At 39.9% G+C, this 115,343-nt stretch carries 99 protein-coding genes and 2 pseudogenes (1 of these 101 running past the window's edge); 43 read left to right on the plus strand and 58 right to left on the minus strand.

Going from position 1 to position 115,343, the window contains the following annotated elements:
- Nucleotides 1-1,091 precede the first annotated feature (1,091 nt).
- The 4 genes from HMPREF9455_RS10745 to glpA all read right to left on the minus strand — a co-directional run bounded on the left by HMPREF9455_RS10745 (nt 1,092) and on the right by glpA (nt 5,761).
- Nucleotides 1,092-1,271, minus strand: coding sequence for a hypothetical protein (locus HMPREF9455_RS10745; RefSeq protein WP_006799714.1), 180 nt, complete (start codon nt 1,269-1,271; stop codon nt 1,092-1,094).
- Nucleotides 1,272-1,612: 341 nt separating this feature from the next.
- Nucleotides 1,613-2,827, minus strand: coding sequence for an anaerobic glycerol-3-phosphate dehydrogenase subunit GlpC (glpC, locus tag HMPREF9455_RS10750; protein WP_006799715.1), 1,215 nt, complete (start codon nt 2,825-2,827; stop codon nt 1,613-1,615).
- A gap of 38 nt (nt 2,828-2,865) precedes the next feature.
- Nucleotides 2,866-4,122, minus strand: a complete 1,257-nt coding sequence (glpB, locus tag HMPREF9455_RS10755) for a glycerol-3-phosphate dehydrogenase subunit GlpB (protein WP_006799716.1) — start codon at nt 4,120-4,122, stop codon at nt 2,866-2,868.
- On the minus strand, nt 4,112-5,761 hold the full coding sequence (gene glpA / locus HMPREF9455_RS10760) for an anaerobic glycerol-3-phosphate dehydrogenase subunit A (RefSeq protein ID WP_006799717.1): 1,650 nt from the start codon (nt 5,759-5,761) through the stop codon (nt 4,112-4,114). The genes glpB and glpA overlap by 11 nt, the downstream gene beginning before the upstream one ends.
- A gap of 184 nt (nt 5,762-5,945) precedes the next feature.
- Between glpA and HMPREF9455_RS10765 the strand changes: the two genes are divergently transcribed.
- The gene (locus HMPREF9455_RS10765; RefSeq protein ID WP_006799718.1) at nt 5,946-6,482 is read left to right on the plus strand and encodes a glutathione peroxidase; all 537 of its coding nucleotides are present in this window, start codon (nt 5,946-5,948) and stop codon (nt 6,480-6,482) included.
- 224 nt (nt 6,483-6,706) lie between these two features.
- Here the strand turns inward: HMPREF9455_RS10765 and HMPREF9455_RS21065 are convergent, their stop codons facing one another.
- The 5 genes from HMPREF9455_RS21065 to folB form a co-directional block, all read right to left on the minus strand.
- Nucleotides 6,707-7,087 (minus strand): hypothetical protein, encoded by a 381-nt coding sequence (locus tag HMPREF9455_RS21065; RefSeq protein WP_006799719.1) that lies wholly within the window; start codon nt 7,085-7,087, stop codon nt 6,707-6,709.
- A 61-nt stretch (nt 7,088-7,148) separates the two neighbouring features.
- Nucleotides 7,149-9,773, minus strand: a complete 2,625-nt coding sequence (locus tag HMPREF9455_RS10775) for a T9SS type A sorting domain-containing protein (protein WP_006799720.1) — start codon at nt 9,771-9,773, stop codon at nt 7,149-7,151.
- Between the two features lie 211 nt (nt 9,774-9,984).
- Nucleotides 9,985-11,502 (minus strand): DUF4301 family protein, encoded by a 1,518-nt coding sequence (locus HMPREF9455_RS10780; RefSeq protein WP_006799721.1) that lies wholly within the window; start codon nt 11,500-11,502, stop codon nt 9,985-9,987.
- 64 nt (nt 11,503-11,566) lie between these two features.
- Nucleotides 11,567-12,094, minus strand: a complete 528-nt coding sequence (locus tag HMPREF9455_RS10785) for an RNA methyltransferase (RefSeq protein ID WP_006799722.1) — start codon at nt 12,092-12,094, stop codon at nt 11,567-11,569.
- A 5-nt stretch (nt 12,095-12,099) separates the two neighbouring features.
- On the minus strand, nt 12,100-12,453 hold the full coding sequence (gene folB / locus HMPREF9455_RS10790) for a dihydroneopterin aldolase (protein ID WP_006799723.1): 354 nt from the start codon (nt 12,451-12,453) through the stop codon (nt 12,100-12,102).
- Nucleotides 12,454-12,641: 188 nt separating this feature from the next.
- Here folB and HMPREF9455_RS10795 point away from each other — a divergent pair, with 188 nt between their 5' ends.
- Genes HMPREF9455_RS10795 through HMPREF9455_RS10820 form a run of 6 tightly spaced genes read left to right on the plus strand, consistent with a single transcriptional unit; the run spans nt 12,642 to nt 18,525 of the window.
- Nucleotides 12,642-12,992, plus strand: coding sequence for a bactofilin family protein (locus HMPREF9455_RS10795; protein ID WP_044215993.1), 351 nt, complete (start codon nt 12,642-12,644; stop codon nt 12,990-12,992).
- A gap of 32 nt (nt 12,993-13,024) precedes the next feature.
- Nucleotides 13,025-14,803 (plus strand): aminopeptidase P family protein, encoded by a 1,779-nt coding sequence (locus tag HMPREF9455_RS10800; protein WP_006799725.1) that lies wholly within the window; start codon nt 13,025-13,027, stop codon nt 14,801-14,803.
- The gene (locus HMPREF9455_RS10805; protein ID WP_006799726.1) at nt 14,793-16,220 is read left to right on the plus strand and encodes a thioredoxin-like domain-containing protein; all 1,428 of its coding nucleotides are present in this window, start codon (nt 14,793-14,795) and stop codon (nt 16,218-16,220) included. The genes HMPREF9455_RS10800 and HMPREF9455_RS10805 overlap by 11 nt, the downstream gene beginning before the upstream one ends.
- A complete protein-coding gene (locus tag HMPREF9455_RS10810) occupies nt 16,207-16,728 on the plus strand; it encodes a gamma carbonic anhydrase family protein (RefSeq protein ID WP_006799727.1) in 522 nt (173 codons plus the stop codon). The genes HMPREF9455_RS10805 and HMPREF9455_RS10810 overlap by 14 nt, the downstream gene beginning before the upstream one ends.
- 1 nt (nt 16,729) lies before the next feature.
- Nucleotides 16,730-17,521, plus strand: a complete 792-nt coding sequence (locus tag HMPREF9455_RS21070) for a GNAT family N-acetyltransferase (protein WP_245532183.1) — start codon at nt 16,730-16,732, stop codon at nt 17,519-17,521.
- A gap of 11 nt (nt 17,522-17,532) precedes the next feature.
- Nucleotides 17,533-18,525, plus strand: coding sequence for a polyphosphate kinase 2 family protein (locus tag HMPREF9455_RS10820; RefSeq protein ID WP_006799730.1), 993 nt, complete (start codon nt 17,533-17,535; stop codon nt 18,523-18,525).
- Nucleotides 18,526-18,615: 90 nt separating this feature from the next.
- Here the strand turns inward: HMPREF9455_RS10820 and corA are convergent, their stop codons facing one another.
- Nucleotides 18,616-19,560, minus strand: a complete 945-nt coding sequence (corA, locus tag HMPREF9455_RS10825; protein WP_006799731.1) for a magnesium/cobalt transporter CorA — start codon at nt 19,558-19,560, stop codon at nt 18,616-18,618.
- Nucleotides 19,561-19,588: 28 nt separating this feature from the next.
- Nucleotides 19,589-20,389: a 16S rRNA (adenine(1518)-N(6)/adenine(1519)-N(6))-dimethyltransferase RsmA gene (rsmA, locus tag HMPREF9455_RS10830; protein WP_006799732.1), complete on the minus strand. Its 801-nt coding sequence runs from the start codon at nt 20,387-20,389 to the stop codon at nt 19,589-19,591.
- Between the two features lie 199 nt (nt 20,390-20,588).
- Between rsmA and HMPREF9455_RS10835 the strand changes: the two genes are divergently transcribed.
- The 3 genes from HMPREF9455_RS10835 (at nt 20,589) to HMPREF9455_RS10850 (ending at nt 25,400) form a co-directional block, all read left to right on the plus strand.
- Complete coding sequence (locus HMPREF9455_RS10835; RefSeq protein WP_006799733.1) at nt 20,589-21,602, plus strand: lysylphosphatidylglycerol synthase transmembrane domain-containing protein; 1,014 nt, start codon at nt 20,589-20,591, stop codon at nt 21,600-21,602.
- A 25-nt stretch (nt 21,603-21,627) separates the two neighbouring features.
- Nucleotides 21,628-23,442 carry an LIC_10190 family membrane protein gene (locus HMPREF9455_RS10840; RefSeq protein WP_006799734.1) on the plus strand — a complete coding sequence of 605 codons (1,815 nt, stop codon included), beginning with the start codon at nt 21,628-21,630 and terminating at the stop codon, nt 23,440-23,442.
- Nucleotides 23,443-23,945: 503 nt separating this feature from the next.
- Nucleotides 23,946-25,400, plus strand: a complete 1,455-nt coding sequence (locus HMPREF9455_RS10850) for an aminoacyl-histidine dipeptidase (RefSeq protein WP_006799735.1) — start codon at nt 23,946-23,948, stop codon at nt 25,398-25,400.
- Nucleotides 25,401-25,469: 69 nt separating this feature from the next.
- Here the strand turns inward: HMPREF9455_RS10850 and HMPREF9455_RS10855 are convergent, their stop codons facing one another.
- The gene (locus HMPREF9455_RS10855) at nt 25,470-26,546 is read right to left on the minus strand and encodes a family 10 glycosylhydrolase (protein WP_006799736.1); all 1,077 of its coding nucleotides are present in this window, start codon (nt 26,544-26,546) and stop codon (nt 25,470-25,472) included.
- A gap of 52 nt (nt 26,547-26,598) precedes the next feature.
- A complete protein-coding gene (locus HMPREF9455_RS10860) occupies nt 26,599-27,282 on the minus strand; it encodes an SIR2 family NAD-dependent protein deacylase (protein ID WP_006799737.1) in 684 nt (227 codons plus the stop codon).
- Nucleotides 27,283-27,455: 173 nt separating this feature from the next.
- Here HMPREF9455_RS10860 and bamJ (HMPREF9455_RS10865) point away from each other — a divergent pair, with 173 nt between their 5' ends.
- From bamJ (HMPREF9455_RS10865) to HMPREF9455_RS10900, 8 genes and pseudogenes are all read left to right on the plus strand, one after another.
- A complete protein-coding gene (gene bamJ, locus HMPREF9455_RS10865; protein ID WP_006799738.1) occupies nt 27,456-28,040 on the plus strand; it encodes a BamJ family beta-barrel-assembly machinery protein in 585 nt (194 codons plus the stop codon).
- 21 nt (nt 28,041-28,061) lie between these two features.
- On the plus strand, nt 28,062-29,078 hold the full coding sequence (gene bamJ / locus HMPREF9455_RS10870; protein ID WP_006799739.1) for a BamJ family beta-barrel-assembly machinery protein: 1,017 nt from the start codon (nt 28,062-28,064) through the stop codon (nt 29,076-29,078).
- Between the two features lie 121 nt (nt 29,079-29,199).
- Nucleotides 29,200-29,664 (plus strand): Lrp/AsnC family transcriptional regulator, encoded by a 465-nt coding sequence (locus HMPREF9455_RS10875; RefSeq protein WP_006799740.1) that lies wholly within the window; start codon nt 29,200-29,202, stop codon nt 29,662-29,664.
- Nucleotides 29,665-29,844: 180 nt separating this feature from the next.
- The gene (locus tag HMPREF9455_RS10880) at nt 29,845-30,459 is read left to right on the plus strand and encodes a PASTA domain-containing protein (RefSeq protein WP_006799741.1); all 615 of its coding nucleotides are present in this window, start codon (nt 29,845-29,847) and stop codon (nt 30,457-30,459) included.
- Between the two features lie 2 nt (nt 30,460-30,461).
- A pseudogene (locus HMPREF9455_RS10885) lies at nt 30,462-31,529 on the plus strand (RluA family pseudouridine synthase).
- Between the two features lie 102 nt (nt 31,530-31,631).
- The gene (locus HMPREF9455_RS10890) at nt 31,632-32,615 is read left to right on the plus strand and encodes a D-alanine--D-alanine ligase (RefSeq protein WP_006799744.1); all 984 of its coding nucleotides are present in this window, start codon (nt 31,632-31,634) and stop codon (nt 32,613-32,615) included.
- Nucleotides 32,616-32,715: 100 nt separating this feature from the next.
- Nucleotides 32,716-33,864, plus strand: coding sequence for a hypothetical protein (locus HMPREF9455_RS10895; protein ID WP_006799745.1), 1,149 nt, complete (start codon nt 32,716-32,718; stop codon nt 33,862-33,864).
- Between the two features lie 76 nt (nt 33,865-33,940).
- Nucleotides 33,941-34,513, plus strand: a complete 573-nt coding sequence (locus HMPREF9455_RS10900; protein WP_148401884.1) for a DUF4468 domain-containing protein — start codon at nt 33,941-33,943, stop codon at nt 34,511-34,513.
- Between the two features lie 32 nt (nt 34,514-34,545).
- On the opposite strand, the gene HMPREF9455_RS10905 is transcribed toward HMPREF9455_RS10900, so the two are convergent.
- On the minus strand, nt 34,546-35,145 hold the full coding sequence (locus HMPREF9455_RS10905) for a ribonuclease HII (RefSeq protein WP_006799747.1): 600 nt from the start codon (nt 35,143-35,145) through the stop codon (nt 34,546-34,548).
- 26 nt (nt 35,146-35,171) lie between these two features.
- The gene (locus HMPREF9455_RS10910; RefSeq protein ID WP_006799748.1) at nt 35,172-36,416 is read right to left on the minus strand and encodes a metallophosphoesterase family protein; all 1,245 of its coding nucleotides are present in this window, start codon (nt 36,414-36,416) and stop codon (nt 35,172-35,174) included.
- A 461-nt stretch (nt 36,417-36,877) separates the two neighbouring features.
- On the opposite strand from HMPREF9455_RS10910, the gene HMPREF9455_RS10915 reads away from it, so the two are divergent.
- From HMPREF9455_RS10915 to HMPREF9455_RS10930, 4 genes and pseudogenes are all read left to right on the plus strand, one after another.
- Nucleotides 36,878-37,795 (plus strand): endonuclease/exonuclease/phosphatase family protein, encoded by a 918-nt coding sequence (locus HMPREF9455_RS10915; RefSeq protein WP_006799749.1) that lies wholly within the window; start codon nt 36,878-36,880, stop codon nt 37,793-37,795.
- A 22-nt stretch (nt 37,796-37,817) separates the two neighbouring features.
- Complete coding sequence (locus HMPREF9455_RS10920) at nt 37,818-39,368, plus strand: glycoside hydrolase family 10-like protein (RefSeq protein WP_006799750.1); 1,551 nt, start codon at nt 37,818-37,820, stop codon at nt 39,366-39,368.
- A gap of 36 nt (nt 39,369-39,404) precedes the next feature.
- Nucleotides 39,405-40,550: pseudogene (locus HMPREF9455_RS10925) on the plus strand (THUMP domain-containing class I SAM-dependent RNA methyltransferase); the annotation flags it as partial.
- Between the two features lie 36 nt (nt 40,551-40,586).
- Complete coding sequence (locus HMPREF9455_RS10930) at nt 40,587-40,862, plus strand: DUF4884 domain-containing protein (RefSeq protein ID WP_006799752.1); 276 nt, start codon at nt 40,587-40,589, stop codon at nt 40,860-40,862.
- A 3-nt stretch (nt 40,863-40,865) separates the two neighbouring features.
- Here the strand turns inward: HMPREF9455_RS10930 and HMPREF9455_RS10935 are convergent, their stop codons facing one another.
- The 7 genes from HMPREF9455_RS10935 to HMPREF9455_RS10965 form a co-directional block, all read right to left on the minus strand.
- A complete protein-coding gene (locus HMPREF9455_RS10935) occupies nt 40,866-41,465 on the minus strand; it encodes an aminotransferase class IV (protein ID WP_006799753.1) in 600 nt (199 codons plus the stop codon).
- Entirely contained in the window at nt 41,462-42,439 is a 978-nt protein-coding gene (locus HMPREF9455_RS10940; protein WP_044215998.1) for an aminodeoxychorismate synthase component I, read from the minus strand. The genes HMPREF9455_RS10935 and HMPREF9455_RS10940 overlap by 4 nt, the downstream gene beginning before the upstream one ends.
- Before the next feature lie 74 nt (nt 42,440-42,513).
- On the minus strand, nt 42,514-42,894 hold the full coding sequence (locus HMPREF9455_RS10945) for a hypothetical protein (protein ID WP_006799755.1): 381 nt from the start codon (nt 42,892-42,894) through the stop codon (nt 42,514-42,516).
- Complete coding sequence (locus HMPREF9455_RS10950; RefSeq protein ID WP_006799756.1) at nt 42,881-43,261, minus strand: phage holin family protein; 381 nt, start codon at nt 43,259-43,261, stop codon at nt 42,881-42,883. Before HMPREF9455_RS10950 ends, HMPREF9455_RS10945 begins: the two co-directional genes overlap by 14 nt.
- A complete protein-coding gene (locus HMPREF9455_RS10955) occupies nt 43,251-43,454 on the minus strand; it encodes a YtxH domain-containing protein (protein WP_006799757.1) in 204 nt (67 codons plus the stop codon). The genes HMPREF9455_RS10950 and HMPREF9455_RS10955 overlap by 11 nt, the downstream gene beginning before the upstream one ends.
- Nucleotides 43,455-43,686: 232 nt before the next feature.
- A complete protein-coding gene (gene miaB, locus HMPREF9455_RS10960; RefSeq protein ID WP_006799758.1) occupies nt 43,687-45,057 on the minus strand; it encodes a tRNA (N6-isopentenyl adenosine(37)-C2)-methylthiotransferase MiaB in 1,371 nt (456 codons plus the stop codon).
- Between the two features lie 121 nt (nt 45,058-45,178).
- The gene (locus HMPREF9455_RS10965; RefSeq protein ID WP_006799759.1) at nt 45,179-45,460 is read right to left on the minus strand and encodes a hypothetical protein; all 282 of its coding nucleotides are present in this window, start codon (nt 45,458-45,460) and stop codon (nt 45,179-45,181) included.
- 275 nt (nt 45,461-45,735) lie between these two features.
- Here HMPREF9455_RS10965 and HMPREF9455_RS10970 point away from each other — a divergent pair, with 275 nt between their 5' ends.
- Nucleotides 45,736-46,539: a metallophosphoesterase family protein gene (locus HMPREF9455_RS10970; protein WP_006799760.1), complete on the plus strand. Its 804-nt coding sequence runs from the start codon at nt 45,736-45,738 to the stop codon at nt 46,537-46,539.
- A 28-nt stretch (nt 46,540-46,567) separates the two neighbouring features.
- Nucleotides 46,568-47,167, plus strand: coding sequence for a hypothetical protein (locus tag HMPREF9455_RS10975; protein WP_006799761.1), 600 nt, complete (start codon nt 46,568-46,570; stop codon nt 47,165-47,167).
- A 70-nt stretch (nt 47,168-47,237) separates the two neighbouring features.
- Here the strand turns inward: HMPREF9455_RS10975 and HMPREF9455_RS10980 are convergent, their stop codons facing one another.
- From HMPREF9455_RS10980 to HMPREF9455_RS11055, 16 genes are all read right to left on the minus strand, one after another.
- The gene (locus HMPREF9455_RS10980) at nt 47,238-49,310 is read right to left on the minus strand and encodes a dipeptidyl-peptidase 3 family protein (RefSeq protein ID WP_006799762.1); all 2,073 of its coding nucleotides are present in this window, start codon (nt 49,308-49,310) and stop codon (nt 47,238-47,240) included.
- A gap of 25 nt (nt 49,311-49,335) precedes the next feature.
- On the minus strand, nt 49,336-49,821 hold the full coding sequence (locus HMPREF9455_RS10985; protein ID WP_006799763.1) for a DinB family protein: 486 nt from the start codon (nt 49,819-49,821) through the stop codon (nt 49,336-49,338).
- 246 nt (nt 49,822-50,067) lie between these two features.
- Nucleotides 50,068-50,940: a pepsin/retropepsin-like aspartic protease family protein gene (locus HMPREF9455_RS10990; protein WP_006799764.1), complete on the minus strand. Its 873-nt coding sequence runs from the start codon at nt 50,938-50,940 to the stop codon at nt 50,068-50,070.
- Nucleotides 50,941-51,097: 157 nt separating this feature from the next.
- Complete coding sequence (locus tag HMPREF9455_RS10995; protein ID WP_006799765.1) at nt 51,098-52,219, minus strand: universal stress protein; 1,122 nt, start codon at nt 52,217-52,219, stop codon at nt 51,098-51,100.
- 76 nt (nt 52,220-52,295) lie between these two features.
- Nucleotides 52,296-52,550: a hypothetical protein gene (locus tag HMPREF9455_RS11000; protein WP_006799766.1), complete on the minus strand. Its 255-nt coding sequence runs from the start codon at nt 52,548-52,550 to the stop codon at nt 52,296-52,298.
- Between the two features lie 78 nt (nt 52,551-52,628).
- The gene (locus tag HMPREF9455_RS11005) at nt 52,629-53,324 is read right to left on the minus strand and encodes a phosphatase PAP2 family protein (RefSeq protein ID WP_006799767.1); all 696 of its coding nucleotides are present in this window, start codon (nt 53,322-53,324) and stop codon (nt 52,629-52,631) included.
- Between the two features lie 25 nt (nt 53,325-53,349).
- The gene (locus HMPREF9455_RS11010; RefSeq protein ID WP_006799768.1) at nt 53,350-54,174 is read right to left on the minus strand and encodes a tetratricopeptide repeat protein; all 825 of its coding nucleotides are present in this window, start codon (nt 54,172-54,174) and stop codon (nt 53,350-53,352) included.
- A gap of 6 nt (nt 54,175-54,180) precedes the next feature.
- Entirely contained in the window at nt 54,181-56,016 is a 1,836-nt protein-coding gene (locus tag HMPREF9455_RS11015) for a BatD family protein (protein ID WP_006799769.1), read from the minus strand.
- 182 nt (nt 56,017-56,198) lie between these two features.
- Nucleotides 56,199-57,050, minus strand: coding sequence for a BatD family protein (locus tag HMPREF9455_RS11020; protein ID WP_006799770.1), 852 nt, complete (start codon nt 57,048-57,050; stop codon nt 56,199-56,201).
- A complete protein-coding gene (locus HMPREF9455_RS11025; RefSeq protein ID WP_006799771.1) occupies nt 57,050-57,847 on the minus strand; it encodes a tetratricopeptide repeat protein in 798 nt (265 codons plus the stop codon). Before HMPREF9455_RS11025 ends, HMPREF9455_RS11020 begins: the two co-directional genes overlap by 1 nt.
- A 336-nt stretch (nt 57,848-58,183) precedes the next feature.
- Nucleotides 58,184-59,206: a vWA domain-containing protein gene (locus HMPREF9455_RS11030; RefSeq protein WP_006799772.1), complete on the minus strand. Its 1,023-nt coding sequence runs from the start codon at nt 59,204-59,206 to the stop codon at nt 58,184-58,186.
- A gap of 93 nt (nt 59,207-59,299) precedes the next feature.
- Entirely contained in the window at nt 59,300-60,283 is a 984-nt protein-coding gene (locus HMPREF9455_RS11035) for a vWA domain-containing protein (protein ID WP_044216068.1), read from the minus strand.
- A 13-nt stretch (nt 60,284-60,296) separates the two neighbouring features.
- Entirely contained in the window at nt 60,297-61,355 is a 1,059-nt protein-coding gene (locus HMPREF9455_RS11040; protein WP_006799774.1) for a hypothetical protein, read from the minus strand.
- Nucleotides 61,356-61,434: 79 nt separating this feature from the next.
- Nucleotides 61,435-62,304 carry a DUF58 domain-containing protein gene (locus HMPREF9455_RS11045; protein ID WP_006799775.1) on the minus strand — a complete coding sequence of 290 codons (870 nt, stop codon included), beginning with the start codon at nt 62,302-62,304 and terminating at the stop codon, nt 61,435-61,437.
- Nucleotides 62,305-62,327: 23 nt separating this feature from the next.
- Entirely contained in the window at nt 62,328-62,693 is a 366-nt protein-coding gene (locus tag HMPREF9455_RS11050) for a four helix bundle protein (protein ID WP_006799776.1), read from the minus strand.
- Between the two features lie 43 nt (nt 62,694-62,736).
- Nucleotides 62,737-63,729 (minus strand): AAA family ATPase, encoded by a 993-nt coding sequence (locus tag HMPREF9455_RS11055; protein ID WP_006799777.1) that lies wholly within the window; start codon nt 63,727-63,729, stop codon nt 62,737-62,739.
- A 281-nt stretch (nt 63,730-64,010) separates the two neighbouring features.
- Between HMPREF9455_RS11055 and HMPREF9455_RS11060 the strand changes: the two genes are divergently transcribed.
- A complete protein-coding gene (locus HMPREF9455_RS11060) occupies nt 64,011-64,697 on the plus strand; it encodes a DUF4328 domain-containing protein (RefSeq protein ID WP_006799778.1) in 687 nt (228 codons plus the stop codon).
- Here the strand turns inward: HMPREF9455_RS11060 and HMPREF9455_RS11065 are convergent.
- Nucleotides 64,677-65,309 (minus strand): MarC family protein, encoded by a 633-nt coding sequence (locus tag HMPREF9455_RS11065; protein ID WP_044216073.1) that lies wholly within the window; start codon nt 65,307-65,309, stop codon nt 64,677-64,679. The genes HMPREF9455_RS11060 and HMPREF9455_RS11065 overlap by 21 nt on opposite strands.
- Nucleotides 65,310-65,662: 353 nt before the next feature.
- Between HMPREF9455_RS11065 and HMPREF9455_RS11070 the strand changes: the two genes are divergently transcribed.
- On the plus strand, nt 65,663-66,925 hold the full coding sequence (locus HMPREF9455_RS11070) for a phosphoglycerate kinase (RefSeq protein ID WP_006799780.1): 1,263 nt from the start codon (nt 65,663-65,665) through the stop codon (nt 66,923-66,925).
- Nucleotides 66,926-66,973: 48 nt separating this feature from the next.
- Here the strand turns inward: HMPREF9455_RS11070 and HMPREF9455_RS11075 are convergent, their stop codons facing one another.
- Nucleotides 66,974-67,699 carry an energy transducer TonB gene (locus HMPREF9455_RS11075; RefSeq protein WP_006799781.1) on the minus strand — a complete coding sequence of 242 codons (726 nt, stop codon included), beginning with the start codon at nt 67,697-67,699 and terminating at the stop codon, nt 66,974-66,976.
- A 64-nt stretch (nt 67,700-67,763) separates the two neighbouring features.
- Nucleotides 67,764-68,948 (minus strand): DUF5009 domain-containing protein, encoded by a 1,185-nt coding sequence (locus tag HMPREF9455_RS11080; RefSeq protein ID WP_006799782.1) that lies wholly within the window; start codon nt 68,946-68,948, stop codon nt 67,764-67,766.
- A gap of 479 nt (nt 68,949-69,427) precedes the next feature.
- Between HMPREF9455_RS11080 and HMPREF9455_RS11085 the strand changes: the two genes are divergently transcribed.
- The 8 genes from HMPREF9455_RS11085 (at nt 69,428) to HMPREF9455_RS11120 (ending at nt 76,922) form a co-directional block, all read left to right on the plus strand.
- Nucleotides 69,428-69,736 (plus strand): DUF4286 family protein, encoded by a 309-nt coding sequence (locus tag HMPREF9455_RS11085; RefSeq protein WP_006799783.1) that lies wholly within the window; start codon nt 69,428-69,430, stop codon nt 69,734-69,736.
- Nucleotides 69,737-69,738: 2 nt separating this feature from the next.
- Nucleotides 69,739-70,299: a crossover junction endodeoxyribonuclease RuvC gene (gene ruvC / locus HMPREF9455_RS11090; protein WP_185095960.1), complete on the plus strand. Its 561-nt coding sequence runs from the start codon at nt 69,739-69,741 to the stop codon at nt 70,297-70,299.
- Between the two features lie 9 nt (nt 70,300-70,308).
- Nucleotides 70,309-70,980: a lipoyl(octanoyl) transferase LipB gene (gene lipB / locus HMPREF9455_RS11095; protein WP_006799785.1), complete on the plus strand. Its 672-nt coding sequence runs from the start codon at nt 70,309-70,311 to the stop codon at nt 70,978-70,980.
- A 101-nt stretch (nt 70,981-71,081) separates the two neighbouring features.
- Nucleotides 71,082-72,026, plus strand: coding sequence for a Ppx/GppA phosphatase family protein (locus HMPREF9455_RS11100; RefSeq protein ID WP_006799786.1), 945 nt, complete (start codon nt 71,082-71,084; stop codon nt 72,024-72,026).
- Between the two features lie 75 nt (nt 72,027-72,101).
- Nucleotides 72,102-72,905 (plus strand): UDP-2,3-diacylglucosamine diphosphatase, encoded by an 804-nt coding sequence (locus HMPREF9455_RS11105; protein WP_006799787.1) that lies wholly within the window; start codon nt 72,102-72,104, stop codon nt 72,903-72,905.
- Nucleotides 72,902-73,984, plus strand: a complete 1,083-nt coding sequence (locus HMPREF9455_RS11110; RefSeq protein WP_006799788.1) for a glycosyltransferase family protein — start codon at nt 72,902-72,904, stop codon at nt 73,982-73,984. The genes HMPREF9455_RS11105 and HMPREF9455_RS11110 overlap by 4 nt, the downstream gene beginning before the upstream one ends.
- Complete coding sequence (ppk1, locus tag HMPREF9455_RS11115) at nt 73,984-76,029, plus strand: polyphosphate kinase 1 (RefSeq protein WP_006799789.1); 2,046 nt, start codon at nt 73,984-73,986, stop codon at nt 76,027-76,029. Before HMPREF9455_RS11110 ends, ppk1 begins: the two co-directional genes overlap by 1 nt.
- Nucleotides 76,026-76,922: a Ppx/GppA phosphatase family protein gene (locus HMPREF9455_RS11120; protein WP_006799790.1), complete on the plus strand. Its 897-nt coding sequence runs from the start codon at nt 76,026-76,028 to the stop codon at nt 76,920-76,922. Before ppk1 ends, HMPREF9455_RS11120 begins: the two co-directional genes overlap by 4 nt.
- A gap of 661 nt (nt 76,923-77,583) precedes the next feature.
- On the opposite strand, the gene HMPREF9455_RS11125 is transcribed toward HMPREF9455_RS11120, so the two are convergent.
- Together HMPREF9455_RS11125 and HMPREF9455_RS11130 are read right to left on the minus strand one after the other, a co-directional pair.
- Nucleotides 77,584-77,964, minus strand: coding sequence for a hypothetical protein (locus HMPREF9455_RS11125; RefSeq protein ID WP_006799792.1), 381 nt, complete (start codon nt 77,962-77,964; stop codon nt 77,584-77,586).
- A gap of 7 nt (nt 77,965-77,971) precedes the next feature.
- A complete protein-coding gene (locus HMPREF9455_RS11130) occupies nt 77,972-78,160 on the minus strand; it encodes a hypothetical protein (protein ID WP_006799793.1) in 189 nt (62 codons plus the stop codon).
- Between the two features lie 128 nt (nt 78,161-78,288).
- On the opposite strand from HMPREF9455_RS11130, the gene HMPREF9455_RS20720 reads away from it, so the two are divergent.
- Nucleotides 78,289-79,002: a S24 family peptidase gene (locus tag HMPREF9455_RS20720; protein ID WP_006799794.1), complete on the plus strand. Its 714-nt coding sequence runs from the start codon at nt 78,289-78,291 to the stop codon at nt 79,000-79,002.
- Nucleotides 79,003-79,029: 27 nt separating this feature from the next.
- On the opposite strand, the gene HMPREF9455_RS11140 is transcribed toward HMPREF9455_RS20720, so the two are convergent.
- The 14 genes from HMPREF9455_RS11140 to HMPREF9455_RS11205 all read right to left on the minus strand — a co-directional run bounded on the left by HMPREF9455_RS11140 (nt 79,030) and on the right by HMPREF9455_RS11205 (nt 100,319).
- A complete protein-coding gene (locus tag HMPREF9455_RS11140; RefSeq protein WP_006799795.1) occupies nt 79,030-79,845 on the minus strand; it encodes an FAD:protein FMN transferase in 816 nt (271 codons plus the stop codon).
- Between the two features lie 289 nt (nt 79,846-80,134).
- Nucleotides 80,135-81,748: a RagB/SusD family nutrient uptake outer membrane protein gene (locus HMPREF9455_RS11145; protein WP_006799796.1), complete on the minus strand. Its 1,614-nt coding sequence runs from the start codon at nt 81,746-81,748 to the stop codon at nt 80,135-80,137.
- Nucleotides 81,749-81,759: 11 nt separating this feature from the next.
- A complete protein-coding gene (locus tag HMPREF9455_RS11150; protein WP_006799797.1) occupies nt 81,760-84,858 on the minus strand; it encodes a SusC/RagA family TonB-linked outer membrane protein in 3,099 nt (1,032 codons plus the stop codon).
- Between the two features lie 541 nt (nt 84,859-85,399).
- Nucleotides 85,400-88,111, minus strand: coding sequence for a hypothetical protein (locus tag HMPREF9455_RS11155; protein ID WP_006799798.1), 2,712 nt, complete (start codon nt 88,109-88,111; stop codon nt 85,400-85,402).
- Nucleotides 88,104-89,405 (minus strand): amidohydrolase, encoded by a 1,302-nt coding sequence (locus tag HMPREF9455_RS11160; RefSeq protein ID WP_044216010.1) that lies wholly within the window; start codon nt 89,403-89,405, stop codon nt 88,104-88,106. Before HMPREF9455_RS11160 ends, HMPREF9455_RS11155 begins: the two co-directional genes overlap by 8 nt.
- 6 nt (nt 89,406-89,411) lie before the next feature.
- Nucleotides 89,412-90,632: an Nramp family divalent metal transporter gene (locus HMPREF9455_RS11165; RefSeq protein WP_006799800.1), complete on the minus strand. Its 1,221-nt coding sequence runs from the start codon at nt 90,630-90,632 to the stop codon at nt 89,412-89,414.
- 14 nt (nt 90,633-90,646) lie between these two features.
- Entirely contained in the window at nt 90,647-91,714 is a 1,068-nt protein-coding gene (locus tag HMPREF9455_RS11170; protein WP_006799801.1) for a dihydrodipicolinate synthase family protein, read from the minus strand.
- A gap of 599 nt (nt 91,715-92,313) precedes the next feature.
- Nucleotides 92,314-93,342 (minus strand): NAD-dependent epimerase/dehydratase family protein, encoded by a 1,029-nt coding sequence (locus tag HMPREF9455_RS11175; RefSeq protein WP_006799803.1) that lies wholly within the window; start codon nt 93,340-93,342, stop codon nt 92,314-92,316.
- 19 nt (nt 93,343-93,361) lie between these two features.
- On the minus strand, nt 93,362-94,555 hold the full coding sequence (locus HMPREF9455_RS11180) for a glycoside hydrolase family protein (protein ID WP_006799804.1): 1,194 nt from the start codon (nt 94,553-94,555) through the stop codon (nt 93,362-93,364).
- Nucleotides 94,555-94,818, minus strand: a complete 264-nt coding sequence (locus tag HMPREF9455_RS11185; RefSeq protein ID WP_006799805.1) for a hypothetical protein — start codon at nt 94,816-94,818, stop codon at nt 94,555-94,557. Before HMPREF9455_RS11185 ends, HMPREF9455_RS11180 begins: the two co-directional genes overlap by 1 nt.
- 11 nt (nt 94,819-94,829) lie before the next feature.
- The gene (locus tag HMPREF9455_RS11190; RefSeq protein WP_006799806.1) at nt 94,830-96,134 is read right to left on the minus strand and encodes a Gfo/Idh/MocA family protein; all 1,305 of its coding nucleotides are present in this window, start codon (nt 96,132-96,134) and stop codon (nt 94,830-94,832) included.
- Nucleotides 96,135-96,173: 39 nt separating this feature from the next.
- Nucleotides 96,174-97,577: a putative oxidoreductase C-terminal domain-containing protein gene (locus HMPREF9455_RS11195; protein WP_006799807.1), complete on the minus strand. Its 1,404-nt coding sequence runs from the start codon at nt 97,575-97,577 to the stop codon at nt 96,174-96,176.
- A 12-nt stretch (nt 97,578-97,589) separates the two neighbouring features.
- Nucleotides 97,590-98,918 carry a sugar MFS transporter gene (locus HMPREF9455_RS11200; protein ID WP_006799808.1) on the minus strand — a complete coding sequence of 443 codons (1,329 nt, stop codon included), beginning with the start codon at nt 98,916-98,918 and terminating at the stop codon, nt 97,590-97,592.
- 60 nt (nt 98,919-98,978) lie between these two features.
- Nucleotides 98,979-100,319: a Gfo/Idh/MocA family protein gene (locus HMPREF9455_RS11205; protein WP_006799809.1), complete on the minus strand. Its 1,341-nt coding sequence runs from the start codon at nt 100,317-100,319 to the stop codon at nt 98,979-98,981.
- 817 nt (nt 100,320-101,136) lie between these two features.
- Here HMPREF9455_RS11205 and HMPREF9455_RS11210 point away from each other — a divergent pair.
- The 8 genes from HMPREF9455_RS11210 to HMPREF9455_RS11245 all read left to right on the plus strand — a co-directional run bounded on the left by HMPREF9455_RS11210 (nt 101,137) and on the right by HMPREF9455_RS11245 (nt 114,330).
- Nucleotides 101,137-102,291, plus strand: a complete 1,155-nt coding sequence (locus HMPREF9455_RS11210) for a XylR family transcriptional regulator (RefSeq protein ID WP_006799811.1) — start codon at nt 101,137-101,139, stop codon at nt 102,289-102,291.
- A gap of 692 nt (nt 102,292-102,983) precedes the next feature.
- Complete coding sequence (gene nagA, locus HMPREF9455_RS11215; RefSeq protein WP_006799812.1) at nt 102,984-104,189, plus strand: N-acetylglucosamine-6-phosphate deacetylase; 1,206 nt, start codon at nt 102,984-102,986, stop codon at nt 104,187-104,189.
- Nucleotides 104,186-104,944, plus strand: a complete 759-nt coding sequence (locus HMPREF9455_RS11220) for a glucosamine-6-phosphate deaminase (protein WP_006799813.1) — start codon at nt 104,186-104,188, stop codon at nt 104,942-104,944. The genes nagA and HMPREF9455_RS11220 overlap by 4 nt, the downstream gene beginning before the upstream one ends.
- A 57-nt stretch (nt 104,945-105,001) precedes the next feature.
- A complete protein-coding gene (locus HMPREF9455_RS11225) occupies nt 105,002-106,012 on the plus strand; it encodes a Gfo/Idh/MocA family protein (protein ID WP_006799814.1) in 1,011 nt (336 codons plus the stop codon).
- A gap of 312 nt (nt 106,013-106,324) precedes the next feature.
- Nucleotides 106,325-107,944 carry a DUF6377 domain-containing protein gene (locus HMPREF9455_RS11230; RefSeq protein WP_006799815.1) on the plus strand — a complete coding sequence of 540 codons (1,620 nt, stop codon included), beginning with the start codon at nt 106,325-106,327 and terminating at the stop codon, nt 107,942-107,944.
- A 257-nt stretch (nt 107,945-108,201) separates the two neighbouring features.
- On the plus strand, nt 108,202-111,141 hold the full coding sequence (locus HMPREF9455_RS11235; RefSeq protein ID WP_006799816.1) for a SusC/RagA family TonB-linked outer membrane protein: 2,940 nt from the start codon (nt 108,202-108,204) through the stop codon (nt 111,139-111,141).
- A gap of 131 nt (nt 111,142-111,272) precedes the next feature.
- A complete protein-coding gene (locus HMPREF9455_RS11240; RefSeq protein WP_006799817.1) occupies nt 111,273-112,958 on the plus strand; it encodes a RagB/SusD family nutrient uptake outer membrane protein in 1,686 nt (561 codons plus the stop codon).
- Nucleotides 112,959-113,061: 103 nt separating this feature from the next.
- Complete coding sequence (locus HMPREF9455_RS11245) at nt 113,062-114,330, plus strand: histidine phosphatase family protein (RefSeq protein ID WP_006799818.1); 1,269 nt, start codon at nt 113,062-113,064, stop codon at nt 114,328-114,330.
- A 320-nt stretch (nt 114,331-114,650) separates the two neighbouring features.
- On the opposite strand, the gene HMPREF9455_RS11250 is transcribed toward HMPREF9455_RS11245, so the two are convergent.
- A protein-coding gene (locus tag HMPREF9455_RS11250) for a TonB-dependent receptor (protein ID WP_148401886.1) crosses the window boundary here: on the minus strand, nt 114,651-115,343 show its end. 1,527 nt of this gene lie beyond the right edge of the window; only the last 693 of its 2,220 coding nucleotides appear in the window; the start codon falls outside the window, past its right edge — the gene reads right to left on this strand; the stop codon is at nt 114,651-114,653.

Genomic DNA, 115,343 nt, shown 5'->3' on the forward strand with positions numbered 1-115,343 from the left:
GATAGCTTTTAGCCGTTAGCTATCGCATAAGTGATTTACAGTTAGCAGCAAACAGTATTTTCACGCACAGATGCTAAGGTGCAAAGTCCAATTCATCATTTATAACTCATAATTCATAACTTATTGCCGAATTCACGTTTATTGACCATATTTAGTTAAAACCTGACACATCTGACAGTTTTTTTATTGTTTTTATCTTGTCATTTTTGCATCTGCTAACTATATATGGTTAAAAAGTAACCAAGGTAACAGGGAAAGCAATTAAGAATTAAAGCCAATCAGTAATTGAGACAGTATATTGTAATATAAAAATGTTAGATTTTTTCTAACGCGCCTGTCGGCTTGTTTTTCATTTTGCCTTGATGCAAAACGAAACAAAAAATCAAGGCTGCATCCCTCCGGCGACCCAAAACCGCAGCTCCGGTGGGGCAAAATAATACGGAGTCATCTCTAGCCGGATTATCAGCCGTGTATAGCAGCTATCCTATTTTGCCCTACACCTCCACTTTACGGATTGGGTGCCCCGCCTGCGGAATGAGGCCGGAATCGCGATGCGGCGACAGGACAGTGTCTTTTCATGCTTTAGCTCCGCGTGCGTCAGCCCTTGCGCATTAGTGACGCAGGCGGGGTACCCAATCCGTTGCAGGCGGCGTAGAATCAAACGGGGCGATAGCCCGTGTGTTTGATTCAGCCGACGAAACGGTTTTGGGTCGCCGAGGAACGAAGCGCTAGCCTTTTGGTTCGTTTTGGGCAATGCCAAAATGAACATTCTGACGAAACGAAGTGAAGTCGATAAGAATAGAACGTTAAAATGTAACAAACATAACTGTCTTTTCAGTCATTTACTAATATGCCATTCAATACATCAAAGAGCTATCAGCTAATAGCTAAAGACTATCGGCTCTTATTATATAGATAAAATTACTCCATTCCCATCATAGAAGAAAACTTCATTTTTTCGTTTTTATAGAAACAAAAAAGATGTATCCAATGAATACATCTTTTTTGTGAATGGAATACCTAATTATAAAAACAGGTATAATCTATTCATATAATCATCTGTAAAAAGACTGACTTCCCAACCGAGTTTCTTACAGTTTCTTTACTATCTGAGTAACATCAACAAGGCTGAAAGCTTCTCTGAAAATCTTCAAGATTTCATTGTAGGTAGAAGAATATTCAGCTTCTACTTCAAAACTCTGAACGCCGAACGGACGACATTCGTTAATTTTGGCCTCATGGCTACTTCCAATGTTGTAAATTCTTTCCATAACTTGATTTTTTAGAGAAAATAAAACAGCAGTATAACTTATTTTGAAACATAAAAAATCATCAATACTTTGTCTTATTTCACTGTATAAACAAATATAACGATAATAACATATTTTTGCAAACTTTTGTTTCGTAAAAATTCATTTTTAACATCACAGATTTATCGCCATCTTCAACAAATGACTAAACAACTGTATATGATCTATTTAAAATAAATAATCATTTACTAAACTTCAAGACAAAGAGCTATAGAGAACAAATTATATTTCAGATCAAAACTTTTTCGATTTCGAAAAGAAACTTTTAGAAGATTTCGTCGAAACTTTATTCGAAACCTAAATTAACCCAAAGCTTTTGCTAAAATCGAAATAGGATGTTCACAACGCTTTGTTGTGGACATTTCTATCTGCCATTTACATGTTTCGCAATCGGTTACTACATAATCTATATCACTTGCTTCTATCTGCCCGAACAAAGGCGCGCCAATATCCTGAGATGTTTTATAATTCTCCTTCTTAAACCCATAGGTCCCCGCGATACCACAACATTGCGAATCAAGAACTTTCAGTTCTATATTCGGAATCAGTTTCAATAATTCTATCGAATAGTACGACCATCCCAGTTTTTCCATATGACAGGGTGTGTGATAGGCTACCTTTATTTTTTCTTTACCGAATTTCAACTTTACATCTGTTGTACTTAACAGACGATATATATAACGCGTCGCAAGCTCTACATTATCCCTTACATCGGATGTATCTATATCCAGTAAATGAGGATATTCGTCCCGTATGGTAAAAGTACAGGTAGAAGAAGTTGCCACCACGGGGATATTCTTTTCCAATACCGATTCCCTGATAGAAGTCATATTCACCTCCGCCTGTTTCTTCGCCTGATCTATAAGGCCATTGGAAATCAATGCCACACCGCAACACTTCTCTTTTCTAAGCAACTGAACACCAATCCCAAGTGCATTAAACACCTTTACCAAATCTTTTCCCAACTGCGGATTATTATAATTGGCATAGCAGCCATGAAAATAGCTGACTTGCTCCTTAAATTTCTTTTGCTTATCCGCCTGTTTTTTATACCAGCTTTCGAATGTACCAAACGAATATTTCGGGAAAGTACGGTGGTGATCTATCTTCAAAGCAACATCCAGTAGTGACTTCATCGGCTTCAATCCTAAAGCCAGATTTACAATGGGTGCAAAGGGAGTAGCCAGCGAGCCTACAATATCCGTATTGGCAAGAATATAATCCCTCAATTTCGGTTTTTTCTTACTGTATTTTATACGTGCCGACTGAATAATGTCGCCAATCTTCACATTAGAAGGGCATGCCACTTCACACCTCTTGCAATTGATGCAATACTTCAATGCTTCATCGTAAAAATTCGACTTTTTCAGACGCAGACGTTCTCCGTCTGGACCGGCCTGCTTCGGTCCGGGATAGTCGGGGTTTACAGCTGCCACAGGACAATATACCGTACAGATGGTGCATTTGATACATTGTTCGAAATTATTATCGCTTATGTTATGTTGCTGAAGATTCATAACCGTTCTCCTTCCAGGTCTCAGACCTATTATTTTTTTTACTTACTTAATATTTTATCCGCTATAAACAAGGCGCTAAGGATGGAAACCCCTGCCCCACTGCCCTCTTTTACGGGATTGAATCCCTCCAGAACCGCACCGGAAACATATAGGTTTTCTACAACTTTACCTTTACGCAAAGCATTGAATGTTTCATTTGTCTTTACGCCAAATTCCTGATAATTCTGGCTATCGAACATATTCCGGTTGTACCAGTCTTTCCTGTCGGAATTGAAAGACACATCCAGGTCGAATACAGGCTCGTAAACCCGCGAACGGGTAGCAATCAATCCCTGACTGAAATAGCTTCCTGTTGCCAGAACTATATTATTAGCACTGAAAGGGATATTACCGTGATTGTAGGAATAAACCTTCGTCACCCTGTTATCTTCCACACCAGCCCGCTTCACCGTATCGCCCAACATATATACACCTCCCGAATGAATAAAATAATCATGCATATACTGTTGCGTGTGTATTCCTATTATAGACGGCGGCAATGTCGGAATCAGGTATATCGGCTTACCTGTAGCCCTCCCCAAGGCAGGAAGCATATTTGCATTTTCCAATCCGAAACACGCCGGAAAGATGATAGCATCGCTATCCGGCGCCGCCTTACCCAATATCCTTATCAATTCATCTTTATTAGATTCCTTATCGAGTATCCGTGCGATATTTGTCGAACGCAACTCACTCGGATTGCGGCGGAGATGATCCAGACCGGGCAGGCTAAACAGATGAATATCGCTCTTCGTACCTATTTTAGCAAATTCGTCCGCTATAAACTGAGGATAGAAATCAAGGAATCCGGCAATATTAAAAATCGAGACTTTCCTCCACGGCAATTCCCGTTCCGATTTACTGACAGCAAAATCAGATGTCGACAACCAGGTAGGTTTCAATGTTCCCATAGGAGTTATCCGGTAATGATTTTCCATAGAATCACCTTGAAAAGAGAGGCCTATTCCTCTGAGAAAAGCTTCTGATTCACCCGCCAATTCACAAAATTTATCTCCACCTAATTTTGCATACGGATGGCAAGGCGACATCCGGATCAAATCCTTTACAGACTTCTGCGGATTAGTCACCACTTCGCCATCAGGTAATACATTCAACAAGTCGAACGAACCTGATGAAAAATGCAACGCACTCTGCCCCGAAGATACAATCGCACAACGGTGTCCGTGCTGCAACAAACGTATTCCACATACAAGGCCGGATAAGCCTCCTCCTATAATTACAGTATCAAACTTCATCTTTTCCTTCTTGTTTTTGTGACAACTTCAATCCGCACACACTTTCGTATACCCAGTTTGTATATTCGCTCTCACGCAACGTATCGCCCCATGCTATGGGATAAATACCTTTCCAGCGTTCGTTCAGGAAGTAAGCCAGGTCTTCTTTGGCACTCTTTGTGCACAACTTATCCACATCACTCATAATACCGGCGGCACGGCAGGCACACAGTTCCCCCTGACATGTTCCCATCCCTACACGTGTACGGCGACGAAGGTCAACCAGATTGGTCACATTCAGTTCTTCCAACGCATATTTCACCTCACCTACCGACACCTCTTCACATTCGCAGACCAAACTGTTATCATCCTCTGTATTTCCCGATAAATTACCGGCCATATCGCCATGACGATAAATAGCGGATTTACGCTGTGCCGTGGGAAGTGATATTATTTTTTTACTTATATCTTCCATTTTCTCCCGCGAACCGGGCAGATTCTCTTCGGCTGTAGTACATTTATTTGACACATTCAGTTTTTGACATACAAGGTCGGTAGCCCATTCTGCCATCAGGCGGTAAGTCATTAATTTACCCCCTGTAATAGTAATATATCCTTCCAAACCGTCACGTTTTGCATGATCGAGCAAGACAATACCCCGGCTTACATTACGTCCTGTAGGGTCATTATCAGAAGCGACTAAAGGCCGTACTCCTGCATAAGCCCGTAATATACGTGTCCGATTGAGTATCGGGGCTAACTTCTCCCCTTCACGGATAAGCGTATCCACTTCTTCCGGAGTTACAATCATATTATCTATCTGATCGTATGGAATATTGCTCGACGTAGTTCCTATCAGCGATATCGTATCTCCGGGTACAAGTATATCGGCATCGGCAGGCTTTCGACACCTGTTCAGTACCATATTGTTTACCCGGTGACCAAAAATCAACAAAGCCCCTTTAGCCGGAAGCATACTTACTTTTACTTCTGCAAACTCAGAGATATGTTGTCCCCAAATACCTCCTGCATTTACTACAACAGAAGCATACAGTTCTTTTGCTTCTTTCGTTTTATGGTCAAAAGCCTTTACCCCCACAATCCGATCTTGTTCGCGAATCAGTCCTACTACTTCATTATATGTATAAACCACCGCACCGTAATTCTTCGCATCTATCATATTGGAAGCAGTAAGGCGAAAGGGATCGACAGATCCATCGGGCACTTTTACTGCACCTATGATATCCTTATTAGCAGATGGCTCCATTGACAGTGCTTCCCCCGGATCTATTATTTGCGCATTGATACCCGCGACAGTACAGGCTTCAACAAATTTCGACTGATAAGCTATGTCATCTTCAGGCAACGTGAGAAATAACCCATCTGTTTCCTCTATACAATGACTGGCTATTCTTTTCAGAATCATGTTCTCTTTTATACATTCTTCTGCCGACTCCCTATCAGTGACAGCATAACGCGCACCACTGTGAAGCAAACCATGATTGCGTCCGGTAGCACCTGTCGCTATATCAAATCTTTCCAACAACAGTACATGCAAGCCACGGCGGGAGCAATCACGGGCAACTCCTGCTCCGGTAGCACCTCCTCCGATAATGATAACATCGAACAACTTAGCTGAATTCGGCTGATTGATATCCATGCATTAGTTTTTTTAGTTTCACTATACAAAAAAAGTAAAATTTCGGAATATTTCAAAATATTTTCGAAACTATTTGAAATATTTCGAAACTTATTCTTATAAAGAAAGCTGAGACAATTACCTGTCCGCTAAACTTTATTGGTAATTAATTGTTTTATTATTGACATATTTAAATACAAAAGGTATGAAACAACTGACACTTGCTTTATTTTTTAGCTTAATAATGATATCCATGGTTCAGGAGGACAAAACCGTATATGATTTCAAGGTAACGGATATCGACGGAAAAGAATTTGATTTTTCATCCTTAAAAGGAAAAAAGATTCTGGTTGTAAATGTAGCTTCTAAATGTGGTTTAACTCCTCAATATACAAAGTTACAGGAACTATATGAAAAATATAAAGATAACAATTTTGTGATCGTAGGCTTTCCGGCCAACAACTTCAATGGACAGGAGCCAGGAACAGACGAGGAGATCAAAACATTCTGTACGCTAAATTATAACGTATCCTTCCCGATGATGAGTAAAATAGATGTAGTTGGAGAAAACAAAGCCCCAATCTATAAATGGCTTACCGAAAAAGCCGAAAATGGAAAATTGGATACCGAAGTACAATGGAATTTTCAAAAGTTTATGATTGACGAAAACGGCCATCTGGTTGATTTCGTTCCTCCGCGTGAAGATCCATTTTGCGACAAAATAGTAAAATGGATTGAATAAAAATAAACACTTAATTGTCTATTTATATAATTAAGTTTTTAGAATCTATCAAGATAAAGCTACGGCTAGATAAGATAGTGACAAAAATATACCTCAAATCATTCAAGCCATAATCTTACTTTTAGTAAGACCCCACCCTATAGACAAAATAAATGCAAGAGGGCATCCGCAATTATATGCGAATACCCTCTTTGTTATATTTATATGTCTATATAATTATAATTCTAAAGATTGTTTCGTCGTCTCGATGTGGTCACTCCTCTATATACCATATATAATAATAATATAGACAAAATAATAGGTAAGGAAATATCACCTATCGGAGCACCGACATTACCTGGATTAGACCACTCATCTTCACCCGGCAAGAATGGATCTTCCCAAGAACTCGATTTGGCCAAAAAGCCCCGTGCCGGTGCTGCCAAAGCCGAAGTTTGAGTTTCACTGGCTATAGATCTCTTCTCTTTTTTCAGATATGAAGTTGAAGGTAAATCATTTGTTATAACCGGAGCATCAAGTATCTCGTCTGCCTGGATGGATACTGAAGGAATCGTTAAACAAAAGAATAACGTCAAAAACATTAATATTCGTAGTTTCGTTTTCATCTATCTTTATTTTACGTGCGTCGTCGTGTCTGTGTAATTAACTTAGCTTTCGTCGTTGTATTTAGTTCTGTAAATTCACAAATTTAACTGTATGATTTCTTTTCCCTGTAATTTTTACAATGTATGTCCCAATATTCAGTGGTTTTACATATGACCACGGTTGTTGTAATTCTGTAATCTTTGTGCGTCCCATCAGACGTCCTTGCATATCGTAGATAACAACATCACTATTCACATCATCTTCAATTAAACCGGATATGTATAAAGTGGATGAATTATAATAGCAAGATATTGCCTTTTGTTCATTATCAATAACAGAGCCTCCGGCATCATAGAAGCGAAGAATAAAACGATTATCATTTACTTCACTTGTAGAATTCGATGCAGCCTCTGATACAAATGCATATTCAGTTTCAGGTGTAATCTTCACTGCCTTATTATCTAAATACCGATCAACAAGCCATACACCCGGAACAGATTCTATATTTTCCAACCCATAAAACTTCAGGGTCATCTCCTGAGTTGAGGAAGGTGGTACGAAGTACAGAGCTAATTCTTTCGTCTGCGTAGGAATAGCATTTCCTAAGAGATTTTCCTGATCACTGGATTTTGTATAAACAATTGCTTTACTTTGTTCGAATGACGTCTTAGTCGGCTTACCGTTTACTACATCCACATATGTCTCAAATGCCTGGGATATACCCTTCCTAGTATCATACGAATCCTCTTTATACTGGATCTTAGCATTATCGTTAAATATCACGGTTGCCCTGTCAGCTACACCGTTATTACTCTTAGCCTCTACAATAAACCAGTCTTTCATCACAGAAGAATTGTCACTACTAACCGATGCCTTAGTCGCCTCCGCGCTCTTAGTAAAACGGGTCAACCCAAAAACCTGCAAATCCGGATCAAGTTTGATAGTTATAGGCTTGCTCGCCTGCAAGCAAAACATTTGCATAGGAGAAATCACATGCTGCAATGGATTAATAATAGGTGCTGCTACTCCAGTTCTTCCATCCTGAACTTCATATACAGCCGATGTACCGTCACGGCTAACAAAATCATAGGTTGTCTTGTAATTGTAGATATTTTTGACAGGATCATATTTAACCAAAGCCTGATTTATCATCCAATATTTAGCCCTTATATCTGCTGCTGAAGAAACAGAAGATATTATCACCTTATTAGATTGGTCTGGTGAAAATAAGGTAGATTGAAATCCGTTCGCAATAGTCGAAGCCTCTGGAAGCTCAGTATAAGTAGTCCCATCACTTTCAGGATTGGCATTAAAGCCTAACAGGGGATTCAAACTTATCGGAGCCATAAAAGGATTACCCAAAAAGTTCAAGCCTTGCTCCAAATCCACGATCACAGCTCCGGTATTAAACTTTTCCTGCGTCATCAATTCGTATCTGGACCTGTCTTTACCATTTTCTATCCACTTAGGATCATTCAAACCATTCACTGGCAATCCCGGATCTGAATATGCGTTACCCGAACTAAATTCAGTTGCATTATATAAGAACCGGCTGAATCCTTCCATTGCACCATTAGGTGCGGCCAGATCATAAAAGATCTTCCTGTTAAAAGTGTATCCTCCTCTTGCACGTTTGGTATTTTTTATTCCCTTAGTAGGAGAGTTAAAGAAGTTCCATCTTTCATTAATATTATCCGGTCCCGTTGTATGGTCTGCATGTGAAACTTCCATACTGATAAAATACCCACGTCCGGCTTTCATTCTAAAGAAAGGATCGACTACAGGTCCTTCATAAGAAGTAATGCTGCTTCCGTTTGGCTTAGTCAATGTATGGTAGAACATATAATCGGCTCCCAATTGCTCGAATGGAGGAGTAAATCCTGTCAGCCTGTTCCATCCTGCTCCCCCGTTAGGATTGGTGCCGTCTGTTCTGAGCGTTTTACCGAAAGTACTGGGGTCCGTAATTTTGTCACTGGTAAAGTGTCCATCGTCAGTAGATGCACTTCCATCCGCTGTGAAATTATACAATTTCAAATCCACCTCGCTATAAGTTGCTAAAGCTACCGGATCTGAAGCTGTCGTTGAGTAAACATTTTTAACTCTGGCAAAACCGGTATTTACTAATAAGGGTTCAGTAACCCCATCCGCATTTACAGCCAAACGATTATTTCCGTTTGCACGGATGTAATCTACAGAAATTGCGGCCGAAACATTAACCAACAGGTTATTATTTGTTTTATTCTCAATACTAATTGTAGGAAAATCGATCCATTTATTTTTTTTCTGATTCTTCGTATAACTGTCCGCACTCGATAACAATGATATAGCCGATCCGTCATTCTTAGTCCCATATATATGTTGCTGAGCAGTACCGATAAAAGCAATAACACCGTCTTTTTCATCATTATTCGCCTTGCCGACAAAAAGCTGTGGAGAATCTTCCGTATTATCAGCAGGATCTTTTGCGTTTATAAGATTCCCGGTTATTTCCGTACGTCCTTTCTGCATAATCGCCGCACCTGTGGCAAATTTAGCTGAACCGCTGATATATAATGTTGTTGACGGACTTTCGCCTTTATCCGCAGCAGTTCCGGTATCTTTGTATTTGACATAAGTTTTACCTTTGGAGTAAAATATCACATCAGATTGCCCTTTAAGGAATAAAGGCAGAAGAAGTAATACGACTAATACTAATCGAAGTTTCATTATTGTAGTTTTATTAAAGTCAGTCAAAATCAAAATGTTATCCTAAAAATACCATAAGGAAGACAAGTTTATAAAGTTTCATGTATCTTCAAAATTCCCTACAAAGATAGAGTTTTTTTTCTTATCAATGAACATTTTAGGTCATTTTTTAGTTAAAAATAACATGTTCTCTATTACATACAAGAATATACGCCAATCAACTGGTATACAATCACAAATGACGCCCCCTCAATAAATCATTTACAGTTTTTACTGGATTAAATGTCTCAATAGGAACTTCCACAAATATTGTATTCCAGTCAGACATAGCTCCATTCCATAATCCGGGCAATTCCAAAGCCTTAAGTTCCTTACCATTTTTCGATTTGATAGATATAAATCCTGTATTGTAATCCACATAATCTTTCAGATTGAAATGATATCCTCTGTAATCTTTTACACTACATACAATATCTACAGGATTAAAGTGTGTTCCACTTTTAAACATCTCTTTTTTTGCCTCATCCGACATATCTATCTGCGAACTTTCCAGAATCTGTGGAGATACCGTTCTATCCGAATTCACCGCCAGAAACGGCCCTCCGCCCGGCTCTCCGACATTCCTTACCATGCCGCAAACGCGACATGGCCTGTCGAGCTTACGTTTTAGATAAAGAACAAGCTCTGCATCTTCCAGAAATTTCGTTTCCGGATTCTTCACATTCAGCACACTCTGCACAAAATGCAAAATTTTCAACAATTCGTCATGAGTATATTTTCCACTATCTAAAAGCTTCAGATAATCGAAAATTTCTCCCTGAGTTTCCACCAGCACACCTGCCAGTATCTTTTTATATTTAGTTTCAATTTCTTTGTATTTATCGGGGACTGTATTATCTATATTTTTCACAAATATAATATCTGCATCCAAATCGTTCAGATTCTCAATCAATGCCCCATGCCCCCCAGGCCTGAATACGATCTTGCCATTATCTCTGAATGGCTCATTATTTGCATCCACCGCAACAGTATCAGTACTGGCCTTTTGCTCACTAAAACTCACATTATAGTTCACTGATAACTCTTTTTCAGTTTTTTCTTTTTCCGAACCGATCAGCTTTTCAAATAAGCTTCGATGCTCTGGAGATACTGTGAAATGAAGATTTATCTCCCCCTCGTCATTGCGGGCATACAGATAACCTTCCTGTAAATGTTCTTCGGCCGGAGTCCGGGAAGATCCATCGTAGCGGTGAAACCGAAGTAACCCTTTAGGCAAACTTCCATAATTAAGACCTTCTGCTTTCAGCAGATTCTTCACAACGGGTTTATAGTCGCCACCGGCCAACAAAGTATTGATGTCTTTACCTTCATTTTTTATACAAGCCGCATCCAACTCTTCATAAAAAGCGAACTTTTCAAGTCCTTCAAAAAAAGCTTTTTCAAATGCAGATGTGGGTACGCTGTAAGGTGCATCCAGAAATTCAAACAAATCCTTAAACATTCTGCTGGCAGCACCTGAGGCCGGGACAAACTTCATTATTTTACGACCCGAAGATGCATATTTACTCCATGCATCCAAATATTTTTGTTCCTCGCCGGCAGTAACCACCATTATTCCTTTTTCTACCGAAGCAGGAGCTGATATTTCCAAGAATGGAAATCCTTTTTTGAAACTGTCGATTTGCTGTTGAAATCCTTCCGGGGAAATACCTTTTTCCTCAAGGTAAAGTTTATCTGATTCTGTGATCATAGCCTTACGTTATACATCTATATTATTAAAGTCCAACTGCAAAACTAACAAAAATATCGCAAAGTTACCCCAACTGTTTAAAAAATTCCCATATAACAATACCCGCTGCAACGGAAACATTCAATGAATGTTTTGTTCCATACTGAGGAATTTCGATACAGCAATCACATAAATCCACAACCTCCTGCCGGACGCCTTTCACTTCGTTCCCTAAAACGACAGCATATCCTTTTGCCTTATCCACCACCAGTTCATCGAGCATAATACTGCGCTCAGCCTGCTCTATAGCACAAATAGTAAAGCCTCTGTCTTTCAATCCCCTGAGAGCGTCTCTTGTATCTTCATAATACACCCAATCTACAGAATTTTCAGCTCCCAAAGCTGTTTTGTGTATCTCTGCATTCGGCGGACAAGCTGTTATCCCGCATAGATAAACAGATTCTATCAAAAATGCATCTGAAGTACGAAAAACCGATCCTATATTATTCAGACTCCTTACATTATCTAAAATAACAACCAGCGGAGTTTTTTCCGCGTCCTTAAATTCGTCTATCGAAATCCTGTTAAGTTCCGTTATTTTTTTAACCCTCATAGCTCCTAATCAATCAGAATAACACTTGCATAATCCAACTGCGCTCCAATAGGCGGATTGCGTTTTGATAGTTTAAGCTCGACACTTTCTATTTGAGTATATTTATTCTTTAGACGATCGATTATACGTTTCGCTGCATGCTCCAATAATTTTGACGGTATCATCATCTCTATTCTAACATCCTCATAAACATCTGCATAGCTTATAGTATCATTCAGATCGTCTGACACAGACGCTTCCCCGAGGTCTACTTCAATCTTCAGATTAATGACATAAACATTCCCGACCACCCTCTCCTGATCAAAAACGCCATGATTGGCATAAAAGGTCAGGTTTTCTAATAATATAAAACTTTTCACAATTATGTTGTATTTTGATTATTCGACAAGCAAAGATAGGTAAAAAGATGCACTTCTAATGATTTCCCGGTCATACAGGAAACATGTTATAAACTATTAAAACCATTGCTATTTTTGATGAAGAAACTTATAGTTCTGATGATTTTTAACTAAGTTTGTTTTCTAATAAACCCGAACAAATTAGTAGCATGGCAAAAATCAAAGAGGTTATAACAACAGCCAACACTCACAACATCCTCGCCTCAGGTACGCAAATAACAGGCGACATCAGTGCTGAAGAAGATTTTCGGATAGATGGCACAATAGAAGGAAATGTAAATTGTAAAGGAAAAATTATAGTAGGAAACAACAGTAAAATTACGGGCGACATAAACTGTTCCAACATAGAAATATGGGGAACCGTAAACGGAGATATCTCATGTGTCGAAAATGTTATACTCAGAGCGTCCTCGTTCCTGAAAGGGAATATAAAAATGGCAACAATAGAAATCGAACCCGGTGCTAAATTTGATGGTAGCTGTTCGATGTATAAAGAATAATAATATTTATACAAATATAAATTATACAATATATGAGCAATACAATTCATAAAAGACTGAATTCTTTACGCAAATTCATGGAAGAGAAGGGATTACATGCCTTTATTATTCCCAGTACAGATTCTCACTTGAGCGAATACCCTGCGTCACACTGGGCTTCAAGAGAATGGATAAGCGGCTTTACAGGGTCGGCCGGAACAGTGGTTGTAACCCGCGAAAAAGCCGGACTATGGACAGACTCGCGCTACTTCCTTCAGGCAGCAAGCGAACTGGACGGTACAGGAATAGATTTGTTTAAAGATGGCCTGCCTCAGACTCCCGCCATTGATGAATGGCTGGCTTCTGAATTGGGAGAAGGTGAATATGTAGGAATAGATGGTAATGTATATGCCGCAAAAGAAGCATTTAGCCTGACACATAAACTGAATATAAAAGGACTGCATCTGATCAGCGATTACGATCCGTTCGATACTGTTTGGCACGACAGACCTGAAATTCCCAAAAATCCGTTCTTTGTACTTCCTGAAAAGTATACAGGAGAACCCGCACACAAAAAAATAGCGCGTATATGTAACAATATTGAAAAGAATGGAGCCGAATCGTTACTTGTCGCATCATTAGATACTATTGCTTGGATATTCAACATTAGGGGAAATGATGTAAAATGCAACCCTGTAACTGTAAGTTATGCCTATATTTCACGTAAGGAAACGGTACTGTTTATTGACCCGAAAAAACTTTCTGAAGAAACTACAAGTTATCTGAAAGCGGAGGGAGTAACAATTGCGGAATACTCTAAAGTATATGATTATGTATCAAAAATAAAAACATCTGTTTGCCTCGACAGCAGCAAAATAACTTTCAGCTTATATAATACAATCCCGACAGAGAACAGGATCGTAGATATTCCATCTCCGGCCGATTTGATGAAAAGCATAAAAAACGAAGCCGAAATACAAGGGTTCAACAACGCGATGGAACGCGATGGAGTAGCCTTGGTACGCTTCTTTATGTGGCTCGAAAAAGCGATACCGAAAGGTGGCGTTACAGAAATTATGATCCCTGAAAAACTGGTAGAATACAGAAGTCAGCAAGATAACTTTGTAGGGGAAAGTTTTGACACCATCTCAGGTTACGGCCCTAATGGAGCCATCGTGCATTACCATGTATCACCTGAAAGTTCGGTTGAAATCAAACCTGAAGGTTTCCTGCTGGTAGATTCCGGCGCGCAATACTTTGACGGCACTACCGACATCACCCGTACTGTAGCTGTAGGTCCGCTTACTGAGCAAATGAAAAAAGATTATACAATGGTTTTAAAGGGACATATCAGCCTTGCCACTGCCATTTATCCGCAAGGAACACGTGGCAGCCAGCTGGACATCCTTGCACGGAAATCCATGTGGGACAACGGTATAAATTATTTGCACGGAACAGGGCATGGCATCGGGCATTTCCTCAATGTACATGAAGGCCCGCAAAGCATCCGTATGAATGAGAATCCTACTACACTTCAGATCGGCATGGTTACATCCAATGAACCGGGGCTATACAGAGCCGGGAAATATGGTATCCGCACAGAAAACCTTATACTTACGCAGCATGAGACAACTACTGAGTTCGGTGATTTCTATTCGTTCAAAACTCTTACTCTTTGTCCGATAGACACAACACCGATAGTGAAAGAAATGCTGACTAAAGAAGAAATTATATGGTTCAACGAATACCACAAATTTGTATATGATCGCCTCTCCCCTCTGTTAACTGAGGAAGAAAAAGGCTGGTTAAAAGAAAAAACGAATGAAATATAATATACTAATTCTTATAAGCCTCCTCTTTGTATTTAAAGCGGAGGCTCAAAACAACACAGACAAAGACGAAGCAAGTTTTCACCTTGACGCAGACATTCCATCTCAAAAAAATAATATGCTGTACCTGGGCTACTATTGGAAAGGTACCACCTACGCACGCGATTCGGTACAACTATCCGGCGAAGGAAAAGCCAGAATCAGCATTCCGGAAGGATTAACTCCGGGACAATATTTCATTTTCATAAAACCTGACTTTCGCATAGACCTCCTTCTCGATAAAGGCGAAGATGATATACATCTATATATAAATGAAGAGGATTTTGCAAAAAGTACTATAACGGGCAGCCATAGCACCAAACTATTGTGGGCATATCTGGATAACATCCAAAAAAGGGATACAGAACGACGTAAATTGGAAAAACAACTTGAAGACTCATCCATTACCACTCAAAAAAGAAAGAATCTGGGTGAGGAAATTCAAAAACTAGATGAAAATACTCAGGCTTATATACAGAAGACAATAGAAGATAATAAAGATAACTGGTTTGGAGTTTTCCTGAAAGGGATGGAGTCTGTTACATTACCTTATAAACAGCCAAAAGACGGGAAAGAATTCCAAGAAAATAGGGAGTATGGCAAACGGCATTTCTTTGATAATATAGACCTCTCCGATCCCCGCCTATGGTCGACCAACTATATGAACAGCTACATAGATACTTATCTGCAACATTGGGTAGATCAGGTACCCGATTCGGTAGCCAGTGCTGCGAGCAGGCTTGTAGCCAAAACAAAAGGAAATGAATTTTGTTTTAAAGAGATGCTGTCGAAACTAACAAACGAATCACTAAAGAGCCTGAGAATGGGTGATGAAAATATCTGGGCACGTCTGGCTGAAGATTATATTTTCGACAAAGATATAGCATGGATCGATAGCACTCAAAATTCGGAATTACGGAGACAATACGAGCTGATTAAAAACAACCGTATCGGGATGAAAGCTCATAATCTGACCTTGCAAACGCTCAAAGGCTATACTATCAATACAAACGATATCGATGCGGAATATTTACTCTTATATTTTTATAGTCCAAGCTGTGGGCATTGCCAAACGGCTACACCCGAGCTTCACGACAAACTGTATGCAAAGTATAAAGATAGAGGGCTTAAGGTAGTAACGATCAATTTGAGCAACGAGAAACAAGAGTGGGAAAGATTTGTAAAAAGCAAAAACATAGGCGATTGGATAAATTGCGCCGATCCTGAATATAAATCCCAATATTGGATGTATTATGATACATCAGGTATTCCTGCTATCTTCGTTCTGAATAAAAACAAAACAATTATAGCAAAAAAAGTAGACGAACAAAACTTGGAAAAACTTTTCGATTATTATATAAATAACAATGGCATTAATTAAAGAAGTTAGAGGGTTCACTCCCGAAATAGGAAAAAATACATATCTGGCCGAGAATGCAACAATCATCGGCGATGTAGTTATAGGAAATGATTGCAGTATTTGGTTCAGCACCGTACTGCGTGGAGATGTAAATTCCATCCGTATAGGAGACCGTGTAAATATCCAGGATGGCAGTGTACTGCATACATTATACCAAAAGTCGGTAGTAGAGATTGGCGATGATGTTTCTGTAGGACACAATGTAGTCATACATGGGGCTAAAATAGAAAATGGGGCATTAATTGGTATGGGAGCCATCGTTCTCGACCATGCTGTTATCGGCGAGGGAGCCATTATAGCGGCAGGCTCTGTTGTACTTAGCGGTACACAGGTAGAACCGGGTAGTATTTATGCCGGCGTACCTGCCAAATTTGTAAAAAAAGTAGATCCCGAGCAAGCTAAGGAGATGAATCAGAAGATTGCAAAGAATTACCTGATGTATTCGGGCTGGTTCAAAGAAGAAGAGTAACTTGGAAAGAATATCGGTAAGGGAAATAAAAAAAGAGGAGCTCTTTGTTCTTGAAAGTATGCTGTATGAAGCAATTTATCAGGACGAAGGCTCCGCGCCTCTACCATACGATATAATCAAGAGTCCGGAAATAGACGCTTATATACACGATTTTGGTAAACTGAAAGATGATTACTGTCTGGTAGCAGTACTCAACGACAAGATAATAGGTGCAGTATGGATACGCATTCTGGCAGGAGAAGTAAAAGGCTTTGGAAATATAGATAATGAAACTCCTGAATTTGCAATCTCATTACTCAAAGAATACCGGAATCAGGGCTACGGCACATTATTAATGTCAAGGATGATAGAACACCTCCGCAAAGAAGGCTATAAACAAACATCCCTGAGTGTAGATAAGAATAATTATGCTGTGAGAATGTATCAGAAACTGGGATTTGGAATTATACAGGACAGGGAACATGATTATTTGATGGTATTGGATATCAAGAAAAAACACCAAATAATAAGTCCTGCCAGATACAATAAACAGTTGGGCATATTAATGATTGTATTCAATTCCGGTTGGCTGTATCTTGCTGTAAGCAGATTATACTCTCAACACTTTGGTGGAATACTATACTTCTTCATGTATCCCGATTGGTTTCTTGTCCTTGAAAGTATTTGTAGTATAATTGGTATTTTATTAGGAGTAGCTATTATATACAAAAGACTGAAATTCAGACATGGGTTACTGATAAATGCAACAATATTCTCCATTTGTATGTTTATTGGAATATATATTACATTGTAAAAAGCGCCATTATGAAAAAAGATGTTCTGAAAAAAATAATCGCTAAGCCCGGAGAAAAACATAAAGTCTCCGATTACCAAACAGGCTACACTGCCGGATTAAATAAAGACGAAGCAGAAAGACTACTGACTGAAAACACGGAAAAACTGGCAAAGCTCCAGGATAAACTCTATGCTCAGGATCGCTATTCCGTCCTTGTTATTTTTCAGGCAATGGATGCCGCCGGAAAAGATGGCACAGTAAAGCACGTCATGTCGGGTATTAATCCGCAGGGATGCCAGGTATATTCTTTCAAACAACCATCGGCCGAAGAACTCGACCACGATTATCTGTGGAGAATATATAAATGTTTGCCTGAGCGTGGAAGGATAGGTATATTCAATCGTTCACACTATGAAGACGTCTTGGTTGCCAAAGTACACCCCTCGATAGTACTGAACGGGAAACTACCTAAAATCAACAAAATAGAAGATATTGACGATAAGTTCTGGAAAAAGCGTTACAGGCAAATCAATGACCTTGAACGCCACCTGACCGAAAACGGAACCATAATACTAAAATTCTTCCTCAACGTATCACACGAAGAGCAAGAAAAGCGTTTTCTGGCAAGGCTTGACGATGAATCAAAAAACTGGAAATTCTCTGCATCGGATCTCAAAGAACGCGAACACTGGGACGATTATATGAAAGCATATTCCGATATGCTTACCCATACATCTACCGAAGATGCCCCATGGTATGTAATCCCGGCCGATAACAAATGGTTTATGCGATATGCGGTAGGAGAAATTATCTGTGACAGGATCAACGATCTCAAATTACATTATCCTGTATTAACAGAGACTGCTAAACAAGAATTAGAAGCAGCAAAAAAAATTCTGGCACCCCAAAACACTGAAGCGGAAAAGCCCAAAACTTCGCCGAGAACCCCAAAGGCTGCGAAAATAAAAACAATAAAAGATAAACAAGCCGCCAAATCTGACAGAAAAATAAGAAAGTCGTAAAGGAACAGAATATAGAATTCAGAAAATAAGAAAAACGCATTAAAGACCATCTTTTATGCGTTTTTATATTATAAAATCATGGGTGTATAATCACAGCCATTTCTTCTTCTTAAAATAAATCAGAATAACAGCCACAGCGAATATCATCAGCCCGATTGAGAATGCATACCCGAATTCCCAGCTCAGTTCCGGCATATCGCCAAAGTTCATCCCGTATATACTGGCAATAAGCGTAGGCGGCATAAATATAACGGAAATCACGGTAAACATCTTGATAATCTTGTTCTGCTCGATGTTAACAAACCCGAGGAAAGTATCCTGTAAATAATCCAGACGGTCGAAACTGAAACGAATATGTTCGAGCAGGGAATTTATATCTTTAATAAGAATGGTAATCCTGCCATGCAGTTCCTTTGGCATCAGTTCACTTTTCAACATACTGGATACAGCACGCTGTTTGTCTATAATATTCTCACGCAGCATCATTGTCTTTTCCTGAAGGTTCTTGATCTCCATCAAAAGCTCTTCATCGGCTTCCTGAATACTGATACTATTACTGAGGGTTGTGATCTCCTGTGTCATATCCTCCACCATATCTGCGTCTATCTCTACCCGTGTCTCCAGTATGGCCACAAATACATGATAACCTGTCGGATAAGTCTTCGGATTGGCCGATATTTTCTTTATTGTTTCATGGAAAGAAGTCAGGTCTTCGCCACGTACCGTTATCAGTATATTATTTTTTAGGATAAACGAAACAGGCTCCCGTTCAAAATTACTCAACAGGAAGTTAGAATTCACTACCAGAGAATCCGCAGTCTCCATATAACGGGACGACATCTCGATTTCGACCATTTCTTCCTCTTCCTGTATATAGATTTTCAGGTAGTCTTCCAGTTCGTTCTCTATTTCTTCATCTACATTGTTCAGGTCGATCCAAAGGAAGTTTTTAATGGGTGTAGTCTTCAGGAATTCAATGCTACGGCTCATTCTTATAGCATTGTCTTTATGGTAAAATAATTTTACTTCCGACATGAGCGCTTTCTTTTAAAGGGTGTGTACTCTATTTCCTCTCGTCTTGTCTCCCGGGCAGAAAAGCGGCAACAATATTTGTCAGCTTTTCGAAATCTGCAACCGAGAGCCTTTCGGGTCGCTCATTGAAAATCGGATCTGTATAAGCATCACAATCTTTTCCGAGCAATGGCTTCATTGAGTTCCTCAATGTTTTACGACGTTGATTAAATCCTGTTTTCACAACTGTTTTGAATAATTTTTCATCACAGTCCAAACTCTGGCGTTTATTCCTGACAAGTTTTACCACCGCCGACTTCACCTTCGGAGGAGGGTCGAACACCTTCTCACTGACCGTGAAAAGATATTCAATATCGTACCATGCCTGAAGCAGTACACTTAATATACCGTATGTCTTCCCGCCGGGTTTGGCGGCAATACGTTCGGCGACTTCTTTCTGAAGCATTCCCGAACAACATGGTATATGGTTTTTATAATCGAGTACTTTAAAAAATATCTGGGAAGAAATGTTATATGGATAGTTACCAATTACACAAAACTGGTTATCGTATATTTTTAACAAGTCCAGTTTAAGAAAATCATCTTCAATAATATGTCCCTGTAAGGCCGGATAGTGCTCGTTAAGGTATGGGACCGAATCGCGATCCAGTTCCACTACAGTAAGCTCCCTTTTCTTTTCTATCAGAAATTGGGTAAGCACTCCCATTCCCGGACCCACTTCGATAACAGGCACATCAGGAAAATCGTCCAATGTATCTGCAATACGACGGGCGATATCCAAATCCTTCAAAAAGTGCTGTCCTAAGAATTTCTTTGCTTTAACTACTGCCATGCTTAACAATTATGATTATCTTTGCAGGCGCAAAGGTAGTGTTTTATTACTAAAAATTTGCTTATAAGTAAAAGAAGGTGTCTTTTGCAACATTATTTTAATTATAACTTACTATTGTTGTTTTAGATATGAAAGTAATAGATAGGTCTGCGACCTTATTTCTACTATTGTATAAAGATAATACAATTTTACAATACGAATGGAAGAATCGACAGAAGTAACGACCCCTAAGAAAAAATCATTACTCAATACTTTCGTAAAGATAGTACTGCCTTTACTGCTGGGCATTGCCATCGTTTATTACCTTATCAGTAAAATAGACCCTGCCGAATTGTGGATTGTCCTCAAAAATGCCAATTGGCTAATTCTTCTGTCCTCTCTTATATTTGGTTTATCAGGTAATATAATAAGAGGCTACCGCTGGGAATTATTTATTCAGCCACTTGGATATACACCCAAATTATCAACCCTTATATACGCTATTCTCGGAGGATATGCCGTAAACTTCGCTATACCCAGAGCCGGGGAAATCTGGAAATGCGGTATGGTGGCTAAAGAAGAGAAGATTCCGTTCACTAAGCTATTCGGAACCATGATACTCGACCGTATATTCGATATGATAACAGTTATTGTCATTTGCCTTGCTGCATTCCTGATAAACATGCAGTTTTTTATCACTCAACTGGAACAAAGCAAATCGACTCTCGACATCATTCTGATGATTATAAAATCGCCTGTTCTATATATAGCACTTGTTGCGGCGGTTATAACAACATATATAGTATTCAAGTTCTTCAAAGAAAATATAATTGTTAAGAAGGTTAAAAGTTTTCTTTCCAACATGGCCAATGATATGAAAACGATCTGGCAGATGAAGACCAAAGGACGTCTGCTCATATGCTCTATTGCCATCTGGACCTCTTATTTCTTCTACTTTTATATTACGTTTTACGCCTTTGACTTTACTGCAAGCCTGGGTGTCACAGCCGGACTGATAACATTCGCTTTGAGCAGCCTCAGCATGATCATACCGTCTAATGGAGGATTGGGTCCATGGCAGATAGCGGTTGTTGCAGGTCTGATGCTATATGGAGTCAGCGAATTAAATGCCACCGCCTTCGCCACCGGCGTATTTGCCCTGCAATCCATTATATGGGTAATCCTATGCGGATTATTCGGAATAGCCGCTTTGGCTTTGAAGAAACAGAAATAGAATATAATTAAAAAACAGAAAACCTATGCTTGCCATTCTTCTTTGCTGGTTGTGTATTTCAGTAACATTTCTATCTTTAGGTGATTTTTTTATTCTCGTCTACAACAAAATCTGCAATAAAAACGAAAAATATTCGATTACCGATACACTCTTTTTAGGAATGGCTTTTATAACCATCCCCCTATCCGTATCTTCTTTCTGGCTTCCTGCAAACCATTACATCCTGCTTTCTTTATTCATCTTCAGTATTTTGTATTGGGGGATAAGACATAAACATTTTATGTATTGTATAAGAAGAATAAGGAAGCACATCAGCAGTCTTTTCATATACCAATCAGTGGTTATAGTATTAGCAATGCTCTCCATAGCATTTTTTGCTGTTTGGCTGGGCGAACAGTGGATGTCTTATGATACATTCTACTATCATCAGGCGGCAATCAGGTGGAATGAAGAATACGCCATAGTTCCGGGTTTGGGAAATGTGGAAGAACGTTTCGGCTTTAATTCCAACTATATGCTGATCTCTGCAGTCTATACCCTTCGTTTTATTTTCGGAGAACCTATATACGGCTTTCAATCATTTATGTGCGCGGCGGTTATGGCATGGATACTGATAGAGACATTCAAATCCGGCTTTGAAATAAAAAGGGTTATTATTTTACTTTTATATACAGCATTTATCCTTATCGACAGGCACACTCTAAGTGTTACTTCTACAGACATAATACCCAACCTGACCATTATCTATCTGGCTATAAAGACGGTATTATATCCTCATTTAGTAAAAAGAAAACTGTTATTTTACGCTGCAGTCCCTGTCGCACTCATTACATTCAAACTATCGGGCGCACTGATCGCATTATCCACCATCATTATATTTTTCGCCCTTTTAAAGCATAAAAATTACAGGACTGCGACCTTTGTATTTTCAATTGCCTTTATTATTATGGGATTATGGCTTACAAGGAATGTTATCATCTCAGGCTACCTTGTCCATCCGTTATATCAGATCGATCTGTTCTCATTTGACTGGAAAGTTCCGGCCGATATACTTATAAAGGAAACGAATCATATTTCAGGCCATGCCCGAAACGATTATATGAATCAGATTGTTGAAGATTTTTCAGCTTTCAGAACGTGGAAAGAATACTCCTGGCATATACCCTTATTTGCACTCAGCCTGGCATCCATAATATTTATCTCTTCTAAAATTATAAAAAAACGTAAGGAATTAAATCCTGTCTATATTTACATGTCGTGCATATTAGCTGTCAATATCATTTATTGGCTATTAACCGCACCTTCGATCCGCTTTGGATACGGATATGTATTCTCCCTGTTTTTTCTGGCTGTAATACTTTTATTCTTTCAAAAGAAACAGGACAATACAAAATTAAATACTTTGCTGTTGGCTGTTGAATCTAAAAGCGGAAAAAGATACACGTCTTTCAATCTATGCAAATATGTATCCATCTTTTTGTTCGGGTTCATATTTATACATTCCTATAAACATGTATCTGATTACAGACCATTCTTGCGCAAATATTGCGATTATAGTAAATCTCAATCCAACATGAGAGTATTTTATGCTCCATATTCGACTAATCATCAAATCACAGAAACAAGTAAGAGAATGAATATAAGCGGCATACCATTCGAGCCATACAAAATAAACAATAATATAACTATATATATTGCGACCGAAGAAAGAGGATTTATATACGATATAGTACCTGCAACAAGTAATGTGGAACGAGGCGCCCAAAACTATCACAACCTTGAAGCCCGAGGTACTTCCATACAAGACGGATTCAGATCGAAAGCAAGAAAAACAGAATAACTGTTATTACGTCAATCAATCTTTAGTAGCCAGGTGTTACTTTATTTGTACAATTTTATCTATATAACTAGAGCCGGGAGCCTTTGGTTGTCAGCTTGTAGTTCTTTGAAGTATTGATTGTCAAATTTGAGAATTAGCATATTAGCAAATGAATGAAAAGGTGTTACCTTTGTTACCTTTTCAAAGTAGTAAGTTTTAAGTAATGAGTAATAAGTACTAAGTTGAAAGTTATATGAGATACGAGTAGACAAGGTACAAGTAGAAGAGTTGTTCACTGATGACTGTTTACTGTTAACTGATATATCTGTTACCTTTTTTACCTTTTTTATAATGACGGACAATATTATAATCCCAGCAGATCGCATTATATATAATAAGAGGAACGACAAAACAGATTGTAAGTAATGCATCCGGAAATAATCTAAAAATATCTGTTATGCTGATTATCCGCACTGATATTTTCCTATCTTTGTTACTATTCGTAAATTTTAAAACATAATCGTATGTCGAAAGAAATACTTAAACTAAAACCGCAACAATTGTGGAAGCACTTCTACGATTTGACTCAAATCCCCCGCCCTACAGGGCAGATGAAAGAGGTTACTAAATTTGTCATCGACTTTGGTAAATCGCTCGGGCTGGATGTTAAGCAAGACAAGACAGGTAATATATTGATTACCAAACCTGCAACAAAAGGTATGGAAAAAGCCCCTGTGGTAATCCTCCAATCCCATCTGGACATGGTTCCTCAGAAAAATTCTGATGTAAAACATGATTTCACTAAAGACCCTATAGAAACTGTAATAGACGGAAACAAAGTAAAAGCCAAGTCAACCACTTTAGGTTCTGACAACGGTATAGGGGCGGCTGCTATGATGGCTGTACTGGAAGACAAAAAACTAAAGCATGGAAAAATCGAGGCTTTATTTACTGTCGACGAAGAAGTAGGCATGGTAGGTGCTATAGGTTTGAAGAAAGGGTTTCTTTCAGGTAGCATCTTACTAAACCTAGACACAGAAGAAATAGGAGAACTGTGTGTTGGTTGTGCCGGAGGTGCAGATGTGAATGCAGACTGGGAATTCAAAGATGCAAAAGTACCGAAAGGTGATATAGCCTATAAAATCACATTAAAAGGACTCAGAGGAGGTCACTCAGGCACAGAAATACATCTGGGCAGAGCCAACGCCAACAAACTTATGTTCTACTTCCTGAAAGAAGCCGTGAGCAGTTATGAAGTACGTCTTTCGGCAATTGACGGAGGTTCGTTGCGTAATGCGATCCCTCGCGAAGCCGTTGCCATAGTGACACTTCCCGAAGAGGACGAAAAAGACTTCCTGAAGCTTGTGAAATCGTATGAAAAGATATTCAAGGAAGAGTACAAGGCCGTAGAGCAAAACTTATCCTTCAAAGCAGCCAAAGCAGACTTACCCAAGACGCTCATACCTGAAGAAATACAGGATAGCTTGATTAATGCTGTAGTCGGTTGTCAAAATGGTGTAATCAGTATGCTTACCGATTTTGAAGGCATCGTGGAAACGTCTACCAATCTTGCATCCATCAAATCCGGACCGGGACATATTGCAGCAAAGATGCTAGCCCGCAGTTCTTCGGAAACCCGCAAAGATGAGATTTGCTCAAGCCTGGAAAGCGTATTTGCTCTTGCAGGTGCGAAAGTTTCCATCGAAAACGGTTATCCGGGATGGCAGCCTAATGCTCAATCGGACACACTGAATATGATGGCTAAACTATACGAAACCATGTATAAGGATAAAGCGCACGTAGTGGTTGTACACGCCGGACTGGAATGTGGTATCATCCTGGGTAGCACTCCGGGACTGGACATCGTATCCTTTGGGCCTACAATTCTGAACGCCCACTCTCCTGACGAGTTTGTAGAAATAGATACAGTGTCTAAATTCTACGATTATCTGGTAAAAACACTGGAGAATATTAAATAGAATAATCATATATAAAAAAAGGCGAATATCTACAGATTTCGCCTTTTTATACTCTTGCCGACCCGGGCTTTATTCCGGCTTCGTCCTGTACTTGGCCAATATAGCAAGAACATCATCGTTTAATTCTCCAAAAATAGAAACGCCGCATGCTCCATTTTCCAGTGCATATTTTATCCCTTCTTCCAGTTCGCTGTTATTTTTGAAATCCGGTAAAAACAAGCCTGCATACAGAGGAAAACGCCCGTCGATACCGCGTATGCCCTGTTTCGTAGCATCCCCTATCCATGGCACTTCTTCTTTATAAAACCCATGATAGATCATCGGATAAACCGCATCCAGAGGCCAATTCGTCCAGTCCTGACGGACAAGGCGCTTTGCAAGATCAGGAGTAGGAAAAACAGCTGCGGTAAGCGGCTTGTTATATGCTTTAGCGACGTCTCCTATCTTATTAACAATGCCTGTGACCGCGTCATACCTGAAAGTACGCCACGAAAGGCTTTCCTGCGGGTATTGAATGCTATCCAGGTCTTTGTGGTACTCTTCTTTAAACTTCGCCTTACATAAACTGCAATAACAGTAATCGTATTCCGGCAGTTCCTCCGTTTGCACAATTCCATAGACCTGCCATAAATTAACAGCCAGTACCACATCACTGAATCGGACATAATCCATATGGATGCCATCCACATAATCCTTAGCTAATGCATTTTTCACATCAGCCACCAGAAAATCAGCCACCTCGGGGCGAGAAGGACACATCCACCGGTAATAATCCACATATGGCGGATGGTCGGCACAGGATTCTCCCTTTCTGTTTACAGCCGCCCATTCAGGATGTGATTTCAGGGCATCGCTCCTATTCATTATCCACATCCACCGGTGCGCTTCGAGGCCTTGTTTTTTTGCCGCACGGTAATGCTTCTCGCTATCGGCTTCAAAGAATATGCCTGCGATTCCGGCGTCATGGTATTTCTTATACTTCACCGCTAATTCTTCCTCTGTATCTTTCTCCTGAGGATTGATCCACACCCAGTGTTTATAGGTAGAATCACATTTTACCCTTTCCTTTTTCGATGAGTCGCAACTTAAGAAAAAAGACAAGAGGCACAGGAGCGCGAACAAATATGCTACAGGTTGGTTTCTCATTTATACTTCTGTTTTAGTTTATACATTAAAAAGGCTTATATCATAGAAAGCATTATTTAAGCAACTTACGTAATTCCTCAACTCCCTCCGATGCTCCTTTCTTTATAAAATGAATATCTTGCTGATATACCTTTACTTCATTCGGGTCTATCAGATAAACGGGAGTGTCGCGGCGAATATAATTCAACAATCCGGCAGCAGGATACACATTCAGAGAAGTACCTATTACCACGAGGACATCGGCAGTTTGGACTACTTCTATGGCTTTTTCTATCATTGGTACAGCCTCTCCGAACCAGACAATATGTGGCCGGAGCTGTGAACCTTTCTCACATTTATCGCCCACTTTAATCTCTGCGTTTTCGGGAGTAAGGGTATAGATAATAGAAGGATCGGCCGTAGAGCGTACCTTATCCAGTTCGCCATGCAGATGTATCACATTGGTACTGCCCGCCCGTTCATGAAGACTATCCACATTTTGAGTGATTATCGACACTTTATACTCTTTTTCCATTTCGGCCAGACCTATATGCCCCTTATTGGGCTTAGCTTCAAAAGCCGCTTTCCGCCTTGCATTATAGAAATCAAGAACAAGTTGCGGGTTACGCCTGAATCCTTCCGGAGTAGCTACATCTTCTATCGAATGCTGCTCCCACAATCCTCCGGAATCCCTGAATGTGGAAATACCACTCTCTGCACTCATTCCGGCACCTGATAAAACAACAATATGCTTCATAAATATTAAAAAAATGTAAGTATAACATACAAATATAGTTTTTTCGCCTATAAACTTTATCAATGTATCGTGAAAAGAATTACTTTTGTTGGCAAATAAAAATAAACAATTAATATTTGTTATCAGATATCTATTATTCTGATTTACAATATTAATTAAAAATAAAAATACATATGGATAAAATCAGTTACGCTCTGGGATTAAGCATTGGTAATAACTTCTTAAGTTCCGGTATCAAAAAAGTAGATTTTGAAGCTTTCTTGAAAGGAATGCAGGATGTAATAAACGAAGCTCCGCTTGCCATGTCATATGATGAAGCAAAGGAAGTAATGAACGATTATTTCACCAAACTGCAGGGAGAAAGACTTGAAGTAAACCTAAAAGCCGGAGAAGAGTTTTTAGCAATCAACAAAAACAGACCGGGTGTTGTAACTCTGCCAAGTGGTCTTCAATACGAAATACTGAACGAAGGAAACGGCCCTAAACCAAAAGCAACAGACCAGGTAAAGTGCCACTATCACGGGACACTTATCGATGGTACTGTATTCGATAGTTCGGTAGAACGCGGACAACCTGCTACATTCGGTGTGAATCAGGTGATTCCGGGTTGGGTAGAAGCCCTTCAATTAATGCCCGTAGGTTCAAAATGGAAACTATTCATTCCATCTAACCTTGCTTATGGAAAAGCAGGAGCAGGACAATCTATCGAACCTAACTCTACCCTGATATTTGAAGTAGAAATTTTAGATATTGTTTAATAATAATTATTTAGTTAAAACATGAAAAAAATTCAAGTTGTTGCCCTTGGTGCTTTCGTAGCCGTAGGAGCGTTGTTTACATCTTGTGGAGGAAGCGTTTCGTCAGATGCTTCATTGAAAACCGAAAACGATACTATTTCTTATGCTTTTGGAGCAAGCCTTTATGACCAAGGTCTTTCTATGCACTTACAACAGTTAGGTGTGGTTAGCGATACTACTGGTCTGAGTGCTTTTTACAAAAGACAAATTGAAGCAGAGCAAGATTCTTTCAAAAAAGATTCATTACAAAAAGTAATGAAACACAAGCTTGACTCTACTCTAAAAGTAAACGAAAGAAATATAGCAGAATTCCTGAAAGGGCTGAAAGAAAGCATCGATGCTCCTGATTCTAAATCTGCATATTATGCCGGTATTTCTGTAGGAGGACAAATCTCGAAACAAATGTTCCCTAATTTGATCAATCAAATGTACGGACCGGACTCGAAAGAAAAAATCAATTCCAGCGCTTTCATAGCTGCGATGGCTACTGCAATGAAAAAAGGTAAATTTGCCGTAAACGATCCGGCGTCTCTTTTCCAGGTAAAAATGCAGGAAGTACAGGCCAAAGCTCAGGCTAGACAAGAAGAAGAGTTGAAGAAACAATATACTCCTCAGATAGAAGCAGGCCAAAAGTTCCTTGACGAAAACAAAGCTAAAGAAGGTGTTGTGACTCTTCCTGACGGACTTCAATACAAAATAGTAAAAGAAGGTACAGGCGCAAAACCAACAGCTACTGATGTAGTAAAAGTACACTATCACGGTACCCTTCTCGATGGCACTGTATTCGACAGTTCTGTAGACAGAAAAGAACCGGCTACATTTAATGTAAGCGCTGTTATCAAAGGATGGACCGAAGTACTTCAATTGATGCCTGTAGGATCTAAATGGACTGTTTATATCCCTTATGACCTGGCTTATGGCGCACAGGACAGAGGTACTATCAAACCTTTCTCTACTTTGATCTTCGATATCGAATTATTGGATATTGAAAAGAAATAAGTCAAAAAGTAAGATTTAGATACTATTTTGGTACATCCAATGTAAATTTTCGAGCAAAAAGCCTTGTTTTTATAAAAAATATCCTATATTTGGATTAAAATAACGATAAAACGCTCATATTATGCAGAAAATTGACAAACTTGATAAGAAGATACTGGAGATTATATCTCAGAATGCGAGGATTCCATTCAAAGATGTTGCTCTTGAGTGTGGTGTCTCCCGTGCTGCCATTCATCAGCGTGTACAACGCATGATCGAGATGGATGTGATAGTAGGTTCCGGTTATTTTGTAAATCCAAAAGTATTGGGATATAATACATGTACATATATCGGGGTAAAACTGGAAAGAGGCTCCATGTACAAGACTGTGATCCCTGAACTGGACAAGATTCCTGAAATCGTCGAATCCCATTTCACGACAGGACCATACACTATCCTTATCAAATTGTATGCCCGCGATAACGAGCATCTGATGGATTTGTTGAATAATAAGATACAGGACATACCTGGTGTTGTAGCTACCGAGACTATGATTTCTCTTAGTCAGGGAGTTAAGCGTCAGATACCAATATCTAAATCGGAATAAGATATAACTCATTCTTAATATAAAAGGATAGTCATTTTTGGCTATCCTTTTTCTTTACGGATATCTTTACTTATAATAACATAAATATGTAATGTAAAAGGAGCAAAACCCGTAATTTTTTAATATTTTTGCATCACGTTCAATATGGAATAGGTCTATGACCTTACTTAATTTGTTTACATGGAGAAAAAAAGCTTTGTTTCGAAACTTCTGACCAACATTTACGTTAAGAATATATTGTTGATGATTGCCGCCGGATTCGTTCTGGTAATTATCGTATTATTCTTTTTGAGCATATATACCAAACACGACGAATCCGTTGTTGTGCCTGCAGTAAAAGGCTTACAAGTAGAAGATGCGGAAGGAATACTCAAAGCTGCAAACCTTCAATATGAAGTTGTGGATTCTATTTTTACAACAGGAGGTGTTCCCGGAGCCATTACAGAACAAACACCCAAAGAGCAATCGAAAGTAAAAGAAGGACGTACTATCTTCCTTACCATTCAGGCCAAAGGAATTCAGATGGTGGCTATACCCGAACTAAAAGATTATTCGCGTCGTCAGGCTGAAGCCCAACTAAATTCGCTCGGATTTGACAAGATTATCATAGATGAAGTCCCGTCGGCATATGCCGGCATCGTCATCTCAGTTTCATATAAAGGACAAACACTGTCTCCAAATCAAAAGATACCGAAAGGCTCTACACTGAGAATGACTGTGGGCGCCGGAGGAGAAGTTCTCGAAGACAGCATTCCCGATGCGGATACTAATATAGATGAATCTTTCTTTCAATAATGATGAACGATTCTTTTGACAACATAGAAGACCTTCCGGAAGATGAATTAACCGAAGGACAGGAAGATTCGGGCCTATACGAACATTACCGGTTTGTAGCCGACAAGGGACAGGGTATGATACGCATCGACAAATATCTGGCAATGCATATCGTGGGTGTATCACGCAACAGAATACAGCAAGCTGCAGAAGCAAATTGTATTCTGGTAAACGATAATCCTGTAAAATCAAACTATAAGATAAAACCGCTCGACGTTATATCCGTAGTGATGAACCGTCCGCCACGCGAACTGGAAATTATCCCGGAAGATATACCACTGGATGTAGTTTATGAAGATGATGACCTGATGGTTATAAATAAACCGCCGGGACTGGTCGTACACCCGGGATTCGGGAATTATCAGGGAACCCTTGTAAATGCTGTAGCTTACCTACTGAAAGACACTCCCGAATATGACGCCAAGGACCCGCGTCTGGGGATTGTCCACCGCATCGACAAAGACACCTCAGGACTGATTGTAGTGGCAAAAAATGCTTATGCGAAAGCACATCTATCCGCTCAGTTTTTCAACAAAACCACAAAGCGCCAATATGTAGCGCTCGTTTGGGGTGCGATCGAAGAGGATGAAGGACGTATAGAAGGCAATATTGGCCGCGATCTGAAAGACCGTATGTTAATGACCGTTTTCAAAGACGGGGAACACGGTAAATCCGCTGTTACACACTAGAAGGTACTTGAACGCCTTGGTTATGTAACATTGGTACAATGCTGTCTAGAAACAGGACGCACTCATCAGATACGTGTGCATATGAAATACATAGGCCATACTTTGTTCAACGACGAACGGTACGGAGGCAACGAGGTACTGAAAGGAACTCATTTTGCAAAATACAAGCAGTTCGTTCAGAATTGCTTCAATATATGTCCGCGCCAAGCGCTACATGCGCAAACACTGGGTTTCATACAACCACGTACAGGAAAAGAACTTATGTTCGAAGCACCTATACCGGATGATATGAGCCAACTGCTCGAAAAATGGCGGGGATACATAGCCAACAGGGAAATATAAGAAGGAACTGAAAAGGATTTATAAACATAACTATCAGTTATTGTTTTACATATAAAAGTAATAAATAGGTCTGTGACCTTAATCATCAAGTTTAATTGACCAATGAAACGAAACATCGCCATAGTATGGGGAGGATATTCTTCCGAAATAGTAGTATCGGAAAAAAGTATGTCCGGCGTTTATTCCTTTTTGGATAAAGAAAAATACAATATTCACAAAGTTAGAATCGTTAGAGAAAGCTGGACTGTCGATGCAGATGGTGTGACATATCCTGTCGATAAAAATGATTTCAGCTTTACATATCCGGAAAAGGGCATGAATATAAAATTTGACTTCGCTTTCATTATTATACATGGTACACCGGGCGAAGATGGCCGCTTGCAAGGCTACTTCGATATGCTCAATATCCCCTATTCTACGTGCGGCATGATGGCTTCTTCTCTGACCATGAACAAATTTGTCTGCAATAATTTTCTTAAAAACTTTGGGATAAGAGTAGCAGATTCGTTATATTTGAATAAAGATACGAGATGCAGCATAGATGACATCGCTGCAAAACTGGGATTTCCTATGTTTGTAAAGCCAAACACAGGAGGTTCGAGTTTTGCTACAACGAAAGTGAAATCGATAGAACAACTGCAAAAAGCTATAGACATTGCATTCGGCGAAACACCCGAAGTAATTATCGAGAGCTTTATCAGTGGACAGGAAGTCACCTGCGGCTGTTATAAAATAAAGGGTAAAGAAGTGGTCTTTCCTATTACTGAGGTAGTCACTCCTAATGAGTTTTTTAACTATGAAGCTAAATATGAGGGTCAGGTAGAGGAAATTACTCCTGCCCGTATACCGGACGAAATGACAAACGAGATACAGCGATTAACTCGCAGAATATATGATATGGTAGGAGCCAAAGGTATTATCAGGGTAGATTTTATCATCTCCGACAATATGCCGTACTTACTGGAAGTAAATACCGTTCCCGGCATGACACAGACCAGTTTTATTCCTCAGCAGGTAGCTGCAGCAGGATTAAATATAACTGATGTGCTGACGGAAATTATAGAAAACGAATTTAACGCGAATTGAATTTTAGGTCACAGACCTTTTTATTGCTTTGTTAAGTATAAATACAATGAGCAGTTATAACTATAGAATATATCATTAATACTTACGATTACCTACGGTTATGAGTAATAAATTTGACGACATAGCACCTCTATACGACCATGAGGTGGAACAAGCCATTCAGGATATACTGGTAGATCCCGGGTTTCAGCATGCTGTAAAATATATAATACCTAATATAGACTGGGATGAATTTTCGGCCGAAATGCTGAGATATAAATCCAAAGAACAGTTTCAGGCAGAGATGATATACCCGGTGGTAACGATGCTGGGTATGAAAGTAGCAACCAGTATCAAAGGCGACAAATGGGAAACCATCGACAAATCGGTACAACACCTCTTTTTATCCAACCATAGGGATATTGTACTGGATGCCGGATTGTTGAATATACTCCGCCATAAGGAAGGATTCAAAACGACAGAAATCGCCATTGGCGACAATCTGCTTATCCATCCCTGGATAGATAAGTTGGTGAGACTCAATAAGAGCTTTATAGTAAGACGAGGCCTTTCTATAAAAGAGAGACTAATCGCATCTAAGCACCTGTCTGAATATATACATCATGTAATATCATCGAAAGGTGAATCGGTATGGATCGCGCAGCGTGAAGGCCGGGCTAAAAATTCAGATGACAGAACGCAGGACAGCCTGCTGAAAATGTTGGCATTGTATCCGGAAGATAAACCGTTCATCGAAAGCCTGAAAGAACTGAATCTTATACCACTTTCCATCTCATATGAATATGACCCGTGTGATTATCTGAAAGCCAAAGAATTTCAACAAAAACGCGATGATCCTGATTTTAAGAAATCTCAACGCGACGATCTTCTGAACATGGAAATCGGCATACTGGGACAGAAAGGAAATGTGATATTCCGCTTCGGAAATTGTATCAATCCCGAACTAGATAAGATTACAGAGCCGGACAAACGTTTACAGCCTGAACTGGCTGCCAAAATCATAGATAAGGAAATACACTCCAACTATGAAATATTCCCATGTAATTATATGGCCTATGACATGTTTTACAAAGTAAGCAAGTTCAATGACAAGTATACATCCGAGCAACTGGAAAGCTTTAAATCTTATCTGGATAAGCAAATACAGAAAATAGATCTCGATTATATCGACTATGACTTTGTGTGGGATAAGATGCTGGAAATGTACTCTAATACATTAAAAAATCATCTGGAAGCCATACAATCGTAAAAACGAAATAGAGTCTTCTCGTTCTTTGAGTTTTCAAATATATTCCTATATTTGCAGCACACGAATGACTCAAACTATGAAAAAACTAATACTCTATACTATTTGCTCCATGCTCTCTGCCGTATGTTTCTCTCAAGTTGTCAAATCGGGTGAGAGCTTCATTAACGTTCCCGTTATTGAAGGAAAAGTCACATTTTTAAAAGAGATTCCATCCAATAAAGATATTTCCACAGAAGCCAACTATAAAATACTGAAAGAGTGGGCTATCATTAATTATGGTAAAGACCCTTTTATCTCAAGTGTACGTCACGATACGAAGAATAATGAGTTCATTGCCAAATCGAGGATAGAACTACTTCTGCCTGCAAATTCGAAAGGTGTCCGCGAAAAAATGATTATGAGGTACCGTATAAACGGATTCCTGTTTCAGGACAAATGCGTACTGGAAGTGACTGACATATCTTATTTATATGAAAACCAGGCGAATGACAAACTACTGCCCCGTGTAATACGGGCGGAAGACTTTATTACTGACAACGCTCTCGAACTTAATGATAATATACAGGAATTCAGAGTAAATACACGCAAGAGTACACTTTATTTCCTGAATGAAATTTCAAAAGATTTCGAAGGGAAATTCGGTCACTAAGGTCTCGGCGCTAAGCAGGATTTTTTTAACTGCTAAAATTCAAGTTTCAGCTGTTTTTCCGTAAGATTAAATGTAAGCCGGTGATAAGGAGTTACCCCATACGCCTTTATAGCAAGGCGGTGTTTCTTTGTAGGATAACCCTTATTATGATCCCAGTCATACAGAGGATACTCCCCATGCAGTTTCTCCATATAATCGTCCCTGTACGTCTTGGCAAGAACAGATGCTGCTGCGATAGGCAATAACTTACCATCCCCCTTCACCACACATGTGTGGGGTATATCTTCATATTTCTTAAACCTGTTGCCGTCGATCAATAAATGCTGTGGCCTGATCTTCAATGAAGCTACAGCCCGCTGCATAGCCAGAAAAGACGCGTTGAGTATATTTATCTTATCTATCTCTTTATGATCCACAATTCCTACAGCCCAGGCTAAAGCCCTCTCCTCGATAAGAGGACGCAGGTTATATCGTTCTTTTTCGGTCAGTTGTTTAGAATCATTTAGTTTCTCACATTCAAAATCCTTCGGCAGTATCACAGCAGCAGCAAATACAGGCCCTGCCAGACAGCCTCGCCCGGCTTCGTCGCATCCGGCTTCGATCTGATCCGGATATAGTGATAATTGTAGCATAGTTTTATATTTTTAGATTCCTTTCATTAAAAAGTAATCTGCACATTATTATCGTCAGGAGGAAAGTCTATCTGCAAATCTTCCATATCCATAGGGGTTTCCATTGCTTTGGATAAACTGAGCATCGATTGTTTCAATTTCTCATCCGGCTTTTCATCTCCGTACAGATGTAATATAAATATCCGGGACAACACGTCTGCGAATTGCTTCGACACATCATCAGGTAAATTAAAACCCATCCCTTTCAGCTTTTGGACAGCTAATTTGTTAGATAAAGACTGCATACGTTGCTCATCCTCCTCTGCCAATGCCGGATTATCCGGTAACGAAGTTACATTTTTTGTTTTTATATCCATCCCTTTTTCACTCAATTCTATAAAGCGATAAGAAAAGGGATAGCCTGATAATGTCCCAGTCTCAATATCATATATCGTATTTCCTTTATCAGAGGTAAAAGCCGATATATCATTGGAATGAAAATGCCCCGTAAAAACAGCCTTCATTCCCTTATCTGCAAAAAGATTTGCAAAACGTGTCCACTCATCTACCAGATAATCTTTGAAGAACATAGACTGGTATACGATATGTTCTGTCAGTCCCCAGTGCATCATACCTATTACAGTTACATTCTGCAACCTGGCTTCATCCAAAACTTCAATAAGCCACTTTTCGGTATCAGAAGAGATCTTTCCGCCCGAAATACTCCGGGTCGTATATTCTTTATACCTTGCCGCATCTATAGCCACAAGCCAGGTATGAGCATCAAGTAGAGCCACATAGCTCAACGACGCCGTATCTCTCAGTAAAGCGTTATTGTATCCGCATGAAGCATAAATATCCGTGAATTCTTTGGGAGTTACATTCGGTACAGGCAGAGTCTTATTCCCTTTATACTCTACTGCATTAGGCATATTTATATCGTGGTTGCCGGGAATAACGAATACTTTTACCCCCTTATCCTGTAAGGGTTTCAATTTATTTACAAAATCGAGATGGCTCTGCTTTTCGCCGTCTTTTGTCATATCACCACTTACCAGCAATACTTGTATATCGCTATGCAGATAATCATCCAATACTTTATCCAGTACTGCAGGAACATCTTTTATATTTTTCCCGCTCACCTGTATATAATCCTGTAATGCATAACCATCATCCATCAGTTTCTCCGAAAGGTAGTGCGTATCAGTTATCACACCTATCCTTATCGGTTCGCCGGCGAATATTGAAGTTATAAAAAAGAGAAATAATATATATGGTAAAATCTGTTTCATCGGTATTTTTTTAACTATAACAAAAGTAAAGTATTTATGCAAACAGGGCAAACATGTAATAAGTTTTAGGAAAGTTTATCTATATAATTAGAGCCGGTAGCTAAAGACTATTAGCTATAGTTCTTTGAAAGAATGAACAGCCCCCTAAATCCCCCAAGGGGGACTTACAGAGAGGGTAGAAGTAATAAGTGAAAAAGTGTAACCTTTGTTACCTTTTCAACAAGTAATGAGTCTTAAACAATAAGCAATAAGTTGAAAAACTGTATTTCTGTTAACTGCTAACCGTTGACTGTTAACTGAAACATGTGTTACCTTTGTTACTTTTTTAATAAATAGCTGATTTGAACTCAAATTTTATATAATCATGCGTTTACTTTACTTTATATAAAAGACATCTTAGTTATTATTCCTACTTTTGTAAGTACATATTAACGATTATTACTTCTGATATATTTTTCCTTATGAAAAAAACTATTTCTTTATCGGTTTTTGTATTCCTATGTGTGAGTTTTATCTACGCGCAGGATTTAGTAGTGGGTAGCTATAATATCCGTTACAACAATCAGGGCGATGCGGAGAAAGGCAACGGATGGCAACGCCGCTGTCCTGTAATCACAAAACTGATCTCGTTCAACGATTTCGACATTCTGGGCACGCAAGAAGTGCTTCATAATCAGCTGGAGGATCTACAACGTGAATTACCTCAGTACGGATATGTAGGAGTTGGCCGTGACGATGGGAAAACCGCAGGAGAATATGCTCCTATATTTTACAAAAAAGACAGGTTTGAACTGCTGAAATCAGGGCATTTCTGGATGGCCGAACAAACAGACTTTCCGAATAAAGGCTGGGATGCAGCTCTGCCGCGTATCTGTACATGGGCTCAATTTAAAGACAGGAAAAAGAAGAAAAAAATATGGTTCTTCAATCTGCACATGGATCATGTAGGCGTAGAAGCCCGCAGGCACAGCGCCCAACTGGTACTGAAAAAGATAGAGGAAATGTGCGGTAAAGATGCTGTTATACTGACAGGCGACTTCAATGTGGATCAAACCCACGAAAGTTATAAACTATTGGCGAATTCGAATATCCTGTTCGATTCGTATGAGAAAGCCGGAGTTCGTTACGCGCTGAATGGAACATTTAATGCATTCAAGCCTAATCTGATGACTAACAGCCGTATCGACCATATATTCGTAAGCGGCAAATTTGAAGTTGATCGCTATGGTGTACTCACTGATACATACCGTGTTCCGGTTGAAAACAGCAAAGAGCTGCATGTCGGGGATTTTCCGAAAGAAGTATTCTCTACTGAAGCCGAAACCCGTTTGCCATCAGACCATTATCCGGTGAAAGTTTATTTACACTATAAAAAATAAATACATATTTTAAACAAACTCCATGAATAAAAATAAAGCCCTCCATCTGCTCCTTATAGTTGCAGTTCTATCTATACTGTCCTCCTGTAAAACCCAGCAACAACGTGTTACATTTACCGACATAGCCCATCCTAAGAGAGAATTCCGTGGCGCATGGCTAAGTACAGCCTGGCAGACAAGGTACAGGACAATGACAGTATCACAGTTGAAAACATACTTCATAAAAACACTGGATGAACTTCATGCCGAAGGTATCAATGCCGTTATTTTCCAGGCACGTCCTTATGCTGATGCATTCTATAAATCGGAACTGGAACCTTGGAGCGCTTTTCTTACCGGAACACAAGGAGTAGCTCCCGAAGGAGGATTCGACCCTCTGGCATTCCTTGTGGAAGAATGCCACAAACGCAATATGGAACTGCATGCCTGGCTCAATCCTTACCGTGTATCGGCCAGCGAAAATGATATCTTCGCAAAAAGCCATATATATCATAAACATCCTGAACGATTTCTAAAATACGGGGGTAAAATCTATTTCGACCCGGGCATCCCCGCCAACCGTAAATTTATCTGCGATGTGGTAAAAGATATTGTAATGCGTTACGAAGTAGATGCTATACATATGGACGATTACTTCTATCCTTACCCTATTGCCGGAGAAGGATTCCCTGATAACAACAGCTTTAATACATATGCAAAACAACAGGGCTTCTCTCAGAATCAACTGACCGACTGGCGGCGCAACAATGTGAATTTGCTGATACAGGAGATAAAACATACCCTAATGACTTCAAAACCGTGGGTAAGGTTCGGAATCAGCCCGTTTGGTATTTACCGCAATAAGAAAAGTACCACTGACGGTTCTGGAAGCGATACTAATGGGCTACAAAATTATGATGACCTGTATGCCGATGTTAAGCTATGGGTAAAAAATGGCTGGATAGATTACAATATGCCTCAGGTATATTGGGAGATAGGGCACAAAGCCGCCGATTATAAAACCCTGATCAAATGGTGGGCGTTCAATAATTACGACCAGCATCTTTATATCGGTCAGGATGTAAAACGGACAATGGATGCTAATACACAGCCATCGGGTGATAATCAGCTGAATGAAAAGATGGTGTTATCGCGTAGTTTTACAACTGTACATGGCAACTGTTTCTGGCCGGCATACGAATTATTGGATAACTATAAGGGTATTGCTACCCAATTGAAAAATAATTATCACAAATACCCTGCCCTTATTCCGGCATATAAGCATATGCACAACAAAAGCCCTAAGAAGGTGAATAAGGTGGAGGAATCCTATACAGCGACCTCCCATACATTGAGTTGGAAAAGCAATTCGGACAAATACGATCCCGAGACAGCGCAATACTATGTGGTTTACCGTTTTGCAAAAGGAGAGAAAGAGAACCTGGATAATCCTCAGTATATTGTGGCCATAACACGGGATAGCAGCCTTGTGTTGCCCTACGAAGGTGGTAAGAAGGAATATAAATATGTAGTCACCGCAGTAGATGCTTTCCACAACGAATCGAAAGGGAAGTCGAAAAAGATAAAACTATAAGCCGATAAGCAAACGATGATAAAGAAAGAGTTTACAATGATAGCCAAAACGATGGCAGGCCTTGAAGATGTTCTGGCCGAAGAGCTTACCGGACTTGGCGCAAACAATCTGGAAATAGGTAAACGTATGGTTTCCTTCGAAGGAGATCTGGCAATGCTCTATAAAGCAAATATACACTGCCGGACAGCCTTACGCATACTTCGTCCCGTATTTGAGTTCAAAGCCAAGAACACGGATGAAATATACAAGAGGGTAAAGGCAATGAACTGGTATGAACACCTGACGGAAGACAGCACTTTTGCCATCGACGCCATCACTTTTTCCGACTATTTCACCCACTCTAAGTTTGTTGCCTATCGTGTAAAGGATGCTATTGCCGACTACTTTATGCAAAAAACAGGTAAACGCCCGTCTGTGGACACAAAGAATCCCGACCTGCTGATCAATTTTCACGTCGCGCATGACAAATGTACTTTGTCATTCGACAGTTCGGGCGAATCATTGCATAAAAGAGGATACCGTGTAGCCCAGACAGAAGCACCTCTGAACGAAGTGCTGGCAGCAGGAATGATACTTAAAACAGGATGGCGGGGCGAATCCGACTTTGTGGATCCGATGTGCGGTTCAGGGACACTGCTTATCGAAGCTGCTATGATAGCCATGAATGTACCTCCGGGTATATACCGGAAGAATTTTGCTTTCGAAAAGTGGAAGAATTTCAATGCAGACCTTTTCGAGACCATATACAACGATGATAGCGGAGAACGTGAATTTAATTATAAAATTTATGGGTCGGATATTTCTGCGGAAGCTATCGACATAGCCGCAAAAAATGTTAAGGGCGCAGGCTTGGAACGTCATATCAATCTCGAGATGAAGCCTTTCGAAAAATACACACAGGCACCTGCCGAAAAAGGAATATTGGTTACTAATCCACCCTATGGAGAGCGTATAAAACCGGAAGACCTGAGTGGTTTGTATGAAATGATAGGGGAGCGCCTCAAACATGTATTTATGGGATATTCGGCATGGGTACTCAGTTATAAGAAAGAATGCTTCGATAAAATAGGACTTAAACCATCTAAGAAAATACAGCTTGTTAATGGTTCATTGCAATGCGAGTTCCGCAGATATGATATTTTTGCAGGAAAGAAGTACGATCCGAAGAGAAAAGACGATGAGTAGGACAGGAAGTCTAACGAAATAAAGAATACGGATATGAAAGCACTCTTTACATCATTATTAGCCGGCACATTAATTGCGGGCTTGTCATCATGCAGCCCTTCACTGCCTATTGAACGTAGAAATTCTGACAATAATCAGACATACAAGGTCGATTATCTTTTCGAACATGAAGGTTGTAAAGTATATCGCTTCAATGATAATGGCAACTATGTGTACTTTACTAACTGTACGGGAGATGTCACAGCTATTTCGACTGATTCGACCAAAACCAGAGTAGAGACTATTGTAAAAAGTAACTTATTGAAATAGGCTCTATATAAGATCGGATGTATCAAGACTTACATTATCTTCAAGGTCTATCATGGCATTGATTATGTATAGCCTTGAATACTCTTTTATATCCTCTGCTTTGATCTCTTTCTCTTGTATAACGCCCTGCTCTAGCAATAGCCGGCGTTTAGTTCCCGCCAGCAGATAAGAAGCAGGTGTGTATAGGCCCGAATCATTTCTGAACACGACATTACTGAATGATGTGTCGGTTATGCAACCATTCTTTACAATTAAAATATCATCACAATCGTATTTTTGGGAGAGAAGATTATCTATATTGTGCCTGTCCGCATATTTAAAAGAGTAGTCGATACTATCATCAACAACCAATTTAAGTTTTCGGATTATTCTGAACTTATAATATTGATATTCAAGGCCCATCACATGGTCTGAATATATTATACGGCATTTTACTATTCCGTTCCTGTATTCGGGTGGAATATCGCCTTCCGATAAGTCAACTGAAGTCGGTTTTGCGAAAAAGGTCTTTGACGTACGAAAAATACGTTCCTGATGAAAAGGCAGGTTGTAGAACTTACCGTCCAGTATTTTTAATGCTTCGGTAAAAACAGGTTGTCTCATATTATTGGTAAATAGATCTTACTTAGTACCTCTTTATATTCGCTCTCACAATCACTATAGGCAGTTATACCTCCCCCACTCCGGAAATAGTACCGGCCATCGAACTCTTCTATGAAACGTATCATTACCGCCGTATCGAGTTCTTTACCGTCATAGTAGCCGAATATTCCGGTATAGTATCCACGGGGGTCGCTCTCAGCCTCTCTGATAATATCCAAGGTTGCCGGTTTTGGTGCGCCTGATATAGACCCGGCGGGAAGCATCCCGAAAATGATATCACCTAAGTTATCAGCATTATTATCCTGCAACCGTCCTGTGATTTCGGAGCTAACCTGTAAGATGTCAGTCTTGTTAGTCTTTATCCGGTCTATATACCTGAATCTGCTGACTTTTACATTATCGGCTACAATACTCAGGTCGTTGCGCAACAGGTCTACTATCGTATTGTGTTCCGCCGTTTCTTTATAGTCGTTCAGGATTATCCGCGCGGCGTCGGGAATAGAGGCATCTATCGTCCCTTTCATCGGGTTGGTAGATATAATCCTACCCGATATTTTCACAAACCGTTCAGGTGAAAAACAGACGAAACGTCCGGGCAATAGCAGTTTATAAAGAGCATCACTATATGCAAAAATATCTGGGAATGATAGATTGGTAGATATTGGTGTCTTTATAGTCAGATTAGTCAGATAAGAATAACCTTTTAATAAACCTTGGTGGACAATATCGAATTTCGCTTTATAGACACCATAAGTAAGAGGGTTCATACTAAATTGTATATCGTTTTCAATTGCTTTTTTTACAGGAGAATTACCCTGCCCTCTTACATCGAATAATATCTCTGTCTGCGCGAGAGGATTCTGTAAAATAAAGCCTTCGGTCAGGTCAAAGTTAACAGCAAAGAGAAATGGCCGTTTCTCTTTACCATACACATTCATTTTGTGCTGTATATCATTGATTTTTTTTGTAAACATTTATCTATGAACAAAAAACAAGAAAACGGCTCTTCGCCACTCCCTTGTCTCCTGTTATTTCTTTTTCGATTGAATTAATCATCGTCTTCGTCACAGTCTCTCCGCCTTTTCTTTTTCTTTCCCGAGAAAATAGACTTTATCTTTTTGACAACAAAACGCAGCAGCATCGGTTGCACGATTTCCCATACAATAGGATAATATGCCATCAGACTACCCAGCAAGCCACTGTGTGCTACACCTCCAGCATCTTCGGTATCTTTAGATTTCTCTTTGGGCCCGAATCCGAATTGGCGAAGTATCGTATTCATCGCGCTCTGAAAAAGGAGAGGGCCTGCGTTATCGGAAAGGTACGTCCAGTGTTCACCCAGACGCTCTTCACTCTCAGCGCACTCACGCCTTGCTATTGCTTTTTCCTGACGGAGTTCTTCTAATGGTGTTAATTTATTTCTCATCATTATCCTCCATTCCTCTGAAAAAGTTTATAGTAGCATTCAGGATAGATTCTTTTATCTTTCTCCTGAACAGAAAAACTACGAATAAGACGAATAAAGAAAACAGGGCCATAATACCGAATCCGGCTGCCAGGCTACTTAGAAGTTCTCCTATAAAAAATGCCAGCCCGATGAGCAGGAAGAACATGAGTACAGCGATAATAGACAGAACTATTAAGCCATATCCTACTGCAGAAGCCGAGATACTCAACTTCTCAAAAGCATCCAGCTTAAACAGCCGAATTCTTTTGTTGATATAGCTTAATAGTTCTAATTTGATTTCTTCAACCAGAGTATTTAAGCTTTTGTCTGTTTTCTGGTCATTCAACATCGTTTCTCAACTCATCTATTTTTTCCCGGCCTCTGCCTGCTGCATGTTTTACATTGCCTTTTACTTTATCTACAAGGCTGTTTATATCTTTTAACCATTCTTCTTTCTTATCAGAAGCTGCAACATAGCCTACAGCAGCACCTAATGCCGCACCTATGGCTAAAAATAATAAATTAGAGCCAGTTTTATTCATAATTCTTTAAATTTTTAAATTAATCCTTTTTTCTATAACAAATATTTCCTTTCTATGTTTTCCAAAACGGACATCTAATATAGTTACTTTTTGAAAAAGCAGGAAAAATCTTTAATAAAAATAACTAAACTATGTACATATTTCAGGGTTACAGAGCTATTTAGCCTCCTCATAAGTAAAACAACGAAAATAAGTTAGAAATTAAAAATGTATTATTAGTTATATCTATAACTTATATGGCTTCGCCAAATAATGTAGCCGAAGTATTCCCTGTAATTCTGACAGTAACAAAATCTCCGATACGATGGCTGCCCTTATCAAAGATAACGACTTTATTTTGAGAAGTACGTCCAAACAGTTGTTCTTTCGAACGTTTGGAGAATCCTTCGACCAATACTTCAAATACTTTGCCGATATCTCTTTTATTACTTTCGAGGGAACATTCGTTCTGTAATTCTATAATTTCCTGCAAACGCTTTATTTTAACATCTTCGGGCACATCATCTTCCAGCTTCTTAGCAGCAAATGTTCCCGGACGTTCCGAGTATTTAAACATAAAGGCCGAATCGAAGCATACTTCTCGCATCAAGGACAGGGTTTCCTGTTGGTCCTCTTCAGTTTCGGAATGGAATCCACACATTATATCCGTAGAGAGCCCGCATCCCGGAATGATCCGTTTGATAGCCTCGATACGGTTCAGGTACCATTCTCTGTCGTACTTACGCTTCATTACATTTAGCATACGGCTGCTTCCCGACTGTACAGGAAGGTGGATAAATTTGCAAAGATTGTCATACTTCGCTATCACTTCCAGCGTTTCATCAGTCATATCGGTAGGATATGAGGTGGTAAACCTGATGCGCATTTTTGGGGCTTCAAGAGCTACAATTTCGAGTAAACGGGAAAAGTCTACCACCGTACCATCTTCGTTCTCATAGCGGTACGAATTTACATTCTGCCCCAGCAAAGTTACTTCCTTAAAGCCTTTATCTCGTAAGTCGGCAACTTCGTTCAATATACTTTGAGGCAAACGGCTGCGCTCGCGTCCTCTGGTATAAGGCACAATGCAGTACGAACAAACCTTATCACATCCGCGCATAATGGATATAAAGCCCGAAATATGATTTCCTCCGATTCGCAAAGGTATTACATCCTTATACGTTTCGGTTTTTGATAAAACAACATTGATTGCTTTTTCACCACTTTCGGCGGCACCCACCAGATTAGGCAGGTCGAGGTAAGCATCAGGGCCCACTACCACGTCTACATGATGCTTGTCGTGCAGTTCTTCTTTCACCCGCTCTGCCATACATCCGAGAACCCCGATGATCATATTGGGCTTCTTCTTTCTCTTAAGGGCATTGAAATAGTCGAGTCGCTGGATAACCCGTTGTTCGGCATTATCACGAATCGAACATGTGTTTACAAATACAGCATCGGCGTCTTCGAGCTTATCTGTCATGGTATAACCATCCATCTGCATTACAGACGCAACAACCTCGCTGTCTGCCACATTCATCTGGCAGCCATAGGTTTCGATGAACAGTTTTTTATCTCCGGTTTCGGTCGTGGATTTAAAGTCCAGTCCTTTTTCGTTGTTCATAGAAATAAAATTTTAATAAATAATAAAATAAAAACGATTTATCTCAAATCGTTTCAGTATGGCAAAAGTACAAAAAAAACGGAACACCGCATAAGTATCCCGTCCAAGCTATGTTAAATCTCTACTTCTCCTCTTCTACGATAAACCAACGTGTGCTATCTTTCTCGCGGGTAGCTGCTTGTCCCGGCTGTAAATCGGGCAATTTGCGGAGAGCCGGTTCCATTTCCAGTATTTCGTCTACAGATACGAGATAGGCGTCTTCATCATCAGTCACATCCTCTTCACCGAAGAGCTGCCAGTCTCCGTCTTCATCATATAAGACGAAGGTTACGGGCGAACCGTTAGTCAGTACATAGCTGGTCGTTAATACCGATTTATTTTTTTGTTCTTCTTTTAATTTCATTTCTTATTATTTTAGAATAAAGATAGGAATTATAATCCGATAATACTTCGTTCCCATAATCCTTTATAAGAAATATGACCGATGCCCGGATTTCCTTGTTTATGCTGTCCTTGTTAAGATAATATATCTTCAACCATTTGATATGTTAACAAAATTGATATTTTAGTTAAAATAAGTCTAAAAAAGTGCTTATAGAAGCATGTTTTCTACTTACCGGACACTAAAACCTATTTTTACACGTAACCTTGCACCTGCTTTACCATTATTAAATTTTTATGAAGAAAATATATATCTTCTTATTTACCCTTCTTACTTTCACTGCATGCGAGATGATAGAATATCATCCCTATGACGGGCGTATAAAAGGGGAAACAGGAATTAATGCAAAAAATATTGCACGTATAGAAGAAGCGTGTAAAGGTAAGAAATCGATCCGCTTTGTAATGACAGGAGATACGCAACGGGCCTATGATGAAACAGAAGATTTTGTGAAAACTATAAATAAACGGAACGATGTCGATTTCGTTATTCACGGCGGAGATATTTCTGACTTTGGCCTCACTAAAGAGTTTCTGTGGCAGAGGGACATTATGAATAAACTGAAAGTGCCTTATGTGGTACTTCTGGGAAACCATGACTGTCTCGCTAACGGTATAGATATCTTCCATGAAGTATTCGGTGAGGTGAACTTTTCGTTTCTGGCAGGCAACACTAAATTTATCTGTCTGAATACAAATGCCCTTGAATTCGACTACTCGCATCCTGTTCCCGATTTCCAGTTCATAGAACAGGAATATAAGGACGAAAGGGAAGAATATGAAAAGACGATATTTGTAATGCATGTACGCCCTTATTCGGAACAGTTCAATAATAATGTAGCCAATGTTTTTCAACGATATATAAAGGAATTCCGAAAATTGCAGTTTTGTCTGAATGCACATGACCATTGGGCGCAGGTAGACGACCTGTTCAACGACGGGGTGATGTATTATGGCACACCAAGTGTGGCCAAACGCGAATATTTACTGCTGACAATTAAGCCTGACGATACATACGATTATGAAGTTATTGAATTTTAAATATAAATTACATTTGAGCATTCTTGTAATGCTTCTTATTATAACAAACGCACTTCCTGCCCAAAACGGCTATGACAGACGCATTGAGAAATATAAATCGCAATGGGAAAACCTTATCCCGAATTATACCAAAGTGCAGTATGCCGGTGGAATGGGACTGATATCATTAGGTCTGGGATGGGATTACGGAAAAAACAATCAGTGGGAAACAGATATGTTCTTTGGATATCTGCCTAAATATTCGACCAAGCGTTCCAAGATAACATTTACTCTGAAGCAGAACTTTATCCCGTGGAAAAAAGATTTGAACAGACATTTCTCAATAGATCCCCTGGCTACCGGACTCTATGTAAATACTATCTTCGACGGGGATTTCTGGGTAAGTGAACCTGACAAATATCCAAACAGCTATTACTCGTTCTCTACAAAGATGCGTTTCAATATCTATCTGGGACAACGGATCACGTATAATATCCCGCCGGACAAACGCTTCTTTGCCAAGTCCCTCACCTTGTTCTATGAGATAAGCAGTAATGACCTGTATATAGCCAGTGCTTTTACCAACAGTTATCTGGGCCCGAAAGAATATTTAAGATTATCATTCGGCCTGAAAATGCTGATGTTCTGATACAAAAAGTCCTGACAGATAAACTTGTCAGGACTTTTTTATATTTATTTTCTTAATTCCGGATTCCGATTCAATCGTTATAGGTAGGCAATGTCGAAAACTCTTTCGAGTAGCGCATCATCTGTTCGGCATATCCTTCGGTATAAGAGATTTTGACATCGGTAATCTTACCATCTTTGTCCTGTACCAATTGGAATACCGGATTGACAAAACCTTTATATGGTTTCATATTCAAAGTCTTGTAACGCTCCAGCACTTCTTTATGCAATTTCTGATCAACTTTTACCGCGTAATTCGCTACAATAGCTTTTGCACCATTAAAATCGCCTTCCGATTTGATTCGCTGGATTTCGGCAAGTAAATCGCCGAATAATGTACGCAATTTGGTGTAATCGTTTACTACAACATATGTTTTGCCGTCTCTCACCTTATATTCGACAACATTATCCGCTTTTCCTTTTTCATAAACCCACTTGGCTATCAACTGACGGTTGCGCATATGCGCCTCCTCTATGTCTTTACCCGGTTCGATACGTACAAGCTGCGTCATCAGTCCATTCATCATAAACTTGTAGTATTCGGCTTTGTAAGCGTCCGCATTTGGGATAATGCCCAGTTCTACAAGTTTGGCATCGGCAAGGAAGTACAACCCGAACAGGTCGGCACGGGCTTCTTCGATGGTGGAACTAAATTCGCCCAATGCATTCGGATCGACTTCAGGCAGTAATTTTCCCGAACCATGTCCCAGACATTCGTGCAGGTCGGTATGCAAGACATCAGTAATAAAGCCATATTCCTTTATTATATTTACTTCGGCGTCAGACCACATAAACTCTTCACCAAATCCGGTATGCGCGCCAGCTGCGTCGTATGCTTCCATGATATTTTCTATTGTCACCGACTTGGAGCCATGATCTTTGCGTATCCAATCCGCATTCGGCAAATTGATGCCGATAGGCGTTGCTGGATAGCAATCTCCGCCAAGTTGAGCTACGGTGATTACTTTGGCAGATACGCCTTTTACTTTTTCCTTTTTGAAGCTCTTATCCACAGGCGAATGGTCCTCGAACCATTGTGCGTTTGAACTGATGATCTCAGTACGTTTTGTCGCCTCTACATTTTTGAAATTTACAATAGATTCCCAACTGGCCTTGATACCAAGAGCATCTCCATAAACTTCCGTGAAACCATTTACAAAATCGACCTGTGAATTTAAATCTTCAACCCATGCCACAGCATATTGATCGAACGTTTTCAAATCACCGGACTTATAGTATGAAATAAGTTTTGAGATCACATTCTTTTGCGCGTCATTTTCGGCTACAGCCTGTGCTTTTTCGAGCCAGAAAACTATTTTTTCGATTGCAGGCGAATACAAGCCGCCGACTTTCCAAACCTTTTCTATCAGTTTCCCGTCTTCTTTTTCCAAACGGCTATTTAGCCCGTAAGATATAGGCGTAAGGTCGGTCGTATCTTTCATTGCCCCGTAAAAATCCTGAACCTCTTTCTGGGTAACTCCTTCTCCATAATAATTATTGGCAGAAGTAAGGATAAGGTCTCCTCCCGACTGGTTCACTTTCTTTGCCATTACCTTAGCATCGAACATGACAGGGGTAAGCATCTTTATAAAATCATCTACGGACTGGCCTTCCTTTACCGGAACAAGTTCCGCCGATAAGTTTTTTACCTGCTCTGCAAAAAATTCTTTAGAAAAGCCCGGCAGGAATTTTTCTTCTCCGTAGTGATGGTGTATCCCATTGGAGAACCACACACGCTTGAGATATACTTCAAACTCTTTGTAATCAGCCGAGCTCTTATCTCCTTTATAATTTCCATAGATAGCCTCCAGCGTGCGGCGGATGGCGAGGTTAAACCGATTGTTCTGGTCGAAAAGAATATCGCGTCCTTCGACAGCAGCCATAGAGAGGTAATAAACCAGTTCTTTTTGCTCCAAAGTCAGATTGTTGAATCCGGGAACGTAATAACGCAGGATTTCGAGGTCGGCAAAAGCATCTACCTCATATTTGAAATCAGCTGGGACAGTGTCCGCTTCAGCCTGCTTCTCCGGAGCTTTTTGCCCCCCTCCGCAGCCGGCAAACATCATTGATAATCCGGTCATAGTTATTAATATTGTTTTCTTCATTCAATTATATAATTTAAGTTCTTATCTATTGCCTGCCGGCTAACTCTTCTATCTCACCCATATGCAGGTGTAAATGACCGAGGTAACCATTCACCATATTTTCCAGAGAGACTATATTCCCCTCAAAATCAGTCCATGTATTCCCTAATTTAGATGTATCTATATTCTTTATCACCTGAATGATATGAAGATTATAATACTTCCATAAACCGACAAGGCTTATCCAATCCGATTTCTGGTAGTTCTGTATGGCTATCCAGAGGTCGTTATCCTGTGTATAATCAGGGAATACAAGATTAGAGCTGTATTGTAAACGCACCATTCTCTGCTGATTGTTAGATGCTGAATCTATCAGGTGTCCGATCAGTTGCTTTATTGTTCTGTTTTGGGCATTTCGTCTCTCTGATATCGCTTCAAGAGGAAGATTCAGCAACTTTTTCTCCCACTCTCGTATTACCTGACTGATACCATCAATGATAATTGAGAAATCTGCATTTGGTGATGTTTCCATTACGATCAATGATTTTTTTTAAGTAACTGTAAAATTACTGTTTTTTTGGAGTTTGATGTAATGATTTACTTTTAATTAAGATAAAGACTTTTCTCAAACTTTATCTATAAGAAGTAAGCTGATGATTGTTAGTTATTGGCTGAGAGTTCTTTGATGTATTGATTAGCAGATTTGAGAGTTAGCATATTAGCAAATGAATGAAAAAGTGTAACCTTTGTTACCTTTTATATATTATCAGATTGACCATCAATCGGAAGCTGAAGGTTTAAGGTATAGGTTATTTTTTCGGAAGTCGAATATCACTGAAAAGTATCTGAAGAACTGGTTCCCCAAAAGGCCTATATACATATCGTTCTCTTTGAAGACAAACCATTCGGAATCGGTAAAAATCACATCTTTGCCTTTAAGCATGCTATTACCTACGGTGATGGTATCTGCACTCATTATATTTACTTTAGTCCGATTGCTATCCAGGTTTTTAGCACGTCCTTCATTGGTTTTACCTGTATCCAAACCGCATTTGGAAAGTACATTGTGAGCAAAGAATAACGTTCCGTTCAGGCCTGTATCTATCCAGCAATTCCCTTCTATGATCTTTCCGCCAATGGTTACTGTAGTAGGGATGAGCAGCCTGCGCCCTCTGTTCTGAAATTTTATACAGTCATACCCCTTCAGACTATCCAGTTCAATAGGTTTCAGTTCCCTTATATATTGGTCTTTATAGGATATCTCGAGTATGCGCCTGTTGAAAAAATCCCAGCCCAGCAATACACAATCCTCACCGTACCAATGCAGGAACTGGCTTCCCGGACTCATAAATGTAGCATCCATTGTCTTTGTCCAGTCACCCACATTGAAACGAATGCGCTCAGATTTTTTTCCGGCTTCTTTATCTGCTCTTAAATATTCGGGCACAGCCAATCCCCATGCCCCTATATCGAGAAGAGCTTTCATCGGTACTGAGTCGTTAATAAAACCGTCCAGAATAACATTATTCTTGAAACTATGGAAAGGAATTGCACCTTTAGGTATTACATCCGGAACAGAATCGGCACTATATACAGAAGCTTTTACCGAACACAAAGATAGTATGCAGACTAAGAAAGCCGATAGTCTCATAAAGGAGGTTTATTTACTGAGAAAAAAATCCGTGTGGAACGTAATCATAGGGGATAAGTAGATGTATCGTTTTATAGGGCTAGGTATTAAGTGTAAAATCTATTCGCTAACATCAAAGATAACGAATAGATTTATACGATATTATATATTTAGCATTTTATCCTCTTAGTACCAACAAAGGTGTATCGGAGTGAAACAGCATCTTACGCGAGATACTCGGACTAAACATACGGGCAAAGATATTCCGCTTACTGGTGGTCAGGGATAATATCTGTATTTTGTCATTCTTTATATATTCGTCGAGGCTTTTGAGCATATCATTGGTATCGATCAACTTATAGTCTAGATTTAGCCCCGGATATTGCTTACTGAAGTAGTCTTTGATTCCGGCAAGTTTTATTTCGTCCCATCGATCACCCTTCTTAACGGCTATATGGGTGAGTACGATCTGTACATCGCTATATGGCTGCAAGAGTTTTGCCAGCAAATCGAATGAAATCAAATCCCTCTGGCTGAAGTTTGTAAGGAATGCCATTTTCTTCACTTCCCTCAAATCCGAAAATGGTGTGTTTTCCGGAATTGCAACTAATGGAACGTGAGTCATTTCTATTACCTCAGCCGTTACGCTGCCAATAAGATCGGCATCTTTCTGATCCTTACCTCTGGTTCCCATAAGTATCAGTGTCGGCTTATACTCTTTGGCAAAGGTCACTATCTCTTCTTCGGGCAAGCCCTCTCGCAATACATAGGAATAGTTTACCGAAGGGAACTCTCCTTCCGAAACCTTCTGGTCTATTGTATTACATAGTTTCTGGATATTTTCCTTTACTTTCTCTATAATATTCTGGAATTCCTTCTCTTCCTTTCCCTGATAGGCAAATGCTTCGGCCATGGGCAAGGCTGTGGGATAGTATGGATTGAAATACACATGAAGTATCTTTACTTTCGCGTTGAGATCACGAGCCAGGTTAAAGGCTATTTTACATGCTTTAAGCGAATAATCGGAGAAATCGACCGGTATAAGGATGCGCTTACGCCCGTCATCAGTCCTGTATGTTTCTTCCTCATCGTAGCTGAATAAGTGACGACTCTCCACTACGCTCAGGGCTTTGGGCAGATCGGATTCTTTGATACGGATACGAACGCCGGGCGATACTCCCGGATTATCCAAATCCACATCATTGATATGGACTTCAATATTCTCACTTTCCAATACGCCTTTTAATATCTGGGCTTTTTCGTTTGTGTGAATCGCAAGTGTTACCAGTTTATCTCCCATTGCTGTATATATTTATTGTTGTTGTACTGATTTTAAAAGAGATGAACACTTGTGGCATTCATCTCTGTATTTTTTCTTAAGCTTCCTTCGCTTCCATCATTTCTAAAGCCATATCCAAAATAGTAGTATCATCGAGTGAAACATAACCTCCGTCCGGCCCGGGTTCTATATGTACACCACAACTTTGCCCTTTTTCGTAACTATATCCTCCGAAGTAGTTCCAAACTGTTTCTACAGGGATTTGTAAAGTATCAGCTATCTGATGTATGCTTCCATCCGGTAAATTGTCCTTGATTTTGCGAAGCTCTGAAAATGTAATAACTCTAGTCATACTCTCTAAGTTTTAAATGGTAAATGATTAGGAATATGTTCTAAAGTTATAAAATTCTTTTTTGAAAAACAATGGATTTTACGAAGGAATATCAAATATTGCGCTATATATAGCAATTGATACTACCGTAAGTAATATTGCACCGACTAATATCTTTGCTCTTTCTTTGCTATAGACAGGCGTTTTAACCTCCTCTTTAGGAACTTTCAGAATATGCCGGCGAGAGGTTAAATATATATAATACACTAAAAAGCCTATTAAAGTACCCCAAACAGCCCCTCCAACAACATCGGAGATAAAATGGACTCCCAGATAAACGCGGGAATACGCTGTTATGGTCGCCCATATTATCATTGTAATAGTGAGATACCTATAGCGGAACAATAGGGAAGTGAAAGCCACTACTCCGAAACCGTTGGCAGCATGATTGGAGATAAACCCGTAACGTCCTCCGCGATATCCTTTTACTACTTCCACAAAGGCCTCAAAATCGGGGTGATGTGTGGGGCGCAATCGCTCAAAGTAGGGCTTGATAAGATTTGCCGAAACAAAGTCACAAAGAAGCCCGACTAATGTAGCACAGAGCAATAACAAAAGAGCCTCTTTCCATTTTATCTTATATACAAATACGGCCAAACCGGTTATAGCTAATGGCAACCATATTAGTTTACCGCTATATATCCACATAAATGTGTCCCAATAATCTGTATGATGCTCGTTGAGCCATAGAAATAAATTCCGTTCGTATGGCAATATCTTTTCTACAAGGCTCATCTGGTGTTTTTCATTTTAAGACAAATTATATTATTTCCAGCTTGTCGCGCTGAATCCAGCCTACACTGCCGTTATCTATTTCTATTTCGAGCCAGTTACGATCTTCTTTTGTTATATATACTTTTGTTCCTGAGTGTAATATGAAGAGTTCTTTGCTGTTAATATCGGGAGAGCTGACCACAGATGCCGAACCGGCCATAATAACGGCTGTATCCCTATGCTCGATCTTATTCTTCTGACCGAAAGAGAATACGTTTGCAAGTATAACAATAACCAATGCAACGATTCCTATATAAAAGGCTGTTTTCTTCATTGAAACATAACGACTAAAGAAGAAGACCGATAAGCATCCCATCAGCAGAAGAAACGAAACCACTGCTATGACGGCCCAGGTATTCGAACTGAACAAATTCTGAACAGCCCTGAACCATATGCTGAGAAAGAATGTATCGGCTACCAATATCTTATCCTCTATTTTGGTAGACAGATATTCAATATTATGACGTGTATCCCGGTCTCCCGGATCAAGTAACAAGGCCTTTTCATAGTTCAGACGGGCATGAGCAAAATCATTCACTCTGAAATAAGCATTACCTAAGTTATAATATAATTGAGCAGACTCCAACCCCTTTTCCAATTGCTCAGTCTTTTGAGCTTCCAGTATTTCAATAGCCTTACGGAAATCGCCTTCATTGTAAGCTATTGTAGCCGGATCGGAAGACGTTTCGGATTGCTGCTGGCTTACTTTAGCGATTGCCAGCGAATCACTCACAACCGAGATTGAATCCTGTGCATAAGCAACAGAATATATAGCGAATATGAACAGGCAAGATAATATGATTCGTTTCATCAGACCTTATTTTATTTTCTTAATTGTACTTTCCATTTTACCGATAGCATCTACTGTATTATTGTAGAGATCATCCATTGCGTGCCCCGATTCGGACGGAGCATAACGGGCAAATTCCCCTGTATCCAGTATATTAATAAACTGGCTTATAAGATCATCTCCCACACCGTACTTCAATAATTCAATTTCAATATTCTCCCTGTTCAGGTCTGCAACCGGAATCGTCAGCTTGTCACTCAGATAACCCCATACTGCACGCAGGATTTCTTCATAGAAACTATCTTTCTGTTGCATCTGCAAATATTTTTTAGCCAACTTAAGGCGCTTAGTCGCCACCTTATTCGCTTTCTTGGTACGCATCATCGCGATATCGGCATTCGCCTTTATCTGTTTCCTGTATGCTATCGTAAACGCAATAAACAACACTAACGGAATAAGATACCACAGAAGATATGAAAGGGAACCTACAAAGAAACTCTGAGGATCTGTAAATGAATAGCTTCCTGTTTTAAGATAACGGATATCCTGCTCCATTTCAAGCTCTTTCTGACTCGAATAACTGGTAGACACATTCTTTCCCGCATTCGGATCCTTATCTACATCCAGCGTATATGACGGGGACGAAACAGTCTTATAAGCACCGGTTCTGGTATCGAAGTAGGAAAATTCGATGGCAGGTATTGTAAATTTACCCGGATAACGGGGTATAAACATATACTCTATTGATTTTGTACCCGACAGCCCATTCTCGGTTAACTTAAAATCATTCTTTACATTCGGATCATAAGTTTCAAAATCTTTCGGGAACTTGACTTCAGGGTTCTTTATAAGCTTCAGATTCCCTGTCCCTGTTATATCCAGCTTGATAGTAACAGCGTCGTTTGCCTTAATCTTTTCTGCGGATATGGACGGTTTGAAAGAAAAGTCTCCCACTCCTCCCGAAAAATTAGCAGGCTTGTTTTGTATCGGAAGTGCGGATACATCGACTGTAACAGGTGTTGTCTTCAGTGTTTTTTTAGCCTCGGTCATTACTTCCTGAGGGCCGAAAAACGTCTGTACCTTTTTACCCGAAGCCACTTCGAATACAATTTCCATTGTGCCCGACGGTATCGTCATTTTACCCGACCGCTGAGGGAATAAGAGCGTTTTCTTTACATCTACGGTATAATAGTTTCGTCCGTTATAATGCTCCAGAGCCATTTGGCGATTTGCCGGAAGCTCGAAATCCTCTGTCATGAAGCCTTCGAATTCAGGAAATTGAATTTTCCCTACATCCCTTATATTCAGTACTGTGTAGAAACGGAATGTTACAGTCACCGCTTCCTGTTCTTTCACCTTAGTTTTAGAGAATATCGCCCTTACGAAAGCATCATTCGGATTGACATTTCCGGCGGTAGAAGAAGATGTTGTCGGCTTTACCTGCTGCCCGGGCTGTTGCGGCTGAGCGTTCTTATCGGGAGGTAAGACTTTTATCTGGGCAGTATTCGATTTATAATTGCTGCCGCCTACTTTTACTGATGCTGAAGGTAAGGTAAAGGTCCCTTCTTCTTTAGCCAACAATAGATATGTATAGGTTATATTACTCTCCGAGGTCACTTTCCCGTTGATATTCGAAGAACTGTACATTTGCGAAACAGATGGCCCGTAAAGGACATCAAAACCCTTTATCTCATCCGGCACATGGATTTCCCTGCCTTCGCCACCTTTCAACACATACTGCAACTGTATTTGCGCACCCTTCACTGTAGAAGCAGGGGCACTAATAACAAAGGTGATGTTATCAGCACATATCTTTGAAATGCTTATGAGTAATAATGTCAATAAAATCAGATACTTTTTCATTACTCTATTTACTCTTTTTCGTTAGGTCTATTTTTTTATTTAGAATACAAAAATAATAACTTTAAGGTCTCAGACCTACTTATTGGCTACACTTTGTGCCATCAAACATCGTTCGTTCATTACAGTATAACATTGATCGAAAATCATAACTTTAAAGTGTAATATTGAATACCAACGTTTATTTATATTGCTTTCAGGTCTTGCACCCGTATTATTACGGGCTCTATCATTAAAGACTTTTCACTTCTGATCGTCTCATCATACACGTCTCCCCACATATCTCGTACTCTTCTGCCTGTCGGGGTAGAATATTCTACCGATATCTGCCCTTCGGGAATAGTCATCTGTCCCTGATTACGTGGCTGAAGTATTAAGCGCCTAAGTTCGACTACCTTATAGGTCTTACCATTCACAACTTCATCTGTAAAAGTTTGACGCGAACGTGTTATATTGGTTGTATAAAAATCTTTCACAACAGGAAAATCCGCACTTATTATACGCTTAATTTCTTTAGTTGTATATAACCTGTATGTAAGCGTCAATGTATCTGACAGGCTTACATTTGTTCGGGATACTGTTGTCTTTACAAAAGCATCGACTTCGTCCGCTACATCTTTTGGCGATTTCACTTCTACTTTGACAGACTCCGCTTTATACTTCTTGCTGTTTACCGTTATTTCAGCTCTGGGCAATGTATATTTCCCGTCTTTAGAGGCTTCCAGATAATAGGAAGATGTAGTCGTGTAGATTGTTATTCGTTTACCGTTATTAAAACGGACCGCCCTCGTCGATGATACAGACGGGCCGTATAATATGGTGAAACCCTCCATATTCTTTATTATTACCGGCTCTCTTATATCATTATCACTTTCAACTACATAGTCGACTCTGAACTGTTCCCCGATAAATACTGTTTCGGGAGCTTTGACATTTACCTTAATACTTTGGCCGACAGCCACCGACAGAAAAGGGAATAGTAATACAACTGACAAGCAGAACCGACAAATTGAATAGCTATATCCTTTTCTCTTCATTACCAGTCTTTATTTTGCTTTCTGTTATTTTCGTTCTTTTGTTTTCGCTCCTGAGCTTTGGCCTGTTTTACACGTTCCTGTGTTTCTTTCTCGTCTTGTTCCAAAGCCTGAAGTATCTGTTGCATATTTTGCTGCGACATTTGGTTCTGATCCTGCTTCTGGTCTTGCTTATCTTGCTTAGGGTCCTGTTTCGGATCTTGCTTAGGGTCTTGTTTCGGATCTTGTTTTTGATCCTTATTTTGGTCTTGCTTATTATCTTTATTCTGGTCTTTGTCCTGATCTTCTTTATCTTTTATCATTTTCTGAACCACTGCCAGGTTGTACCGGGTTTCTTCATCTTTAGGATTCAGGCGTAAGGCATTTTTATAGGCTTCCATCGACTGCTTCAGATTATCCGCTTGCTGTCCTCCACCCTGCTGAGGTTGTCCTCCCTGAGCCATCTGCATTTGCTGTCCTTTTTCATTTCCTTTCTTTTTCAGGAATGTATTACCCATATTGCTCCAGGCTGAACTCATCTTTGTTTGATCTTCATTCTCCAAGGTCAGATAATGCTGGTATTCTTTTAGTGCATCATCCCATCTCTGCTGCTTATAATATGTGTTTGCCAGATTGAAAGAAGCTTCTTTCGAACTTGCATTTTCTTTCAGCGCATTGCTATATTCGCTCTCAGCCGCGCCATATCGTTGTTCATTATATGCCTTGTTCCCTGTCCGCACAGCTTTTCTAACCCCCTTCTGGGCAGATAGGCTGATAGTTACAAATGCTAATAATGTTATGAATACAATCTTTTTCATCATCTCGTTCACATTCTCTATTAAGAATACTTTTTTACTTATTTATGCCAATTAGTAATTGAAAAGGTAATAAAGGTAACAGTTTTTTCAGTCAACAGTCAACAGTTAGCAGTTAACAACTTGTATCTCGTATCTTGTCTACTCGTATCTCATATTACTTTCAACTTAGTACTTATTACTCATTACTTAAAACTTACTACTTGTTAAAAGGTAACAAAGGTTACACATTGTTATATTTTTACACATTGTTACTTTTTATCGATAACACGCTTGTTATCTGTATATATAGATAAAATTATATAAATAAAGTAACATCCGGCATTTAAATACTGATTCACATTATCTAAACAACCTGATATTCCGGAATATCCTGTTCTTCTTATCAAACACACATATCTCAAGTAGAAGCAGAGCCAGCATAACCCAAGCGAAAATCTGATATTTTTCGTCATATTCGGAGTATGCTATCCCATCTATTTCTTTTTTTTGCAATTTCTCCAACTCCGATTGCAGACTTTTCAGCGCACTATTGGAATTATCGGCATGTGCATAAAGCCCTTTTCCTGCTTTTGCTATCTGGCGGCACATCTCTTCATTCAGCTTTGTCACAACCGGCTGCCCCTGAGTATCACGCTTCATATTGTTAGAACCCGGTGAAACCGGAATCATCGCACCTTCCGTTGTACCTATACCCACAACATTCACATGCACACCCTGATCAGCTGCGCGCGCGGCTGCTCCCTCAGCATCGCCTTCATGCCCTTCTCCATCGGTAATCAGGACAATAGCTTTGTCTATATCCGTATCGTTAGAAAAACAACTCATGCTGATATCTATTGCACTGCCGATCGCTGTTCCCTGAACAGGCACAAGACTGGGGTCGATCGTTTCCAGAAACAATTTCGCAGACTGGTTATCTGGAGTAAGCGGCAATTGAATAAAAGCCTCTCCGGCAAATACGACTATAGCCACTTTGTCATCCCTGCGCTCATCGATAATACGGGTCAGCATTTGCTTTGCTTTAGCTAATCTGCTCGGTTTTATATCTTCAGCCATCATCGAATTAGATACGTCGATGGCAATAACCAGTTCTATTCCTTTCTTGTCTACCTTCTCCACTTTTGTTCCAAACTGTGGACGTGCAAGGACAACTATACCGAAACCTATGGCGACAAGTATAAGCCAGAATTTCAGATACGATCGTTTCAATGAAAGTTCGGGCATCATTCTTTTTACCAAGGCAAGTGTACCCAGTTTCTCCACACTTTTTCTCTTCCTTATATTCAGAAAGATAAAACCTATTACAAAAACAGGTATGGCAAAAAATAAATACAGATATTCAGGATTCGCAAACTTAAACATATTTCTTATACAAGTTATGAGTTATAAATTATAAGTTATGGGCTTTGTCGCCTCGCGCCAGTCTTAATTCTTAACTCTTAATTCTTAATTATTTTAAGGTATATTCCTCAACCATGTCCGACGAAGAACCAACTCCAACCCTACCAGAGCCAAAGCAAAAATGGCAAATGGCATGTAAAGTTCTTTACGCTTGGTTACAGTGTTTACACTTATATGAGTTTTTTCCATTTGGTCTATTTCATCGTATATCGCACTCAGGCTGGTATTATCCGTCGCACGGAAATACTGTCCCTTAGTAATGGCCGCGATTTCTGTCAGTGTGCGCTCATCGAAGTCGCCTGACACCTGCATGGTCTGCAAGCCGTAAGGTGTCATTATCCTTGCTGTAGACGTCCCTCTGGAACCAATCCCTATGGTATAAACACGTATATCATAAGACGCCGCCAGTTCAGCTGCCGTTAAAGGTGCAATTTGTCCGGCATTATTAGAACCGTCTGTTAAAAGTATTACAACCCGCGATTTGGACTTACTGTCTTTCAACCGGTTTACAGAGTTGGCTAAACCCAGCCCGATGGCAGTACCATCCTCTATCATTCCGAATTTAACTTCTGTGAGTAAGTTCAACAATACCTTGTGATCCGTTGTCAGCGGGCATTGAGTAAAACTTTCTCCTCCGAATATGACCAGACCGATCCTGTCGTTAGGCCTGTCATTTATAAATTCTGCGGCAACCTTCTTTGCCGCTTCGAGGCGTGTAGGCGAAAAATCCTGCGCCATCATCGTACCCGAAATATCGAGAGCCATCACAATATCAATTCCCTCAGAATTTGATACATCCGAAGAATTGACACTTTGCGGACGTGCCAGAACGATTATAACCAGTGCGATCGCAATCACCCGTAGCAAAAACGGAAAGTGTCGCAAATAAACTCTAATTGTAGAAGGTGCTTTCTCAAAGGCAAAGCCTGAAGACATCTTAAATGTAGCCTGCATCTTCCTCAACTTAATGATGTACCACACAATCAGCGGTATCAGCAATAAGAGTAAGTATAAGTATTTCGGATTGGCATATACTATATCCATCATATCTTTAGCTTTGTTTTTTATCTTCTTTGTTTTCTTTTTCTTTCGGTGCCTGACTCTCCGTCAAGCTATCCTTTTGCTCTTCCAGTGTCTGGCGCTCTTCTATCTTAGTCTGATTGACGAACAGGTAAGCATTTACCAAACTCAGGTCGTTCTCGTCGGCAAACGGAGTGTATTTGGCAAACTTAACCAGATCGGCTAGTTTCAGTATCTGCGACAAGCCATCTGTAGCCGATTTTGTATCAGTAGCCAAATGTACCGAAGCAATGATATCATCCGAGATCATTTCCGGCGCATCTATGCTGAAGCGTTTATCTATATATTCACGAAGAATATCTGTAAGTTCGGTATAATATTCCTTCTCCTGCCCTTTCTGCCAAAGTTTAGACGTTTTCAGCTTATCCAGTCCCTGTAATGCGACCACATGAGGAGGCAAAACAATTTTCGGGGTAAAGAAATACCCTTTGTTCCTCTTCCGTATATAGAAGTAAACAGCAAGCCCGATAAGCGCAAGGATCAATAGTATAATCAGAGGTATATACAAATATTCAAGATAGTCCTGCCATACAAACGGCGGATCTTGCACTGTTTTTATATCCGATATCTGAAGCTTCTCGAAGTCTATGGAATCAGTCTGATGATTCTTCAATTGCTCGAGATATGCTAAAGACTGCTCCGATAATTGCGGCGCGGAAACTTTCAGCCCAAAATCGTTTGTACGAAGCGTATCCACACCATCTATCACCTGCATGTAAGGTACATGGTATAGTGTAGAATCGAACGAAGTCACAACATATTTCTGACTGATAGTCATCACCTCTGTCATTACCGTATCCGGTTTCAGCATTTTCAACACCTCGATTCCAGTAATCAGGGTATCCGGATAAAGAGGGAAAATAATATCCCGCCCTTTTGGAGCAATAACCTCTACATTAATGATTGCCTGTTCCCCGATCAGGATATCCGACGGCTGTATTGTTGCCCTTACTGTCGACTTCTGCGCCGATAGCGAAAAACTCAGGCAGCAAAGCAAGCCAAGCAATAGTATATTTTTTAGTTTCAACATATTTTCAATGAGTAAATTAGCATATATGCCAATTAGCAAATTTCAGTATATATAATTGGTGCATTTTCAAATTTACATTTTAGCTTCTCTTCTTAAACAAGGCCATTAAAGCCTTTACATAATCTTCATCGGTACGGACAGAAACATTATCTACCTTACTCCGGTTAAACGACGTCTGCATATTCTCCTGCTGCTTTTTCCACCAATCCTGATATACCTGACGTACTCTCTTGGACGAAGTATCCACCCAACGTTCTGTCCCGGTCTCCGCATCCATCACTTTCATAAGCCCCACGCTAGGAAGCTGCGTTTCAAGACTGTCATAAACCTGCAAAGCAACTATGTCGTGTTTACGATTGGCTATTGTCAGGGCATTATTATAATCCTGTATATCTATAAAGTCGGATATCATAAATGTTGTGCAGCGTTTTTTGATAACATTCGTCAGATATTTAAGAGCCATTCCCACATCGGTTTTGGCACTGTCTGCCTGAAAGTTTATGAGTTCCCGGATAATATAAAGTATATGCTTCTTACCTTTCTTAGGAGGTATGAATTTTTCTATCTTGTCGGAAAAGAAAACCACCCCGATTTTATCATTGTTCTGTATGGCAGAAAAAGCGAGTGTTGCGGCAATTTCCGTAACCATATCGCGCTTTAGTGAATTCCTTGTTCCGAAATCCTGACTGGCAGACACATCCACAAGAAGCATAACTGTCAGTTCCCGCTCCTCTTCAAATACCTTAATAAAAGGTTTGTTGTATCGGGCTGTCACATTCCAGTCTATGTCGCGGATATCATCTCCGTATTGGTATTCACGCACCTCTGAGAAGGCCATCCCCCTGCCTTTAAAAGCTGAATGGTATTGTCCTGCAAATATATTGCGGGACAAACCACGGGTCTTTATTTCAATCTGACGTACTTTTTTTAATAATTCGCTTGTTTCCATTTTGGTCAGTTAACAGTTATCAGTTAACAGTCAACATTTTTATTAATACGGGTTACTTTCAATATCGAATATATCATTTTAGCAATTTCATCTGCATCGGTAAAGATGTCTTCAAAATTTTCCGGAGCGATATATCCTGTATCTTTAAGTAAAGATAACCAGTATTTAGTTTCCAATATTTCTTTGTATGCTATGCTCATTTTGGCAGAAAAATCCAAATCGGAGATAGCACCATTAGCTTCTGCTATATTAGCCCCAACAGATGTACCACATCTCAACAGTTGCTTCGATAATATATATTCTTGTTTATCACTCAAATATTTATAAGCTTTTACAATTCTTATGGCAAAAGAATATGCCTTTTCATAAACAAGGCTATTACTTATCATATGCTTAACTTTGTTAACTGATGACTGTTAACTGTTACATGATTTACGGTACTTCAATCTTATTCAAAATTTCGCTAATAATCTCATCGGAGTTCGTATTATTAGCTTCCGCTTCATATGTCAGTCCGATACGGTGGCGCAATACATCGTGGCATACTGCACGGATATCCTCAGGGATAACGTAGCCTCTGCGTTTGATAAATGCATATGCACGTGATGCCAAAGCCAGACTGATAGATGCACGCGGTGATGCTCCGAAACCGATCATTCCTTTTAGTGATGTCAGCCCGTTTTCCTCAGGGAAACGTGTAGCAAATACGATATCGACAATATATTTCTCTATCTTTTCATCCAGATAAACATCTTTCACCACTTCCCGAGCACCAATGATTTCATCCGCTTTCATTACCGGAGTTAATTTCCCATAGTCTCCTGTCAGGTTGTTTCTCAGGATTAATTTTTCCTCTTCTTTCTTCGGGTAATTTATCACTACTTTCAGCATGAAACGGTCTACTTGTGCTTCCGGAAGCGGATAGGTACCTTCCTGCTCAATAGGGTTCTGAGTTGCCATCACCAGGAATGGGGACGGTAATTTATATGTCTTTTCTCCAATTGTCACCTGGCGTTCCTGCATGGCTTCGAGTAATGCACTCTGTACTTTGGCAGGAGCACGGTTTATTTCATCTGCCAATACAAAATTTGAAAATACAGGTCCGTGTTTTACGAAGAACTCTTCGTTTTTCTGGCTGTAGATCATTGTTCCGATAACATCGGCAGGCAATAGGTCGGGAGTAAACTGTATACGACTATACTTAGCATCGATGAGCGAAGCCAAAGATTTTATTGCCAGAGTTTTTGCCAAACCCGGTACCCCTTCAAGCAGGATATGCCCATCAGCTAAAAGACCTATCAAGAGTGATTCTACGAGATGTTTTTGCCCCACAATCACCTTATCCATACCCATTGTGAGAGATTCTACAAATGAGCTTTTACTTTGTATCCTTTCGGTAAGTTCTCGAATGTCAACTTGCGCCATACTGTTATACTATTTTGCGTTTATATTTATTGTTTGATTTTCCTCAATTATAATTAGTAAACTCAGATAACCCCCGATATTTTACGGGCATATCACTCCTATTTTACTAAGCACGACAAAAATAGAAATGTTAAATCTGAAAACCCATAATTCGGAGTTAAAAAAAATTAAGCGGAACGAAGTATTTAAGCCGATAAATTAAATAGGGTATAGTATGTACATTATATCACTTATTTTTATAGTTTTATGTCATAATCGAATCTAATATAAGAAATACACATATGGATGAATTAAGGTCTAACTCCCAAAGAGCAAAAAACGCCATCGCTTTGATATGGATTGTAATGATAACATGCGCAATAACACTTATTTTGGAGATTATCCAATTAATGGTTAGTTATGAAATTATACCCAAAGAATACATTTCTGAAAACACTTTTTTTATAATAGCATCAGTTGTGGGCTATACAGCGATATTGACATTTCTGGCGGTAATAGCATCGGCTATAACATTCATTCAGTGGTTCAGAAGAGCTTATTACAATCTTGAAAAGAAGATGAATAAACTCGAATATTCTAATGGATGGGCAGCCGGAGCTTGGTTTATTCCAATCATAAATCTGTTTGTTCCATACAGGATTATGAAAGAACTATATATAAAAACAGATCAGTACCTTTTATTCAATAGTAAGGAGCCATATACAGAAAGACTGAAAACAGATTATGTAAAAGGATGGTGGACAATCTGGATATTCAGCCTCATATTCGGAAGCATATCATTCAGAATCGAATGGAGTTTTTCTTCCATTGACACCGGTTCCAATTTATTCCTGTCAGTAATAAATTCAGCAATAGAAACCACTCTCTGTATAATCACTATTATAATTATTGAAGATTATAATAAAGCAGAGAAGCTTCTTTTCGAAAAAGAAGAAAAAGAAGACTCCTCAATTGAAAAGGCTCTCTAAAAACGGCCTTATCCCTGCCAGGAAAAACTCAACCGCTATTACCATCACGATTAGTCCCATCAGACGCATCATTACATTGATACCGGTTTCGCCAAACCGTTTTATCAATTTCGATGAACTGATAAGAATGAGATAGGTAACCAGCAGCATAAGACATAGTGCAACTACAAAAGTCACCTTTAGCAATATACTATCCGCGTCTTCCATCAAAACAATAGCATTCGTTATTGCCCCTGGACCGCACAGCATCGGTATGGCAAGTGGTGTAATAGCGATATCTTTAATTGTCTGTTTTATCTCCGACCCTTTAGCCTTAATCGGCGACAACCGGGCATTAAGCATATCGAAACCGACAACGAAGAAAATCGCTCCTCCTACTATCCGGAAACTGTTGACAGATATACCAAATACCCTGAACAGGAACTGTCCGGAGAAAGCAAAGACCAACACAATAATTAGCGAAACCACCACTGCCCGTTTTGCCACAGCAACCCTGTCTTTCGGTTCCATATCGGAAGTAAGCCCGAGAAAAACAGGCATAGCACTAATGGGATTTATAAGAGTAAAGAAAGATGTGAAAACCAATAATCCGTAGGCTAACAATTCGGTCATATTCTTTTTTTTTAGCAAAGATATATCAAGCCTCCGCATATTCGATACATTTACCGGATTTTGTATAAAATTTACTCACCGTTTTTTCTCTGTCGACACTATATTGATAAACCTTTCCTGCTTTTATACAGTTTTTGACCAGTTAATTTTACGAACATATTGCTTTTGTCAAGTCTGAGTAACAAATAACAGAGTAATGTATACTAATAAGGCAAATTTCACGATAATTTCATTTTGAAGCAAAAAATCTTCCATAGAATTTAGTATATTTGTACCGCTTTTAAGGATAGGAAATCCAAGCAAACAATATACTGATAATCAATTATATTAATTATATTTAATTACAGACAATCATGATTACAATTGACAAATTCAATTTTTCAGGAAAGAAAGCGTTCGTCAGAGTTGACTTTAATGTGCCTCTGGATGCAGATTTCAACATCACAGACGACACTCGTATCCGTGCTGCTATGCCTACACTAAAAAAAATCATAGCCGACGGTGGTAGCCCGATCATCGCATCTCACCTTGGACGCCCAAAAGGTGTAGAAGAAAAATATTCGCTGAAACATATCCTTGCTCATGTATCTAAACTTCTCGGAGTTGACGTACAATTCGCTAACGACTGTGTAGGCGAAGAAGCTGGAGTAAAAGCTGCTGCTCTTCAACCGGGCGAAGCTCTTTTGCTCGAAAACCTCCGCTTCTATGCTGAAGAAGAAGGCAAACCTCGCGGATTGGCCGAGGATGCAAGCGATGATGTTAAAGCTGCTGCAAAAAAAGCTATCAAAGAAAGCCAGAAAGAATTTACAAAGACACTTGCTTCTTATGCAGATGTATATGTAAATGACGCTTTCGGAACAGCTCACCGTGCACATGCTTCTACTGCGCTTATCGCTGATTACTTCGATGCAGAACATAAAATGTTCGGATACCTGATGCAGAAAGAAATAGACGCTGTAGAGAAAGTAATGAAAGATACCGCGCGTCCGTTCACAGCAATCATAGGTGGATCGAAAGTATCTTCTAAAATAGATATCATCGAAAACCTGCTTGACAAAGTGAACAACCTTATCATCGGCGGTGGTATGGCTTTCACATTCGAAAAAGCGAATGGTGGCAAGATCGGTAATTCTCTTTGCGAAGACGACAAACTGGAACTGGCTAAAGACATTATGGCCAAAGCTAAGGCTAACGGTGTAAACCTGGTTATCGCCAGCGATGCCAAGCTTGGCGACAAGTTTGCGAACGATGCAAATACACAATTTACTGATGCCAACAATATCCCTGACGGATGGTCTGGTTTCGACATAGGCCCTAAAGGTGAAAAAGAATTCACTGATGTAATCATGGCTTCCAAGACTATCCTTTGGAATGGTCCGGTGGGCGTATTCGAATTCGACAACTTTGCTCACGGTACAGAAACTGTTGCTAAAGCGATTGCTACTGCAACCAAAGCCGGAGCATTCTCTCTTGTTGGTGGTGGTGACTCTGTTGCTGCTGTTAACAAGTTCAACCTTGCCGATCAGGTATCTTATGTATCTACAGGTGGTGGTGCTTTGCTAGAGTTCATCGAAGGAAAAGTTCTTCCGGGAATTAAAGCTATCAGAGGATATTAATATTTCAACCTCAATATATAAAGTCCGTGCAGCAATGTGCGGACTTTTTTATTGAGACAGCCGGAATACAATTGGTATAGTATAATATACATTCACTAATTCTCCTTTATGTTTTCCCGGTATCCAGTCCGGCATTAAATTGATTACTCTGAGGGCTTCTTTATCTGTTGCAGATGAAAGGCTTCTTATTACTACAGGCTTTACAATCTTTCCTTCTTTGGTAACGATGAAACGGATTACTACCCGACCTTGAAAATCAGTTCCATCATCCACCCATTTCAGATTATCTCTCAAGAAGTTAAACATCTCCTGTTCCCCTCCGGGAAAAGACGGCATCTGATCCGCTGTATGACGTATTTCTTCACCATCTGCAACACCTTCTATTGGCAGACGAAAAATAACCGGAAGTGTAAAATCTGTATCCTTAATATTTTTCACATCTTTCTCCCATTCCCATTTAGGCATCGCCTTTATTATATCCATAACTAAACTGTCACAATCGGGATGAATACCTCTGATGATATGCACATTCGTTATACTTCCATCAGTTTTTATTGTAAATCTGGTAATAACCCGCCCTTCAGCATTAGCTTTTATAGCCGATTCCGGATACTTCTGTCTTTCCTTTATAAATTTATACATCTCCTGCTCCCCTCCGGGAAACCGGGGCATAATATCCACAGGAATATATATATTGTCTTTACCTAAACTCCCCTCCTGCGCATTAGAAAAGATGGTTACTGATATAAGAAAAAATAATAATGCTTTCTTCATAGCTTATCGAATATGAGTTACTCTATATAGATAAACCATAATGCGAAAATCCATAAAAAGAATCCTATATTTTCAGTTTCACCCCAACCTTCACCAACAATGCGGTAAGCCCGATAGTCAGCAGTGAAAATACTGCACACTTCAATAATCCGACCGGACTAACCAACAAGCTTTCCGGTAATTGCAGATTTATTAATGTAAAAATCGAATATAATAAATACGGCAGCAGATAACAGGTCAAGGTGGCTGTTCCTGCAGGCTTTATAATATCAAACCACGATGCTTTCCCTTGCATATCGGTGAGCCGGTATATAAAAGCATATGTCAGAAGGGATATTCCCAAACACAAAAACAACCATGTCGGCGTAGCCTGTATTTTAGATATAATCCAGAATGAATGTGATAAGAGTCCAAGCAGCAGAGTCCCAATACCTGCGACAAAAGTTATGACTAATTTCCGGTTCGGGTTAACTTCTGTTTCGGGACGTTTAAAAAGTAACATAAGTAACACACCTCCCATTGTAAATGCATGGAAACAACCATTCCCCGGTATTATCTCATGGAAGAATCCTAACCAATGATTAGATCCGGCCACACATAACAATATAAACAAGACAGCTGCAATCCACAAATACATCCGGTTCTTGTATAAAAACAGGTAAATGATTGCACACAGGAGATACGTCCAGCCGATAAGCCCTAAAATTCCCCACCAGCGGATTTGGAACAATCCACCCTCTCCATCTCTGTAGATTACTGCCAATACACCAAGTATAATAACCCCCAAAACTTTCAAGGCCGTAAACAAATACTTTTTGCGGCCGTCCTGTTTTGGATAAACGTTCCAGATAAGAAAGAAACCAAACAATGTCAATATAGTAAAGACAGGCTTACTTATGCCCGTTTCGTCCGCCACACCCGATTCCAGATTTACGGTAAAGAGTCCCATAACTAGCAATGCCACCGAGCGCACGACGATATGCCATAAGATCTGTTTTTTCGTCTCACCTTTCTTCATCCGGCTCTCCATAGCCAGAGGTATAGACATACCCAATATAAAAAGGAAAGAAGGAAATACGACATCCGAAAAGCCCAGCATATCTTCCGAAGCCGCCGCATGTTCCAGCCAATGGGGAACACCCGATACAGACCAGAAATCGTTGACAAAAATCATAAAAAACATCGTCAAAGCCCTGAATATATCTATCGAGGCTACCCGTACAGGTTTTGCTATAAGAGAAGAATCCATATGGTACTTGATTTATTGTTTATAAAAATAAGGATAATATTGCAAAAAGGTAACAAAGGTAACACATATTTCAGCTGATAGCCGTTAGCGTTAGCTATCGCATAAATGATTTACAGTTAGCAGTAAACAGTATTTTCACGCAGAGATGCTAAGGTGCAAAGTCCAATTCATGATTTATAACTCATAATTCATAACTTATTACCGTATTCACGTTTATTAACTATGTTTGGTTAAAACCTGACACATCTGACAGAATTTTCATCATTTCCATCTTGTTATTTTAACATTCGTTAACTATTCTTAGTTAAAAGGTAACAAAGGTTACACTTTTTTACTTATTACTTCTACCCTCCCTGTAGCCTCCCCCTGGGGAGGTTGGTGGGGTCTATCAATACTTCAAAGAGCTATCAGCTAAAGGCTATTGGCTAATATATAGATAAACTTTTCGTACTTTTGTTATAAATATAATAAACTTACAAATGATAATATTCAATACCACTTTTCATGTAGAAGACGATGTTTGCAGCGATTACATTAGCTACATGAAAGAAACATATATCCCGAAAGCTGCTACCAGCGGATTCCTGCATGAACCGCGATTCGCCCGTATTCATGCACAACATGAAGAAAGCGGCAGCAGTTATTCCCTGCAATTCAAAGTGAAAAATGTAGACACACTCAACCACTGGTTCGAGACAGAAGGTCTGGATTTACAAAAAGAAATTACGGTACGCTTCGGGAATAAAGCTTTAGGATTTGTTACAATACTGGAAGAAATCGAATTATAATGATAGAAAAGGAACGGATCATTCTGGGTATCGACCCGGGAACCCAGGTAATGGGATATGGGATTTTAAGGGTGGTGAATAACAAGCCCGAAATGCTGGCAATGGGTATACTCCAGTTGAGTAAGTATGATGACCATTACCTTAAACTTCGCCGCATCTTTGAACGCATAATAAGCCTGATTGATGAATTTCTGCCTGACGAGCTGGCTATCGAGGCTCCCTTTTTTGGAAAGAATGTGCAAAGTATGCTCAAACTCGGCCGTGCGCAGGGTGTAGCTATGGCTGCGGCTTTATCCCGGGATATTCCCATTTTTGAATACGCCCCATTGAAAATAAAAATGTCGATTACCGGAAACGGAAGGGCTGCCAAAGAGCAGGTTGCCTATATGTTACAAAACTTTTTGAAAATCCCGGATGAGAATATGCTGCCGCAGATGGATGCTACCGACGGATTAGCTGCTGCAGTTTGCCATTTTTTCCAAACAAACAATCCTTCTCAGGAAGTAAAATTTACAAGTTGGAAAGATTATATAAATAAAAATCCGTCAAAAGTAAAAAAATAGATAACTCATATGATATACGAAGACCTGAAAACGATAGAATACGGCGATGCATGGGATTACCAGCAACAGCTATTCGCAGAGGCTTTAAACTGCAAGGACAAAGGAATTCAAACTAAAAACCATCTACTGTTTTGTGAACATCCCCATACCATCACAATTGGCAAACATGGTAAACAGGAGAATTTACTCTTTCAGGAAAGTTACCTGAAAGAAAAAGGAGTATCACTTTTCCAAATAGACAGGGGAGGTGACATCACCTATCATGGTCCGGGACAACTTGTTGGTTATCCGATATTTGATCTGGAGTCTTATGATATCGGTCTCCGCCAATATATCTTTAACGTAGAGGAAATTATTATCCGCCTTCTGCAATCATATAATATCCAGTCGGAACGTCTCGATGGTGCAGCCGGCGTATGGATTGATACAACTATCCCTTCAAAAACACGGAAGATAGCTGCCATAGGAGTCCGTAGCAGCCGCTTTGTCACTATGCACGGATTTGCACTGAATGTAAATACCGATTTATCTTTTTTCTCACTCATTAATCCTTGTGGCTTTGTAGATAAAGGAGTTACCTCAATGGAGAAAGAACTGGGATATAGAATAGACATGGAAGAAGTAAAGGAAAAAACAAAAAATCTGTTTGAAGAGATCTTCATTGAAAAGACTGTTTATTAACTGTTTAACGAATTTTAGTTTCCCCACTCCAAACTTAACCGCGACTTAATCGTTTCGTAATCACCTTCTCATACTTTTGACGAAACAAAAAATGTAAAGAGATGGATATAAAACGATTGGGAGCTATCGACATTGGCTCCAACTCGGTACGTCTGCTGATTACGGATGTACTCGACTATCACGGCAAAGCAATCTTCAAAAAAGATTCCCTGATACGCATACCTTTAAAGTTAGGAGAAGACACATTCTCTACCGGATTGATCAGTGAACAGAAAAAAGAGAAACTCGCTATACTGATGCAGGCTTTCTATGGCCTGATTCAGGTAAATGATGTGGAAAAGTGGCGTATCTGCGCTACATCGGCCATCAGGGAAGCTACCAATGCGAATGAAGTACTCGATTATGTATATGCCAAATCGGGCATAGAAATCGAGATAGTGGACAGTAAAGAAGAAGCCCGCTTTATACTGACCAATAGCATAGACGAACTTCTGGAAGAAAACAGGGCATATATATACACTGATGTAGGTGGCGGCAGTACAGAAATGGTTATATTCCATCAGAATAAAGAGATTGCTACAGAGGGATTCAGATTGGGAACCTTACGCAATTTATCTCAGGAAGAGGAAAGAGCCGAATGGGAAAGGATGAAAGACTGGCTTGCCGAATACTGCAAAGACTTTGTGAAAATATCCCTGATCGGCTCAGGAGGCAATATTAATAAGCTGGACTCCCTGCTTCGCCGCTGTGGACGTATAAGACGTGAGGAACTCGTTAGTTTTTCGTGTAAACTGAGAAAGATGAGTTACGAGGAGCGTCTACTCAAATATAATATAAACCTCAACCGGGCTGACGTTCTGCTTCCGGCCATCGATATATATCTGCGAATAATGAAACTGGCGCGGGCCCTCGTCATCGAAACGCCCATAATCGGTGTGGCCGACGGCATAATCAAAGATTTATACCTGAGAAACTATATGCCGGTCTCAGCTTCCGAAGCAGATAAAGTGGAGCGATCCCAAATAACAGGAAAACAACCCGCTTAACGGTTTATTCATAAGACCTTAACAGAGCTGTCATAATATATTTATTCTTTTGTTAACGATAAAAAAAGAATAGATATGAATCAGAAAAAACATCACAAGACCATCGTTTTATCGGACATACATTTAGGTTCGAAATGGTCGAAAGCAAAAGAAGCAACAAAGTATTTGAAAGAAAATACATGTGACACGCTCATCCTGTGCGGGGACATCATAGACGGATGGCAGCTCATGCGGGGAAAAAAAGCAAAATGGAAGAAACGCCACAGCAACTTTATAAAACTATTACTGGATATTCAACACGATACGAAAATCATCTACCTGAGAGGAAATCACGATGACTTTCTCGATCGTATCCTGCCTCTCCAGTTCCAGAATATAAAGATTGTAAAAGATTACATACATACAAGCAATGGCAAGCGTTTCTATGTAATACACGGCGACGTGTTCGATATGGTTACCAGCCGTTACAGCTGGCTGTCGAAAATCGGTGATGTAGGTTATACACTCCTGATGTGGGTAAATAAATATTATAACAACAGACGTTTGAAGAAAGGTCTGCCTTATTATTCACTTTCACGTGAGGTAAAGAAAAGAGTAAAAGCATCCGTATCCTATATCAGCGACTACGAGAAGCATATTGTGGAAATAGCGCGGAAGAAGAAATGTGATGGCGTTATCTGCGGGCACATCCACCACCCTGAAAAAGCTTATTACGACGAAATATTATATCTCAACTCGGGCGACTGGGTGGAATCTTTATCCGCACTGACCGAGGATTATGAAGGAAATTGGGAAGTAGTGATGTATGCTCAGGAAGAAAAAGTGGTGGAAGTTATGAAAGAGGATAAAGTTCCCGAAAAAGTAAAATTAGCCATATGAAATACCTATTCATCGTTCAGGGAGACGGCCGCGGGCATATGACACAAGCCATAGCATTATCCGAAATACTGCGTCGCAACGGACACGAAGTAGTTGAAGTACTGATAGGGAAAAGTAAAATAAGGGAGATACCGGATTTCTTTTATGAAAAAATAGGAGCGAAAGTCCGGGTTTTCGACACACTGTCTTTTAGTTTCAAAAAAGATAAAAAACATATACACCTGCTAAAAACAATACTATACAACATTACTCCTAAAAGACTCAGAAAGTATAAGAAAAGCATAGAAAAAATACACAGGCGCATAAAGAAAAACGAGCCGGATGTTGTTGTCAATTTCTATGAAATACTGACAGGCTTTACTCACTTACGTTTCAGCTTGGATGTCCCTATTATCAACATAGGTCATCAATACCTGCTAAAACATCCGGGATATGCACATGGTAAAGGAGACGGACAGGGAATGATGTTTCTTCGCCTGCACAGCCTGCTATGCGGCGTAGGAGCTACTAAAACCCTCGCCCTGTCGTTTTACCCATTGAAAGACTATATTCCCGAACGCATTGCAGTAGTACCTCCATTATTAAGAAAAGAGGTCTTAAACCTTAAACCTACAAAGGGAGACTACATACTGGGTTATATGCTGAACCACGGTTACGAAAGCGAAGTCAGGGCATGGCATGCCAGGTATCCCGATATTAATCTGCATTTCTTCTGGGACAAAAAAGATTCTGATAAAGAACAACGCATCGACAAAAATTTAACACTTCACACGATTGATGATGAAAAATTCCTTAACTTTATGAGCGGATGTCGGGGATATGTTACCACTGCCGGATTTGAGTCGGTATGTGAAGCCCTTTACCTCGATAAACCTATAATGATGATACCGGCGCATATAGAACAAGAAGTAAATGCTGCTGATACCGCATCTTTCGGAGGAGGAGTTATCGGGAACAATTTTAATATAAGTGTGTTATTGAATTATATGGAAACGAGAGAAAAATCGGGCGATAAATTCCGTAAATGGGTAGATTCGGCTGAAGAAACCTTTCTCAGACACCTTACAACACTTGTGTAATGATAAATAACAGAGATTTAAGCTGGCTCACGTTTAATGAACGTGTATTACAGGAGGCTCAGGATAAGAGCGTACCTTTGATGCAACGGCTCCGCTTTCTGGGGATATTTTCGAACAATCAGGATGAATTTATCAAAGTGCGGGTAGCCAATATTGTACGGCTGAGCCAGATAAAAGGAAAAAAAACGCCCCGATTTTCGGGAGGATACACAGGCAGGGAACTACTGCCCCTTGTTAATGCCGGAGTATATGCCGGGCAAAAAAAGTTTGTGCATACCTATACCGAGGTTCTCGACGAAATGGAGCAACAGGGAATATATGTTATCAATGAAAAGCAATTGAGCAGGAAGCAAAAACAATTCTGCCGCGACTACTTTTCATCTGTTGTCAGCCAGCGACTGGTTCCTCTCATTTTAAAGAAAACAACTCAGATACCATTTTTGCAGGATAACAATATCTATCATGCCGTAAAGATGACCTCAGGTAAGAATTGTAAAAATCCACGGTATGCAATCATTCAGATACCCGTAAGCAGTTCATGTCCCCGGTTCATCGTACTTCCTTCCGTAAAAGACAGGAATGATATCATTTTTCTGGATGATATTATCCGGCTGTGCCTCGATGAGATATTCTTCATGTTCAATTACAAATATATATCGGCCTATACCTTCAAACTGATGCGTGACGCGCAGCTGACTCTGGACGACGACATATCGAAAAGCCTGATAGAAAAGATGGAAGACGGACTGCAAAACCGTCTGCACGGGCAACCGGTACGCCTGATCTACGATAAGGAAATGCCGGATGACCTATTAGATATAATCGCCACAAAGCTACGGCTGAAAGGCAATGAGGGACTGGATGCAGGTGGCAGATACCATCTGATGCGCGACCTGATGAAATTTCCGAAAGTCCGCCCCGATCTGGAGAGTAAAAGCCCTGAGCCCTTACAGCATCCCGATATAAAAGCATTTTCGAGTATACTGAAAGTTATAAGCAGAAAAGATATCTTGCTTAATTATCCTTATCATACGTTCAACCATTTTATCGATTTTCTCCGTGAAGCGGCTATCGACCCCAAGGTAGAAAGCATATATATAACGCTTTATCGTGTGGCAGAACGTTCGAAAGTAATAAACGCGCTGATAAATGCGGCAAAGAACGGAAAGAAAGTCGTCGTACTGCTCGAACTCCTTGCACGCTTCGATGAAGAGCAGAATGTAGAATACTCCGAGTTGCTGCAAAAGGAAGGGATAAAGGTCATACATGGCGCAAATGGACTGAAAGTACACAGCAAACTGGTACTGGTTCAGCGTAAAGACAGAGGATATGCCTATATAGGAACAGGTAATTTTAATGAATCTACCGCACAGATATATGGAGATTTCGGCTTATTCACATCCAATTCGCAAATAGTAGCTGATGCTGCGGCTGTTTTTGATTTTTTACTCAACACCCATAAACACTTCTCTTTTAAGCAACTGATGATTTCTCCTTATTACATGAGGGAACAATTTGAAACATTAATAAAGCAGGAAATAAAGAACGCCCAGAGTGGTAAAAAAGCATATATATATGCTAAATTCAATAGCCTTACCGATGAGGATATGATTAGCCTGTTATATAAAGCCAGTCAGGCCGGAGTAGAAATACGTCTGATAGTAAGAGGAGCCTGTTGCCTGCAACCTCAGGTAAAGGACCAGAGCGAAAATATCAGGGTTATAAGTATTGTAGATAAATATCTGGAGCATGCGCGACTTGCTATTTTCCACAATAATGGTGATGAAAATATATATATAATGAGTGCCGACTGGATGACCCGCAATCTTGACCGCAGGGTAGAGGTAGGCACCCCTATCCTTGATAAAAAAATAAAAGAAACTCTAAAAGAATTCTTCAATATACAGTGGTCGGATAACGAAAAAGCACGGGATCTTACCATATTTGGCAGTAACGAATATGTAGAGAAAGGAGACAATCAACCCTGCCGTTCTCAAATGGCCCTGTATGATTTTTATAAAAACCTCAATAAAGAAACCAAATGAACACCGATATATTCGCAGGTATAGATATAGGCTCCAATGCTATCCGCTTATTGATAAACAATATAGAAACTTCCGGCGCAGGTGCCGACTTTAAGAAAGTAGCCTTCTTGCGTGTCCCTATCCGACTTGGGGAAGATGTATTCACTAAAAATGAGATAAGCGCAGATAAGAAACAACGCCTGATCGACGCCATGCAAGGCTTTTCCCATATAATGAAAGCCTATGGGGTTACGGATTACAGAGCGTGTGCGACCAGCGCTATGCGTGATGCCAAGAACGGAAAAGATATAACAAATACAATCCTCGAAAAAAGCGGTATCGATATTGAAATCATTAGCGGACAGGAGGAAGCAGATATAATATATGAAGCCGGAGGCCTTAATAACCTGATGGATAAAAACCGTAGTTATCTGTATGTTGATGTAGGGGGTGGCAGTACGGAAGTAGTGGTATTCAGCAACCAGCAAAAAATAACTTCGAATTCTTTCCAGTTGGGAACTGTACGTATGCTCGTAGATGCGGTAAAAGAAGACGAGGAGCAACGATTCAAATCGTGGTTGAAAGAAATATATAAGAAATATGCTCCTCTCAGCATAATTGCTTCCGGCGGAAATATCAATAAGGTGCATAAGATGCTTGGCAAAAGGGAAAAAGAATATCTTACTTATCCCGAGTTAAAAGTATTGTACGACACCTTGAAGGATATGAGCTATGAAGAAAGGATTCAGAATTTCAAATTGAATACTTACCGTGCCGATGTTATTATCCCTGCACTTAAGATATTCATTATAGTAAGCAAAGCTTGTAAAATAGGTGAGATATATGTGCCTAAAGTGGGGCTGGTAGATGGTATTATACATCATATTTATGGGGAAAAACACAAAGCTAAATAGATATTTTTTTAAAGATAAACGACAGTAAGAATTTTTACAGTTGATTAGTAATGTTGGATTTTATCTAATGCGCCGTCCGGCTTGTTTTTCATTTTGCCTTGATGCAAAACGAAACAAAAAATCAAGGCTGCATCCCTCCGGCGACCCAACACCGCAGCTCCGGTGGGGCAAAACAATACGGAATCATTTTTAGTTGGATTATCAGCCGTGTACAGCAGCTACCGTATTTTGCCCTACACCTCCGCTTTACGGATTGGGTATCCCGCCTGCGGAATGAGGCCGTTATCGCGATGTGGCGACAGGACAGAGATTTTTCAGGCTTTAGCCCCGCGTGCGTCAGCCCTTGCGCATTAGTGACGCAGGCGGGGTACCCAATCCGTTGCAGGCGACGTAGAATCAAACGGGGCGATAGCCCGTGTGTTTGATTCAGACGGCAAAACGGTTTTGGGTCGCCGAGGAGCGGAGCGCTAGCCTTTTGGTTCGTTTTGGGCAATGCCAAAATGAACATTTAAGCGCAACGAAGTGCAGCTGAAAAGAATTGAACTATTTCACACATATTCCGTACTACAATTACCAATTCAATCATCGAGTCGCATTACGAATAAAAAAGCCGCAACAGAAATTCCGTTTGCGGCTTTCACTCAAATAAATTAATAGTGTTTCAGGTATCTCTGGTTATAGTAGAAATGGATACAATATTTTCTCCGGAATTAGTAATCACTTCTTTCCCGTTGTCTATTTGTCCGGTTAATGGATGAAAGAATACGCCTGTTTGCAGACCATCCTCTATATCATGCTGGCATATCATCAACAATGAAGCGACCTCTCCCTGTGGCAAAAAGACTTCTTTCGACCAGTTATCATCTATATACAATGTAACATAACCTGTAGAATCTTTATAAGAGACAAAGACATTGCATGACTGTTTTGAATCGATAAGCACCTTGTACTTAACAGAGATTCTCGTTTTCTTGTCTGTTGAACATGAATACGCCCCCCAAAGAAACAACGGTAGCAGCATTATATAAGATATTGCTTTCATGCTTTGCTTATTTATTTTCGCCCCATTTTACAATAGCGACCTGTTTTATCCGCTCATATGTATCTCCTTTTCTGGTCTTTAATGCATTTGTTACGGTATTTACATGAATACCTAAGGCAACAGAGACTTCCTTTTTCCATCCATGAGGTAAAAAATCCGGTAATTCTGCTTTTTGTATTATAGTCGTTTTTGCCATATGTTTTATTTTAAAAAATTCATATCTTTATGGCTTTGTGAATATTCACAAATGCAAATATACTCATTTAAGTATTCAAATACAAATAAAAATTAACTAAAATTCTCACATGAGAATATAATTATTTCATGTCTATTAATCAAAGAGTTCAGGAAATAATAGATAAACTGTTTTCAGGCAACAAAAGAGCCTTCTCTATTGCTGTCGGAATTGCTGCGACTGTCACAGAAAATATTGTGGGTACAAGAGGCACCAATCCTTCTTTTGAAGTGACCAGTAAAATAGCATCCGCAATTGAGAATCTCAATACAGAATGGTTGCTGACAGGAAAAGGTTCGATGTTTAAAACAGAAACATTAAACGAGAATGCTGTTACGGCTACAGTTTCTGAGGATGAACCTTATTACGGACAGAAATCATATCATACAGAAAAACCTTTCATCGAATCAGTCTCTCTTGTCAAAGAGAGTTTTAGCCGGACCATCAGTAGCGGCAACTGCAAGGCTATAATAATTCCATTTATAGATGATTACGACTTTTCATTACGAAACCATGGTGACAGCATGGTGAATAGGTCTGATTTGAAGAAAAGCATACATGATCAGGATATAGTGACCTGCAGATTTTGGGAAAACAACTCACATATACGCTGGGGTGAAGTATATGCTCTGGCTACAAAGCAAGGATATATCATAAAGAAAGTAGTGCCATCTGATACGAAAGGAAAAATAACCTGCATATCTTTTAACGAAGAGAAAGGATATACTGCATATGACTTATCCCTTTCCGAAATCTCTGACTGGGCTATTGTTGTGGGTGTGGTATCCGTCAATGTATGGTAGAAGTCATAATATTCACAGATACAGACATCAAAGATTAAACGATAAATATTCGTCTATCACAAAATTTGAAGTTATCGCCGGAGCCGCTTCGTCCGGCGCTATCATCAGAGAAGTTGAGAGTACTTCTGCATCAATCGCATTTATCGCCTTAACGGATACAATCTTCCGCACCTCACTATAAGTTCCGGTATGAGGGTCTAAAATATGCTTCGTATGACTTGGCATATTTCCGGAAGTGGAGAGTGTATTATCTTTCAATTCGACTATTCCCAGTGTATTCTGAGGATTATAGGGATCTTCTATTCCAATAGACCAATTATCCCCAAAGGGATGTGCGCCCAGTGCCAGCACCGAACTATTACCAAAATTTATCAATGCGCAACTGATACCTTTCGGCTGTAGGATATCCCTGATCTTCTCTAATGCATACCCTTTGACATAAGCTCCCAGATCCAATTGAATATCCTGATCTTGAAAAAAAACAGTATATCTTTTGTTGTCTAAAAGAACCTGATTGAAATCTTTCAGACTGATGTCAAAATAGCCCAGAGTCATTGCATGATACTGTCTGCAATCCACAAGCACCGACCATAATTCATCCTTCACCGAAACCGGAGAATGAACTGCCTGACGGTTAATCGAATACAATTCGCTTTCTTTATCAAATTTGTTGAACATCTTGCTCAACCGGAAAATCTCATTCTCAATTTCCACCCAGCATTGCAGCGATACATTTTTGTCCGGATGCAGAATCAGAGCATCCAGCCTGGTACCCATCACATGCATCATAGCCCCATGAAACAGATTGGAGGATTCATAAAAATTCGAATAGGAATCTGACATTATTATTAATCTTTCAAATTAAAAAAGGCTCTTTGCTTGTATAACAAAAATACTTATAACTTTTAGTTTTACAGTACGCAACTTACTTAAAGTCTCTGAATAATGAAAGAGGATATGAATTTTTTAATCATCCATTCCCCTTTCATCACTTCTCCAGAGCCTTATTCAGGCTTCATCAATCATGATAATTGAACGTTTTAAGTAGCGAGAGCAGAAGCAAAATAAATTTTGATTATGCCGAGTCACGAAAAACGACTAATGTAATTGAACGCTTCACTTATAACTTATATCAATTCCATCCCGGATTTTGTGTAAGATTTGGATTCAAATCCATCTCAGCTTGTGGTATCGGCCATAAATAGTAATGGTCAGGAAATCCTCTCTGACGAATATTTACGCCTGTAAATTCTTTCATCCACACTCCGTCCACCACATCTTTACCTATTCTCCACCTGCGAATATCAGAATACCGTTGTCCTTCCCCGCAGAGTTCGACCATTCTTTCATGACGTATTCTTTCACGCATCTGTTCTTTGTTTAAGCCTGAAGGGAGATCCGGCATACCAACCCTGTCCCTCACGTCATTGACAGCATCGTAAACAGACTGGTCCGGAGCAGCGAGGGCTTCATTCTGCGCTTCTGCATACATCAGCATCACATCAGCCAAACGGATAAGAGGAAAGTTTTGCGGCATATTAGAAGCTAGTGTGTATGTTGATCCGGTTTCTACAAATTTTCGCCACGAATAACTACCATTTTCCCACACCGGTACAAATGTATTGGGAGTTACTTTATCTACAGGGAATCTGTAAAGCAAAGGGGCGCCTGTTTTTCCAACAAATTCGGACCAAGGCACAATAATTCCTGCATGTAGACGAGGATCCCTGTTTTCAAACAATTTTCTGACAGAAGCCTCATCGTTCCAATCTGCGGCACGGTTCGGGTTAAATGTTTCTCCATTTGCATTTTTGAAATTATTAAAATCGAACGGAGTACCGTCTATCATTTCATATGCATTTACCAGTTCAGGTGTCGGACGGGTACGTTGCGAACCCTTTGTTATCCCCGACTGATTACCATAATTAAGATCTGTAGCTAACCCATGCCCTGATTCGGCTACATACTGAACATCAAAAATAACTTCGCTATTATTATTCCCTGCTACTCTGAACAAGGTATGGTAGTCGCCAAGGAGTTTCCTGTCGCTTTTCTCCATGACTTCCTTAAAGTCCGCGGCCGCTTTATCATATTGCTTTGCCCAAAGATGAGCTTTTCCTCGCATTGCCAGTGCTGCCCATTTAGTAGCGCGCCCTTTATCAGACAGGCCATAACTTTCCGGCAACAGCGAAATGGCATCTGTCATATCCTGTACAATAAACTTATACACATCATCCTCTGTATCACGAGCCTTATATCCTTCATCGATATTCATGGGATAGTCATAGATCGGAACACCTCCGAAATAATCCCATAGTTTAAAATAGAAATATCCTCTGAAAAACTTGGCTTCACCCAGACAACGATTCTTTATTATTGCATCCATACCAACGATATCGGGTATATATTTCAATGCCGTATTGGCCCTGTAAATACCTTTGTAGAATATTCCCCAGGATGTTGAATATATTCCAGCATTAGTAGGATTCACGCCGGTGGTCAAACCTGTAGCCCACGATTGGTAGGCAATATCGGTAAAATCATCCATCATGCCGTATATAACTATACTATTGACAAACTCGCGGTTAGCATGGTATAACGGATTTATGCCCTGTATTGCATCTTCCTGCGATTTCCAGTAATCCCCTTCCGACAGTCCGACCAATGAGTTACGATCCAGAAAACTATCGCTGCAAGAAGAAAGAAGACAAACAGATAGTAAGATTAATATTATTTTGTTTTTCATGTCTCTTTTATTTAAAATGTTACATTTAAACCAATAACCCATTGCTTCATCAGAGGGTATGCCATACTTGGATTCTCCGGATTGTAGCCATCAAAACTCGTAAATGTGAAGTAATTTTCGAGGTTTGTATATACTCTCAATCTTTCAACCATAAACTTAGAGGTTAAATTTTTAGGCAAAGTGTATCCCAGCTGTATCGATTTTATTCTGAAATAGGATGTATTGTATAGCCAGTAATCACTATTCACTGTATTCAGAGCAGATCCTGATGTGCGTACACGTGGATATTTAGTCGAAGGATTATCTTCTGTCCAGCGGTTCAGTATTTCGGCTCTTTGCAGGAATCCTTCATTTATATTGAACGTATTAAATCCGTCATTCCCCCAGTAACCTTTAACTCCGCCTACTCCTTGCCCTACTACATTGATATCAATACCTTTATAAGCCGCACTGATATTAATTCCATAGGTTATTTTAGGTAGTGAGGAATAATCCTTAACTACACGGTCTTTATCATCGAATATTTTATCTCCGTTCGTATCTTTATATAGCATATCTCCAGGGCTAGGTTTTCCACCCACATAAGTAGCGAATGTATATCCATCGGCTATTAACTGATCTATCTCCTCCTGACTCTGTAGAATCCTATCGAACTCAAGTACATAAAAACTTTGATATGGACTGCCTTCCTGTGTTATAATCGCTCCGCTGATTGACTTATCCCCGTTATATTTAGTTACTTCATTACTGATAGTAGACAAGTTTCCGCTGACACTATAAGTAAAGTCTCTACCTACATTTCCATGATAAGTCGCCTGGAATTCCATTCCCTTATTCGACATCTCTGCTATATTTTGCCAAGGCGGAGTGAAATTGCCAAATACGAGAGGTATCGGAATTGTTGTCAATAGGTCGGTTGTCTTTTTATTATAATACTCAGCGCTCAGAGACAACCTGTTCTTCAACAGAACCAGATCCAGACCGATATTAGTCATAGTGGTTGTTTCCCATTTGATCTTACTATTTGCCAAATCTTTAGGAGCTACACCTTGCTGTAAAGTTCCACCGAACGGGTAAAGAAGAGAACCATATACCACCTGGTAACCATAATCGCCAATCCTGTTGTTTCCGAGTTTTCCCCATGAACCTCTTATCTTCACATCATCGAAAATATTCTTTAATGGTTGGGCAAAAGACTCCTCGGTTACTCTCCAGCCTCCGGAGAAAGAAGGGAAGAATCCCCATCTGTTATCTTTGTGAAACCGTGAAGAACCATCGTACCGGGCATTTGCTTCAAACAGATATTTGCCTTTATAGTCGTAGTTGATACGTCCGAAATACGACCGGAGTGCATCATCTGTTCCGTTCCCTGTGATTGCTTCATTCTCAACACCTGCGTCCATGATATAAATAGCATCATCACCCAGTATATCACCCTTTCTTGCATCGAACTTATCCATGCGGTTGTACTGCTGGTCAAAACCAAGCATTACGGCAAAATTGTGTTCTTTATTCAAAGAATAATTAAAGCGCAAGAGTGAATTCAATATAGTTGTATAATCTCTGCGTGTACCATTAAAAAGCTTATCTATATTAGAACTTGCCTGATATTCATAACCAGTCTGGAAATTCCATAGCGAATATGGCCTTGTATATTCCCAATTATTCCTATTATCGTAATTGAAGCCAAAGCTATTTTCCCATTCCAGATATTTCAGGAACTTTATTTTCGCGTAAGCTTTTAATCCCAGCTTTTGTCTTTCATAATTACCCCTTATGTTATCTATGTATGCTCTGGGATTCCCTACACGCGGAAAGTTTTCAAACATTGTTCCACCATAACGTCCATCTTCATATTGAGGAATAACTCCGGGTGTAGTATTTCTGATATTATCATAAAAGCTGGTTACATTGATAGGATCCCTGTCAGACCAGGAACCATAAACATTCCCCCCCATATCGAGCCAGTTTGTAACCTTCGAATCGACATTAATACGGAAAGAGTACTTTTTATAACCTGAGTTATCAATGATACCTTTATTGTCAAGATATCCGAGAGACATGGAGAAATTGGTATTTTTACCCCCTCCTCTTACCGTCAGATTATGTTCTGTCACCACAGAGGTATTCAACATTTCATCATACCAGTCGGTATTCGGATAAAGAGGATTGCCTGCTGCCGACTCCGTTCTCCATTTTTCGATAAGGCTAACCGGATATTTTTCACGGCCTTCCGATTCGTTGACTAACTCCATATGAGTTGCCATATCATTAATAAAATCAACTGTCTTTGCTGCTTTTTGCCACCCTACATAACCACTGTAAGTAACATTCACCTTACCTTCACTTCCCCTCTTTGTGGTTACTAATATTACACCGTTAGCTGCCCTGGAACCGTAGATAGCCGAAGATGCAGCATCTTTCAGTACTGATACACTCTCTACATCGTTCGGATTAATGTCGTTCAATGCTCCCGGAACTCCATCGATAATAACCAATGGCGAAGCATCGTTCATAGTGCCTCTACCTCTCACCAATATATTAACATCCTCTGCGCCGGGCGTTCCCGATAACTGAGAAATATTCAATCCTGCGCTCAGTCCTGTCAATGCTGAAGAAAGACTCATTGTAGGACGACTCGACAAGGCTTCGTCAAACTTAACTGCCGATACGGCGCCGGTAAGATTCTGTTTTTTCATTGTACCATAGCCGACAACGATCACATCATCAATCACATGTGAGTTTTCTATCAGTTCAATGTCATAGTCATTACTTGATCCAACAGTAATTTCCTTCGAATGGTAACCAAGATATGTGACCACTATTACTGAACCGGAATTTACAGTTAACGAAAATTTTCCGTCAGTGTCAGTCATTGTGGCATTGGTTGTACCTTTTACGGTAACGCTCGCTCCTATAAGCGGCTCTCCCTGCACGTCCTTAACAATACCTTGTATTTTTTTCTGTTGTGCCGAAGCGGGTGGTAACTCTTGTGTTTTACTACCATTTTCCACTCCATCATGAGTATATGCATATGCAGTAATATTGGACAGCCCCAACATCACAGAGCAAATAAATGCCCATAAAATAAGTTTCTTTCGGTTTTTCATTTTATAAGGTTTTTCAATTATACGTTGGTTTTTCAAACTAGAATGACATCTTTTACAGTCAATAATTCTGTATTATCTAAGGATGCCATCATTCTCAAACATCTTTCTTATTTCATAATTATCAGAGTTTATAGTAACATTTTATTTACTATTAAATACGAATGTCAATTTAATGATGGATGAAAAAGCAGTATATCATACATCTATCTTTCAATATTGATATTCATATTTTGACGAGTTTAATTCATGAAAATCATGATTTCTTCAAGAACTACAGCTAGACCTACATATCCCTTTGCACTATAAACAAAAATATCTATTCTTTCATTTTCATCATGTCACATTCGAGTTAAAGAATCCTCATATTACGTCATTCTGAATTTATGCTTGAATCTGCATTAGGGATATCAGGACAAGCTATTCAATGATCGCAAAACTGTACAGGAATATAAGAGCGCCGAGTCCATGTCACGCCTGACATACAATACATTAAGGGGATATTTGCTAAGATTGCTGATTGTATAATAAAGAAATTATGATTCTATTTAGTGAGTTCGTATTTTCGTCCCGGAGCAATATAATATTCACCTTTTCCTCCTTTGAAGAAAATTGTATTTTTTCCCGGTTCAACCTTAAAGTTCAGGTCTATATTTTTTCCTGTATCACAAACATGCCAGAAACCGGGATTTAAATCAGCAACCAGAATTTGGAACTCAACATCCTGATTTACAATCAAAGTAAATGGGTTCTGTATCTGCCTGTAATCTGCACTCATACACACTATCCGGTCTTGTAGAGTGAGAATATATCTATTGTCTTCTTCATTGAAGTCTACAGGTAATGGTTCTGTATCATCTGCCGCCATTTGAAGAACTGTGAGAAAGCGGCTATTTCTTTTATTCTCTCTGGGATATACCACAACCTGATAACCTTCCGTTTCAGGCAAAGCCGACTTTATCTGATACTGCGGGCCTAATACACTTGAAGAATCTTTCAGGCTTGATATTTCTATTTTCCGTTCTTCCGGTAATGGAAGCAACATATCCATATGAGTCTTGCCTGTAAGACCGTTTATGCTATTGTGTAATATGGCGCCCGTTCCCGAATAATCAGGCTTATTGAGTGTATTGATTTTCCAATATTTTTCGAAACTATCCTTCGATGTGGTCAGGTCGTCAGCCACTATAATAGCGGCCGGAATATCCTCTCTATCCAGATTCAGGAAGCAGAAACTACGGGTATAATTGCTTACTTTGCTATAATAGGCAGCAGTAAGGTCTGCTTTGAAATAACTGTATGACGGTTTTTGAGCATTGGCTTCAAAGTCTGTAGAAAGCACAGTTCCATAATCGAACCACGGGTCTGTTTTCGTTTCGTGGGGAGTTCTCGGCGTCCTTTGGTTGAAACGGCTTCCTCCATCATTAATTGTTGTCCTGTGTTCCAGCTTTTCGTCAGGGTCTTTAACCAACATCATACTGTGAGCCACCGACCTTTTATAGAAATTAAAGTCATAAGGTGTACCATAAGCCCTGTAAATACCAAGGTCTGATACCTGCTGTCCGCGATAATATATCTGAAAAGATCCGGCATTGGCATGCTGATGATTACCAAAATGATATCCACCACCCCTTATCTCAGCAACGACATCATTGCTTTCTTTACCCATATCCCATCCCGTACGGGCAATCATACTTCCCAAAACAGGTCCAAAATCTATTGTCAGAGGGAGTGACTCCAAACTTGGATTCGCTTTTAGATCCGGATTGTTTACCAAAAGAAAAAGAACAGGATTATCTTTAGCTCTGGATAGTCCTCCACGGCGTTCAAATTCTCCTTTTGTTACAGGATCGTTTGCATAAGCATAGTCCAGTAATAATGTCTCCGGATAAGACACATGAGTCTTTGAGAACTTATCTCCGTCGGAAAGCCTGTTTCCGTTTGGTAACTGCATATACACCCAGTATTTTCTAAGATCGGAAATATTATCATCGAATATACGGATTCCCGTCATCCGGTAAAACATCCATGCCGCATGCATTTCCCATCCATGCCTGTATGCTCCATAGTCAAATCCTTGATTGTGACGGGGCGACTGATATTCGAATGCCCGCATCGGAATAACCTTTTCAAGCATCAGATAAGATGTATATTTATAGGGTTCCGGATTCTTGTCATATATAGCTATGCTCATTGCCAGTAAATCCCTGTTAACCTGGGCTTCACTGGCATGCCCGTTTACAATGTTTTCTTTAAAGGGAGGCCATCCGATTTCCATTTCGGGGGCAAGCCGCATCATATTCTCATAGAGGGCTTGCTTATCTTTCTCATTCAGCAAGTCGTAGCACCAATCATATGTAAGCGCTGCCGTATAGATAGATTTACCTATCTCCCTGGTGATATCACCATATCTTACATTTCCATACTCAAGGACTGATAAGTAATCGGTCATCAGGCGCACCACTTCATTGCCAACAGTATGGTCACCGGTCATGAGATAATAAAATGCTTTGATAATTGCTACGTCTTCCAGTTCATTATTATGGAATATTTCTTTCCGTATATCAAACTCAAAATAGAACGGTTTTTTAGCTACCTTCTCCACTTCCTTCCATATAGCAAGGTTCTCACCTTTGGTCAATCGTTCTCTGACTTCGGACAAGTTATCTTTGTTAACCCATAGTCGAGGATGACTTGCAGGAGGTGTTATCGTTGGTATGTAAGTTACTGTCTCGGCAGGAACCTCTTCCGGAATATAAGATTCTATCCTGATCGCTTCGAAAAAGATTTTTTCCGGAAGCCATATTCTCAATTCCTGCCCTGGTTTGAGATTGAATGTTCCCAGATCATGGCCTGAATATTGATGAAGGTTAGATGCAATTCTTCTCGTTATGCGCTGATCGTCTATTTTAAGTTTAACCAGTCGTGTTTCAACTTTCATCCCCGGCTTAATTTCTTCATCTCTGACCACATCAGCAAAGATTCTGTATTTTCCTGCTCCGGGAACATTTATATTATATGTAATATCCGGTTCCGATTCGGTGTCATTACTTACCCTCTCGCCTACTCCGTCTTTCAATGTCACATATTTCGTTTTCGGAGAAGTTGATTTATAGCTTGTTTTTGTAGTCTTATTATTAACCTTTGCTATATCTACAGGCAAGGTGATATTATAACTCTGCGCAGATACGCTTGCACCTGATATTAATAATATCAGGAAGACAATAAAATGTAATATGTATTTCCTATTATTCATTGTTTATGTCTTTATCCATCAGTTGAAGATATTCTTCTTTACTCAGTTCGGGTTTGTAACTCTCTAATATTGTAGACAATGTATCGTTAGTCAGTAAATCAATAATTGTATTAGCAGCTATCTTTGCCGGGAGTGTTATAGCAGCATTATAGTCGACCACTTCAAAATCAGGAGAATGCAAGCCTCCCTTTATGCCTCCCATCATCGGCTGAATAACCGGTATAATATGGGATAAATCACCGAGATCGGTCGAAGCCATAAAGTGTCCTTTATTATAAATCTTATCCTCGGGCAGGAAGTTTCGAACATTGCTTACAAAAATTTCATTCAAGGAATGGTTACAGATAAGAGGCATATATCCGGCAGATGTGGAGACCGACATTTTGGCGTTGAAGTTTTCCCCTGCGGAAAGGAACGCCTTATCGAATTTTGAGGAAAGTTCCTTTATCGACCGGATGGAAGCCGAACGTACATATCCCTGAAGGGCTGTATCGGAAGGAACACTGTTTACATTGTCCCCGCCTTTGGTGATAATATAATGTATGCGGCTATGATCTTCGTCACGGAAAGTATCGCGTAAAGCAGTGATATTGTTTATCCCCTGAATAAGTGCATGCAGCGCATTTATCCCTTCATGGGGTGCAGCAGCGGCATGGGCTGTTTTTCCTTTGCAATGAACATCTTTCAGTTCGAATCCGTTGCCTGTCCTGTATATATGTATCGATGCTTCTTCACTGTTTGGTTGGGCATGAAGCATTATAGCGGCATCTATATCATCGAATAGTCCGAGACGGATAAACTCCTGTTTTCCACTCAGGTATTTTATTTTATTCTCTTTCCGGAGTTGCCGCCTGTATTCCAGCTGGATATACTCCTCGGCAGGAATAGCCATAAATGCAATATTCCCATCCAGGTGTCCGGCTATACCGGCTTCCTTCATTGCTTTAGCTATAAGCATCAGAATACCCAATTGCAAATTATGCCCGCAGGTATGGGTTGCCCCGTCGGCAGGCGATGCTTTAGGGCTATCTTTACAGATGATGCCATCCAGTTCTCCGATGAATGCAACGGTATATTTGTTTTTTCCGGATTTTAATGAAGTTTTCAACCCCGTTAAAGCCAATCCATCTTCTACTTCATAAGAGCATCCGCGAAGGTAATCCGCTACGACTTTGGAGGTTCGATGTTCCTGAAAGCCCAGTTCGGGATGCTGTTCTATATCTTTTACCAGCCCGATAACCTCAGCTGCATTCCGGTCTATTGCCTTTTCAACGGCTGCCTTCATCTTTTCCATAATTACTTAGTTTTGAATTAAAGCAATAAGTTGATTTACAGAAATAAATATCGCCCATGCCGTAGCAATGGCCAGAACGATGTTCAGAATATGGGAGTTCCGGTATTCCCCTACCACTTTCTTGTTATTAGACAGAAACAGAATTGCTACAGCCACGATCGGCGCACCGAATATTGTCATAGATTGCGCAAAAACAATCAGCTGAATAGGGTTGGAACCAAATATGATCGCGATTACTGTGCCCAAAACCAATATACCGGAAGCAAATACTTTTACCCAGCGGTCATTTATAGATTTACCCAGATGCAACGCTTCACACAGGAACATTCCACCCAATGCCGCATTGGAAACGTATGACGAAAAAGATGTGGTAAACAATCCTATAAGGAAAAGCCACTTACCGAAAGAGCCCAGAAAAGGTTCCAATTGCAGTGCCATATCAACGGCATTTTTTATAGTTAAGCCCTTAGGGTGCATAATCGCTGCCGAAGTAATAATTATGATAGCTCCTAAAGCGCTCAGGATGAGAATACCGAAAGTAGCATCCCTCAATCCTTTCTTAAGATCTTCGGCTTTCCATTTTTTCCCCTGCACCATATATGCTTGCCCGGCGGCTCCGGCAACACTAAACGAGGTAGAGGCAACCGCTATCCATAAGGCTTTATCCGATGGTGACGGAATAGACGGGATAAGTCCTGTTAAAAGACTTCCCCCGTCAATATCTATGAAGAAAAGGTTTCCTACGAAAGCGACTATCATTATCATCACCAGAAATATCATTGTCTTTTCCAGTAATGAATAAAAGTTGTTGGAAGTCCATATAAAAACAAGGGTGACAATCAGGAATATAACTGTCCATAGAGGAAGGCTTCCGCCAAAAAGTTCGCTCAGGGATATGCCAAGTCCGATTGTATTGCCTGTCTGGAATCCCGAGCAACTGAAACAAACGCTGAACCCAACAAGTATTGCCACTATGCGACCATAATTATTTTCGATATTAGTCAACAACGAAACGGGAGATACACATCCCATCTTGGCTGCAACTCTTGTCATACTGATCATAAACAAGCTGGAAACAGCAATCACCCATAACATGGTATAACCGGTAAGTGCACCGGCATTACTGCAAACAGTAATAGTACCCGGACCTAAAACCAGTGCTGCCGTTATGAGTCCGGGGCCGAACGATGATAACAGTTGCTGAAAAAAAGGAATTTTTATCTTCATATCATTATCGCCGTTTACATTAACCACTTATTAAGATTCATCCGGATAAATTCATCGTCATTCAGATGCGGATAGGATCTGTAAACTCTGGATATTTCATCTTTTTGCCCATCCGACAATACCTCTTCAGTATTCAGACATAAGACATTGGTCATAAGCCCCTGCCTGAACAAGACTTCGTGTAAGCCGGGAATACAACCGGCAAACTTATTCATGGAGTCGAAAAATGCCGCGTTCGAATCCGTTACCTGTATGGCCCGTGTTAATAATTCGGCGGGTATGTCTTTTCCGGAAGCGATAATTGTATGGATTTCGTCCAGAAGCTCAACGGCTTTTTTCGTCCATACACACCAATGCCCGAGTAATCCGCCTTTTATTCTCATGCACCTGGTACCTTTCGCCGTTTCAATTCTGTATTCTGTAAGCAGATCTATAATGATATTATCGTCATTACCTGTGTATAGGGTTATGTCATCCTCTTTTCCGGATTCGCAAATCGCCCTGACTACGTCGAAAGTCTTGTATCGATCAAAAGGAGCTGCTTTTATCCCAAGTACATTCGGAATAGAAGCAAACTCCTTCCAAAACTCAAAAGGTAACACGATTCCACCCACCGAAGTTTGCATATAGAAACCTATAATGGGCATTATTTGGGCAATTCTTCGACAATGTTTAATAAGATCATCAAGGCAGTTATCTTTCAGTGCGGAAAGACTTACCAACGCCGCATGATAACCTGCCGACACAGCAAAGGATGCTTCGCCGACGGCCTGTTCGGTTTTTCCGCAGACACCTGCTATTTTCAGTATTTTTTTATTCTGTAAGCCAGACCAAGAGTCTATTTCTTTGGATACAAGAGTCAGCAGGCTTTCATACATTCCGTGTTCTCGAATCTCGAATTGTGTGGAATGAACTCCGATAGCTATTCCACCCACCCCGCAATCGATATAATAACGGACAAGTGCTTTCTGATACCGTTCATCCAATTTACGGTCTTTGGTCAAGGCCAGAGGAGTGGCGGGAATAACGGTTCCTTTTCGAAATGTATTCAGTAAGTCTATATCGATATCTGTGATTTTCATAGATGAGTGTTTTAGTTATGTTTCTTATTTTAAAGTTCTATTATTTTAAACAACTTGCGCTACGCGCAATCGAAGATTGCTTGTGTTCCTTTTGGCCAAATCCCCAAAAGGAACCAAAAATACTTTAGCGCCCCGCTTCAAAGGCCGACCCGTAACGGACAAAAAGACGAAACGGAAAAACTCGCTGGAAAGATTGTATAACCCGAATTAGTGGATAAGCTCAGACACGTTTCCGTTTTTTCGTCTTTTAGCCCTACGGGTACCCCGTCCATGAAGCTAACGGCGCTGGCTGACGCGTATTTTATTTGCCTACTAGGGCATCAGCGGACGCGCATTAGTTCCGCAGGCGGGGCACCCACACGGAGCAGACGGCGTGGAAAGGGACGGGGCGATAGCCCGTTTGTCACTTTCAGCCGGCAAAACGGTTGTGGGTCGCCGAGGAACGAAGCGCTAGCTTTTTGCTTACTTTTGGGCAATGCCAAAAGTAAGGACAAGCCCGGTAGGGCGCGGCAGCAATAAACTGAAGCATCCAAGTTTAAATTAAGATAGTAGCTATGTATAAAATAATAGAACATAAAAACATATCATTAGTTACTTAATCAAAATTTACCGTCACCTACTTCAAAATGAGTGGGTATATCGATATCTTTTCCACCCTGCATAATCCATTCTGCCTGCATGCGGATAAGTTCTTTCGCTGTTACAGAAGGTTTGCCAAAGAGCCTGAACGATTTTGCGGCATCATTCAGATACGACCTGTCATTTTCGGTACATTTGATTATGGCTTTCTTGCCCATTATGCTTGCCATCTCCTCTGCAACTTCTGCCACAGAAAGTATTTCAGGGCCTGTTATATTTAAATAATTTGCAGGAGACGAACATTCACTCAAAGCAAGCAATGTATAGTTATTTACATCCCCTTGCCATGATATATTGAAATAAGCACAATCTGTTACTACCGGCTCATCATTCCATATCTTCTTTGCGATATCGCATAAGACACCATACCGTAGGTCAGTAGAATAATTCAGACGCAAAAGCAATACCGGCGTTTTTTCTGTAAGGGAATAATATTCGAATATGCGTTCACGTCCCAGACAAGACTGGGCATATTCCCCTACCGGATCGGGGCGGTCAGTCTCTACAGACCCGCCTGTATCTTTAGATACTAATGAATAGACACAACCTGTGGAGAAGACGACTATCTTCGAATCTTTGTAATGCCCGGCACACACGGCAGGCATTAGTACATTCATGGCCCATGTGTATGGTTCAGAACCCTGTGTTCCGAATTTCCGTCCGGCCATAAATATTACATTTTCCGTTTTTGGCAACGACTTCACCTGTTCCCTGTCATTCAGGTCGCAGGCAATGGTTTCAATACCATGTTCTTCGAGTAATAATCTGCCCTCATCTGATGAAAATCGGGAAACAGCATACACTTTCTTATCTACATTGGCCATCTCTATCGCTCTTTTTGCCATAAGGGACAAGGATAATCCGATCTTTCCGTTTGCTCCCAATATAGAAATATCACCGGAAAGACCTTTGATAAAGTCAATAAGCTGGCCTGACGGTTGAGAAACTAAGTCGTTTAACTCCCGTTCATTTTGCGGTGTGTTTATCATAAATTCGTCAGTTTTTGGTCTACTTCTTTACCATATTCGTTATTCTTACATTCACATTCTCCGGGTCAGTCTGGACATCTTTTCCTCCGGGTTTGAGCTGCGTGATCTTATTAAAATGCGAATTATGAACGGGAGCGAGAAACTCCAGTGCTATATCCGCTTTATAAGAAAGAATGTCGTTCATATAGATATTGTACATATTCCCCGGCTTGAAGCCTTGTCCATATTGTCCGTTCCCGTAAATACGCATGACTTTTCGCTTACCGCCTTTGGGTCCATCGCTGATATTGGAACAATAAATATTATATATCTTCGGCTGCGAAGGGAGAAGAATCATTACATGGTGTATACCTGACGTTTCAATATTGCGGCAGGTAATATCATGTATATCTCCGCCATAGGAATAATCGGAATATCTGACAGGCAAGAGAGGAAATACATATTTGTTATTGCTCCATCTCGATTCGTCGAAGGCTGCCAGAATAATGGAGTCGTCGGATGTTTCTCCTGTAATGTTCTCAATCAGTATATCAGACCCTCCTTGTATTATACTGATTCCGTCCCCGTTTTTTACAGTGGTATGCAACTCGAGATTGCTGACATGGCCATTCTTGCATCCGTTGGTCAGTACAATGCCCCAGCTATGGGTCTTCTGCACTTTCAGTCCGGATATTTCAAAACCATCTACAAAAGAAAACAAGATTGTGAAATTTCTCCAGCCCCAGTAGTCACCCAGCCATTTTTCTTTGATGCCTGTTTTGGGATTGACTCCTTCATAGAAATTCTCAGCACCTTCGATTACAGCCCCGTTCTTACCTACAATCCTGATATTTTTAGCAGGTAATAATTGTTTTGCGTAGCTATTCGGGTTCTGCTCATCTATATCGAGATTGCCGGAGCGGATGATATTATCGAAAATCTGGTCGGCCAGTTTAATTTTACATCCGTCAACTATCATCGTGGTATTGGATGGCAGGGCGATAGCTTCCGTGATAAGATAAACTGTATTATCTTTGAATAAAATAGTGCCGCCATCACACTCTTTCAGAAAGCCAAGTGCATTAGAAATCTTTTCGGATATATTCTTTCCTTCAAAATCTTCCGGTTTGACTACAATGGGTTTGTCGTCATTTTCAAGATTCTTTGATTCCCGTGCAAATACAATACCCGGGTGAAAGGAAAAAATCAGAAACGCAAACAATATCAGTCTCATTATTCAGTCGTTCTATTAGTTGATTTCTTACGGATTAAACTACGGATCAGCCAGTATAACAACCGGAAAAACAGGATTAAGAAATAGAAACCTATACTCAGACTCAGCACCCATAACAATTGTGTATATAGTTCTTTCCACTCCGTATCAAAAACAATAATGGAATATACATTCAATAAGAAAGCAAATGCAAAGCAGGCTCCCCATATGATTAACTCTGTCCGTTGCCTTTTCGCTGTTATTTTTATTTTAATATCTTTCATATCAGTGTCTATTATAAGTAAGGTATTTCGTATTCTTTAGGGAACTCTATTACAGAACGCTCTTCCATAGCTTTATTTCCCAACAGTGCCAAAACGGATGCATAATATGCTTCTTCGACAAGCATCGGCATCGATTCTCCGGTGATAACGGAAGTACAATAAGCCGAAACGAGAGCCAGTGAGCCGTCATCCACAGCAGCACCCGTTGTATTAGAGCCGTCATGTGTCTGAATATTGTCTAAAATTGGTTCGCCCACTGCCTTAGATGCAGTTTCAGGCACCCAGCTGGGACCGGCAAACGGTATACTGTCGAATACCTTATGTTCTATCTGATTTATCAGTTGCTGTATTCCCGGAGCCGGTTTTGGATTTTCCATATATAACAGTCCCTGAGCAAGCTCGAGTGTACCCTTATGACCGAGTACCTGCTCATCCATTCCGTAATGCTTATTCGAGATAATAGATTCGAATGTCATACGCAAGCCGTTGGAATAATGGTAAATAACGCTTACACTGTCGTAAACTTCGCGACCGTCTTTCCAGAAAAGAATATCACCGAAGCCTGTAATGTAATCAGGCAGGGATTTATTTACCCAAGTACCCATCTGTAGCTGATGTGATGCAAGTTCAGTCATCAAGCCCCCGGAAGACTCCCTGTACAAACGCCAGTTTATCTGTTTTTCCAACGATGGTTCAGGTACAGGCCTGCGCCAGTCGTTATTCCGGTACCAAAAATTGCGAAGCCCTACGATCTCACCGATTGTTCCGTTTTGTATCAGTTCCAGAGCTTTCAGGTATTTAGGGTCAAACAAGCGTTGCAAGCCAATATACAATACTTTGCCGCTCTCTTTATAGACCTCATACATCTCTTTACACTGTTCGATAGTTCTTGCCATCGATTTTTCGCAAAATACATGCTTTCCGGCTTTAAGTCCGGCTATAGAAATAGGCGCATGCTGATGAAGCGGGGTAGAGATAAGGATACCATCGACGTCGGGCGCATTAATCGCGTCGTTGTAATCTTTATACTGCTTGGCCTTTGGGCATAATTTTGCCGCATTATCCAGATGAGGCTGGTAAATGTCGCATATGGCCACGATTTCAGCATGAGGAATCTGTAACAGATGATTGATGTGATACATTCCCCTCGAGCCTGTACCGATAATTGCGAGCCGCGCTTTAGATCCGGCTACATCCTTCTCTTTTTTCTGGGCATATGCATGCAGTAAAGGTAAAGAAGATAACAGAAGTCCTCCCCCTCCTACTACACCCATATTCTTCAGGAAATCTCTGCGAGATAAATTTTGTGTTTTCATCGTCTATATTGTTTTTTTAATATCATCTCTTTAATTGCCTCAATGCGTTGAATCTTTTTCTTTAGCAAGTTCGAGGGCGGTAGTTGTTATATAATATTTTACCAGCATATTGGGTACTTCCCAATCAGGCATTTCTCGGGTAATCAGAAAGTTGAAGTACTTCTCCGCTACTTTCGAAAAATGTGCTTCATGCCCGTCGTCCATACTCGGTGATATTTCTATCTCCAACATGCCGTCATATGCTTCTTTGAGCGATACGGGATAAATATTCTTCAGGTCATTGATTGCTCTTTCAATATTCTTCCTGAAATCGTTATCGGTAGCTTCTGTTCCCTTTTTGATATAAAGCCTGGATTTATAATCTTGCTCTTTTCCCTGTAATACTAACAGTACCGCTTTGGTCCCGTTAATAATTGTCTTATGTGTATCTCCGGCACCTTCAGATGCCTGATAATCCCATACTACTTTTATACCGACATTCACTCCCTTTACCTGATAGCTGATTGTACCATTGGCATTGACGTATAATACGGAGTCTTTTACATATTTATTCAAATAATCCGGGAATTGCTCGGCCTTTGTAGAACGACGGAATTGTTCTAAAGTGACCGGTGTTGCCCAATGGCTGGCATCCGTTACTTTTACATCTTTCTTATAATCCAGCGCAACCTCAGGAAAACATTTCCAGTTGACTATATCTATCAGATGCGTGGTTACATCCACAATCCCTTCGCCCTGTTGTTCCACATCGTAATACCATGCAGGACGGGTAAGAGGATTTCCCGATACTATTTTATAGAAATGATGTATACTTTCCATCTCTACAGCAGGATTCTCGGGCGTACCTTTGGTAATATTGCCAAAGAGTTCTTTATCCTGCATAAGCACCCGGTTCAGGATATTGATAAAATTATAGCGTTCGGTCATGATATCGTACAAAAGTACATCATTCTTTGCAGAAAGTGTAAATGCTTCTTTCAATTGTTCGAAAGAAGTTTTATCTATTGCCATCGGTTTGTCGGCAAGGACATTTAATCCTGCACCGACAGAGCGCAGGATATAATCAGTCTTTAGCTGATTGTTTCCTGCCAGCACCACAACATTCCCGCTCTTATCGGAGAGCATTTTTTCAAAGAAATCATCCCCTGTATATACTTTAAGGTTCCAATATGTCGGATTATTCTCGCGAGTGTTATATGAATTAATCATATCCACATAATTGTTCAGCTCGGGCCCGTTCGGAGCATATACCTGTACATTGTAGTTGAGTTGCGTCAACATCGTTTTTTGCAACAAAGCCGCATGGAAGTGTGCAGGAGCTACTGTGATCAAGTGGACTTCTCCTTCCGAACCGTTAAATTTCTTACTTTTCGATTGCATATTACAAGCTGTCATTAGAATCAGAACCGGAAGAAAACAGAATATATATTTTAAGTATTTCATATCAAATGTGGCTTAATTTTTTGGTTTCAATGACCATGATTGAATCTTATGTCCGTATACAGCAAAAAATATCAGGTATATGTAGCATGGGATCAATACCCAATAAGCATGTTGCAAATTCCAGATGTCGGCAAAACTTCCGTAAACTATCGGCATAATAGCATTTCCACTCAGCCCCATGATCATCAGTGAAGACCCTATCTTTGTAAAGCGGCCTAATCCTTTTATCGACAGTGGCCATATACCAGCATAGATAAGGGCATTAGGTAATCCCAGCGCACATAAAAACCAAATGGAAAGGGTGCTGTCATGGCCGAGAATAACCACTTCCTTACTTACCAGAATGATGGCGAAAGACAATAACAAACCGAGTGTGCAGCATACCTGCAACGCCCTCGTCTGAGAGACATATTTTGGGATCAATACAATTCCTATCATATAACCGATTATGGTCGCCGTCAAAGTATAGGAAGGGAAAGCTTTGGCCTCCAAGAGATTCATCCCCATTGAACCCGCATAACTGATAATGGTATCGATGGCTATAATCTGTGTCCCTACATGAACGAACAAAGCAAATGCACCCAGAATGAGATATGGAAACTGAAAGATGGAAGTCCTCTTGTGAGTACAACTCTCCTCTTCTTTATTATTTTCTTCAGGATCGATTTCGGGCAATACGGAATAACGTACAAATACTCCAAAGAGAAACAACAATACGGATAAGATAGCATAAGGCTTTATCACCCTGCGGATAAGGTCATCGAGCATCATATTCTTGGAGGCTTCGTCCAATGTACCGGATTCCAGTAGGGTAAACAGGCTGCTGTCTGTTACCTTGAGTACCACGGCTGCAAAAATGAGAGGGGAAACTATACCCGCAAATTTGTTGAATATACCCATCATACTTATTCTCTTGGCTGCGCTCTCGATAGGCCCTACAATCGTTATATACGGATTGGCCGCCGACTGGAGTATAGTCAGCCCGGCACCTATTACAAACAATCCGGCGAGGAATATTCCATATGTGCGGGTCAGAGCAGCAGGGATAAATAATGCCGCCCCCACAGCCATACAGAAAAAGCCATACATTATCCCCCGTTTGTAACCCACTTTATTTAATATATGGGCGGATGGGATAGACAGGCAGAAATAGGCTATATAAAAGGCAAAAGCCACGAAGTACGATTCGAAGTGAGTCAGCTCACATGCAATCTTAAAGTATGGGATAAGGATCGCATTAACCCATGAGACCAAACCGAAGATAAAGAACATCGCACCTACAATAACTATTGCAATGGTTGTATTACGTTTGTTTAATTGTTGATTGTTTATTTGGCTCATGGGTGTTTATGTATTTCAAAATTTCAGGATTTAAAGATTTAAAGATTGGAAAATACTCATTTACAACTTCATTTCCCAACCTGGCTGATAATCGCGGCTCCAGTATTTCATCGCGTCAGTATCATGCATGATGCGTCCGTTCGCGGAATCTATGTTCAACTGACGTCCTACGCGTTGAGCAATGTTACCGACCTGCATCAGCAATGTACTTTTATGTCCTGAAACTATGTCGGAATTCAGTTTTTCTCCTTTTCTGATACCATCAAAGAAATTGTTTATATGCAGTGCGTCTAGGCTTTCGGCTGGATTCATCAGGTTGCGCGGATCTATCTCAATCTTGCTGTATTGCTGTTTTACTACTTTATTATCCATATCGAAAACTCTGTAACCATCGCTTCCGGTAATCAGCATACTACCCTTGTCCCCGTAGAACATAGAGCCTACGCTGCTACCTTCGATGGTTCTTCCATTACAGCTACGGCCTTCCCAAGTCATGGATTTGCTTTTGCCGAACTCCATATTTATCACCTGAGTATCCGGAGTCTCCCAATCGTCTTTGAAGAAATAACGGCCTCCCGCCGAGTTCACCATTGTAGGATATTCCAGTTCCATACCCCAACGCAATATGTCGACCATATGCGTGCCGTTATTCATGGATTCGGCTGTTCCCCAGCGCCAGAACCAGTGCCAGTTGTAATGTACTATATTATCTTTATAAGCAACACGTGGCGCAGGTCCCTGCCACAGATCCCAGTCGAGCCCTTCGGGTACGGCAACTTCTTTTCCTGTACCTATCGAAGTGCGATTGTTGGTATACCATGCTTTCCCGAAGTGTACATTACCGATAATGCCTTCTTTAATGGCTTGTATACCTTCCTGTACATTTGGCCAGGAGCGTCTCTGGTTACCCATTTGCAGCACCCTGTTATATTTTGCCACGCCGTTGATAAGTATTTCACCTTCTTCGGGGCAATAGCTACATGGTTTTTCCAGATATATGTCTTTGCCTGCCTGCATCGCCATCAAAGCCGCGGGAGCATGCCAGTGGTCGGGTGTAGCGATAATAACCGCATCAACATCCTTCGATTCCAGCACTTTTCGCAAATCCTTCTCTCCTTTCGGTCTGAATCCCTGAATCTTAGCTACAGCATCGGAACATTTGGCGATAGCACGGCTATCTACGTCACATATATAGGTTATCTCACAACCTTTTTGTTTCGCAAAGTTTGCAGCTAAAGCCCCACCCCGCGAATTAACTCCAATTGCGGCAACACGTATTTTGTCGTTTGCCCCGTTGATATTGGAATAACTTTTCGCACTTAAACCGTTTAAAACTCCCCCGAATGAAAGGGCTGATGTGCTCACAATTGCTTTTTTTATGAAATCACGTCGTGTACTCATGATAATGTGTTTTATAGAGGTTAAATTTGATCCTTAGTTACCTAAATACAAAGAAACTCTTATTTGATCCAAAACCGAACTCAAATGACGCCTTAGTATGCTCAAAAAACGTCAACATCAGCCTGTAGCACTCCAAGGCCTTTATTATCCATACATTATCAGATATACTGATCATTACGGATACCGTTTTTCGCATTAAAGACAAATAATATTAAATTTAACGGTAAATATAGCGATTGTCTTCACAAACTCACAACATACTGTATTACAATATATTTAACTATAAATTTATTGATACATATAAATAGTCGAGAGCGTTATTTTTTCGTATTTTGAATTTTATGTTAATAATCTATTAATAGCATGATATCAATATCAAGGAGGTCTCAGACCTATTTATTACTTTTTATCTGCAACAGCAAAAGCCGGTTATGATTAAAAAATGTTGCATCAAATACTTTCTATTACTTATTAATTTCATTTACAAATTATTTTTATCTTTAGCCACTGAATATTTCCGGCCTGATATAAAAAAAATATGTGGAGCCGTTATACTTCTTCAAGTCTAAAACTCCATATTATATTTATAATATAATTTCGTATTTGCTATTATAGTTTAAATATCAGGTTGAGGTATATAAATAACTTTACTTAGCTTTCTGATTGGAAATATAAAAATTAAATTTGAATATTCGGGCGATTAAACAATGTTTAGATTATTTTTAAGATTTGAAACCAGCTTAAATTTTATCTGTTCTATTGTACAATTACCTTATCGGCCTTAAATAAAAAAGTTTTAAACTAAACCTATCTAACTATGCTAAAGATACTTGTATTGACAGATTTTTCGAGTGGCTACAGCCGCCGGCTGTTGGAGGGTATTATTCGTTATTCGAGAGAAGCAGGTCCATGGTCATTCCTGCGAATGCCTCTGTATTATCAAATGATGTATGGAGAAGCCGGCGTTGCGGACTTTGCAAAGAAATGGAAGGCAAATGCTATAATAGCACAATTGCGGGACGTTAATCTCGAGTTATTCGAAACCCTGGATATTCCTATTATCGTACAAAACTACCGCGACAGGAATAAATCCATTTCGAATCTGACAGGAGACTACTACGAAACGGGTGTTATGGCGGCAGACTTCTTTCTGGCAAAAGGCTATCGTAATTTTGCATATTATGGATATCCCAATGCGATCTGGTCCCGTGAGAGAGGATTAGGATATAAGGACAGGATTGAAAAAGCCGGATACAAATGCAAAATACTGGAAAACAAAAACCCCGACAATAAAGAATGGCTTTACAACACAGAATATATGGGAAAGTGGCTTCAGGCACTACCTAAGCCTACTGCACTTTTCGCCTGCGATGATTATTACGCACTGCAAATATCGGAAACCTGTAATATATATAATATCAATATACCTGACGAAGTAGCCATCCTTGGTGTAGACAACGATACATTATTATGTAACTTATCCACTCCCACTCTATCGTCTATAGTACTCGACGTAGAAAACGGCGGCTATCAGGCGGCCAGGCTACTCGACAAATATATCAAAGGAGAGATAAACGAAGCCTTCAATATAGTAGTCAAACCCCTGTATATAGAAAACAGGTCGTCGACAGATAAATATGCTGTTTCGGACGAACATATAAGGACAATACTGGATTATATCAGTGAAAATTACAGCAACAAAATATCTGTGAATGATATAGTCGACATTGTTCCTTTATCGAGAAGGGTGCTTGAGAAAAAATTTAAAGCCTTAGTGGGTACATCTATATACCAATGTGTACTGGATCATCGTATCAATCATTTTATCAAACTACTGTTAACCACCGACGAACATTTACCGGATGCTGCTATACAAGCCGGATTCGATGATTTCAAAAATGTATCGCGGATATTCCGGAAGTATAAATCCATATCGCCTGCGGAATACAGGAAATTGTATAAGAAGCAGTAAGAACTGATCTTCTCCGACAAACACGTTAAGACGTAAAAGTAGTTTTCAATTATTTGCGTATGGAATTTTTTAGGTAAAAACGGTTGTTACTTTTTCTGAAACATTTATCTATATAACACAGATAACAAGCGTGTTATTGGACAACAGGTTGTAATGTAAAGAAATAGTGAAAAGGTGTTACTTTTGTTACCTTTTAACAAGTAATAAGTTTTGAGCAATGAGTAATGAGTTGAAAGAACTATATTTCTGTATACTGTAAAGTCTCTTGTGTAATAGCTTAGACTAACGACTAATAGCTATCAGCTAAAAGCTGAAACATGTGTTACCTTTGTTACTTTTTATTTAAACACAGAGTAAAAGGAGTAACACGGAGTTTTTTATAAACAGGATACCCTGCTCTTCTCAACATGACAAGCTAAATATTAATTTTTCATTCTTAATTATTAATTGTTTTCTCTGTTACCTTTGTTACCTTTTTGAGTTGATAATGGCTGATGATACGCATTGGCAAACCCTTCTCTTTAACTGAATGCTGTTAAGTATAAAAGGTCAGGATTTCATGTTCCTACTGAAACTTTGACGTCTTATGAGAACAGTCATTCGCATTACAAACCATATTCTGAAAATATAAAAGCTTAATTTTGAGCTATCGTTTAATCAGTCCTAACCGATTACTAAAATCAAAACCTGAAATGAGAACTATAATAGAAAATGCTGCTTTAATCCTGCCTGAAGGGATACTAAAAAACGGCTTTGTCGTATGCACCGACAACATTATATCGCAGATAGGGGAAGGTCTTTTTGGCAAATACAACGATTCTGATATAGTAATCGATGCTAAAGGAAACTATGTTTCTCCGGGATTTATAGATATGCATACACATGGTGCAGGGGGACATGATTTCATGGACAATACGGTGGAGGCATATCTGGGATCGGCCCGTACGCATGCACGTTATGGAACAACAAGCCTTGTTCCTACTACACTGACCAGTACTACAGAAGAATTGCTGGATACATTTGCTGTATACGAACAGGCAAAAGAGCAAAATACAGATGGTGCCGACTTACTGGGATTGCATCTCGAAGGGCCTTATTTTGCCTACAATCAACGGGGCGCTCAAGATCCTAAATACCTGCGAAATCCGGAGCCGGAAGAATATAACCTGATATTAGCCCACGGAGAGAAACACATCATCCGCTGGAGTATGGCGCCTGAACTGGATGGCGCTTTAGAATTGGGACGATTATTACATTCGAAAGGTATTCTGGCCTCACTCGGGCATACAGACGCACTTTACGAAGAGGTTATCGAGGCATATAAAAACGGTTTCACTCATGTTACCCACCTCTATTCCTGTATGTCCACGATCACCCGACGCAACGCCTACCGCTATGCAGGAGCCGTCGAAGCCACTTATATGATAGATGATATGAGTGTGGAAATTATTGCAGACGGAATACACCTGCCTAAGGCATTGCTCCAGTATGTATGTAAATTTAAGTCCATCGATAATATTGTATTATGTACCGATTCTATGAGAGCTGCAGGCATGCCTGACGGGGAATATATATTAGGCAGCAAGGACAAAGGACAGGCGGTAATCGTTGAAGACGGTGTGGCTAAACTGCCCGACCGCAGCGCTTTTGCCGGGAGTGTAGCTACTGCCGACCGGCTCGTGCGCACAATGATAGAAGTTGCCGGTATTTCTTTATTCGATGCAATAAAGATGATAACACGTAACCCGGCACGTATCCTCAGTGTGGATAAGACGAAAGGTTCCCTTGAACCGGGTAAGGACGCCGACATTATTATTTTCGATTCCAATATCTCGATACAAACAACAATCGTAAAAGGTAAAGTAATTTATACACAAAACAATAATCTTAAATCATGATCTTTAAAAAGAACAAGTTGACGGTAAAGATATATACCACAACTAAGGAAATGTCAGTCAATGCTGCGTTGGATGTTTCTACGCAAATAAAAGAGCTTCTCAGCCGGAGTGAACATATCAATATGATTTTTGCGGCAGCTCCTTCTCAGTCTGAATTTCTAAAAGAACTGGTTAGCTATAAAGATATAGATTGGGGTAGAATCAATGCTTTTCATCTCGATGAGTATATTAATTTGAGTGACGATGCACCACAAAGGTTTGGCAATTTCCTCAAAAAAGAGATATTCGGACTATTACCGTTCCGCAATATTTACTATCTTGACGGAAATAAACCGGCTGACGAGGAATGCATACGCTATACGGCCTTGCTGGAGAATTATCCGCCTGATATCGTATGTCTGGGCATAGGTGAAAACGGACATATCGCATTCAATGATCCTCATGTTGCAGACTTCAATGATACAGAGACTGTAAAAGCCGTTACTCTGGACGAAATGTGCAGGCAGCAGCAGGTAAACGACAAGTGCTTTGTCAGAATAGAAGATGTGCCGAAACAAGCATTGACATTGACTATACCCGCCTTGCTGTCAGCACGGTATCTGTACTGCATAGTTCCGTTCAAATCCAAATCGCAGGCTGTTTATAATATGATAAACGGAGATATTTCGGAGGCTTGTCCGGCATCTATACTAAGAACTGAGGATGATGTTATCCTATATCTCGATAAGGATAGCGCCTCTTTATTAGTTCAGTGAGGACAGCCAAAATAATAAATAGGTCTCAGACCTTAACCTTATAATAATTATCGCCATATGAAACCAAGAATTATAGTAATATCAATCATCTTTCTGTTTATATCAGCAGGATTGTATTCCCAGGATGTAATAAAACTGGGAATTATAGGACTGGATACATCACACTCCCCGGCATTTATCAAACTGTTGAATGATAAAAATGCAGCTGAACAGTACAAAGGATTCAAGATTGTAGCAGCTTATCCTTACGGTTCGAAAACAATAGAGAGCAGTGCAAAACGCATACCCGGCTATATTGAAGAGGCTGAGAATCACGAAGTAAAGATAACGTCTTCAATTGCCGAAATGCTCAAACAGGTAGACTGTGTACTTCTCGAAACCAATGATGGCAATCTGCATTTAGAGCAGGCCCTCGAAGTATTCAAAGCGGGTAAACCTGTGTTTATAGATAAGCCGGTCGCGGCCAATCTGGCTGAAGCAATTGCAATATTCAAACTGGCAAAGAAGTATAATGTACCTGTATTTTCTTCTTCAGCCCTCCGGTATTCTCCCGTAAATCAGGAAATACGCAAAGGTAATCACGGAAAGGTAATTGGAGCGGACTGCTATTCCCCCGATGCATACGAGCCGAGTCACGCCGATTTCACGTGGTACGGCATTCATGGTGTGGAAACGTTATACACTGTTATGGGAACCGGATGTATAGAAGTCAGCCGTTTATCTACAAAGGATTTCAGTGTAGTTACAGGTGTATGGGCAGATGGCAGGATAGGAACATTCCGTAGTATTCGTACAGGTCATAATTACTTTGGAGGTACGGTTTTCTGTAGTACAAAGGTAGTACAGGCCGATGGCTATAAAGGTTATGGAGTTTTACTCGACCAAATCCTGCAATTCTTTAAGACGAAAGAAGTACCTATCGACCCTGAAGAAACAATCGAGATATTCACATTCATGGAAGCATCGAACGAAAGTAAACGGCAGAACGGGGCTCCGGTACTGATGGAAAGTATTCTGGAAAAAGGGAAACTCGACGCGGAACGCATTTTGAAAAATATAAAAGACTGATATACTTCATCTATTGCAAAGAGGTGTAAGTTATTTAATGAGTAGTTACAGTGGCTAGTCCTATTAACCTTTAAAAGTTATTTAGGACTAGTCTATTTTCGTTTATTATCGATCATTCTACATAACAATAGAAAATTAAGAAAATATCTTACTGATGTCAAATGAATAAATACTACTTTTATGAATTACTGGAATCTAAACAATTATTTGTATAAGATTACACTTTGCATTTACTCACATCAATTTTATCATACTGGTAGCTGAAGAGCCGGAATAGATGAATTTGCATTGACTGACTATAAATTATAGAACATGAGACATCCCTTTCTAATGTTATTTTTCTTCTTTTCCTTTTTATCTATGTCCGGAGCAAAAAGCCAGTTGGATTCTCTTCTCTATGAACTGGATCTGACTATAAAAAACCGGCCCCAATACAATATGATAAAAGAATTGAGGATAGATAGCCTTAAAACAAAGCTGACTCAGACTTCCGATGCAGAAGAGTCTCATAATATTTATCACCGTCTTTACAGAGAGTACAGAAATTACAATATGGATTCGGCTCTTTTTATGGCAACTAAAAAGCATGACATAGCCCTGAGCATCGGAAATATACAATATCAGTATACGGCAAGTATGAATATCGCGGAGATTCTTGGTATAATGGGTATGTATAAAGAGGCTTTTAATATTGCAGATAAAATAAACAGAAATGGATTGGATAAGGATCAACTGCCTTATTATTACCATTTTTATCATTCTACCTATTCTTTATTATTCGAAAATTCATTAGCACAAAATGAAAAGAATCATTACGAACATTTAGTTAGCCAATATAAAGATTCCCTTTTGCAGGTAAACTACCCTAAATCGATAGGATACCTTCTTGTAGAAAATGGTAAACTAGTCGAATTAGGACGATACGATGAGGCCTTGTCACTAATGACAAGATGCTATAAGGAAAACAAAAACAATGAATCAATAGTTGGATCATTGGCATATGGACTGTCCGACATCTATGAAAAATTAGGAAATACCGAACAGCAAAAAAAATATCTGATAATTTCAGCGACTTCAGATCTCAGGAGGGCAGTAAAAAGCTATATTTCCTTACGGAAACTTGCCGTAATCTTGTATAAAGAAGGTGATCTGGACAGGGCATATTCATATATTAAATGTTCGATGGAAGATGCCACTTTCAGTAAAGCCCGTTTCAGAACATTAGAAATATCCGAAACATTACCGATCATAGTAGCTGCATACGACAAGAAAGTAACTCAGGAAAAAAGCAATTTAAAGAAGTATCTCGTCCTTATCTCCATATTATCGGCTGTACTTATCATTTCCCTGATATACATATACAAACAGCTTACCAGGCTATCTCAAGCCCGAAAGCGTATAAAAGATATGTATGAAGAGGTAAAACAAATGAATACAGAGCTTAACGGCCTCAACAAAAAACTTTCCGAATCCAATCTGGTCAAAGAAGAATATATTGGTTATGTTTTCAATTTGTGTTCCAGTTACATTGACAAAATGGAAACTTATCGTATCAATGTAAACAGGAAATTAAAAACAGGAAAAATAGATGATGCATTAAAGACAACCAGCTCAACATCATTAGTATCAGATGAATTAAAAGAGTTCTTCAGAAATTTCGATATAATCTTCTTAAACCTATATCCGGATTTTGTTGATGAATTCAATGCCCTACTGAAGGAGGATGAGCATATCACCCCTAAAAGTGATGATATACTGACTCCCGAACTCAGGGTATTTGCACTCATTAGACTAGGGATAAACGATAGTAGTAAAATTGCAAGCTTTCTTCATTATTCCCCTCAAACTGTATATAACTACAAATTGAAAATACATAATAAACTCGCTGTGTCAAAAGATGATTTTGCTAATTTAATCCAACAAATAGGCTAATAGAATCTCCTTTAAGCTACACTCTTATCTACTTTTTTTCTTTCACAAAACAACCATAAAGGCCTGAATTAAAGCAAACTAAAATTTACACAAATCTACTCTACATATCTCCTTACATATAAAATATGGATTGATGGATAATAGCTTTGTTTTTGTAAACTCAGCTAAAAAATACTATTAATGCAGATACTTTAGCTGAGATGTTTAACTAAATCTATTATTAAAAAACCATGAAATGCAAATCTAAAAGAAGACCGATGAAAGAGATATTCATCCTCCTCCTGAGTATCCTGATTCATTCCAGTATTTATGCGCAGACAACAAATAATATCCTTATAGAAGGTAAGGTGGTTGATGACCAGAGAGAAGCCGTTATCGGTGCAAGCATATTGGTAAAAGGCACCACAAACGGAACAGTTACGGATGTTGACGGTTATTTTAAACTCAATGTTCCATCGAATGCAATCTTAACAGTCAGCTTCATCGGCTACGAAGCCCAGGAAATCCCGGTCAATGGACAAAAGAATTTTTCGATAGTCCTTCTTGAAAATCAGGAAATGCTTAATGAAGTAGTCGTTATCGGCTATGGACAAGTAAAGAAAGGAGATGTCACAGGTTCGCTCACAACATTCAAACCGGATGAACTAAGCAAAGGAAAGGTATTAACGGCCAAAGATGCATTAGTAGGCAAAATTGCAGGGGTTAGCGTTACACCGGGTTCCGGTGCACCGGGCGACGAAGGCACTATACGCATTCGTATGGGGGCTTCGTTATCAGCGTCGAACGATCCGTTACTGGTTATAGACGGAGTACCGGTACGGAGTACATCTATCAGTTCCATAAATCCGGCTGACATTGAATCATTCACAGTCCTCAAAGATGCATCCGCAACTGCCATATATGGTTCCCGTGCTTCGAATGGAGTGATTATCATTACCACAAAGAAAGGAAGCCTGACAAAAGGAAAAGTCAATCTGAACTATAGCGGAAGTTTCACTATAAGCCAGGTAGTAAAGTATTTGGATGTATTAGATGCCGATACCTACAGAGAAGCATTTAAGGAACATGCCAATAACGTGCCCGATGGCTATATGCTTGGCAATGTCAATACAGACTGGCAAAAGGAAGTATCCGGAACTGCTTTCGGGACAGACCATAATCTATCGGCTACAGGAGCTGTCGCTGATATCCCTTATCGTATATCGTTCGGTTATTATAATCAAAATGGGGTTGTCAAAGAAAATAATTATGAACGGCTCAGTCTGGGAGTAGGATTTGCCCCGCAATTTTTCAACAAACACTTATCTCTCGACATTAACGTTAAAGGCAGTATAGAAAATGAAAATCCTGTTTCCAGCGGAACAGTAGGAAGTGCCTCCGCATTCGACCCTACCCGTCCTGTACATGCAAATTACCCGAACAATGTTGGATTGGGATACTTCATGTGGATGGATGAAAATGGAAATCCGATTACAAAAGCAGGCAGCAACCCTGTTGCGGATTTGATGCTGACCGATAAATTACAGAAAAACAAACGTTCGACAGGAAATCTGGCAGCAAACTATAAAATACATGGATTTGAAGATCTTACTCTACATGCAAACCTTGGTTATGATGTCCGTGTAGATGACTATGATGAGTCTATACCCAATAATGCCCCATCTATGTATGTTTCCCATATGCAGGACGGATCAGGAAAGTCATATACTTCAAAAAATGAAAACAGGAATTACCTGATAGACTCGTATGCAAATTACAAAAAAGATTTCCGGAAAAATCACAGCATCAGTGCAATGGGAGGTTATGGCTGGCAACGCTTCTGGTATAGAAATGCAGCTACAACATATGATTCGAAAGGCGAAGTATATGGGGACCCTACTTCGGGCGAAGCAGAATTATATCTATTATCCTTTTATGGACGTCTTAATTATTCCTACGCTCAAAAGATACTTCTAACAGCTACTTTGCGTGCCGATGCCTCTTCCCGCTTTGCGAAAAATAACCGATGGGGATATTTTCCCTCTGCAGCACTGGCATACCGCTTGTCTGAAGAATCTTTCCTAAAAGATATCAAGGCTTTATCCGACCTTAAACTACGACTTAGTTATGGGCAAACAGGGCAACAAGACATAGGTTCATATTACCAGCATCTGGGCACCTATACTACTTCATACGATGCTTCCAGATATATGTTCGGTAACGAATGGATAACGCTTTACAGACCTAATGGCTACGATCCTCTTATCAAATGGGAAACGACCACGACATACAATCTGGGGATAGATTATGGCTTCCTTAATAACCGCATATCGGGTAGTATCGATATTTACACCCGCCGTACAAAGAATCTGTTGAATTTCATCGATGTTCCGGCCGGCAGTAACTATACTAACAAAATAGATACCAATATCGGAAATATGAAAAATAAAGGGATAGAACTTGCAGTATCGGCAATACCAGTCAAAACCCGCGATTGGGAATGGTCGATAGGAGGAAACTTTACATGGAATGCATCGGAAATCACAAAACTGAATACAATAGACAGCGAAGATAATTCAATAAATGCTGGTAGTATTGGAGACAGGGACTATGTTCAAAGACATAAAGTCGGAGAAACACCTTTTACTTATTTCTTACTGAAACAGGCATATGATGATAATGGCAACCCACTGGATGGAAAATATGTGGCTCCGAACGGGGATATCGTAACAAGCGAATCAGACGTAAATAAATACATGACAGGTAAGAGTTCGCATATGCCATATTTCTACGGCCTTTCAACCCGTATATCATACAAGAACTGGGATTTGGGAGCAAATGCACATGGAGGATTCGGACACTATGTATTCAACTATCAGGCAGCAAGAGATTCATTCGACAAACTTTATAGTGCAGATGGCAATACATCCGGTAATATTATGAGTTCGACTCTGAAAACAGGATTTACGCAGTCACGTAAATTCTCAGATTATTTTCTGGAAAAAGGAGATTTCTTCAAGATAGACAATATCACACTGGGATATTCTTTCTCAAAACTATGGAATGATAAAACTTCTTTGCGACTGGCATTTAATGTACAGAATGTTGCTCTCATTTCAGGCTATTCGGGTATCGACCCTGAAATATTTTCGGGTATCGACCGCAACTCATACCAGCGTCCGAGAATGTATTCTTTCAGTTTAAATCTAAACTTTTAATATAAAAACAAAATTATAGTATGAAAACGAGCATGAATTGCAAAATCGGCTGAGCCAATCACGATTCACCAAAGTACAAGATAATTTTGTCATGCGAGTTTCCATACATCCATTAAAAACAAAATCATAGTATGAAATCAAATATATTAATCATATCAATCCTGATTGCCTGCTGCAACATGTTTTCTTCCTGTCTGGGAGATCTCGACACACAGCCTCTGGATAAGAACCAGCTAGTAGCAAAAGATGTGTACGAAACAGCCGCAGGATACAAAGGTGTAATAGCAAAATGTTATGCATCGCTTATTCAGACCGGACAAAAAGGCGGTGACGGCGGTGACGGAGATGTAGGTGGTATCGACGAAGGGTATAGCGGATATACCCGTGCATTATTCTATCTGCAAACGACAGTATCTGATGAAATTATCTTGCATGCAGGCAGCAGCCAGGGTTCACGGGATCTGCTCTATGTAAACTGGAATCCATCTACCTCAATTATCAAGTATCCTTACTATCGTTTATATATGACTATAAACTACTGTAACGAGTTTATACGTGAGTGTACTGAGGATAAACTGAAAGAAAGAGGAGTTTACGACGAACTGAAGGACGAATATCGGTATTATGTAGCTGAAGCCCGGTTTATCAGGGCATATTGCTATAGTATGATATGTGATCTGTACGGGTCCGGACCGTTTATTGAAGAAACAATGGTAGTGGGAAGCCTGCCTCACCAAAAAACCAGAACTGAAATTTATGATTACGCAGTAAGCGAATTAGAAACAGTATTACCATTGCTAAAGACATCGAAGACAAACCAATACGGACGTATAGATCAGGTAGCCGCATGGTTTTTACTAGCACGTATCTATTTGAACTCAGAAGTGTACGTAGGCAAAAAAGAATATGAGAAAGCATACAAATATGCTAAAATGGTAATAGACAGCAAGGCGTACCCGTTGGCATCAGATTATCGTCATATCTTTCTGGCAGATAATAATACATGCTCCGAAATCATCTGGCATCTGGTACAGGATGCTGATTATGCACAAAGCAGTGCAGGAACTAATTTCTATGTAAAAGCATTGATGAACGGAAATATAAATAAATATCTGAAAACGGGAGTCGGAACCCGGGGATGGGGAAATGCACGCGTGACTACCCAATTAGTAAACCTGTTCGAAAGCGGTGATCAGACATTCGACGTAAACGACATTTGGGAAAATAACAAAAAAGATAAAAGAGCTCAATTCTTTAGCGTAGGACACACTAAAGAAACATGGGTAGATGGAAAAGATTTTCAAGGAACATTTACCAATGGGTATGCATGTATCAAATGGCGTAATGTAAAAGCCGACGGTTCGGAACTGGCCGAAGGCGGCACTGTATACTCATCGATTGATTATCCTATGTTTAGAACAGCCGATGCTTATCTGATGGCCGCGGAAGCGATTTTAAGAGGTGGCGGCGGAAGCAAAAGCGAAGCTCTTGGCTATGTAAATGAGGTCAGGGACAGGGCGTATATGTCGGGTAGTTACGGAAACGATGCTTCGGGCAGGATTACAGAGACTGAATTAAACTTGGATTTTATATTAGATGAGAGAGGCCGCGAATTATACACAGAACTGATTCGCCGTACAGACTTGATCCGTTTCAATAAATTTACAAAAAATCATAACTGGGACTGGAAAGGTAGCGACGGTAAAGCAGGGAACTATGTCGGAAAAGATGTGGATAACAAGTATAAGTTATTCCCTATCCCTCAGGAAGAATTTACCGTTAATCCTTATCTGACACAGAATCCTGATTATAAATAAAGTATATAAAGAGATAAAAAGGTTGTTAGCTTATCACTTAATAGGGTATAAATTACCCTGCCCCAGAGTCGACAACCTTTTTATCTAAAATCATAAAAAAAGAATGAAACGAATTTACCTACTATTACTGTTATTTGCAGCCTTTATCTCTGCATTTTCCCAAACATCAAAAGAAGAACTGTTTGCTACTCCTGAGAAAACTGCAGGTGTATACTATGCATATCCGGCAAAGGAAATCATACCTTATACAACGCCACCGAAAGGATACGAACCCTTCTATATAAGCCACTTTGGCCGTCATGGGTCCCGGTACCTGATCAGTGACAGTGACTATAAGGATGTCCTCGACCGATTTGAAGATGCTTATAACAATAATGCATTAACTGATTTAGGTAAAGATGTTTATACCCGATTGCAACAAGTATGGCAGGAAGCCGAGCTCAGAGGAGGAGATCTTTCTCCCTTGGGAATACGGGAACATAAGGGCATCGCCGAACGCATGTATATCACCAACCCTCAGGTTTTTTCCAAAGATGGAAAATATACGGCTTGTGCAACTACCATCGTTCGTTGCGTGCTTAGTATGGATGCTTTTTGCGAGCGGCTGAAAGAATTAAATCCTTCTATACAGATCGAGCGCAATTCGGGTATGAAGTGGCAAAGTTTTCTGAATCATCATACCAAAGAAGCAATTGAATTCCGTTCTGCAAAATATACTTGGCGTGAACAACACCGTAAATTTCAACAGGAACATGTAAAGCCGGCACGTTTGATCAATTCTCTTTTTTCGGATAAGGATTACATCAACAAAAATATAAATCCGGAAGAGACGATGTGGCAACTCTTTTATATTGCAGGAGGAATGCAAAATATAGAAACTGATTTATCTTTCTATGACATATTTGAGAAACAAGAACTTTTTGATCTCTGGCAATGTAAGAATTACAAATTATATGTCAATGACGCTAATGGGGCAATAAATGGCGGTCTGATGTTTGAAAACTGCAAACCTCTTCTGAAAGATATATTGGAAAATGCCAGTCGCATTATATCGACTAACGGAAAAGGGGCGGACCTGCGCTTTGCCCACGACGGCAACATCATTCCGCTAGCAATGCTTTTGCACCTTGATGGATGTTACAACAGCGTATCCAATGCTGATGAGTATTATAAAGCTTGGAGCGATTTTAAAGTAGCGCCTATGGCGGGTAATATACAGATCATATTTTACCGCAAACCTAAATCGGATGATATTCTGGTTAAATTCCTTCTTCACGAAAAGGAAATACTAGTGCCACCAATTAAAACAGATATGGCACCCTTTTATAATTGGATTGACGTAAAAAACTATTATGAATCTCTTTTGAAATAATCAAAGAACATAAAGAAAAGCTGTGAAGCCTATCGATTAACTTTAATATTGATAAATTAGGGTGTGATTGCAGAATCACGCCCTTCTTGGTTAACCTTAGATATGCATGGAGAATCAGACTTAGCATATTAACGTAATTTTATAGCTATCAATTCAATTAAATGGGATGATGCTTTCGGGAATCTGCTTGTTTATTAATTCTACAATTCTATTTTCCAGTACTTTAATGGATTAGCTCGGCGACCAGGTATATAGGTTATAAAAATACCCTGTCATTTATCTAGGAATGACAGGGTAATGAAATGTGGAAAAAAGATGGTTTAGAACTTGTATTTCATTCCGAATTCTACGGTGAACGGACGGATATATGTTCCCGAAAGTATAGCACCATCCATTTTTTCAGCTTCTTCTTTTGTATACAAATCTGCTCCTGAAATAGTACCCTGTGCTCCGCGCTGGTTGAGCAGGTTTACAACTGTGGCGTTAAATTCAAGATTCTTGCCCAGGAAATAACTTGCCCCCGCAAATGTTTCCCAACGTCCTTTGAAGGTGAGTGAATTAGTCAGGTTGGCATATTGCTTACTAAAGTAACGCGCGCTGGCCCATACTCTCAGGTCTTTCCACTGGTAACTGGGGTCTATCTCGATCAGTACTTTCGATACACCGGTTACAATATTGTCTGTAAAGTTATAATCGACAGGTGTCTCTCCCGCGCCGAAGTTTACTGTCCCTGAATAATTTTTGTATTTAGGAGCCTGTAATGTCAGCAGGAAGTGCAGGTTGAAATTCTTGACGGGTGTAGCCATGATATCAGTGGTCCATCCTATCGTTTCTATATCGTACGCCACAGTCGGACGTGCAACCGTTCCTTTCGAGCTGGTGAAGTTCACGGTAGAACGATACTCGTCGCGCTTGATATAAGTCGCCTTAGATACAAGGCTGAACATAGAGTGATTGTAGAATACCCCGAATCCGGCTCCCGGTATTTTCGATTTCTTCAGGTTGGGTTCATT

This window comes from Dysgonomonas gadei ATCC BAA-286, assembly GCF_000213555.1.
In the GTDB taxonomy this organism is placed as follows: domain Bacteria; phylum Bacteroidota; class Bacteroidia; order Bacteroidales; family Dysgonomonadaceae; genus Dysgonomonas; species Dysgonomonas gadei.

Coding starts and splice junctions, on each gene's coding strand:
- HMPREF9455_RS11000 (WP_006799766.1), bottom strand. CDS start 52,550: ATGACTAGAGTTATTACATTTTCAGAGCTTCGCAAAATCAAGGACAAT.
- HMPREF9455_RS10805 (WP_006799726.1), top strand. CDS start 14,793: ATGAAATATAATATACTAATTCTTATAAGCCTCCTCTTTGTATTTAAA.
- HMPREF9455_RS10780 (WP_006799721.1), bottom strand. CDS start 11,502: ATGATCACAGAATCAGATAAACTTTACCTTGAGGAAAAAGGTATTTCC.
- HMPREF9455_RS10965 (WP_006799759.1), bottom strand. CDS start 45,460: ATGAAATTAAAAGAAGAACAAAAAAATAAATCGGTATTAACGACCAGC.
- HMPREF9455_RS11205 (WP_006799809.1), bottom strand. CDS start 100,319: ATGAGTACACGACGTGATTTCATAAAAAAAGCAATTGTGAGCACATCA.
- miaB (WP_006799758.1), bottom strand. CDS start 45,057: ATGAACAACGAAAAAGGACTGGACTTTAAATCCACGACCGAAACCGGA.
- HMPREF9455_RS11075 (WP_006799781.1), bottom strand. CDS start 67,699: ATGAAGAAAGCATTATTATTTTTTCTTATATCAGTAACCATCTTTTCT.
- HMPREF9455_RS10880 (WP_006799741.1), top strand. CDS start 29,845: ATGGAGAAAAAAAGCTTTGTTTCGAAACTTCTGACCAACATTTACGTT.
- HMPREF9455_RS11220 (WP_006799813.1), top strand. CDS start 104,186: ATGATCTTTAAAAAGAACAAGTTGACGGTAAAGATATATACCACAACT.
- HMPREF9455_RS10905 (WP_006799747.1), bottom strand. CDS start 35,145: ATGCTACAATTATCACTATATCCGGATCAGATCGAAGCCGGATGCGAC.
- HMPREF9455_RS11200 (WP_006799808.1), bottom strand. CDS start 98,918: ATGAGCCAAATAAACAATCAACAATTAAACAAACGTAATACAACCATT.
- HMPREF9455_RS10900 (WP_148401884.1), top strand. CDS start 33,941: ATGAAAAAACTAATACTCTATACTATTTGCTCCATGCTCTCTGCCGTA.
- HMPREF9455_RS10890 (WP_006799744.1), top strand. CDS start 31,632: ATGAAACGAAACATCGCCATAGTATGGGGAGGATATTCTTCCGAAATA.
- HMPREF9455_RS11130 (WP_006799793.1), bottom strand. CDS start 78,160: ATGGCAAAAACGACTATAATACAAAAAGCAGAATTACCGGATTTTTTA.
- HMPREF9455_RS11145 (WP_006799796.1), bottom strand. CDS start 81,748: ATGAAAAACAAAATAATATTAATCTTACTATCTGTTTGTCTTCTTTCT.
- HMPREF9455_RS10970 (WP_006799760.1), top strand. CDS start 45,736: ATGAAGAAAATATATATCTTCTTATTTACCCTTCTTACTTTCACTGCA.
- HMPREF9455_RS11030 (WP_006799772.1), bottom strand. CDS start 59,206: ATGTTTAAGTTTGCGAATCCTGAATATCTGTATTTATTTTTTGCCATA.
- HMPREF9455_RS10765 (WP_006799718.1), top strand. CDS start 5,946: ATGAAACAACTGACACTTGCTTTATTTTTTAGCTTAATAATGATATCC.
- HMPREF9455_RS10810 (WP_006799727.1), top strand. CDS start 16,207: ATGGCATTAATTAAAGAAGTTAGAGGGTTCACTCCCGAAATAGGAAAA.
- HMPREF9455_RS10855 (WP_006799736.1), bottom strand. CDS start 26,546: ATGAGAAACCAACCTGTAGCATATTTGTTCGCGCTCCTGTGCCTCTTG.
- HMPREF9455_RS10910 (WP_006799748.1), bottom strand. CDS start 36,416: ATGAAACAGATTTTACCATATATATTATTTCTCTTTTTTATAACTTCA.
- HMPREF9455_RS10875 (WP_006799740.1), top strand. CDS start 29,200: ATGCAGAAAATTGACAAACTTGATAAGAAGATACTGGAGATTATATCT.
- rsmA (WP_006799732.1), bottom strand. CDS start 20,389: ATGGCAGTAGTTAAAGCAAAGAAATTCTTAGGACAGCACTTTTTGAAG.
- lipB (WP_006799785.1), top strand. CDS start 70,309: ATGATATACGAAGACCTGAAAACGATAGAATACGGCGATGCATGGGAT.
- HMPREF9455_RS11185 (WP_006799805.1), bottom strand. CDS start 94,818: ATGAAAGATATTAAAATAAAAATAACAGCGAAAAGGCAACGGACAGAG.
- bamJ (WP_006799738.1), top strand. CDS start 27,456: ATGGATAAAATCAGTTACGCTCTGGGATTAAGCATTGGTAATAACTTC.
- HMPREF9455_RS11105 (WP_006799787.1), top strand. CDS start 72,102: ATGAATCAGAAAAAACATCACAAGACCATCGTTTTATCGGACATACAT.
- HMPREF9455_RS11165 (WP_006799800.1), bottom strand. CDS start 90,632: ATGAAGATAAAAATTCCTTTTTTTCAGCAACTGTTATCATCGTTCGGC.
- HMPREF9455_RS11125 (WP_006799792.1), bottom strand. CDS start 77,964: ATGAAAGCAATATCTTATATAATGCTGCTACCGTTGTTTCTTTGGGGG.
- nagA (WP_006799812.1), top strand. CDS start 102,984: ATGAGAACTATAATAGAAAATGCTGCTTTAATCCTGCCTGAAGGGATA.
- HMPREF9455_RS10995 (WP_006799765.1), bottom strand. CDS start 52,219: ATGGGAGATAAACTGGTAACACTTGCGATTCACACAAACGAAAAAGCC.
- HMPREF9455_RS11040 (WP_006799774.1), bottom strand. CDS start 61,355: ATGTTGAAACTAAAAAATATACTATTGCTTGGCTTGCTTTGCTGCCTG.
- HMPREF9455_RS10840 (WP_006799734.1), top strand. CDS start 21,628: ATGCTTGCCATTCTTCTTTGCTGGTTGTGTATTTCAGTAACATTTCTA.
- ppk1 (WP_006799789.1), top strand. CDS start 73,984: ATGATAAATAACAGAGATTTAAGCTGGCTCACGTTTAATGAACGTGTA.
- HMPREF9455_RS10835 (WP_006799733.1), top strand. CDS start 20,589: ATGGAAGAATCGACAGAAGTAACGACCCCTAAGAAAAAATCATTACTC.
- HMPREF9455_RS11055 (WP_006799777.1), bottom strand. CDS start 63,729: ATGGCGCAAGTTGACATTCGAGAACTTACCGAAAGGATACAAAGTAAA.
- HMPREF9455_RS10920 (WP_006799750.1), top strand. CDS start 37,818: ATGAATAAAAATAAAGCCCTCCATCTGCTCCTTATAGTTGCAGTTCTA.
- HMPREF9455_RS11045 (WP_006799775.1), bottom strand. CDS start 62,304: ATGGAAACAAGCGAATTATTAAAAAAAGTACGTCAGATTGAAATAAAG.
- glpC (WP_006799715.1), bottom strand. CDS start 2,827: ATGAATCTTCAGCAACATAACATAAGCGATAATAATTTCGAACAATGT.
- HMPREF9455_RS10800 (WP_006799725.1), top strand. CDS start 13,025: ATGAGCAATACAATTCATAAAAGACTGAATTCTTTACGCAAATTCATG.
- HMPREF9455_RS10990 (WP_006799764.1), bottom strand. CDS start 50,940: ATGAGACTATCGGCTTTCTTAGTCTGCATACTATCTTTGTGTTCGGTA.
- HMPREF9455_RS10930 (WP_006799752.1), top strand. CDS start 40,587: ATGAAAGCACTCTTTACATCATTATTAGCCGGCACATTAATTGCGGGC.
- HMPREF9455_RS11140 (WP_006799795.1), bottom strand. CDS start 79,845: ATGTCAGATTCCTATTCGAATTTTTATGAATCCTCCAATCTGTTTCAT.
- HMPREF9455_RS10980 (WP_006799762.1), bottom strand. CDS start 49,310: ATGAAGAAAACAATATTAATAACTATGACCGGATTATCAATGATGTTT.
- HMPREF9455_RS10940 (WP_044215998.1), bottom strand. CDS start 42,439: ATGTTTACAAAAAAAATCAATGATATACAGCACAAAATGAATGTGTAT.
- HMPREF9455_RS10975 (WP_006799761.1), top strand. CDS start 46,568: ATGCTTCTTATTATAACAAACGCACTTCCTGCCCAAAACGGCTATGAC.
- HMPREF9455_RS11025 (WP_006799771.1), bottom strand. CDS start 57,847: ATGATGAAAAAGATTGTATTCATAACATTATTAGCATTTGTAACTATC.
- HMPREF9455_RS10935 (WP_006799753.1), bottom strand. CDS start 41,465: ATGAGACAACCTGTTTTTACCGAAGCATTAAAAATACTGGACGGTAAG.
- HMPREF9455_RS10860 (WP_006799737.1), bottom strand. CDS start 27,282: ATGAAGCATATTGTTGTTTTATCAGGTGCCGGAATGAGTGCAGAGAGT.
- HMPREF9455_RS11150 (WP_006799797.1), bottom strand. CDS start 84,858: ATGAAAAACCGAAAGAAACTTATTTTATGGGCATTTATTTGCTCTGTG.
- HMPREF9455_RS10950 (WP_006799756.1), bottom strand. CDS start 43,261: ATGTTGAATGACCAGAAAACAGACAAAAGCTTAAATACTCTGGTTGAA.
- HMPREF9455_RS10945 (WP_006799755.1), bottom strand. CDS start 42,894: ATGATGAGAAATAAATTAACACCATTAGAAGAACTCCGTCAGGAAAAA.
- HMPREF9455_RS11170 (WP_006799801.1), bottom strand. CDS start 91,714: ATGAAAATCACAGATATCGATATAGACTTACTGAATACATTTCGAAAA.
- HMPREF9455_RS11120 (WP_006799790.1), top strand. CDS start 76,026: ATGAACACCGATATATTCGCAGGTATAGATATAGGCTCCAATGCTATC.
- HMPREF9455_RS10745 (WP_006799714.1), bottom strand. CDS start 1,271: ATGGAAAGAATTTACAACATTGGAAGTAGCCATGAGGCCAAAATTAAC.
- HMPREF9455_RS11015 (WP_006799769.1), bottom strand. CDS start 56,016: ATGAAAAAGTATCTGATTTTATTGACATTATTACTCATAAGCATTTCA.
- HMPREF9455_RS10850 (WP_006799735.1), top strand. CDS start 23,946: ATGTCGAAAGAAATACTTAAACTAAAACCGCAACAATTGTGGAAGCAC.
- HMPREF9455_RS11210 (WP_006799811.1), top strand. CDS start 101,137: ATGCTAAAGATACTTGTATTGACAGATTTTTCGAGTGGCTACAGCCGC.
- HMPREF9455_RS11065 (WP_044216073.1), bottom strand. CDS start 65,309: ATGACCGAATTGTTAGCCTACGGATTATTGGTTTTCACATCTTTCTTT.
- HMPREF9455_RS11225 (WP_006799814.1), top strand. CDS start 105,002: ATGAAACCAAGAATTATAGTAATATCAATCATCTTTCTGTTTATATCA.
- HMPREF9455_RS10955 (WP_006799757.1), bottom strand. CDS start 43,454: ATGAATAAAACTGGCTCTAATTTATTATTTTTAGCCATAGGTGCGGCA.
- HMPREF9455_RS11155 (WP_006799798.1), bottom strand. CDS start 88,111: ATGAATAATAGGAAATACATATTACATTTTATTGTCTTCCTGATATTA.
- HMPREF9455_RS11235 (WP_006799816.1), top strand. CDS start 108,202: ATGAAAGAGATATTCATCCTCCTCCTGAGTATCCTGATTCATTCCAGT.
- HMPREF9455_RS10915 (WP_006799749.1), top strand. CDS start 36,878: ATGAAAAAAACTATTTCTTTATCGGTTTTTGTATTCCTATGTGTGAGT.
- bamJ (WP_006799739.1), top strand. CDS start 28,062: ATGAAAAAAATTCAAGTTGTTGCCCTTGGTGCTTTCGTAGCCGTAGGA.
- HMPREF9455_RS11080 (WP_006799782.1), bottom strand. CDS start 68,948: ATGGATTCTTCTCTTATAGCAAAACCTGTACGGGTAGCCTCGATAGAT.
- corA (WP_006799731.1), bottom strand. CDS start 19,560: ATGTCGGAAGTAAAATTATTTTACCATAAAGACAATGCTATAAGAATG.
- HMPREF9455_RS11070 (WP_006799780.1), top strand. CDS start 65,663: ATGATTACAATTGACAAATTCAATTTTTCAGGAAAGAAAGCGTTCGTC.
- HMPREF9455_RS10895 (WP_006799745.1), top strand. CDS start 32,716: ATGAGTAATAAATTTGACGACATAGCACCTCTATACGACCATGAGGTG.
- HMPREF9455_RS11180 (WP_006799804.1), bottom strand. CDS start 94,555: ATGAGACTGATATTGTTTGCGTTTCTGATTTTTTCCTTTCACCCGGGT.
- HMPREF9455_RS11010 (WP_006799768.1), bottom strand. CDS start 54,174: ATGAAACGAATCATATTATCTTGCCTGTTCATATTCGCTATATATTCT.
- HMPREF9455_RS10985 (WP_006799763.1), bottom strand. CDS start 49,821: ATGGAAACATCACCAAATGCAGATTTCTCAATTATCATTGATGGTATC.
- HMPREF9455_RS20720 (WP_006799794.1), top strand. CDS start 78,289: ATGTCTATTAATCAAAGAGTTCAGGAAATAATAGATAAACTGTTTTCA.
- HMPREF9455_RS11020 (WP_006799770.1), bottom strand. CDS start 57,050: ATGAAGAGAAAAGGATATAGCTATTCAATTTGTCGGTTCTGCTTGTCA.
- HMPREF9455_RS10795 (WP_044215993.1), top strand. CDS start 12,642: ATGGCAAAAATCAAAGAGGTTATAACAACAGCCAACACTCACAACATC.
- HMPREF9455_RS11005 (WP_006799767.1), bottom strand. CDS start 53,324: ATGAGCCTTGTAGAAAAGATATTGCCATACGAACGGAATTTATTTCTA.
- HMPREF9455_RS10785 (WP_006799722.1), bottom strand. CDS start 12,094: ATGAGGGTTAAAAAAATAACGGAACTTAACAGGATTTCGATAGACGAA.
- glpA (WP_006799717.1), bottom strand. CDS start 5,761: ATGGATATCAATCAGCCGAATTCAGCTAAGTTGTTCGATGTTATCATT.
- HMPREF9455_RS11100 (WP_006799786.1), top strand. CDS start 71,082: ATGGATATAAAACGATTGGGAGCTATCGACATTGGCTCCAACTCGGTA.
- HMPREF9455_RS11085 (WP_006799783.1), top strand. CDS start 69,428: ATGATAATATTCAATACCACTTTTCATGTAGAAGACGATGTTTGCAGC.
- HMPREF9455_RS21065 (WP_006799719.1), bottom strand. CDS start 7,087: ATGAAAACGAAACTACGAATATTAATGTTTTTGACGTTATTCTTTTGT.
- HMPREF9455_RS11195 (WP_006799807.1), bottom strand. CDS start 97,577: ATGAAATACTTAAAATATATATTCTGTTTTCTTCCGGTTCTGATTCTA.
- HMPREF9455_RS10775 (WP_006799720.1), bottom strand. CDS start 9,773: ATGAAACTTCGATTAGTATTAGTCGTATTACTTCTTCTGCCTTTATTC.
- HMPREF9455_RS11230 (WP_006799815.1), top strand. CDS start 106,325: ATGAGACATCCCTTTCTAATGTTATTTTTCTTCTTTTCCTTTTTATCT.
- HMPREF9455_RS11050 (WP_006799776.1), bottom strand. CDS start 62,693: ATGATAAGTAATAGCCTTGTTTATGAAAAGGCATATTCTTTTGCCATA.
- glpB (WP_006799716.1), bottom strand. CDS start 4,122: ATGAAGTTTGATACTGTAATTATAGGAGGAGGCTTATCCGGCCTTGTA.
- HMPREF9455_RS11190 (WP_006799806.1), bottom strand. CDS start 96,134: ATGAAAACACAAAATTTATCTCGCAGAGATTTCCTGAAGAATATGGGT.
- HMPREF9455_RS11160 (WP_044216010.1), bottom strand. CDS start 89,405: ATGGAAAAGATGAAGGCAGCCGTTGAAAAGGCAATAGACCGGAATGCA.
- HMPREF9455_RS11245 (WP_006799818.1), top strand. CDS start 113,062: ATGAAACGAATTTACCTACTATTACTGTTATTTGCAGCCTTTATCTCT.
- HMPREF9455_RS11240 (WP_006799817.1), top strand. CDS start 111,273: ATGAAATCAAATATATTAATCATATCAATCCTGATTGCCTGCTGCAAC.
- HMPREF9455_RS11175 (WP_006799803.1), bottom strand. CDS start 93,342: ATGATAAACACACCGCAAAATGAACGGGAGTTAAACGACTTAGTTTCT.
- HMPREF9455_RS11060 (WP_006799778.1), top strand. CDS start 64,011: ATGGATGAATTAAGGTCTAACTCCCAAAGAGCAAAAAACGCCATCGCT.
- HMPREF9455_RS11110 (WP_006799788.1), top strand. CDS start 72,902: ATGAAATACCTATTCATCGTTCAGGGAGACGGCCGCGGGCATATGACA.
- HMPREF9455_RS10820 (WP_006799730.1), top strand. CDS start 17,533: ATGAAAAAAGATGTTCTGAAAAAAATAATCGCTAAGCCCGGAGAAAAA.